Genomic DNA, 115,343 nt, shown 5'->3' with positions numbered 1-115,343 from the left:
TTTGCTCTACCGCTTTTTCCTCAGCCTCTGATCCTGTTAACCCCTTCTCTATCCATACATTCTTCGCTTCCTTTAAGTGATAACTCAATTCATCCGCAACATATTTCTTTGCTTCCTTCGATTTGATTTGAGCGATGACTTCATTTAAAAAGACGTATTTTTTGTTCACAACTGCATCACCTCTCAAATAATTCTTTCAATACCACTTGTTTTTTGTTTTGTTTTTTCTCTATCTTTCTCAACACTTTTCGGCCTATGTCCGTTAATTGATAATACTTCGCCTCATCTTCCGTCCAGCTTGATTGTATAGATCCGGACTGTTCTAATCGATGTAAAAAAGTGTATAAAAAACCTTCGTTGTCTTCAAATTTTCGGATACCTCTTCCCCGCAACAGCTTCGTTAATTCAAAGCCTGTTTTTTCATGAACAAGTAGCAGCATAACCGCTAGCAGAATATCTTCGTCATTTTCGGTTTGTTGATTAATTTTTTCACGGATGTTTCTTCGATGCTTCTCTGTAAAGTTCAATTGAGAAAACGCCCGTTGATCCATCGCCTTTTTTAAGTTCTTTAAACGGTCCTCCATCACTATTCCTCCAATCGTTCTTTCAGAAGTTCTTTGCACGTCTGAGCCTGGTTTTCACTGTGTTATCTCCCACTTCCGTTAATAACGCAATTTCTTTAATGGGCAGTTCCTCATAATAAAAGAGATATACCACTTCTCGATACTTAATTGGCAGCATCATGATCGCTGAAATCAATTGATCATCCTCTTGTTTTTGGATGACAGCCTGCTCAACCATTTCCTTTTTTGTCGTGTTGTTTAGCGGTTCAAACTCTGTTATGACCACGTTCTTGTTATACCAGCTTTTTAGAAAATCCTTACAATGATTGATAGCAATCCTCCACAACCATGTTCTTAACTTCGATTTGCCTCTATATGTATGAAGTCCTTTATAGCACTTAACAAATATATCCTGAGTTAGGTCTTCTGCTATGGTACGATTATTTACATATGAAAAAACAAGCTGGAGGACTTCCTGTCCATACCTATTCATAATTTCGTCTATAAGTACTTCTTTGTCTTCTGTATCTAATACTTCCAAAGTCATTTCTTCCACGTCCATCCCTCCTTCATAAACAATAGACGATGTACTCTTAGATAAGTTTTTAAAAACAGTTTTTTTTCGTAAAGGAACAACGATAGGCCCATCTCATTTAAATCGCACGGCTTTTCGTATTTTATTAGGAAAAATATGTTAATATTATTCTACTAAGTATAATCAATTAAAGGAAGCAGGTTCTTTAATCTGAGCTGGCTATTTTATAGGAGGGGATATAAATGAAAAAAACGATGATTAGTGTGCTATCTATCCTTGTTTTAAGTTTTTTACTTTGTAATGTCATTGCTGAGGCAAAAACACGAACAGGCGGGACGAGGGGGACGAGTCCTAGCTATACCAATCCGTCTACGACGACTCCGAAGACTTCGCCGTCAAAACCGAGCTCAAGCAGTACAACGAACACAACGACAAGACCGACATCTTATTCTTCACTTACGACAAAATATCCAAAATCTACACGTTATTTTTCTGGCGATGTTTTATCAAAAACGCTTGTTTTTGGAACGATTTTATTAATGTTAAACAATACAAACGATGTTGAACCTACATATGCTGATGAAGAAGGGAACGTTTATACGCTTGCTGATTTAGAAGGAATGGATGTACAAATACCAGAAGATGAACCAGTAGAAAATGATTTATATTCTGAAACGGTTAGTTTTGATGAAAATGAATCGGACATGGTAGTGCCTGAAGAAATAGAAACAGCATCTTCTTATGAAAATTTTGAAAACGAAACATACTCCGAAGAAGAAAATCACTCATTTAATTGGCTCTGGCTTATCCTCCCTGTAACTGTCGTAGTGATTGGACTATCTTTTTTACGGAGAACTAAAAAATCATAAGGGAATGAAGATGAATATTTATGTGTTGCACGCAAGTATGAATGGAACAACCGAAATATATTTGGACGTAGGATGAAAGGTGATTTTATTTGAAAAAAGTCTACATCAATATAGGCTTTTTTTCATACTATATTTTTGGGGTGAAAAAATGCCAAGAGTAAATTACCGAAGTTCAGACGTTGACTTAATGGCAAGGATGATGAGAGCAGAAGCTGAAGGTGAAGGACAACAGGGAATGTTATATGTTGGAAATGTAATTGTGAATCGTCTTGTAGCAAATTGTTTAGACTTTAAAGATATAAGATTAATTCGCCAGGTTATTTTTCAAGTACAAGGAGGAAATTATTCCTTTGAAGCTGTTCAAAAAGGGAATGTATTTTATCAAAGATCAAGAACTTCTGAAAGAAGATTAGCAAAACAGAATTTGGATTATTGGAGAGACCACCCAGCGAAATTTGCTCTTTGGTATTTTAATCCACATGCTCCATGCCCGCCAACATGGTACGGTCAACCTAAATCTGGTCAATTTAAAGAACATTGTTTTTATGAACCAAAACCTGGAACATGTGATAGTGTTTATAGTGGTTAAGCTTACTCTTTGAGTAAGCTTTTCACCTTTTCAGCACAATATCCGTTTTCGGTTGTTAAATAGGACAAGGATATTGTCCATCAGTCCAACTGGAATTTTTAAGAGTAACTTTTTTATTTTCATTTAGAGTAAATGTAGTAATATAGGTTTTATATGATTTTGAGTAAAGAAGGAGAATAAATTGACTGTAGAGAACAATAAGTACCAGGATCAATCATTGTTTAGTATCACATGGCCTCTTTTTATCGAAATATCGCTTCATATGAGTATGGGAATTGTTGCTACATTAATTTTAAGCGGATATTCAGACAACGCTGTTGCAGGAGTTGGAGTAGCCAATCAGATTCTTAATATTTTTATTTTAGTATTTAACATCACAGCCATCGGAGCGACCATCCTTATCGGTCAAAATTTAGGAGCAAACCGATTGGATCGGGCACGACGCCTTGCAAGATCTTCCTTTGGGGTGAATTTCTGGTTTGGAGTTGTGATGACCATCATTGTGGTTGCTTTTGGCGGTTTGTTTTTAAAATTTTACGGACTTAGCGGGGAAGTTTACGATTTTGCTTTCACCTTCCTTACCATCATAGGTCTATCACTTTTCCTTGAAGCCATCTCTTTAGCTTTAAGTGCTGTTTTGCGCAGCTACGGACATACAAAAGAAACCATGGTTGTTACGGTCATCATGAATGTGATTAGTATGATCGGTTCCTTTATTGCTATTAAAGGATGGTTCGGCCTTCCTGTAACAGGTGTTGCTGGGGTGGCCTATTCCATGTTTGTTGCCCGAATTTTTATCATTGTAGCACTGTTTTACTTTGTTTATAAACAACTAGCTTTAAAGTTTCATATAAAAGATATCTTTCAAATTAATAAAACCGATGTAAAGGAGCTTCTGTCCATCGGTATTCCATCTGCTGGAGAAAACCTTTCCTATCAATTTTCACAAGTGGTGATTACTAGCTTTGTCGCACTTACCGGGGATGCAGCATTAGCCGCACGGGTGTATATTTTGAATATATCGATGATTTGCTTCCTGTTTACAGTCGCAATTGCCCAAGGGACACAACTTTTGATTGCCCGCTATATTGGAGCTAAGCAATACGACAGAGCCCTGAAGAGGGGTCTTAAGACATTAAAAATTGCAGTCATTGTTTCAGCTGCAGTTTCTCTTGCTGTTGCTTTCATTGGTAAGCCCATCTTAACTATATTTACAACCGATACTAACATTATTGCTATAGCTCTTCCAGTATTGTGGGCGATTGTATTTATTGAACCTGGCCGTGCCATGAATATCGTTCTTATGGGTTCTTTAAAATCAGTAGGTGATGTACGGTTCCCAGTTGTCATCGGTGTGATCTGCATGTGGGGCATTGCCGTAGTATTTAGTTACTTTTTCGGAATTACACTTGGTTTAGGGCTACTAGGAATTTGGCTGGCCCAAGGAATCGATGAATGTATCCGAGGATTTTTCGCCTTGAACCGGTGGGTCTCCAAACCTTGGTTAAAGAAAAAAATTGCCGACCAGAAAGTATCGCCAAGCGTGTCTTAGATTACAAGGTTACTTCGCTAACCATGCTGCCAAAATGGCGGCTTTTTTTATACGAATGGGACAGGTAGTCGGGTAATCATCATCATATCTGTATATAAATTCTTCTCAATGATAATCGGCTTGCATCAAGGGATGGGATACTTTTGAAAAACACACCATATCTTAATTAATATCAAAAGGTTTCTTGAAAAGGAGTAATACGCATGCTGCGGATTAAATTTATGATTAAACAATTCCTAAATGAGCCCATCCTGGCGATCTATTTGCGAAGAGTCTATTCGACTCATCCTTACCATTCCCTCTAGTTACAAGTGGATGGTATATTTTCAATTGAATTGGATGGTTAACAATTGACCCAGGTGAGATATTATTATATAAACTAATAACAAATTAAAGCTTTAACGGAGATGATGGAAAATGACCTGGGCTGTAATTTCGATAATTCTTTTAAGTATTGTAAAAATATTAATGACCTGTCTTCCAACTGGTCCTGTGGAATGGCTTATTAGGAAATTTGAAATTCATTCAAAACTTAGTGAACCGAATGTATCCGTAACAATTGACGGAAAACTCTTAGAAGGTAAAGACAAAATTCAAGTTATTCATTCCTTTAACGAAGCAACATTTTTAAAGCAGCATTATATATTTCCAGGGACCGAGGAATTATATTTGCATCCAGAGAACAGTGAGACTCCATTAGTCATTGATACAAAAAGAGGCAAAAAAGATGTTAGGTTATTTGTTTTTAGCTATAACGATCGCATTGATGTAGTCAAACAGTACAAGAAGAAAGTAGTTGCGTATAGTCTTCTTTCAGATCACCTCCAAAAAAGTTCTTTGGCCGTACAGGGGATTTAGTTTAATAGATCAGAATAAAGACGGTTTCAACTATTCGTGAAAAGTTGTACTTAAACTATCGTAGTGCGATTGTTAACTAGAAAACACCTATACCTATCCCCAGCTTTTCTAAAAATTGAATAATAATTTTACTCTGAAATGAAAATGAACACGGGAGCCTTATGCCTGTGTTCATTTTTGTTTCTCTCTTAGGTCATCAAGGTCAAGAACCTCTTTTCTCTAACTCTCCTTCACCATTTAAAATATAGAGTAATAAAAAGAACCCTGATGAACGATATCAGGGTCTCTTGAAAAGTATTTAATCAAACGTTTGGTTAGTTTCTCAGCCCATGTATACCAAGGGTTGTCCGATTTAATTAACCGTTTAGTTGGTTTTTTCTCCACTCTTTATATGATCATGCCAATCTTTGACTTACAATCCTATATTTCTCTTAAAAACTATCGAGTGAATCTATTCACTAGCAACCTTGGTTTCTACATCCAAAGATCTAACTAAAGACCAACTCTTTTTCCAGCTCTTTTTCGCTTAGACCAAGCGTCTTTGCTGTTGATGTATGAATTTCGTGCAGAAGCTCGGGGTTTTCCATTAGCGACTTGCCATAAGAAGGAATCATTTCTTTGATTTTTGGTTCCAACTTATTCATATGTTGCGGGAAGCATTTTTTGATTACTTCGAGCATAACGTGCACGGCAGTAGAAGCACCAGGTGAAGCGCCTAGTAATGCTGCGATCGAGCCATCAGCAGCAGTAATCACTTCCGTACCAAATTGAAGCGTTCCTTTGCCGCCAGCTTCAGTATCCTTGATCACTTGCACACGTTGGCCCGCTACTACTAAATCCCAATCCTCGCTTTTGGCGTTCGGGATAAACTCACGTAACTCCTCCATGCGTTGTTCTTTCGATAACATAACTTGCTGAATCAAGTATTTTGTCAATGACATCTCTTTTACGCCTGCCGCCAACATAGTTAAGATATTATCTGAATTTACAGAAGTTACCAAATCAAACATTGAACCAGTTTTTAAGAACTTTGGTGAAAAGCCGGCAAATGGTCCAAATAGCAACGATTTTTTATTATCGATAAATCTTGTGTCAAGATGCGGAACAGACATTGGCGGAGCACCAACCTTAGCTTTGCCGTATATCTTTGCATGATTCTGCTCTACAACATTCGGATTATTGCACACCATAAATATTCCGCTTACCGGGAATCCTCCAATATGTTTTCCTTCAGGAATACCGGATTTTTGCAGTAAATGCAGACTTCCTCCCCCGCCTCCAATAAAGACGAATTTTGCCGTATGGCGTTCGACTGTACCGCTTTCGAGATTCTGCACTTTCAATTCCCACAAGCCGTCGCTCGTACGTTTAATATTATTAACACTATGTTTGTAGTTTATATTGACATTTTTACTCTCTAAGTGATCAAACAACATCCGTGTTAAGGCACCAAAGTTGACATCCGTTCCAGCGTCCATTTTAGTTGCCGCAATCGGTTCATTCACTTTACGGCCTTCCATGATAAGCGGAATCCATTCCGTCAGTTTATCATGGTCATCCGAAAATTCCATCCCTTGGAATAGGGGATTGTTTGACATAGCTTCAAAACGTTTCTTTAAAAACGTAACATTTTGTTCCCCTTGAACTAAACTCATATGAGTCAGTTGTCTGATAAAATCCTGTGGATTTTGCATCAGCTTGCTGTTTACAAGATAAGACCAAAACTGCATGGAAACCTGAAACTGTTCATTAATTTTTATTGCTTTACTAATATCTAAAGATCCATCCGGTTTTTCGACTGTGTAGTTAAGTTCACATAGTGCCGCATGCCCCGTACCCGCATTATTCCACTCGTTAGAACTTTCCTCTCCTGCGTTAGCGAGCTTCTCAAACACAGTAATGTCACATTCCGGTACTAATTCTTTTAAGAGTGTCCCTAAAGTCGCACTCATGATTCCGGCGCCAATTAAAATGACGTCTGTTTTAGTTTCTATGTTGTTCATTTTCATCAACCTTTTCCCCTAAAATTTGGCTAGACGTCACACTAACCTAAGCGCGACCTAGTCACACACCTTTTCTATCTTAATTATACCTATTTATAGTATAAAAATGTTGTTTATAGATTTATACACTTATATTATATGATAATTTCAAATTATTTTAAAGCAGGTAAAAAGTGAGAAATCCTTTTATAAACAAAATAGACCAAAGTTGCAATGGTCTACTCTTTGTATTAGTTATTAAATTTTTCCAGTAGCTGGATTGGGTGAAAGATGTTCGATTTCCTTTTATATCCAAAGTAACTAGTATTCTCTTAAATAGTTCTAATAGGGGGGAGGGAATCGTAGAATTGAGGTAAAGGATTAGGGAGGGGCTTGGTTGGAAGTCCTAGTTCACAAGAAACTGAATAGGTCCTTTACACGTCTGTTGAATTTAGTTCCTCACCCCTTATATTCCAAATTAATTCGTTACCTTTTCAAAAATTAGCTTATCCAGGTCTCGTTCGACTTTTTCATTTGCCAATTACCATCTTTGTAGTGGACAGTACCTTCTACACCAATTGCACCTAATCCTGCATCTTAAATAGTTAATTATTTATATCTTTATTTTGCAAAAGCAAGATTATCTGTTTGTTTTGCTCAACTTGAATTTCACTATTTTTTTTAATTTGGTAAACCCATCTAACAACAAATGCTAGGACAATTAGTGGCAAAAAGGTTATTAAAGGAATTAAGGTATTCATCATAAAAGAATCCTCCACTTTTTTACTTTTTTACTATTTTACTAATTTACTATCTATTAGATTCAACTACTCTTTTTTATTCATATGTATCAAGGAATCAAGAATTTAATCAAACGTTTAGTTAGTTTTTCCAGACCATATGTACCAAGGGTACATGGAATGAGCAGAACAATCCATACGTACCGTCTATATTCTACAAATGATAACTCATGATGATAAGTTCCCCTTTTCTCCCCATCCTTCGTTCACCTTCATCAATAAATCCACATTTTTTATATAAGCCTTGTGCGACAGTATTTTGAAGGTTAACTGCTAGGACAATTTCTTTCGTTTCCCTAAAGTGTTCCTTTACAAAGGAAGGTAATTGCAAAAGGACATTCTTGGCATACCCCTTACCTTGATGACGGAAATCTGTCGAAAACGCTCTTAGTAAAATGGATCGATCATTATTAGAAAATGGTTTTACTCCTTCATTTTTATGCAGATTGAAAAAGGTGACCAAATTTTCTTGATCCATCGCTAAAATTGAATAACGATCTGGATCTTCATTTGAAAGTTTGATACATTCTGTTGGTGTACCAGTAAATCGAAGTTGTTCCTCCGATAATTGATACTGTTCGATGAGATTTTTATATCTCTCATCATAAAAATATAGTTGCATAATAAGATCCCCCATCGACAGGAATGTTCGTTCATTTTTCTTAAAATTTGACTCACTTTACTATACTCATACTCTCTGTTTAGATGCCTCAGCTATCAATGCAAAAATATAAAAAAGATTAATTGGCTAAATTGCTGACGCTAATACCATCATCATTTAAGACCGCTTGAAATGTCTTTTGCTCTTTTAATAAAGGGATTTCTATCGTTTTACCATTTTTTAAAAATCTATCTTTAATTCTTTCAATTACATTTATTTTTTCCAAAAATATCACTCCATTAAACCGATTCGTTACATTATCTTAATGATAGATTATTAGGGTTATTTTTCCAACAAAACTTTCACAATAAAAAGAAAAATCCCCTTAAAGAATATTTCCATCAAAAGTGATATATTATGACTAGTAAATCAATCATCAAGGAGGATTACATTGAAAAAGCTCGTAAAAGTAGTCGCAGCAATAATTGAAAATGAAAAGAATGAGATTCTTTGTGCTCTTAGATCCCCAGAAATGTCTATTCCAAATATGTGGGAGTTTCCAGGAGGAAAAGTGGAAGCAAATGAGGATATCTACTCAGCCCTCGTAAGGGAAATTGATGAAGAATTGGGCTGTAAAATTGAGACAATAAATGAAGTATTTAACGATAATACCCATGAATATGAAACATTTATTATTAATTTAAAATCGATTAAATGTAGAGTTGTCGATGGAATGCCAACTCCAAGCGAACATTCCAAGCTAATTTGGCTAAAAAGAAAAAACCTTGATTCACTAAAGTGGGCACCAGCTGATATTCCGGCAGTTGAACAATTAATAAACGAAAAATAGTCTTCTCGAATGAGAAGACTACACTTTTTTCGTAAACTCTGTATATAGTGTTGCAGGGATTTCGTGCTCTAATTTAATCTTTACCGTGATAGGTTTTTCACCTTCATATTGGACCGAATCTCCTTTGCCAATATAAATGAAAGGCTCGTTCTTTCCATCTATTTCTCTGTACTTCCTCACAAATAAATGAAGATTAACACCACGTTGTTTATTAAAAATAATATTCTGCCCTCTTTCAGAATGTTGGGCAGTACTATTTTGTGATTGCCATTGAAAGTATCGCTCATTTATAAATTTATCTTTGTAGTTAATACTTTCCTTTACATCCTCTTCTTTATGCAAATCAATAAATAGGAAATATTCTTTTCCGTTAGCAAGCAACCCTGAACCCCTAAAGGAACTATGAATTTTTCGATAGTTAGAAAGTAATGCGGCATCCATCATTTGATATTGCTCGTATAGTTTAAAGTGTGGAACACCGTAGTATTCCGCCTTAAACTCTTTTTCATAACGGAAAATCCCGTAAGTAATGGTGTCTTCAATAAACTTTCGGTAATCCTTATTTCTTAATAGATCACTAAAAAGTTGAGTCTTCGCCAACTTTCCACTGCTATAATGAACCAATTTAGGCTTATTCTTAATTTGAACGCTATCATAGTAGTTTTGATTTAAGCACTCAAAAGCATGAAGTATGCTATCATCATCTACATCTGTTAATAACTTTAAGATTTGATTCTTTGCGATTTCTAGATTTATTTCCTCGTGCTCTAACAAATACCGGATGATAACAAATTCATAAATTCGCTTAAGTGGTAACTTGCTTGATAATTCTTTTAATGCTCCTTCGAATGCCTCGTTCTGTAAAAGCTCACATAAATAGTCATCCTTCTCTACCTTTTTCACGAATGATATATAAGTCTTTTCACGATCGATAAATTTCACAGGGTCCGGCGCACCATCATATTTCAGATAATCCAATAATAAATAAGGAATTCGACCTTGATTAAGCTTTTTAAATTCAAAGTACTCTTCCTTTAGGTATTTCATCGAGTTAAAGTTTTCATTGTCAATCTGTGCCAATATTCTTTCTTGTGATATCTTATCCATTTGGATATGAGTACAGCCGGGAATATTAGCAAACCCAGTCGCAATCGCTACCTTTAAACTTTCTTTATCGTAGTATCGACTTCCGTTAAGTGCGAGTGCAATGAGAAATGTTTTATTATGGTTTCCGATAAAATCAAGGACTGTTAAGAAGCTTTTATCCGCATGTTTTCGTAAACCTCTTCCTAGCTGTTGAATAAAAACAATTGGAGAATTAGTTGGCCTCAGCATTAGTACCGTGTTGATAGAAGGGATATCCACTCCTTCATTAAAAATATCAACGGTAAATATGAATTCTAACTCGTCATGATCACTTTCTAATCGATTAATAAATCGCTCCCGTGTTTCAGGTGAATCAGCACCGTATAGACAAACACTTTTATAGCCTCTTTTATTAAATTCACTAGCCATATACTGAGCATGTTCGATACTGGCACAGAAACCAAGCCCTTTTCTTTTCTCGCCGTCATGGCCATAGAAGTCCATTTTTCTAATAATAAAATCTACCCGTTCATTAACCTTTAACCGCTTGGTTATTTCAGCAATATCGTCAATATTAACTTCACTTAAGTCAATGCCTTCAATATCAGTAATCCCAAAGTAATGAAAAGGAATAACTAACTCGTCCTCTAAAGCCTCATGTAACCGCACTTCTAAAGCCACATTATTATCAAAAAGATCAAAAACCTTATAACCATCACTACGTTCAGGGGTTGCCGTCATCCCTAATGTGAACTTAGGCTCAAAGTAGTTTAAAACAGTTTGATAGGTCGGGCTTGTCGCATGATGAGCTTCATCAATAATTAGATAATCAAATTCATCCTTTTTGTATTCATGAAAACATTTAGAGATTGTTTGGATGGTGGCAAAAACATAATCCACATTCTTTTGCTTATGATTACCTGTCAGTAGTCCAAAAGAAAGACCCTCATTAGGTAAGAGCATTTCAAAAGTATCCTTGGCTTTTTTCAAAATTTCTTCCCTATGCACAATGAAAAGGAGTTTCTTTGGTTTCAAACTCTTCACATCAAACGCTGACATATAGGTTTTACCCGTACCGGTTGCGGCAATTACAAGCGCTTTATTCTCTCCAAAACTTCTCAATCTTTCTAAATTTTCAGTTGCTCTCTTTTGCATTCTATTTGGGACAATATATTGTTTGTTTTCATAAATCAACTGATGTTTTTTTTGTGTATTCTTAAAGCTATTTAAGAATTCCTCATATCTACTAATAAAATCCTGATCGGCATCTTCACTCATACTCCAGAGATAATCATATTCCTTTAAAACATCCTGTATAAATCGGGCATCCTCTTTCGTAATGATTTCTACATTCCACTCAATATTACTTTTCAGGGCACTTTGGGTGATATTCGAGGAACCAATAATCACTTTGTAGCTATCTTTGTACTCAAATATGTATGCTTTCGTATGGAAACCAATCTCTTTATCCGTAACAAAAACTTTTAACTCGACGTTATTAAACTCTCTGATTTTTTCTAGTGCTTTTGCATCTGTGAAATTGAGATACGTGGAAGTAATGATTTTCCCTTTGGTTCCCTTTTTCTCGGCTTCCTGTAAGGGATCAAGCAGAAGCTGCAGCCCGCTGAAGTTAATAAAAGCAACACTAAAAAAAAACCTTTCACACTCGCTCATCGATTTTACTAACTCTCTTAATAAATTCCCCTTTTCGGAATTCACAATCAACTTCTTTTCGACTGCTTCCATTGGTTTGCTCCTGACTATATATTAACTATCTATACCTATATTGTTATTTATTGGATATGTGAAAATTGTACTATATTTGGGGATAAATAAAAAGATCCACTATTCAAGATGAATTTGTGGATCCCTTTTCTCTCTAAATGGATCTTGCTCGCTTAAAAGTATAATTAGTAACTTATGGTACGGTTCACCGTGGTGTAACTAGTCACCATGGAAGTGCTGATTATTTTAATCTTCGGATCGTGGTTCATTTGGGACCGCCGCTTCAGAGCAAAACATGGTCAGCAAGTACCTAAAGGCTTCGACCGAACCAATGAGGTATCAATCGATCCAACCACAAATAAAAGATTAGTCGTTTATTTCAACCCGGAAACCGGAGAGCGCTTTGATAAAGAAGAATAATGCAATTTATATAATTAAATTTAAAAGGAGCCACCGGCATTTATTTTTACAAACCGGGGCTCCTTTTCCTTTTGTTTTCTTATTAATAAAAACAGGCCTCTATTTATGTTACGGTTCTGCTTACTTTAATAGAAGGTAAACTAGAGGCAGAAGAAAACCATAAGGTTATCTCTTAAACATCCTTCCTGTTTTCCTCCATCTGTACTTCTTTTATTAAAGACCTAATGAGAAATTGTAGGAGTTCGCTAAATAGAGAGCTTCCGACACCCTCACAAGTCGAGTCATTTGATTCGATCAATCACTCTTAACAATTTATGCCCCACCACTTAGTGATTTATTTCTCGTGCCTGTCACGCCGCGAAGTTTATTAGATTTTGTCGAAATGCAAACAGTGCAATTGCACTGTTCGTATTTCGACAAAGTTAACCTTAAACAAATACATCTAAAATTAAAACTAGAATAAAGGCGACAAAAGAAAGGAGCGTTTCCATGACTGTCCAGGTCTTGAATGTTTCTTTAACCGTTAATCCCATATATTCTTTTACCAACCAAAAGCCGGCATCATTTACATGTGAAAGCATTAATGAACCTGCACCAGTGGCAATAACTAATAATTCTAGGTTAACACCTGACATATGCTCCACTACTGGAGAAACAATTCCGGCTGCGGTTGTTAGCGCAACAGTTGCTGAACCGGTAGCGACTCGGATTAATCCCGCAACTAGGAAGGCTAGGACAATCGGTGATAAGGACATTTGCTCGGACATTGCTGCAATCGCTGTCCCTACACCGCTTTCAATTAGAATTTGCTTGAATGCTCCGCCTGCCCCAATTATGAGAATAATCGAAGCTAATGGCAATAAACATTCTTCCGTTAATTTTTTAATTAACGTCCTGTCCATACCCTGGCGGAAGCCCAAGAAGAAATAGGCTGCAAAACATGAAATTAGTAAAGCAATAACCGGACTGCCAATAAGCAATAGAAATTTTTCAATAGCACCTGGCAGTGAAAGATATGGGGCAATTACCGTTAACATAATTAATATAACAGGCAGCAAGATAATGAAAAACGAAATCGCTGTACTTGGTAACCCGCTTGACTTTGTCACCACGCGGATTAATTCCGGTTCTCCAACAGGAGTTACCCGTTTTTGAATCCATTTTGAAAATAAAGGTCCGGCAATGACGGCCGTTGGAAAAGCAATAATTAATGAATAAAGCATTACATGTCCTAAGTTTGCATTATAAATGCCAATTGCTGTCATCGCACCAGGATGCGGAGGAACTAATCCGTGCACAATCGACAATCCGGCAAGCACCGGGATACCAATTAATAGAATGTTTTGTTTAGTAGATTTGCGAATCGAGATAACTAAAGGCAGCAAGATTACTAGACCAACCTCAAAAAACACAGGAATCCCAATAATAAAACCAGAAAGAAGCATCGCCCATGGCAGATATTTAACACCGAATTTTTTGATAAAGAAATCGGCTACTTGCATGCCCGCACCTGAGTCAGACATCATTTTACCTAAGATGGTTCCCAACGCTAAAATTCCAATCAGATGTCCAAGGACAGCGCCCACTCCCGTTTCATAGGCTGTGACAATCTTGTCCATTGGTACGCCAGAAAAAACAGCTAGAAACAGGCCGGCGACAGTTAAACTGATAAATGCATGCCATTTCCACCACGATACTCCTAAAATAACGATCACTATGGCTGCTAACGTAATACCTATTAAATATAAACTCATATTTTCTCACTCTCCCCTAAGAAATCGCTTACATACTATTCAAAAAAATGGGTTACTGAATGGAATCATTATAATTAACAATATAATTTTGTTTACCTGTATTATAGTAACCCGCGCTATATTCCAATACATTTCCTTCATCATCACAGGAACGACGAATTCTTTTTAACACCACTGTGTCTTTTTCTACGTTTAATTTTTCACTAACATGACTAGGTGCAATCGAAACGGCAAACTCATCTCGGAATGATTCCAGTCTAATGTTTTGCTCTTCTAAAAAGCGGTACAAAGATCCGATATTGACATCCTCTAATTCTTCCTCACTTATGTCTAATAAGATGTAATGAGTGAAATGAATATAGGGCTCGTTGTCCAATAAGTAGAGTCGTTCAATTTGGACACAATGGCTTCCAAATAAAGAATAAAGTTCCGAGTCTGGAGACAATTCAGCCTTTTTAATATTTAACACCTTTTTGGTGATGTGGTGGCCTTCTTCTACTAATAGTTCCGTAAAGCGTTTCCCTTTTGAAAGCTTCGCAGACGATACATTCGCGATGACCTTTGTTCCTTTACCACTTTTCTTCTCCAGATATCCTTCTTGAACCAGTTCTTTAATGGCATTCCGTATAGTAATTTTGCTTACATTAAATTCTTCTTCTAATTGAGGCTCGGAGGGAATGTTCGTGTGAATTGCATAAACACCATGTAAAATACGATCCTTCAATATTTCTTTTATTTGTAAGTACATAGGTCCCTTTTTTCGATTCACATTCATTCCCTACTCGCTCCTTCATCTCTTTATATCATCAATGGTTCCGGCCATGGCGGACAAGATCTCAGCTTCCGTCGACATCGGGGTATCGCCAACAATGGTGCAGGCCAGCATTCCTGCTGCAGCCGCAAACCGGACTGTTTTCTCAGGTGAAAATCCAGCCAGCTCGCCATGCAAAATCCCGCTAGTAAAAGCATCTCCGGCTCCAATTCGATCATATACGGAAAAAGAAATCTTTTCTGAGAAGTGAAACTGCCCATCTTTATACAAATATCCCCGTATAGAATGGGTATTATCACTATTAATCCCTCGGTGTGTTCCCGCAATCGTTTGAAGATCGAAGTGTTTTGCTACCTTAGGAATGAGGTCTTTCAGCTGTTCCACCCGGGAGATTTCTGCTGTCTCCATTCCTAAAATATACATTGCATCTTTTTCATTCATCATGACGATATCAGCCAAAGCCAGCATGTCTTCATAATGAGGTTTCGCCTCACTGTACCCTCCCTCCCATAAGGAAGGGCGGTAATTACAATCGAAACAAACCAATCCACCTTTTTCTTTCACCTTTTTAGCCTGCTCTTTCATACTAGCACGGACACCATCGGTCATGGCAAGCGTAATACCGCAAAAGTGAATGATATCTGTTTGTTCGGCAATCAAATCCAGATCATAATCCGAAACATGGGCGGTATTAAAGCTGCTTTCCAGGCGATTGGTATAGGTAACCCGGCTAGCCCGCTGTCCAAAACCATTTTCTAAAAAATACAACCCAAGATATTTTCCGCCTCTACAAACAAATTTCCGATTGATACCCAATCGCTGTAAGAAAGAAAGGGCTGCATCACCTAAAGAATTCTCTGGTAATTTCGTCACAAGATAGCCATCATAGCCTAGCTTGGTCATCGCAGAAGCAACGTTAACTCCCGTGCCTGAAAAAGAGTATTGTAATGTGTTAGCCTGAGTCAGTAATTCATATCCCGGCACCTGCAAACGCATCATTACTTCACCGAATGCAACAATTTGTTTAGGCATATTTTTCAACCAATTTTTTTGTAATGGCGAGTAGTGTCCTCACATCATCCGGATTTGTTTTTCCAGTTTCCTTATTAATAATAGAAGAATAAACGTGAGGAATAATTTTAGGCACTTTTGCTTCCAATGCAATTTCTAAAATGGTCTCAAAATTATCTAAATCAATGCCTCCAGTTGGTTCTAAGGCAAACCCTTCTTCACCGCAAGCTTGTGCAACAGCACGGAACTCTTCCTCATGCTTTAAGCCTTTCATCGGGAAGTATTTCAAGGCATTTCCTCCCATATCCCGCACTAAGGCAATCGCCGCTTTGATTGGAACAATGGCTGTTTCACCAACTGCCGCACTTACAGGACCTGTAGAAATATTTACGTACCCTACTTTTCCGGTTGGTGATACAAGAGAATTGATCCAGCTCTCTTTCTCCCCTAAATTGGCACGTGTTGCCCCGACAGCAGGAAACACTTGATTGATATGACTACCCGGATAAAATTTAGCGATTTCCGCTACCACTGCTGCTTGTTTATTATCCCCAGCGCCAAGGCCAATAGATACGGCTTCATCAATCGCTGCCCCATATTCCTTCATCGCTGTCACAGCAGCCTCTACCGAAGGATAATCCTTGGAAAGGACTCCAACTAATACATGACCTACCGCCGCTTCAAAAACTTCGATGGCATTTTCAATACTATTAGCCAGCACATTCAATGCGACTCGGTTGTGATAAAAACGTTTTTCGATGTTTGTCATTGTTCGCTTCCTCCTAAAATGGCTCTTAATTGGGCTTCAATTACGTAAATGTCGTCACCCTGTAATGGTCGTGGATCAAGATCGAAAAAGCCCTGTCGAATTCCGTAATCACGGGTATAAATCGCAATTTCACCATTTCTTAACTGGTCATTTACTTCCTTCGCCGTTGTTTTCGTCACAGCCGGATCAATCTGAATCCGAGCTCTAAAAATGGCACGTCCCGCTTCATCCTGTACAATCGTTACTTTTACACCGTCAATGGATTCAAGTGATTTGAGAACAGCCAGACTGGCTTTTTCCTTTTCGCTATTGTCGATCTTGACAAAATACTCATCCAATGCCTGCAAAAGTCCAAAGGTTGTTTCTTTGCCGACCTTCATGCTTCTGCCAATGCAGTGCAGTTGAACCTTAAGCCAATCGATATAGTTTTGTTTTCCGGCAACGATACCAGACGTTGGACCTTCAATCGCCTTCGAGCCGCTATAAATCGCTAAATCGGACACTTGTACATATTTCTTCAAATCTTCCTCCGCAGCTGCATCGACAATCAATGGAACATGATTCGCTTGCGCCACTTCCCATGCTTCTTCAACCAAAATCATATTTTTTTGAACAGCGTGGTGGGATTTAACGAAAAGAATCGCCGCCGTATTTTCAGTAATGGCATCGGCAATGTGCTCCGCTTTGCCCTCATTGGCATAACCGACTTCCACTAATTTTCCGCCGCCGAGGAAAACCATCGTTTCCACCGGAGCCCCGTATTGAACGTTGTGGCCCTTCAGCATGATGATTTCATTTTTTTGAATCGTTTCTTGATGAAGTCTTTCGCTTCTTCGTCTGTTTCCTTCAGTCACGATTGCTGCTACCGAAAGAGCGATTCCACTCGATGCTGAGTTCACGACAACCGCTGCCTCTGATTGAAGCAGCCCAGCGATATGCTGTCCTGCTTTTTCGACTAAATCAGCGATTTCAACATAATTTTGCCCGCCTATTTTCATGGCCTCCATTACGGTGTCTGTGGGAGCTGAAACACCTAAAATACTCATCCGCCCGCTTGCATTGATAACCCTTTTCAAACCATATTTAGCATTCAATGTATTCTCCATTGATTACCACTCCTTTTACGACAATATTCTGCTCTGCTGTTCGTTCTTCTCCTTCAGAATCCATCAACTGGGTCACTTCATCCTCTATAGAAAATAATGTGAGGTTAGCTAAATCTCCGACTGAAATTCTTCCGAGTGCCGGCTTATTCAACCAGTCTGCCGCTTTAACTGTAACGGCATCAATGACCTCTTTTAAGGGATAGCCTAAATACAAAAATTTAGATAGTACACTGGCCATACTATAAACTGGGCCGTGCAAGCGATTTTTTCGATAGATATCCGTGCTGATCGTATCGAAGTGAATACCATACTCTTTCGCCTGCTCTGCCGTTTGGAAAGAGAAGCTAGCATTTCCATGGCCAACATCCAAATGTACTCCCCGTTTAATGGCATCCAGCAGCTTCGGAAGAGGTTTCCCAGCTTCATCAAATAAATTATTGGCTTTCCCATTTAAGTAATGGGTGATAATGTCTTTTTTCTCAAGTAAATCGAGGACATCATTAATATCCGGTGGCCCTGAACCAATATGGACCATCAGCGGCAACTCAGTGTCCTTAGAAAATTTCCGGGCCATTTTTAATGGTTCTACTCCATTTGGGCCTACGACGCTTTTACTAATCCTCGCTTTCAGTCCAACAATAAAATCTTTGTGGTCGGCTATGGCCTCTTTTAACGCATCTTCATCGAGCCACGAAAGGTCGGATAGCTCATCGATTCGCTTAAGGCCAATTCGTGAAATATTTAAAAAGGCAAAAACATTCGTTTTCGACTTTTTACAGCTGTAAACTAAGTCAGGCAAACGATCAGCGCCCGTACTGCCGGCATCTACAATCGTTGTTACCCCTGATTTATAGCCAATCTCATCCACATCATCACCATATGGATCAAATTCTGGAAAGGCATGGACATGCATATCAATCCATCCGCTGGAAACCATCACTTGATGTTTGAAGTTCGTTACATTACCGCCATTTCCAGTACCTGCCGGAACAATGTTTTGGATTTTCTTATTTTCTACGATGATGTCTACAGAATTTCCATTGACAAGTTTTACATTCTGCAATACAAAACAATCTTTCATTTCCCTCATCCTTTTCGGTAAACCTAATAAGTGGGTACTTGTATACGGTTACATCTACCTCTTTTGTTTTTCTTTACAGGATTAGGTTACCACGTATTTTTACTCCAGTCAATATAACGTTATAATGTTTAGAACTTATATTGTAACTTCTAAATAAATCTTTTCTAATTTATTTTTCCTTGAGAAAAGCAAATGCAAGCACAAAAATGCCCCAAAAGTTTCTTTTGGGACATTTTTTATTGGCAAATATTAAACATTATTTATCTCTTTTCCACAATTACGGAATGATAGCTGTTAAACAATTTCAATGATAAATTCTTGGTGAATTCTTGTGCCTCATGAATAAATGCTGTTATCGCAGGGCTTGTATACTCTGTTGAACGGACCTCAAGCCCTAAATTTTGGTACACTTGCGGGTTTAAATAGGAAGCTGTGATTTTGGACAAGGTGGAAGGGATGGCCAACTCAGGAAGAATCGTATTTCCAACTCCCTCTTGAACCATTGCGATGATAGTAGCGATATCGCTGACTTCAAATTGAATATTAGGTGAGAAACCATGTTCCTTAAAGATCGCCCGGATGACATGACCACATTCTTTTGGCATGATGAAAGGTTCACTGGCGATATCCTTTATATCGATCGATGATTGATGACTCAGTGGATGTGTTTCTGGTACAAAAACGACCATTTTATCCTGCAGTAAAGGAAAAAATTCGAACTCATGCTTTTCTTCCGGGACCACGGTTACTTCCACGACTGACAACTTAAGCCAATTTCTCACCTCTTCATAATTCCCCTCATAAAGCACTACTTCTATACCGGGAAACCGTTTTTTAAAAGAGCTGATCATTCCTGGCAGTAGTTTGGCTGACATGCCCGAAATGCTTCCAATTTTAACCGTCCCTGTTTCAAGTCCCGTGATTCCAGTAGCCTCATTGATGATCCTTGTTTTTATCATGATTAAATCTCTAACTAGGCTCGCGATCCGTTCGCCGATCTTCGTCAAACTGACTCCAGTCCTATGCCGGTTCAATAATTTTATATTTAGCGCTGATTCCAATGCGGCTACTGCTTGACTGACTGCCGATTGTGAGAGGCCGATTTGCTCACCAGCTTTTGTAAAGCTTTTTGTTTCCACTACCTTTAAGAAAACCTCTAATTGAAATAGAGTCATAAGATTCCTCATTTCCGTACATTAGATTTTACTTATATATAACATTCAAAGTATTAATTTTACTTATATCATAACTCATCATATACTACAATCAACGACGAACAGAAAGGGGAGATCGTTCATGAGCGTTTTACAAGCAGAGGGTCAGGAAATTCTTAAGGAAATCGAAACAAGCAAGTCGGTGCTAATCGATTGCTGGGCACCATGGTGCCCGCCTTGCAGGTTGATTGGAGCCGTTTTAGAGGAAATTGATCTAGAGTTTGATTTAAAAATTGTCAAAGTGAATGCGGATGATAATCCGGATTTTATCAGCGAGTTTCAGGTAATGGGAATCCCTACATTATTGCTTTTTCAAGATGGCCAGCTTGTTGGGAGGATCACTGGTTTTCAACCTAAAGTTCAGTTAATCGAATCCTTAAAAAAGTATGGATTGATAGAATAAGGATTGCTTTTGTTCCACGAGGCAGCTGATGTGCTGCCTTATGGTTTCCTACCTATCAAAGTTATTATTCTCATTATTGCATCGGATTGGCAAAATCATTAACCCAAATTTGAATTTGGTCATTTTCGTGAATTTCCCCAGGCCTTTCTACTGCACAGACGATCCCCCGCCGCTTATAACCTGCTCGCACAAAACGGAAAAGACAACTTCTCATGGTTTTCGTAATGCTTTTGGATTTCATCCCCAGGTAGCAAGGGCTTCTTCGTTAATTTGTTTTATGTTATGATGATTAGATTGTTTACCTATCCTATTACACATTTTCATTCATCTAAGAAAAGAGGTATTTATGCAAGGCACTATATTATCAAAGCAACATTGGTTTCTCATCTTAACACTTACGTTATTAACATTTGTTCTCGGGACAAGCGAGTTTGTTATTGTCGGGATCTTAACTGATATTTCCTCGAATCTTCATATAACAAATGCAAAAGCAGGTACCCTTGTTTCTGCATTTGCCATTACTTTTGCCATTACCACACCACTCGTTATGTCAGCAACAAGCCATTTTCCAAAGCGCAAATGGATGCTGTTTTTGATAGGAACGTTCATCATCCTGAATGCTTTGTGCGTGATATCGACTAGCTACTTCATGCTCCTTTCCCTTCGGATGATAACCGCAATTGTAACAGGGGTCTTAATCTCACTTGCGATGATTGTTGCAAGTGAAACGATACCAATCACAAAACGTGGAATTGCTATATCATGCGTTTTTGGTGGGTTTACTCTTGCAAACGTGATTGGAGTACCCATTGGAACGGTCATCGCTAGATGGTATGACTGGCATGCAACCTTCCTGTTAACAACTTTTCTGGGTGGAGTTGCATTTTTGGCATCTATCTTGAATTTGCCTAATAAGCTCAGTCAATACCGTAGTTCGATGCGTGATCAATTTTCTTTGTTGACCCACCCACGAATCTTAATGGCTTTTTTCATTCCATCTCTTGGATTTGGAGCAACTTATGCCGTTTTTACTTATCTGGTTCCCATCCTAAAAAAAATGGATGCACCAAGTAGTTCAATCAGTTTAATCTTGTTTGGCTACGGATTTATTTCGATTTTTAGCAACATACTCGCTGGAAAAATTGCCAGCCAAAATGCGATCGGACGCCTTCGGTTTGTTTTCCTTGTGCAAGCATTTGTTCTGATCTGTTTATATTGGACAACCAATCACTTTATCTTTGGATTGATTAACATTGGCATGATGTCATTAATGGCCATTCTTTTAACAACATCGACCCAGCTTTATTTGATAGACCTTGCTAGTATTTATCAACCAAAAGCAACAGGACTCGCAGCTTCATTGATGCCAGTCGCCAGTAATGTGGGTATCGCCTTTGGCTCCGCTTTAGGAGGCATTGTTTACCATCAAGGACCTTTGATGAATGTGACACTTGTCGGTGGGTTAATTGCTTTCTTTGCAAGTCTTCTAACTTTCCTAAGTCATCGATTAGACCGACAACAAATGAAACTAGTATAATAGTAGGAAGAGACCGGATTCAAGCAGAATCCGGTCTCTTGTCATTTCGACATACTTCGGATGGTGACAGTGTCACGCCCCGGTTTTTCTTGTTTCACATCGATGTTCCACGCAGTAAAAGTGATACCTGACCCCCAGCGTGTTAAAGCTTTAACGAATCGGGGGTCAGGCACACTAGCCTTTGTTGACAGTTTTTTAATATGTAATTCGAATCTTGAAAAAATAAATTACCAGACCTTGAATAGTTTATTAAGATCACTTTCAACGGACCCTAAAGCATTACTGGACGCATCTGGCACAAAAGGAACCGCTCTACCTTCCTTTAGTAGAGTTCGGTCAAATAATCTTCTTGGAGCGCTTTGTTTAATTCCTTTTCGGTCATATCGGGAATTTTCGTATGGTCTATTAGGATTTTTGCTGCATTTGGCAGTGAATCCTTTTCACTCCAAGTTTCTGGTTCCCAAAGGCCTGAACGTTTCATAGCTTTCGCACAATGAATAAAGCATTCTTCGACTTCAATGCAGATTCCAACCAAGGGTTTCTTTCCATGATGGGCCATTCGTTCAAGGAGAATGTCATCTTTCACCAAGTATGCTTTTCCATTCACTCTTAATGTTTCCCCCAGTCCAGGAATCAGAAAAAGAAGACCTGCCTTTGGATTGGATAAAATATTCCGCATTGTATCTATTCTTTTATTCCCTGGCCGTTCTGGAATAATGATATGCTTTTCATCAAGTACAAGAGCAAACCCAGGCGTGTCTCCACGAGGTGAAACATCGCAACAGCCAGAAGCATCAGATGTAGAGATCACTAGAAAAGGAGAGCGGGAAATAAAATCCTTACAATGATCGTCTACATAGGAAATCACCTTTTTTCTAACTAGTTCACTCGGTTCCCCTATAATAGAACGTAATTCATCCTCTGTTTCAATTTTATCTTTACATGTAGGCTTAGGTACCGACATTACTACACTCCCCTTCCTTATCCTAGCAATTATAACAAGGTTCCTCAGTGTTTATTTTTATCGATTTTCACGAATATAATTAGCCACTAGCAGTCCACTCTCTACTTGAATACGCACAAGCTTTTGAATCGGAATCGCCGTATAATCAAGCTCACATTCAAGGTTTTCACAATATTCTTTTAAGAACTGTTCACCTTTCTCACAGGTTTCCATGAGTTTGCTCATTGCGATCTCTTCTTTATTTTTTTGCTGCCTAAGCCGTTCGATTTCATATTCACAAGTACGAACTGTTAAACCTAAGTACAAGCCATTGTAGAACTTTGCAGCTTGTAAATTATCAAAAATCTCTGCCATGGAAGCATTTTTTTCAAATTCAGGATTACTTTCAGCCCAATTGATTTTGGCTTCACTGCCTTCTCTAATATACTGAATCACTTCTTCTACCAGTTTTACAAATGGGTTCTCTTCACAGATATAAGGGCGGACTTCTGTTAGCAGCTTATCTAGGCGGGCAAAATGAGCTTGTGATTGTTTTACCCCCTGTAAAATGGCTTCTTTCCGTGTGATTTCCCCCTCATTCAAATCCTCAATTCGAGAATCAAAAAAATAAGGCAGCTCAGTAAGAAGAGTTACACAGTCTGCTACGCTCGATGCATAGTCTGAACTTGAAGTTCCATTTTTTATATTTGGCTTCTCACCGCTAAATTTTTCTATGAAATCATAAGCTTCAGCAATTGTCATATTTTTAAAGATAGCTGGAGAAAATTTCGTTATGAAAGGTTCTTCGGGCTCTCCTAAATTTAAGGGGATACCTTGTTTAATAGCTGAATCCCTCAAACTTTCATACAGCTCTGGCAGATCATGTGTTATGTACCAATAAGCTCCCCCAAACCCTGCATTATGGAGGGAATACATAAACTCTGGTTTGATCTCTTGTACTAATGTCATTATAGCTTGGGTTTCAGGTAGCGGGTTGTGAAAATGAAGCTCTTTGTAATCAATCGGAAAAGTCCATTCCACCTGTTCATAGCCGATTGGCCGAAAATAATTTTTCGTGTAGGTATAAACATTAAACGGCCCTTTGAACCAGTTTTCATTTAGACGAACACCGTCAGGGTCGATACATTTAATCATGTACCATGTAAAGCCTAATCCTTCTCGTAAATCATCATTCTCAGCCAAAGCACGAGAAAAGTACTCGAGTGTCATGGCACCAATAGGTTCATTAGGGTGAGGACAGGCAAAGCATAAGGCATTCTTTGGACCCTCTCCAATTTTCATACATAAAATCGAATGTCCCTTTCGAGATTTTCCAGCCTCAAATACGGTAACGAGATCGGGAAACTCATTAGCAAGCTTCCTGCAGCTCTCATCCATTTCATCTACAGTCAGAAAAGTTTTATAATCAGGAACATTAGCAACAACAGATTGGAAATTCATGTAATAGTTTCCTATCATTTCATCTAAGTATTTCATGGCTTCATGAGTATCCCCATAGCTGAAGCTAGGGGTTTTACGCTGCTTTATGATAAAGAAGGGGCCACCCCATATATAGCTAATGGCCCCAATTCCTGTGCTAATTATAACCCCATCCCATTCAACAAATCCCTTAACGACTTTAGCTCTTCAACCGTCAATGTAACACCTTTTCCCATTTTCTCATGGTCCGGTGCCCATTCACGTAAATCATATTTGGGCTCTTTTCCATTCCAACTAATCAGATTTAGTTCTTTGCTCCAGCCTTTTGGGGACTGTGAAATTGCCCCAATAGTCTCTTTTATTTCAAATTTAATTTCAGCCATCATCCTTGGCCTCCAATCCATCATTATTTCTTTAGTCATTCTGTTCATCAATGCTCAAATATTTCATTTTTAAATTTTCTTTGCTCTGGACCCGAGCTCCCCCAATTAGGCAGTACACCACAATAGTTGCCTAATCCCTCCAGCGAAAAATTTATTTTTTAAAAGAGTGGTTTCAAAGTAAGGTATGTACTCTAATAGTTTTTAATAGTCTCCCTTCCGTTCCCCCATTGCTAATTATTGCATCGGATTTTTATAATCATTAACCAAAACCTGGACTTCATCATTTTCGTAAATGATTCCAGGCCTTTCTACTGCACATACGATCCCCCGCCGCTTATAACCTGCACGTACAAAACGGAGGGATAACTTCTCATGATCATCATAATGCCTTTGGATTTCATCACCAGGTAAGGTACAAGGCTGGTTTTCTCCCATACATATTAATCCTGCTCCACTTGGAAAAAGGATACGTGAACCCATGGTAAGTTTTGTTAATTCCGGAAATCCCTTTACCAATACATTAGCCCCTAACCACTCAGGCAGAACAGATTCAACACCTAATTCTTCTGCAACCCTGTCTAATTCTTCCACAGACACAATCGTTATTTGGCGGCGGTTTAGAATCTCTGTTCCTCTTGGATACATCGGCTGCCTTGAATCAGCCTTACTGGTAATTCCAAAGTGGCGATCCCCACGAATCCCCCCAAACTCAAGATTTGCTTCTGTTATTCTTCTAGTTACAAATGTCTTTGGATTATCTGCAATTAATACCGCATTTATGTTTGCCCAGACTTTTTTCAAAAGAAAACTCCTTTTCGTACAAACAATTCCTAAAAATAATACCTCACAACCTAGATTGGACTGGAAATGCTTGGTTTATTTATTTACAAACTACTCGAAAGGTGTGGTAAAATTTATTTTATCAATCAATTAATTCCAATACAAAGCAGGTGTTTACGCGTGTCCTCTGAAAAAGAAGTGAAGCTTTATTTTGTTCGGCATGGTGAGACCCATTTTAATGTAGAGAAGCGATTACAGGGATTTTGTGATTCACCACTTACAGATAAAGGAATTGAACAGGCTAAATCTGTAGGAATCGGTTTATCTGATATAGAATTTAAAGCAGTATACGCAAGTGAAAGCCAGAGAGTAGTAGATACGGCTAGGTATGCCATTGGACATCGAAACATCCCCATCATTACTGATCCACGTCTAAAGGAAATGAACTTTGGTGTTTTGGAATCCCTATTACAAACGGAAATTCTAGCTCAATATGGGAATATCCAAGAGACATTATTTAGTCTTAACGATTTAAATATGTCAGCACCTGAAGGGGAATCCTATTTACAGCTATTTTCACGAACAAGCTCTGCTATCGATGAAATCATTCATAAGCATAAAAATGAGGGTGGAAATGTCCTAGTATTTTCACATGGGGTAACGATCGGCAACTACTTAATGCAATTAGCAAAAATGAGCGGTTATACTCACCATGATAATTGCAGTGTCTCTGTAATCAAATATTTGAACGGTGAATTTTATGTAGACAGGATTGCTGACACTTCTTTTCGAGATAAATACTAACTAAAATAAAGGGCAGCCCACTCCTCAAGCTGCCCCTTGTATCTGTATCCATTATGTCTTATTTCTAGTTATAGTAAACTAAGTGATAATCAGATAATAGTCTTATTGGTTCAATAGATTAATAAACTCTTTCATGAACCCCGGAAGATCTGGCCATGCATGCCCCGAAACGAGATTGCCTTGAACATGAAGAGGATTTGTAATATAGGTTGCCCCTGCTGCTTCTACATCCGGCTTACAGGCGATATAGGCGGTCAATTCTCGACCTTCCAAATATTGACGAACAGTTGTTAATACCTGACCTGCATGGCAAATGGCCCCCACAGGTTTATTTGCTTCAAAAAAATGAGCGACAATTCTTGGGACATTTTCATTTAAGCGAATGTATTCCGGAGCCCGCCCTCCTGGAATAATGAGCCCATCGAATTCGCCCGGATTTACATCTTCAAAAGCTAACTGTGCTTCAATTAAGTATCCTTTGCTTTCCGTATAAGTATCCCAGCCGATAAAGTCATGGACAACTGTTTGCAGCTTCTTCTTTGATGGTGCTGCTATTTGTACATTAAGACCTTCTTCAAGACAACGAAAATACGGATAATAAATTTCCAATGCCTCTACAGCATCTCCAGCTAGGATTAATACTTTTTTTGACACGTAAAAAACTCCCCCTTTTAAAAAATTTGGCTATTGCCTTTATTTATATATTCATGATGGTTCTAATAATTCCCTTATATTCGAAAAAGCTTCATATCCAGCAAACACAATACCGCCGTTACTAATAGCAAGATATTACCGTTTTCGTTTAGAAAACTCTTTCTAATTTAAAATAAACAAGCCTGATCCTGAGATTCCGTGCCTGTCACGAATCGGATTTTCTTGTTTCACAACGATGTTCCACACGACCCTTTATTTTGAATAAAGCAAAAAAAAGTCGAACAGTACAAGTCACTGTATGTCTTAACCATGTGACTTCATTGGAACATATTCTTTGTATTCGATAATCCATCCGTCGTCTTTTTTTGCATAGATTTAATGCATTTCTGCTGCATCAAAAATCCACCTTTATCAAGTAGTTAAAAAGTTCCAATCAAAGTAAATATTCTACAATATCTTCCATTATTCCTTTAACTACGATTTTTATAGATTATGAACCTATACAAAAACACATACGGCTACACTCACTCTCTATTAATATTATCAATTGTCCCTCTAAAACGTTTCATATTTAACCATTATTATAGTAGAAGGATAAAACGGAATTTTTCACCTATTTCTATATTAAAAAAAGACCAGATTCAAGTACAATCCGGTCTAAGGTCATTTCATCATACTTCTGGGATCGCAACGCACAGGCACCATTCTTTGGCGATTGCCACTCTGCACCAGAATCGTCCCTAAAATAACCGTTAAAGCACCTATACCTGATTCCCAAGGAAGATATTCCCGATAAAACAAAACACCTAGTACCATCGCAATGAGAGGAGAAATAAAAAGCCAGGTAGACGGAAAAACAGGATTGGTCCTCGAGACTAGCCAGTAAAAAAGAGTATGACCTATCATTGAGCCAAAAACTATTAAATAAAGAAACGAGCCTATGGATGCTGTACTAGTCAAGCTAGTAAACTGTATATCCTCTGTAAAAAGAGACAAAAGAATGAGTAAGATTCCCCCATGCATCATTTGGGCTGCATTTAATGCAATGGGTGAAGCTGATTCAAATTTTTCCATCACATGTTTTGAATAAATGGCCCCTGAAGCATAAAATACCTCGCCAATGACAATCAAGAGACACCCCATTAACCAGTACCGTTCCCCCTGAAGAGTAAAGCTTGGCAAAATGAGAAGAGCAACTCCCACAACACCTACAAGGCATCCAATAAAAGAAATTTGATTCACTTTCTTCTTCAATATGGTCGTTTGGATCAATAAAATTATCATCGGACCGGTAGCCGATAGCACAGCGGCTGCACCAGACGTCACATATTGTTCTGCCCAATATAAAGTTGCAAACGTCCCAAAGGTTAAACCGATCCCTGTAATCAGCATTTCCTTACGAAATAACAAACCTATCGTGGTTTTTCTTCGCAAGACCATGAACCCAAAAAGAATAAAACCTGCAATAAAAAACCGAAGTCCAGCAGAGAAAAAGGGTGGAATACCTGCATCTATCCCTATTTTTATTGCTAAAAAGGTCGTACCAAAAATCAAACACATGAACAAATAACCAATCATCACCATTAACAATTCCTCCTTTTTTATCCATTATAGGAGGTTGGGGATAGAACAGATTATCATCAATAGAACAGTTCAATAAGGAATCGTGGTACAATCAAGGAGAAATGGGGGAAGGACATGACCAATGGTGATTATCTATTTAAACAAGTTTATGATTATGTTTTACACCGGATTGAATGCAATGAGTGGCAGGAAGAGGATAAGCTTCCCTCTGTAAGAAAATTAGCTGAGGAAATGAATGTTCATCGATTAACGGTTTTAAAAGCCTATCAGTTGCTTAAACAACAAAATAAAGTTTATGTCAAAGATAAATCGGGATATTATGTTCAATTAAGTGGAAGAGCGAAATTTGAAAATCTAGAGAATCCTCTTATTTCAGCATACGCACAAAAAAATCACTTATCCGAGATTCATCAAGTTCCGGTTTCCTATAATTTTTCACAGGCGTTAATTGACCCCAGCCTCTTGCCTAATCTCTTTTTATCCGATTACGTAAAAAAAGTGTTTGATCTCTATCCCAAAGTGCTGGCAACCTACTCAACCGTTCAAGGAGACGAGGAGCTGCGGGAAGCACTGTGCGAATATTTTATTGACCAGTATAAAACGATTACGACAGCGGATAACCTGTTAATCACGACTGGTTCTCAGCAAGCGATTTACCTCATTGCTCAAGCTTTTGTTAAATCAAGAGACACCATTTTAATGGAACAGCCAAGCTATAGTGCCGCAATTGATACTTTTAGAGCACAAGGAGCAAATATTGTAACCGTGGACATCCAACCTGACGGATACGATTTAGAGCATGTTGAATTTATGATAAAAAAATACAAGCCACGACTCTTTTATATGAATCCAACCTTCCATAATCCAACTGGATACACGGTCCCAGCCGCACAAAGAAAGCAATTAGTCCAATTAGCTGAGCAATATCGCTGTCTCTTAATCGAAGATAACGCCTATCACGACATCTATTTTGACCAAGAGCCGCCTCCTCCCTTTTACACTTATGACACATCTGGAATCGTGATTTATGTAAGGAGCTTTTGCAAATATATCTCACCCGGACTACGAATTGCGGTAGTAAATGCACAATCATCCATTATGAAACCACTCCTAGGGGTGAAATCACTAGCTGATAACGGATCTCCACTCCTGAATCAAAAGATTTTCCTTCATTACTTTTCATCACCCAGACTGCAACAACATATTGAAAAACTACGAATTGCCTTACAAATAAGAAAGGAAATCATGGAGGAAGAACTAGCGGGAACAGATTGGCACTGGACCAGCCCAGATGGTGGCTTGAACTTATGGGTACGGCTTCCCAACCACCAATCTACAGATGAATTATTAGTTAAATGCCTTCAACACTCAATCTCCATTGTTCCTGGTCGTGTTTGTGATCCATTAAATCGGCCATCCTCATGGGTGCGCTTAAGCTATTCCTATGCTAATGAAGAACAAATCCGTAAAGGAATAAGGAAATTTATCAATTTAGTAGATGGAAACCCTGGGGACCGCTCTGGTGATCTACACTACCCTAATTAAGAAGCCACGAGAACAGTCCCCGTGGAATTCCCGTACATCAGGGTGATCACGTCTTAAATATTTATTTTGAAAATCGTCCTACTAACGCCCAATACAGGATTAAGCTGAAAACAGTAATGAGTGAAAGAACCAATAAAATATTACTATATAAGGAAGCGTCCGGACTATTTAGATATTCTAAGATATTTCCTTTCATTGATGAGTTATCCATCATTGCTGCTGTATAGGCTATTCCAATGGAAGCAGCTACATTAAGAATCAAATTATAAAATCCGACCGCTGTTCCCGAGTTTTCTTTCGCAATAGTGCTAACGCATGAATCAATCATCGGGGCATACATGGATTCCTTGCCTGTCACGCCCCGAAGTTTGTCGAGTATGATAGAGTCTTAGAGTTTAAGAAGATTCAATTATGGTTCCAGACAACAATACATTTCCCCTTTTTTGTTGAGTTTATCTCCAAACCGATGTTTTAACGATTTTTTAGTTTCGCTCCGTACAAGACACTATTCACATTTTGTTAATTCCTATCTTTTACACGTTTAATTACAAGAATGAAGATTATTAGACTTAACCCCAAAGAAATTCATTGTCTAATGACATAGCACCCGCCTTATTTATTTCACTGTTACAACTATAAATAATACCTCACGACCTTCGTCGAACTTGCCCCGCTTGGTGTATCTTGAATAATCTCAAACCGATAAACACCTAGAGAAACCATCGCACAGGTGGCATTCGATTCTCTAACTTAGGCTTTTATGGTTATCACCCTACTTTAGGTCAATTGTAAGCCCGAATTATAAAATAAAACGCACCTTGCCGGTGCGCATTTCAAATAGCCGTATACCCTGATTTTTTTTAATCAAATATACGGCTTTCTTCATTTATTTACTACATTCTAACTGGATCATTTTTGACCAGGGCATGTATTGATCTAAAATTTCAGGGTTTTGATGGATGCCGAGATTCGGAAGGTCCGTCAAAAGTTTCTTTATGTATTCGTAGAAATCGACGCCTTTACTTTTGGCTGTTTCTGCAATGCTAAAACAAATGGCGTTGGCTTTTGCACCGGCTTCACTAACACTAAAGAGCCAATTTTTCCTTCCTATAACGTTGGGACGGATGGCATTTTCGGCTGGGTTATTATCGATTTCAATGCGCCCATCATTCAAGAATGCTCTGAGTCCATTTGCCCTGTTCAATGTGTATTCAGCTGCCTTCGCGAGGGCGTTTTTTCCGTAGAATGGTGATTTTTCAACCCATTCAAGGAATTTGTCTACAATTGGCCTCGAGTATTTTTGGCGTTTTTTTCTACGCTTACTCGGAGACAGATGTTTAAATTTTCTTTCGAGTCGATATAAATCGTCACAAAAATTCACACCAATTCGGCCATTTTTGCTGTCCGCCTTCAGCCAATAACGACGAACATGCGCCCAACAATTTGCGAAGGTAACGCCTGCCAACTTACCATATGCAGAATAACCATCACAAATGATCGTTCCAGAGTAGCCTTCTATGAAACTTTCAAGAACAGATCGAGCCCGTGATAATGAGCTTTGAAAGAGAGTCATTGTTGGTCCTTGGCTTGGCACACTTCGATACACCCAATTATAGGCATTGGTTTGGCCTGGTTTCCCGTCGGACCGGTTGATGATTTGTCCATAAGTTTCATCGACATGTAAAATCGATTTAGCCATCATCAACTTCTTCATATAGTCATATACAGGCAATAGCCAATCATGAGATGCACGTATGACCCAATTTGATAGGTTCTTATCATTGGTATTCAGACCAAAACGGTCCCATTCCTTTACCTGACGGTAAAGAGGCAAGTACTGTGAAAATTTATCATACATAACTTTGGCAAGTACGCTAGGACTTGCGATGCTACGTTGAATAGGAGGTTGTGGTGCTTTACCACGTTTAATTTGTGCTTGATGAAGTGCATCGCTTTTACAATTTTTACATTCATAAGCATGTTCAATGTGTTGAACTTTCTTCATTCTAGCAGGAATAAATTCTGCTTCTTCTCGAACGATTGTACTGCCAATTTCAATCATTTGCCCTTGGCAACAGTCACAGATCTTATTTTCCGGATGATGGTGAACAGATTCTACTTCAATACCTTCATGCAATGAATCATTTCGTCTCTTCTTTTGAATAGTTCGAACAACAGTATAAGAAATGGTCTGTTGGCTTTGTTCTTCTGTGTGCTCAGATTCGTTAAAAGACGGGTCATCATCAAATAATGACGCTTGCCCTTCTGGGCTATTATATCTTGATTTTTCTGTTTTAGAGCCATATAAGAGTTTTGTTAAGTGCCGAAGTTGTTGGGTTAACGCCTCGTTCTGTTTCAACGATTGATCCAATTTTTTTGATAGTTCTTGGTTTTGTTGATTCGAATGAACCAATTGTTCTTCAAGTAATTGAATTAATCTCTCAAATTGATTTTCACTCGCAGAAGAAACGTTTGCCACACCATTCACCACTCTTCGTTCAGATTCACTCCTCTTATTATAACGAGTTCGAACAGTGGAATAAAGAAAAAATGAAGGGCTTTAACGAATTTAGAAGACACCTTTTGATGATGGCTGAATTGCCTTTGGCTGCTGGATCGATAATCCTTCAAGGAGCCAGCGAAGTTCCTGTTGCGAGAGATTACGTACTTCATTTTCATCTTTGGGCCATTGGAGTTTGCCGTTATCCAATCGTTTATAAAGCATGGCGAATCCATCACCGTCGAAATATAAACATTTATAACGATCTTTACTCCACCCTGAAAATAAGAAAATGGAATCGCCATATGGATCAAGTTCGAAAGAATCTTGAATCAGTGTTGCTAGTCCATCAATGCCTTTTCGCATATCAGTTTTTCCACAAATGATGTAAATATTTTTCACACTTGTATAGTCGTATTTCACAGATGTTTCAGCTCCCTCATAACCGTTTGGATGATGTGCTCATCCACGCCGTTGGAGAAAGAGATTTCTACGTTTGCCATTTTAACCGTGCAAACATTATTGGCAGAGGTTGATGATGAAGTGGATGTATATGAAACTTTGTTTTCGGGATGTAATGTAACGGGGACAATTGTTAGTTTTTGTTGCGGCAATTGAAAAGCACCTCCCTTTAATTGATACATTCATAGTACCAGGAGGTGCTGTGGGTTTATATGCGTTGTTTGATTGGGGGCTTACGGTCAATTGAAGCAATTCCCTTTTCTTTGGCTTGTTTTAATCTCTCAATGATATAGTCTCGAATTCTATCCGTTAATCCCCGATTTTTAATAGATTTGGGCATAATTAATCCTCCAATATTGCATTTTCTAATTCTGGTGTTAGAAAATGTAAAGGCAAAATCCTTTATCTTTACCAGTTCACTGTTTCTTTCATCAACAGTATCCATCAAAAAGCCAACCTGCCAAAAATACATATCGATTAGCTTCATTGGTTTATAGTAATTCCCATCTTCAATGAATAATTGGTGGCATTTTTCGAATTCATCGCGATAGAGATTGTAAAAGTCGACCAATTCAAAAAGATTCAATACACTGTCACGCCCCGGATTTTCTTGTTTCACAACGATGTTCCACGTGCATATTTAATTGTTCAAACCTATAAAAGGAGAACAGTATCGTCACTGTTCACCTTTTTAATGTTATTTCAAGGTTCGAGGCTCTTAACTCTTTTCGGGTAATTTGCTTGTTTCGTGTTATTCAGCAGGATGGACTGTTAAAGGTAATAATTTTTCGAAAGGCATCTTCTAAAAAGCCCTCTGTAAAGATTTAACCTAAAAAAATCGGTTTCCTAAATAAGGAACCGATCTTTTTTAAGTGAATATTAAGTAAGATTGCTCAATTGAAAAATAACCCTTAATCATTTTTAAATTAATCTCTATCAGTGTCATAAGAATCGTTCGTTTTGTCGGCTGGACCCCGTAAAGGAAATCCAAGAAGCTACCGGCATTTCGGCAGCAACATTGTATCGATCTTTAAAAGAAGATCAAACGCATTAAAAGGTTTTCTCTCAATTTATACTTCATGAAAAGTAAGAACAACTGTTTTGCTAAAGCACTATGCCGGAACACCTGCATGGGCATCAATAATACCTATCGCTACAGCAACCCCTGGTAAAAGATGTAAACGATCGGTCACTTCTTTCGTTAATGCTTCTGCTTTATCGCCAATCGAAAGAACATGACCACACATTTTCGTTTCTAAAATATTCTTAGTCGTTCATCCAATGCTTTAAAAAATTGAGGTTCCGGGTACCTTTATAGCCACATATATTGCTGCTGCGAATCAGATTGTTAGTCAGCTTATTTGTAAATCCAATTCAGGCTTCCATAAAGATATCTGTTGCATCGAAAACATCTGGTGCTTCTCTCAATATTTGTAATACTTTTGGGAACATCCATCCAGATGAAATTTTCCCACCATTTCGGCTAAAAGGCTTTTCTTTCTTCTGCAAGACGTGTAATCTCATCTGCTAGTTTTGTGCTGCATGATGTTTCCACAATTTCACCAAACTATGAGATTTATCTTTCCAAAGGCAAAATCGTACATGATGTAAAATCAATTCCAATTCCTATGACATCTTCCGGGTTGATTTCAGCCTTTTGAATAGCCTCAGGAACAGCTTCATAAAGCACTTCTAAGTAATCACCAGGATGTTGTAAGACTCAGTCCGATTTAAGGCGTCTACCATTAGTCAGAGCTTGATCCAGAACTACGTTTTTATAAGGAATGACATCATTCGCTATTTCACTACCTGTCGCAACATCAACGAGTAAGAACCTTCCTGATTCTGTACCAAAATCGACTCCGGTAATTTCATCCCTTTCTAGATACGATTAGTCAATATGACGAAATCTTTACTTTACTCTAATAAACCAACCATTCTGAGACCGTGCAAAATGCCATCTTGATCAACAGGCTTCGTTATGTATTTAGCAGCCTTTTTAGCCAATTCATGTCCATTTCCCATCGCAACACTAGTTTCTATAGCTGTAAGCATTTCAATGTCGTTTAGCCCATCGCCGAAAGCAATAACATTCTCTTTTTCAATCCCTAACTTTTCTTTTATTTTCTCAATCCCTTTTGCCTTGGAACCCCCAGATGGCACAACATCCACGGATACCGAATGCCACCGTACAAAATCAAATGCTTTAAATTCGTTTTGATAGACGAGCTCTTCCCTCTTTTGACAGAATAGGAGGCACTGATAAATCTCTCTATTTTTAAAATATTCGGGGTCATGTGTAGGGAATTTTTCAATCTTTAATGAATTAATACTGTTCACTATATACTTATGGTGGGGAACATTCGCTTTCATATCTTCATGGTCCATAAAGACAATCGGATGATTATTTAAATCCGCAGTATCAATTAATGAGTGTAAATCTTGTTTATTTATTGGATTTGTATAGATCGCTTCACCATTTGAAACAACATATTGACCGTTAATACTAACAAAGGTTTGAATGTCTAATTCTTTACGCAGTTCTTCAAACATAAATGGAGCACGACCAGTCGCTATCGCTACTTCATGGCCTTTCTCTTTTAACGCTTGGATTGCTTGTTTTGTAGATTTAGGCAGTCGCTTATCATAATCAAAGAGTGTTCCGTCTATATCAAAAAAGATTAATTTTTGTGTCATTCTACCACCTCAATTTAGTCTAGTAATCCGTTTGGTTACGTATCCTTAATAACAATCCATTTTAGAGGATGATAATAACTAGAAAGAGTTAGAGCTACTGAAGCCATAACTCTAGTTCATGAATTTTATTTAATCGTATTTCCGCCATCAACGACAATATTTTCACCTGTCATTAAGTTTGTTGCATCGCTGGCTAAGAATAAGGCAATCGCAGCAACCTCTTCTGGGTATCCAAAACGTCCAAGCGGAATTTCTTTTTTTGCTTTCTCGCCCTTTTCTCCAGCCCATGCTTTTTTACCTAGTTCAGTTAAAATAACAGTAGGTGAGATCGCGTTTACTTTAATGTCATACTGAGCCCATTCATAAGCAAGTACTTTCGTTACCCCAAGAATCCCAGCTTTACTTGCAGCATAAGCGACATGATTATCTAATGCAATAAGTGCCGCCTGCGATGCTAAGTTGATAATATTTCCACCATGTCCTTGCTCGATCATTACCTTTCCGACTTTTTGACACATTTTAAATGATCCAGTCAGGTTAAGATCAATTGTTTTGTCCCAGTATGCATCAGAAATATTCTCTGCATCGTCAAGTAAAGCTATGCCAGCACAGTTTACAAGAATATCAATCTTGCCGAAATGTTTTTTCACGATCTGGATAGCAAGATCCATACTTTCATTATTTGTTACATCACATTTAACACCTATCGCGTTTTCGGCATTTAATTCCTTAGCTATATCTTCCACATGATCTACAAGGTCGAGAATAGATACTTTTGCTCCTTTTTCTAAGTATAATTCGGCTACAGCTTTCCCAATTCCACTTGCCCCACCTGTTACAATAGCTACCTTATCAGTAATGTTAAAGTTCTTATCAAATCCCTTAAAACTCATAAAATTCCCTTCCTTTCTTTTACAAGCTAAAATTACATAAAACTTCTAAACTATCCTTCAAAGCAAAATTTATACTTGCAATATTTGTTCGAAACATATGTTGCTCCAGCTTGAGCAGCTAAAAGCGCTTGATTCACAGTAAAGATAAGGGTTATGTTTTCGTACAACAGCACGAATGGCAGAATTCCAACCTGGTGATCCTACTACACTTAACAATCTATCTTTATCGTCATTTAACTTTTTACTTTACTACCTTTGAAATCATTAGAAATGCAAAACCTCAAAGAAGGTTTTTAAATTTAGCAATGACGTTCTCTACTGTAAAACCGTATTCTTCTATAAGTTTCTCTCCAGGTGCTGAAGCCCCATATTGATCAATAGCTAGAATAGCTCCGTTATCTCCAACATACTTACTCCAACCAAGTGACACACCCATTTCAATACCAAGACGTGCATTCACATGTTTTGGAATAACACTTTCTTTATAAGATTGTGGTTGCTTTTCAAAGCGATCCCAACTCGGCATACTAATAACTGAAACGTAAATACCTTCTTCTTCCAATGCCTTTTGTGCTTCAACTGCTAATGACACTTCCGATCCAGAAGCTAATAGAAGGCCTCTGACCTCTCCTTTTGCTTCAGAAATAACATATGCTCCTTTTTTCACACCATTATAGGCCTTTTCAGAATCAACAAGAGTTAGTAAATCTTGTCGTGTTAAAACAAGAGCAGTCGGTTCCTCTTTACTTTCTAAAGCAAGTTTCCAAGCAGCTGCTGTCTCATTTCCATCTGCTGGTCTAATTATAGATAAGCCCGGCATCGAACGTAATGATGCTAGTTGTTCTACTGGTTCATGGGTTGGCCCATCTTCACCGACTGCAATACTATCATGTGTAAACACATAAGTAACAGGCAATTTCATTAAAGCTGATAGACGAATAGCTGGACGTAAGTAGTCTGAGAAGACAAAGAATGTTGCACCAAAAACTTTTACCCCACCATGTAACGCCATTCCATTGACTGCTGCTCCCATCCCAAATTCACGAACACCAAACCAAATGTTACGGCCGCTATAATTCGCACTACTGAAATCTCCCTCTCCTTTTAACAAGGTTTTATTTGAAGATGCAAGGTCTGCTGATCCGCCTAAAAGTTGGGGAGTATGTTTAGCAAGTGCATTCAAAACTTCTCCACTTGAAGCACGAGTAGCTAGCTTATCTTCTCCAATCTTGTAAGAAGGTACATCCACATCCCATCCTTCTGAAAGCTCTCCATTGATGGCTGTCTTTAATTCCTGCGCAAGACTTGGATATGCTTTTTCATATAATGAAAATAATTCATCCCACGATTTCTCTTTTTCATCAGAAGCTTCCTTAAGCTTAGAAAAATATAATTTCACTTCTTCTGGCACATAAAACTCTTCACTATAATTCCATTTGTAATGTTCTTTTACTAGTTGGATTTCATCTTTTCCAAGTGGAGAACCGTGTGAGGCTGATTTCCCACCTTTGTTAGGAGAACCGTATCCAATAACTGTCTTAACTTCAATCAATGTCGGCTGTTCTGTGTTTGCTTTTGCCTCTGTTAGTGCTTTTGTGATTGCCCCTAAATCATTACCATCCTCTACACGGATCACTTGCCAGTTATATGCATTAAATCGGTCTTCAACATTTTCACTAAATGACATATTAAGATCACCATCAAGTGAAATATCATTTGAATCATACATAACAATTAATTTTCCAAGTTTAAGATGCCCCGCTAATGAAGCTGCTTCTGCAGATACACCTTCCATTAAGTCACCATCTCCGCAAATGCTATACGTGAAGTGATCAATCACATTAAAACCTTCACGGTTATATGTTGAAGCTAAATGTCTTTCAGCCATAGCCATTCCTACTGCCATTGCAATACCTTGCCCTAATGGACCTGTTGTCGCATCGACACCTGGTGTATGACCAAATTCAGGATGCCCTGGCGTTTTACTGCCCCATTGACGGAAATTTTTCAAGTCATCTAAAGAAAGGTTATATCCAGTTAAATGTAGCAGACTATACAATAACATCGAGCCATGACCTGCAGATAAAATAAATCGATCACGATTAAACCAATTGGGATTACTTGGATTATAATTCATAAACTTTGTCCAAAGTGTATAAGCCATCGGCGCAGCCCCCATTGGCATACCAGGATGACCTGAACCTACATTTTCAATGCCATCAATGGATAGTATTCTAATGGTTTGAATAGATAACTGATCAATATTCACTTTTTCTGTGATCATAATAATTCCTCCTAATAAAAAATCTTTAAAAACTTGCTTCTTTAATGTAAAAATTTAACATCATCAGCACCACTTAATGCAATAAGTACCTTGTATGTACCTCGGTTAGGATATGTAAATAACATTATCTATGAACATCTTATTTCTTAGTCAGTAAGTACTTTGAAAAACCTTAAACTTTTCATAAGACATTCAATAATAGAAGGTTAACATCTATAACCTTCTATTATTGAGTGGCTTATAAACTTAAAGTGAATGATACTTGCTAGTTATAGTGGTTTAATTCATCTATTTCCGTTATCTATTATTAATTATGATGAGTTTCAATAAATTGGTAGTTTTTGTACTCTCCACCTATAGCAATAAATGAGTGGGTCCGCATGATGCCATTTTCTATTTTGCTTACTCCATTTAATAACGTACCATCTGTAATACCTGAAGCTACAAAGAAGCAATTCTCGGTTTTAACGATATCATCGATTGTTAAGATTTTCGTCGGGTTAGTAATCCCCATTTCTAGACAACGAGTAAACTCTTCCTCATTTTGTGGAACAAGTTGTGCTTGAAAATCTCCGCCTAAACATTTTAAGGCTGTTGCTGCCAACACTCCCTCAGGAGCACCGCCAGTTCCTACTAAAATATCAACATCGATATTTTCAATTGCAGTCGCTATTGCACCAGTAATATCTACATCTGAAAATAACTTGACACTTGCTCCAAGTTCAAATACCTCATCGATTAGTCCCTTATGTCGTTCACGATCTTGGATCATCACTTTTAAATTACTAACATCCTTACCTAACGCTCTTGCCACGGATATCATATTTTCTGTAAAAGAAAGATTTAAATTGATTGCCCCTTTTGCTTTCGGTCCTACTGCAATCTTTTTCATATACATATCAGGTGCATGTAATAAGCTTCCTCTACTAGCAACAGCAATAACAGCTAATGAATTATCCTGCCCTTTTGCCATTAAAGTTGTCCCTTCGATAGGGTCAACAGCTATATCAACTTGAAGTCCATAACCAGTCCCAAGTTTCTCCCCTATATAAAGCATCGGAGCTTCATCCATCTCACCTTCACCAATGACAATGACTCCATCCATGTCAATTGTATTCAGTCGATTACGCATCGCTTCAGTCCCAATACCATCAGCCTCTAGTTTATTTCCTTTCCCAATCCAAGAGTATGATGCAATAGCTGCTTGTTGAGTAACCGAAAGGAAGTCCGTAGCTAAAACATTTACTTTCTCTTTACGATCCATATTCGTTTTAGGGAACATATCATATCCTCCTATAATGTTAAATAATTAATACTATGTTATATAACGCATAAATATAAATTAAATTTTATAAAAATACATTTTATTCATTGATGAATATCTAACCTATACACTCAAATGTATAAATATTTGAAAAACAAAGATCAAACGCCTCTCTAATCAAAACAATACTTTTATTCCATGTATAAATATACTTTTAAGAAAAATGAAGATTCACCTATATTTTAAACCCTTGAATTGTATGAATAGGTGAATCTTCCTTCACATCATCTTATACGGTTTGAGCCGAATTAACTGTCGTTAAGAATGTTTCAAGAATTAAATAAGATGATGTAGCACCCGGATCTTGGTTACCTATTGATCTCTCACCTAAACGACTAGATCTTCCTCGTTTAGATAATAAGTCTTTTGTAGATTCCATTCCTTGATGTGCAGCAGCTACTGATTCTGTAAACGCGCTTTGAAAATCTTGTTCTTTATCAAAATTAGCCTTTAAGCTCTCTAAAGCAGGATAAAGTGTATCAATCATTGTTTTATCACCAACCTCTGCTCCGCCGCGTTCTTTTACACCTTCAATAAAGGCTACCCAGAAATCTTTTAAGTCTTCACCAGTTAATTCTGTTTTATTTTGAATCATCTTTGCTCCTCTTAAAAATCCAGTGGCATATAATGGGCCAACAGAAGATCCGACAGCACTTAAGAATGTGCGTCCTGCCAAAATGCAGATTTTCCCACAATCTTCTTCACTAAGAAGCTCATTATTTAATTTTTCATCAATTGCTTGCCAGCCAATTGACATTGTCACACCGTGATCTCCATCGCCAAGCTTGCGATCTAACTCAGATAAATACTCTTTATTCTCTTCTATTACATTAACGACGTTTTTTAAAAATGTTTTTAAGTCACTAGCTGTAAATTTCATGCCCTAATCCCCCTATTTATTATTTTTGTACGTACATTGGACAATCAGCAGGATGATCTACTAATTCCTTTAATTCATCATCTAGTTTTGTAATAGTGACCGAACATCCACCCATTTCTAAAGAAGTACTATAACTTCCAACATATGAGCGATGGATGTTGATTCCTTTTTCACTTAGGATCTGTTCAACTCTTCTAAACATGATGTAAAGTTCCATTTGTGTTGTTGAACCTAAACCGTTTACAAGAACAGCTACATCTTCACCTTTGTCTAACGGCATATCATCTAAAATTTCTTGCACTAAACGATCAGCTACTTGGTCAGCTGGTTGGAGCTCACCCTTCTCAATTCCTGGTTCACCATGATGGCCTAAGCCGATTTCCATTTCATTTTCTTCAAGCTCAAAGCTAGGCTTTCCAGTCTGTGGTAAAGAGCAAGGAGTTAATCCAACACCCATTGAACGTGTATAATCATTTGTTTTTTTCGCAACTTTTACAACGTCCTCTAAACTATAACCTTTCTCTGTAGCAGCTCCAGCCGCTTTTGTAACAAAAAATTCCCCTGCAATACCTCTTCTTTTTTCCTTCTCTGCTTTCGGAGCTGATGCCACATCATCTGTTACTAATACTGCCCCAACATTGATCCCGTATTCTAAGTCAGCTAACTCAGCAGCCATCCCAAAATTCATAACATCTCCAGCATAGTTACCGTAAACGTATACAACACCAGCGCCTTTATCAATTTCTTTCGTTACTTCTAAGATTGGATCTGGAGGAGGAGATGCAAAGATATTTCCAACAGCAACTCCATCAGCCATACCGTCACCAACATACCCCATAAAAGCAGGCTCATGACCAGAACCGCCTCCGATTAAAACACCAACTTTTCCTTCACGAGTTTTTTTTGAAGTTACAATTGATCGTTTATTTTCTGGTAATAGTTTGACGTGATTAGGAAAAGCCTTTACATAACCTTCTATCATTTCATCTACAACATAGTTAGGATTATTGATTAATTTTTTCATATTAAACTACCTGCTCCTTTCAAAAACTCTTGTTCTTTATCAATAATTTGCTGAACTTTTCTCCCGGAGTTACCTCCCGAGAATGATGAGTCTAAGTAAGCCTTTACAATTTGCTTAGCAATTTCAAGTCCAATTACTTGTGCTCCCATTGTTAGTACTTGTGCATTGTTACTCTTTTGAGCACGTTCTGCTGAATACGTATCATGACATAATGCTGCTCGAATACCAGGAACTTTACCAGCCGCAATCGCAACGCCAATCCCAGTACCACAAACTAAAATCCCTCTATCGATTCTATTTTCGTTTATATCATTAGCAACCTCAAAAGCTACTTTAGGATAATCTACTTCTATACAAGAATCTTCACAACCATAATCATACACGTCATGACCTAATTCTTCTATGTACTTCTTTAAACCGTCTTTTAAATCAAATGCATTATGATCAGAACCTAACCCAATTTTCATTATATATCTCCCTCTCCTAATTGTCTTTCCCTTTTCATATCTTTTTGTTTATGAGTCTATTTTTTCACTTTAAGTTGCATTTGTCAATTATTTATTTTCTTTTATTATCGTTTATTTTCAATTTGTCCTATTTTTTTGTGTGTTTCAACACCTAATAATAAGAACGTCCTAATTTGGACGTTCTAATCTGGTCATCTTTTATTTTTTATCAGATTGTTAAAACGAAAGTTTTCGAACCTACTGTGCAGGTTTAAGATCTTGAAGGTCTTCAGACTGATCTTTTCCTTCAGCTTTAGGAAGAGTTACGAATTTCATCAGGAATGCACTAAACAAATATAATCCAGTAAAGATCCAAATAACTCCTACTGTATTAACGCTTCCTATGAAAGCGCCAACAATTGCTGGCCCAACAAATGTACTTAATCCAGCACCAAGATTTAAAATAGACATTGCTGCTCCTTTGTTTTCTGGAGCTAACGAAGGGATTAACGCAGATAATGGAACGAATGCTGCTAAGCAAGCCCCAAAACCGGCAGCAACAGCTGTTATAACCCAATAATTTGTTCCTACTGTTAGCGGAACATAATAAAATGCTGCTGTGAAGACCGCACATCCTACACCACCAAACCACATAACTGTATTACGCCATCCTAGTTTATCTCCTACAATTCCAAAAATTAAATTAAAAATAATATTACTAGTCCAAAGAGAACCATAGATTTGGAGCCATTCTGTTCTTGTGAATCCAATATCCAAAAAGAAAGCCGGCATAAAAACAACAAAACCATAAGCTGCTGATGTATTTATCGTTCTAACAATACCACCTAATCCGATTTTTGGTCGCTCAAATGCGATCGTGATCCCTTTTGTCAAATATTTTACTGCTTCATTTTTCGATTGAAATTTATTTTTGTGCTTTTCACCTTTATTAAGTAATATAGCGATAACCCCACCTACAATAACAAAGACCAATGCACTCCATAATGTTAACCTCTCGCCTAAAATCGGAAGTGCAAAACTAGAGTAATAGGCACCTAACACATTTAATCCACCACTATATGCAAACCAAAACCAACCTACTGCCGTTCCAAGCTTGTCGCTCGGTGCATAATACGTTAGCCAAACTAGGAAAGAATAAGCAAATAATGGGTATCCCAATCCTCTTAAAGAATATGTAGGAAGCATGATCGCAATATTCATTGTTGGTAATCCTACCGTTAAAAACACTAAAGAACCGATGATAAACATAGCTAAACCAATAATCATTGCATTTCGAGGTCCTAAGATTTCAGAAAGTACCCCTGAAAGCCAAGCTGAAAAAGCTGCAGCTAGACCGTAAGCACTAAATAAGAGTGCTGCCTGCTGAACTGTCAAACCATTATCTGTTAGATAGGTAGACAACCAAGCTAACTCAAGTCCATCCCCCATCATAAAGACGATAAGACCTAAATATCCTAAACCCATTTTAGAATCCATACCCAATTTTCCTAATAACCCTTTATTCATCCCTAGGTTGTTCATATTCATTTACCCCCTTGTCTTTTAAAGGAAATCACTCAAATTTAGTAATAGGTCCCATAAAATTGGGACCTATTACTAAATTTACTAAACTAAAATTCTTATAAATTAGGATTAAGAACAACTTTCAGTGATTCCGCACCATTTTTAACTAGTTGGAAGCCTTTTTCAAACTCTTCTAATGGTAATTGATGCGTTACTACTCCTTCAGTCGGAAGATCACCATTAGCAATCCCCTCAATAACATGCGGATAGCAATATGGTCCTAAGTGAGAACCTAATACATCAAGTTCTTTACGATCACTAATAATACTCCAGTCCACTGTTACAGGTTCTTTAAATACGCTAAATTCTACAAAAGTACCAAGCTTGCGAATCATCGTTAATCCTTGTTCAACTGACTTTTGAGCACCAGTTGCTTCTATATAAATGTCGCATCCATATCCGTCAGTTAATTCTTTTACGATTGAAATGGCATCTTCTTTCATTGGATTGATAACCATATCTGCACCAAACTTTTTTGCTAGTTCTAGACGATCATCAAATAAATCTAAAACAATTAATTTTCCCGCCCCTGACTTTTTAATCGCACCGATCATCCCAAGACCTAGCGTTCCTGATCCTGCAAGCACGACAACATCTCCAAGTTGAATGTTAGCACGTTGAACTGCATGGAAAGAACATGCATATGGTTCTATTAAAATAGCTTTTTCAATTGGTAGATCTTCAGGAACTTTGTAATTGATCGCTTCTTTAGTAAATTTCATGTACTCAGCCATTGCACCGTTTACATTGTTTTGGAAACCGTAAAGGTCATGCTTTTCACACATCCAATATTGACCGCGGTTACAAAAACGGCAATCCCAGCAAGGAACGATTTGCTCGGAAATCACACGGTCTCCAACCGCATATCCTTCTACACCTTCACCTAAAGCAACAACATGACCGATAAACTCATGTCCTGGAATCATCGGAGCTTTTATGTACGCAGGTTGCTTTTCATCTCCCCAGAAACTAGGAGCTCCATCAAACGCTTTCAAATCTCCTGCACAAATACCACACGCCTCAACTTTTACTAACATTTCGCCCGGGCCAATCCCAGGTACTGCTACTTCTTCAAAACGATAATCCCCTGGTGCATAAGCTACTACTGCTTTCATAGTTTTAGGAATGCTAACTTTTTTTTGATCTTGAGTTGTAATCGTAGTACACATAAAATATCTCTCCCTAATAAACTTTATTTTTTAAAAGCTTTCATTTGTTACTAAATCAAGTGATAACATGGTTTCTTCGCTTATGGTAGACTATAATCATGTCGTAACATACTAGATACCGCTTTCATTATACCTATAATAAAAAATCCCCTCCTTTGGAAGTTTTAGAACACCACAAATTTTCATTTTCTTCTATAAACTCTTGATTGTTTTCATTATATTATTAATTTTATCGATAAGTCAATTATATTTTTTCGTTTATTTTTATTTCAACTTTCGTTTTCTTTCTTATTACTTTATAATTTACTTTAGGATGAAACAATGTTGTAATATTACTATGTGAAATAACAATTCAATTCTTTCTTTTTGTTAATTTTGACTATCGATTACTTTCGAAACGTTAATTTAAATAGAGAAAAATATCATAAAATATGCATACGTGGGTGATGAGATGAAGAAAGTGTTTGCACCAGAGAGAAGAAAACTAATCATGGAAAAGTTACATGAACAACAACGTGTAACAGTAAAGGAGCTTTCAGAGGAAATTAATGTATCAGAAGCTACTTTAAGAACAGATCTTTCGAAAATGGAAGAAGATGGACTCCTTAAAAGAACTCATGGAGGGGCAATCTTAATAGATATTATTGAAAGCGAAAATAATTTTTATAATAGAGAACGAAAAAATAAGGATGAAAAATCTGCAATCGCTAGAAAAGCTGTAGAATTAATTTCTAATGGGCAATGTATTATGTTAGATGCAAGCTCAACCGCTCTTGAACTTGCGCGTAACCTAAAAGACATGCAAATTCGATTAACTGTCGTAACAAGTGGAATTAATACTGCTCTTGAATTAAATGACCACCCTGATATAACGGTTATTTTATTAGGGGGGATTGTTAAAAGAGGTTCATATTCCCTAGAAGGTAGTTTAGGAATAAATATTTTGAATCAAATTAATATTGATATGATGTTTACATCCGCTAATGGATTTTCTCACGAATTAGGTTTATCAGATTTCAGTGTTTATGAAGTACAATTGAAAAAGGCTATGGTCAATGCTTCTAACAAAGTAGTTGCTTTACTTGACCACACCAAAATTGATAAAAATTCAATTGCTTCGTTTGCCTCAATAGATCAAATCAGTACGATTATAACCGATTGTTCTCTATCAGATAGTTATATTAGAAAATTAGAAGAACACAACATAGAAGTAATAATTGTTTCAGCTGAAGAAAAGGATCATTAATAACAGAAAATCCCTGAATAATTGACACTAAGGAAGAAAAAGTGCTGGATTTATTTATTTATTTACTCAAACTTCGCAGAGTGAAATCCCCAAAAAGCCTTAATATAGATTCAGTGTCACGCCCCAGATTTTCTTGTTTCACCTCGATGTTCCACGTGCATATTTACTTGCATAAACCTATAAAAGGAGAACAGTATCGTCACTGTTCTCCTTTTTAAGGTTATTTCAAGGTTCGAGGTTCTTAACACTGTTCGGGTAATTTGCTTGTTTCGTGTTATTCAGCAGGATGGTCTGTTAAAGGTAATAATTTTTCAAAAGGCTTCTTCTAAAAAGCCCACTTTAAAGTTCTCTAATAAGCTCAAGGACTCCTCCTCCGCGATATTAATGCTTTTTCTAATGTATTTGGTTGAAAAGATGTTACGCGTATTCCTATCAATAAAAGAGATTCGGCGTTGGTGTTTCAAAACTACGCCCTGTTCCCTCATATGACCATATTTGATAATGTCGCCTTTGGATTAAAAATGCGGAAACTTTCAAAGGATGAACCATGTTCGCCTTTTTTTCATTTTCATCCTAGAATAGTTGTAATCTTCCTGTACATTCGCCCCTGCTTAACTCGATGACTGTCATAGCCCAGAAAGTTTTATCGTTTTTGTCGAAGGATATGACAGACAACGATAAACCAAAAACACCCTCTCCTACCAGAAAGGGTGTTTTGTTTAGATTCAATACACTGTCACGCCCCGGATTTTCTTATTTCACAACGATGTTCCACGTGCATATTTAATTGTTCAAACCTATAAAAGGAGAACAGTATCGTCTAATATGGTACCTATAGATAGGACACTTGAAAAAGAGTGTTTTATCTGTAGGTATTTTTTTATATACTTGAATCTTAAAGATATGGGGATTAGGGGACGACTATGAGCAAAACAACATTTTCAGATAAAGAAATAAAAATACTGCAAAAAAATCCAAATGTGCAGCGTGTCAGCAGTTTAGCTATTACATATTCGGATGATTTTTTTAAAAATAAATTTATGAATGAATATCTGGTAGGTAAACTCCCACGGCAGATCTTTGAGGAGAATGGCTTGACATAGACATTATTGGTATGAAGAGGATAGAGACTTCTGCATATAGGTGGAAAAGAGCATATGAAAAAGATGGGTTAATTGGGCTTTCAGACACACGGAAGACAGCTTCCGGCAGGCCCTTAGAGCGAAAACTTTCTCAAGCTGAAATTATTGAGAGGCAGGATGCAAGAATTAAGCTGCTGGAAGGTCAGGTAGAGTTGTTAAAAAAGCTAGAAATGACAGAAAGGAGGCTGCTAAACGCCGGTCAAAACCTAGAAACGAGTAAAGTATTTCAGTTAATTTATGAAACCATAGAACAAAATCAGTTTAAACAAATGACAAAGTATTTTTGTAAGCGTTTGGGGGTATCTCGTTCTGGATATTACAGCTTCCTCAAAGCAACCGACAGCCGATTTGAAAGAGAACAAAGGGATTTAGAAACGAAAGAGATAATACTGAAAGCGTTTAACCGACGTGGATATAAGAAAGGCTCACGTTCCATCAAAATGATATTGAAAAATGAATTCGACATTAATCTTAGCAGAAAAAAGATACAAAGAATTATGAACAAGTATAAGATCGTTTGCCCACATAGGAAGTCAAACCCTTATAAAAAAATAGCTAAGGCAACAAAAGAACATCAGGTCGTTTCAAACAAATTAAATAGAGAATTTAAGCAAGGAGTCCCAGGGAAGGTATTATTAACGGATATTACATATTTGCCATATAACGGAAAGCATATGGCTTATTTGTCAGCCATAAAAGATGCCTCCACCAATGAGCTTTTGGCTTACCATGTTTCAGATCGAATTACTTTAGATATCGCCACAAAAACCATCGATAAATTAATGAAAAATAAGAAAACTAGTTTAGATTCGAAAGCATTTATTCATTCGGACCAAGGTAGTCATTATACAAGCCAACGATATCAAAAATTGTTGAAAAAACACGGTTTAGGCCAGTCTATGTCTAGGCGAGGAAATTGTTGGGATAATGCCCCAATGGAGTCCTTTTTTGGTCATTTAAAAGATGAGGTAGACTATCAATCCTGTAAAACATTAGAAGAACTAAAGGTGAAAATAAATCATTATATGGTTTACTATAACAATTACCGTTATCAATGGAATTTAGAAAAGATGACCCCTATTCAATATAGGAATCATCTTTTAGCTTCTTAACTCTTTTTTTTATATGTCCTTGACATGGGTGCCAGTTTAGTCACTGTTCACCTTTTTAATGTTATTTCAAGGTTCGAGGCTCTTAATACTGTTCGTGAAAACCCATGGGGGCGGTTCTTGTGGTCAGCTATAACCTCATTAAAAACCATAAGAACCTTACTTTCACAAAGTGACTTCTTGCTTGTTCCAACGAACGCTGGATTTCCCCCTGGATAATCGGCATTGAATCCATCAAAGAAGAAGTCAGCGAACTTCAACATTCCTGAAATATTGATTTCAAGCTGTGCTGTATCTTGGACATCCAATAATTCTTTTTGGAAATTACTCTTAAGGACGCCTTTTAGTCATAAACCAATGTAAGTACCAGGAACTGTTCGCCTTAAAAAAGGATCCTAAATAGTTACTTTTAAGAAACAGCTTCAAAAGGAAGGATTGTTAGAAGGCTTCATTTAAAAAGGAACCACGGCATATCATGCCACGATTCCTTTCTTTACTGAATATAAATGTCACTGCTTTAAGAATGACTTCTATCTTATTCTTGTAATCAGACTCTTTAAACTTACTGCATGAGTAAAAATGACTAAATTTTTAATATATCCTCTTCGTTTGGTAAGGAAGATATCGCTCCTACCCTTGTACATACAAGTGCCCCTACTTTATTTGCAAATAGAATGATCTCTTTCAGTTTACTAAAATCATTAAGAATTGTATTAATGGACTCCAAGTTTGCAAACTGATATAAAGCAGCACCGACAAATGCATCACCAGCACCGGTAGAGTCAATTGAATTTATTTCTATACTGTTTATTACACCCACATCATTTCTATTTGAAAGAAGAGTTCCTTCACTTCCAAGAGTCACAGCTACAATTTTCGCTCCCAAATGATGGAGCTTCTCTATACCTTCATACTTATCCATTTTTCCTGTGATAAGTTCAAGCTCCTCTTCACTGACTTTTACAAAATCAGCCATGGATATACCTTTTCTAGCTAAACTAATAAATTCTTCTATTCTATTTTTCCATAAATCCTTACGGAAATTAGGGTCAAATGATAGGAATATTCCACTATTTTTCGCAAACTCCATTGCATTAAAATAGGTTGTTTTAAATGGGTTATCAAGTAACGCTGTTGCGGATCCAAAGTGTATTATTTTTGCTCTACTTAGTCTATCTAAATTTAAGTTTTCGTCTGTTAGATGTTGATCTGCTCCTCTATTGAATACAAAATCCCTTTCACCGTCTGCTTGGAGAGAAACAAATGCTAAGGTTGTTGGTGCTAAATCATCGGTAACAACCATCGATGTATCTACACCCGCCTCGTTTAAAGTTTCTATCAAGAATGATCCAAATGGGTCATTTCCTACTTTCCCAATAAGACTCGCCACCCCACCTAGCTTTGAAATGGCAGCTGCTACATTTGCCGGGGCACCTCCAGCCTTCTTTAGGAAATGATCACCTTCTTTTAAATTAACATCAATATCTGTACAGAAAAAATCGATTAACAGCTCTCCAACGCACATAACTGAGCGGGATGTTTTATTCATTTATTTTCCACTCTCCATTCTTATCGCTTCTATTAATTTAGAATACAAAGTATCTAGATCTATATCATAAACAGTTCCCTATTTTGTATATAGAGAGATTTAAATAGCTCATATTGCTCATTATATACATATCCATTCTTTTCATTTGGCTCTACTAGCCTATCACTCTTTTTTACCATTTCACTTACTGCTTCTTCCATTGAATTGAAGACTTTTGTACCTACAGCTGCCATAATTGCTGCTCCTTTACAGGCATGTTCCTTCGTCAAGGTAGTACATATACTTTTTTGAAAAACGTCTGCTACAATTTGCATCCATAAATCACTTTGGATAAATCCACCTGAAGCGATAACCTGCTCAACAGGTATTTGTAGTTCATTAAAAATCTCTAATGAATCACGCAATGAAAAAGCGACACCTTCCATCACCGCTCTCAACATGTGGTAACGATTGTGCTTTAATTGAAGTCCAAAAAACATCCCTTTAGCATTAGCATCCATATGGGGTGTTCTGTCTCCATTTAAATATGGTAGGAAGAGTAACTTTTCACTACCTGATGGAATCTTACTAGTTTCTTTATTTAACTTAGTAAAGTCTGCGATATATAAAATATTTTCCATTAACCATTTTAATGATAGTCCTGCACTTAAATTAGCACCTAATATGTACCAGTTTTTCACATGACAGAATGTATTTGTACGATATAGTCTGTCATGAACTGGTTGATTTACAGGTGAAAATAACTGTCCTCCTGTTCCAATCGTACAGGAAATTGTCCCCGAAGAAAGGATGCCATTCCCAACAGCCTGCATCGGCTGATCCCCTCCACCATATACGACAGGGGTTGCTAATTTCAATCCAGTTTCATTGGCTGCAATTCGTGTTACGTAACCAGCGATCTCGTATGGCTCACGGCATAGTGGAAAAAGGTTCCTATTTATCCCTAACTTTTTAATTAGATCTTCAGCCCATTCTCTTCTTTCTATATTAAATATTAATGTTCCACAAGCATCTGTTGAATCTGTACCAATCTCACCAGTTATTCTGTAACGAATATAATCTTTAGGTAAAACCACTTTATCTATTTTTTCATAATTAAAAGGTTCATGGTCTTTTATCCACATTAAAGAAGGCAGTAAAAAACCAGGAGAAAGTGCATTCAGTGTTTGCCTTCCTACTTCTTCCTTTTGTATTTTATTATGTATGGAGTGGATTTGCTGCTGACTTCTTTGATCACACCAAATGATCGCTGGTCTTATTACTTGTTTGTCTTTATCAAGTATTACTAAACCATGCATTTGCCCAGAAAAACTAATTCCAGTAATTTCAACCTCATATCCCCCCACTTTTTGTAAACAATGCTGTATGGTCTTCTTTGTAGCTCTCCACCATTCTTCAGGATCTTGTTCCGCCCAATTTCTTGCAGGAGTATTTATGCTATATACCTCACTATCTGAAAAACACTCTGTTCCAGTATAGTCAATCAGGCATGTCTTCACACTAGATGTTCCAAGATCTATTCCAAGCAAGTACTTCATCAAATACCCCCTTTTTGATCGCAAAATTGCATGAAGAATGAAGGCTGTCGATCATTCGACAGCATTTAAAATGTCTTACTTCCAATGAAAAAATCCACTTATTGGAAGTAAGACATTTTATCTTTTTTTACCTTTATTACTCTTGTTCTCTACATTGTTAAATACATCTGTTGAATTCCATTAAGCTGCACTATTTCCACGTAAGCGATCTAATAATACCGCGGCAACAATTACTCCACCTTTGACTACAAGCTGCCAATAATAGTTAACGTCCATTAGAGTTAAGCCATTACTAATAACGCCCATAATTAATACCCCAATAATCGTTGCTTGTATCTTTCCTTTACCACCTGTTAGACTAGTTCCACCCAAAATAACCGCGGCAATTGCATCTAACTCATACATTTGTCCTGCAGTTGGTTGACCAGAATACAACCTGCCAGCTAAAACGACCCCACCTAAACCTGCTAATAATCCACTGATGGAATAAACATTAATTAATGACTTCTCAACCTTAATCCCTGTTAATCGTGCTGCTTCTTCATTTCCACCAATGGCATAAATATGGCGGCCAAACATAGTATACTTTAAAACATAAAACATAACCATATAAACAAAAACCATGATATAGATAGGAGCTGGTATTCCAAAAATAGCTCCGCCTCCAATGAATTTGAACGTTTCATTTTGCAAAACAATCGGATAACCACCACTAATGACATAAGCAAGACCTCGAACATAGGTGAAACTACCTAATGTAACAATAAATGCTGGTAATTTGGTTTTAGCAGTGAAAAATCCATTTATTAGTCCTACTGCATACCCTACAGCCACACCTGATATCATAGCAATGACGGGGTTAACTCCTGCTGAAGAGACCATAACTGAAATAACGCCGGATAAAGCAACTGTTGACCCGACCGACAAATCAATTCCACCAGTTAATATCACAATTGTCATTCCAGCAGCTAGCACAGCAATGATGGAAACCTGCTTTAATACATTTAACATATTGGCCGTTTCTAAGAAATTAGGCGCGGTAAAAGAAAGGACAACACATAATAAGATTAAAATCATGATCATACCCAATCGATTCCATAATCCGTGAAGGACCTTCCCAACATGAAGGCTTTCTCTTTGTGATATTGTTTGAGTATTTCCCCTCATTTTCTTACTCCCCCCTAGTAGCTAAGTACATAATTTTTTCCTGTGTGGCTTCTTCTCTCGAAAGTTCTCCTGTTAATCTTCCTTCGCACATGACGAGGATTCGATCACTTACGCCTAAGACTTCCGGAAGCTCAGATGAAATCATTAAAACTGCCAAGCCATTTTCGGCAAGCTTTGAAACAATTTTATGTATTTCAGTCTTTGCCCCAATATCCACACCTCTCGTGGGTTCATCAAGCAGTAATACTTTAGGTGCGATGGACAGCCATCTTGCGATCACAACTTTTTGTTGATTACCACCACTTAAGTTCGATACCTGCTGTTCCGGTGAGGCAATTTTTATGTTTAGTTCTTTTATATAACGATTAGCGGTAGCATTCACTTCTTTCCAACTAACAATTCCTGCCTTCGTATGCTTTTTCAACTCTGCCATTAAAATATTCTCTTTTACGGACATAGATAAAAATAAACCTTGCTCTTTCCTGCTTTCAGGTACATGAGCAATCCCATTAGCCATTGCGTCTATGGGGGATTGTATTTTAACAGACTTTCCGTCTACAAATATTTCGCCACTTTTCAACTCAGATACACCAAATAGAGCCCTAACTAACTCTGTTCTCCCCGCACCTACAAGCCCTGCTAAACCAATAATTTCACCTGGATAAATTTTAAACGAAACGTTTTTAACAATGGTGTTATCTGAAACATTTCTCAGTTCTAGAACAGGGGAACTGCTTTTTGAAAGTTTTTTAGGATCAGAAGACTTCTCTCGATTAAACAAATCTTTTAAATCACGACCTACCATAAGCTTCACAAGGTGATCGGGGTTGGTCTCTTCAATGGGGCCACTTGCAATCCACTCACCGTCACGTAAGACAGTAAATCTATCAGCAATCGTAAAAATTTCTTCCATTCTATGAGAAATATAAACGATGGCAACACCCTGTTTTTTTAAATCCTCAATAATATCAAATAGTTTCATAATCTCTTTATCTGTTAAAGAGGCTGTTGGTTCATCCATGATAAGAACCTCTGCCTTAAAGGATAATGCTCGGGCGATCTCCACCATTTGTTGTTGAGCAACGCTTAGGGTTGAAACCAATTGGCGTGGGTCAAGATTAGAGCCCATTGAATCTAACACCTTTTGTGCACTTTTATGCACCTCGCCCCACTTAACCATCCCTAACCGATTTCTCGGAAAGGTTGAACCCATTAAGATATTTTCACTAATCGACAAATTGGGAGAAAGGCTTAATTCCTGATGAATAACATTTATTCCTTTGTTCCTTGCATCAACAGGATCCTTCCACAAAGTCGGCTGACCTTTAAAATAGATCTTTCCACCATTATTATCAGGTGTATAGATCCCTGCTAATATTTTCATAAAAGTTGACTTTCCGGCTCCATTCTCACCCATTAATGCATGTACTTCACCTGGATAAAGTTCAATTTTCACATTGTTTAATACGGTTACACTTGAGAATGTTTTACTAATCCCTTCCATATTCAACACTGGATTTTTATGACCATGTTGAACCTTCACTACCCGTTCTGTAACTGCCATATTATTATCTCACCCCTTTTTTTAATTTGAAAAAGGCTGAATAAGGTTCTTTCCTTATCAGCCCTTTTTATGGAGGAGGCTTACCACCCTTGGTAAGAATCTAATTTATCTTGAGTAACAAGTTTAACCGGAACTTTAATAAGGTCTTCTACGTCTTCGCCATTTTTCACTTTCATTCCAATTTCAACAGCCTTTTTCACCATTTCGCTTGGTGATTGTGCTGAAGTTGCCTTAATAGTACTTCCCTTTTTGGCCATCGCTTCTGTCACTTCAGGAGCACCATCTACGCCTACAATGAAAAATTCATCTTTACGATCTGCTTGCTCTTGAGCAATTTCAACACCGATTGCTTCAGGGTCATTGATGGCAAATACGGCGTCAATAGAGCCTGATGGATTAGCTTGTAAAATACTTTCCATAACGGTTAATGCCTTTTCACGATTTCCTTCGCCGTTTTGCTTCGCTACTATTTTAATTTTAGAATCTTTAATAGCATCCTCAAACCCTTTAATACGGTCTGTTACGGCTGAAACAGGAGGTCCATCAATGATAGCAATGTTTCCTTTTCCACCTAATTGTTCAATGACATATTCTCCAGCTAGTTTACCAGCTTGATAGTTATCCGATGTAACAGTAGCATCAACACCGCCTTCAGCATTCGTATCTACAGCGATTACAGGAATACCAGCGTCTTTTGCCTGTTGAACAGCTGCTGCAATTCCTTTAGTATCAACAGCATTTAATAAAATTACATCTACGTTTTTTGTAATGAAGTTTTCAATTTGAGAAGTTTGCTTTGCGAGATCATATTCAGCACTTTCAACAAAAACCTCTGCACCTAATTCTTTCCCTGCTTCTTCAACCCCTTTTGACATGGCAACAAAGAAAGGATTGGCCAAAGTACCCACAGTTAATCCAATTGTTAACTTTTTGTCACCTTTTTGCTCTTTGTTATCTTTCGTAGATTCACTTGATGATTCACTAGCACTAGTACACGCAGTCATCACAACCATTACAAACATTAAAACTAGTATTAATAGCATTTTTACATTTATTCTCATTATGATCCCCCTAATTTTTATAGACTTAAAAGATTACTTAAAGGAAGTTAGATATTGTTATCGCTTTCAGTTTTAATGACATCACCTCCTTAAAAACATTTTTAGGTTGTACAAATAGATCTATAAATCCTTTCTACTAGATTATTAGGTATAAACCCCTCTGTTACCGTTTTCATCTCTTTGAAAAAAAATCATTTCAATGATTATTTTTGGAGCTTTATTTGAACGTTATTGACCATTTGTGCTCGTTTTTGACCGTTTTAAGTTAATTCAGATTATATTATGGCTGTTTTTAATTGTCAACAATTACATATTTAGACAAAAATATATTAATATAGCTAAATATGAACTATTCAAATAGAAGTTCTCACAGATCGTAGCATATATTTCAATGATGTTTGACAATCTTTTCTATAAAGAAAGGAACCTAATTTTTATGCTTATTTATTATATTGGTAAAATGCAACAAAAATATAAAATAGATTCAGCGCCTGTCACGCTCCAGAAAGTTTTATCGTTTTTGTCGAAGGATATGACAGACAACGATAAACCAAAAACACCCTCTCCTATTAGAAAGGGTGTTTTGATTTATTTCTTTTGGGTTCGCAACGCACAGGCACCGTTCTCATAAAAAAACCTGTATAGATTAAATCTACACAGGTTTTTGAAGCATATCTTTTAATCATATCACTTGGATTTCTTGTCCACTACTCTCTTTTTTATATGAAAATTTCATTTTGAAAAGACTTACAACAAAATAGACAATCGCTAGAATTAAAACGAGGGTCCAGATTTGAGAGACAAATCGTGTATTCCAGACACCTAAGAAATACAGCAAAGCTGGAATGGTCAGCGTTACCCATGACTGTACGAAAGCAACAATCCCGATGTACGTATCTATTTTCTTTTTAAGCGCATTTGATAAAAAGAACAGAAACCATAATAGTGCCCACATACCCCATGTTAATGCATTGACAACATCGTGAAAGTGAATAATCGATGTTAACGTATAGACGACTGCAATAATAGCGACCCATAAACTAAACCAACCGAGACCGCTGCCATCAAGCCCTTTCAATACGGTTACCCCAACATATAAATAGGTTAAGCCAAATAGAAAAATAGATGCAACATTATAAAGTTCCCAATTATTTTGACCAGATACAAACATTAAGTAAGATGGGATGATTATTTGAATAATTCCAATGAATATATTAAAAATACCTACACTTTTTGCTTCTGCCTTCCCCAATAGCATAAGACTGTTTAAAAATAATACTGCACCTGAGAGAAATAAACCAACAAAACTCATATTAATAGTTGTGAAAAACTATTTTCACAACCTTCCCCTCCTTTTAGAAAGCAATCCCCTCTCAACTAAGAAAAGAAATTGCTTTTTCAACATCATTTATTGCTCTTTTCGTAAACTTTGTTTATGCCACGATACCTTTATTAATACGGTTTAGAAATTGATTCGAAAAACCACGATCTTTACGAAAACAACCTTATTTATAAAACGATACTTACGATCACGGATGATAATACACTAACTAATGTTGCTCCAAATAAAAGTTTTAGACCAAATCGTGCGACAGTGTTTCCCTTTTTTTCATTTAAGCTTTTTACGGCTCCTGCAACAATTCCTATCGAGGAGAAGTTTGCAAAGGAGACAAGGAAGACAGAAATAATTCCTAATGTACGCGGGCTAAAGCTCTCCTGTATTTTTGCTAAATCCATCATCGCTACAAATTCATTTGTGACAAGCTTCGTTGCCATAATTCCCCCAGCTTGGACAGCTTCTGAAAATGGAACTCCCATGATAAAGGCAAATGGTGAAAAAATATATCCTAAAATTTCCTGGAATGAAATTCCGAAAACCATATCAAAAACATTATTGATACCAGCCATTAAAGCAACAAATCCAATCAACATAGCACCGACAATGACGGCTACTTTAAATCCATCCATAATATATTCGCCTAACATTTCAAAGAAGCTTTGCTTTTCCTCATCTTGAATGATGAGGATATCTTCGTCTTCTGGCACAGTATATGGATTAATAATTGATGAAATAATAAATCCGCCAAATAGGTTTATTACAAGTGCTGTCACAACATATCTTGGTTCAATCATTGTCATATACGCACCGACAATGGACATCGAAACGGTTGACATTGCGGAAGCACATAATGTATATAAGCGATGGGCAGGCAGCAGGCCGAGCTGCTTTTTAACCGTAATAAATACCTCTGATTGACCAACGATAGCGGAAGCTACGGCATTGTATGACTCTAATTTACCCATACCATTTACTTTACTTAACAATAACCCTATTGCTTTCATAATGATAGGGAGTATTTTAAAATGCTGGAATATACCAATTAATACTGAAATGAACACGATTGGAAGTAATACATTAAGGAAGAACGACATTTCACCTTTATTCTCAAGCCCGCCAAACACAAAGGAAATACCGCTGGCTGCGTATTCTAATAATTTACTAAAAACGTCAGCAAATCCTTTAACTAAGACTAAACCGAATTTTGTATTTAATAATAATGCCGCTAATATTACTTGAATGATGACCATTAGGATAATCGGTTTGATTTTAATATTTTTCTTATTATTACTCGCAACAAAAGCAAGTCCAAAAACAACAAGTAATCCAATGATGGCTATGATGTATTTCATGATTTCCTCCACAATGATGTATTTTATTCTTAGATGTAAATGATTCCGAGCTTGATTACAGGCCTATCCCAAACAGATTACTTCTTTAATCCTTTGAAGAAAAAGATACCTGGTTATTCTTTGTTAATACAGCTGCACCGACTTGAAAGTTTGAATATAGTGTATAGGCTTGTTTCCGAGCCACGATCGCTTGATCAATTAATTTATAATTTATTATTCTCCATTCATGATTTTTCTATAAGAAAATAAAAAGCATGAGACTGACCAACAAGAAAGCCTCGTCAGGGATTAATGGATTTCTGTATAAATAAGTGTTGGTTGAGCTACTTTTTCTTCAACTAGTTTGTAGGCTGCGTAAATTTTCTCGATGACTTCTTGAACATTCTCACGATTACTGTGGATCGTCACAAGTGCGTCACCCTGTTGGACAAAATCGCCTACTTTTTTGTGGAGAACAACGCCTACTGCCAAATCAATGACTGATTCTTTAGTGATGCGTCCAGCTCCTAACATCATTGCGGCAATCCCAATCATCTCAGCAGTGATTTCAGCAACACATCCTGTTTTTAGGGCTGGTACTTCGATCGTATATTTAGCTGTAGGAAGTTTTGTAGGATCATCAACAACAGAAGCGTCTCCACCTTGTGCAGCAAGGAATGTTTTAAAGAATTGTAATGCTTTTCCGTTTCGCATCGACTCTTCCAACATTTCACGCGCTTGTTGCAAATCGGCTGCTTTTTCTGCTAGGACGACCATATGGCTGCCAAGTGTTAAACATAATTCATGTAAATCCTCTGGACCTTGTCCACGAAGGGTATCAATTGCTTCTTTCACTTCTAAAGCATTTCCTACGGCAAACCCGAGCGGTTGGCTCATATCAGAAATGATCGCTTTTGTCTTCCGTCCCACACCATTTCCAATGTCCACCATTGTCTGTGCCAATTCTTTCGCATCGTCGAGATTCTTCATGAAAGCCCCACTGCCTGTTTTCACATCAAGAACAATCGCATCTGCTCCTGCGGCAATTTTTTTACTCATAATTGAGCTTGCAATAAGCGGAATCGAATCGACTGTAGCGGTTACATCCCTTAAGGCATAAAGCTTTTTATCTGCAGGTGTTAAATTGGCACTTTGGCCGATTACAGCAATTTTATTTTTGTTCACTAAATGAATAAACTCGTCATTTGTAATTTCAACATGAAAACCTTTTACTGATTCTAATTTATCAATCGTGCCGCCGGTGTGCCCAAGACCTCTGCCGGACATTTTGGCAATAGGTACCCCAACAGAGGCGACTAATGGTGCTAACACAAGTGTAGTTGTATCACCAACACCACCAGTACTATGCTTATCTACTTTAATTCCTTCAATTCCGGATAAATCGATTTGATCCCCAGAGTTAACCATCGCTTCCGTCAAATAGACGCGTTCTTTTATGGACATTCCTTGGAAAAATACCGCCATTGAAAATGCAGACATTTGATAGTCAGGAATACTTCCGTTGGTAAATCCATTTATTAAAAACTGAATTTCTCCGTTTGTTAATTCAAGACCATTACGTTTTTTCTCAATAATATCAACCATTCTCATATCGTTTTCCCCCTAAATTTAGGTTAAAGTCTGTTTTTAATATTTTATAGAAAGTTTAAGATCATTAAAGTTACAAACTGTTCAGCTGCTAAATACTCGTAGAAATCTGACTAATAACTTCTTGAAAGCTAGGTTAGAGTTTCCCAAAGCGAACGCTTTCATCTATACATTTATTATTTCAAAATAACTATAGCATAGATTGTGAACAAATGTTAAGTGATATTTGAACAAAATTTTAATTTTTTTATCACATTCGCCATCTTCGTCCTAAATCACATTCATATCAGCAAACATGCACTTTATTTGAGAATTTACTGAACTTTTGTAAAATGACATTAGAAAAATTGTAAAGATTGGTAATTTACAATGACCCTTGCCATTTCATCTACTAATTCAACTGGGTTTGCAAAACAATTGGAGTTAAAAGTGGGAAATGGATGATCTACCGATATATCCGATCGTGGAAAGATGGAGATAGATAAGAAATGAGGTGACATGGGTGTTTTACCTGTAGATAGGAAGAAAGATCACTTCTCTTTTTTTAAAAAGCTTTGTTAATTAACTTTGTTGCCATTTTTACATTTACTTAAAAGGGAGCTTCCGCGGTGCATGAAAGAACGTTCCATTGACCGTTTGAGGAAAAACAGAGTAGTCCCTCGGGAATTGAAACATCGTTAGAGTGACCGTTCGATGAAAAAAAGCTCTCACTCGGGCACTGTAACACCGGAGGTTGAATCAGTGGTGTGCCTAAACGGACCATGGGGACGGTTGTTGCGGTCGGCACTAACCTAATTAAAAACCATGAGAACCGTCACCATGGAGTCTGATCAGACCCATTTATGGACAGTTCCACATAGCACACTCATCATTATTTCTGTAGTCGATATGGAATTTGGTATGATTTCGGGCCGCAATCGGTATGTATAAATGGCGAACAGTGACTGTCACTGTTTGCCAGGTAACTCGATGTCTTTGGAGATGGTGTTCGGTTGAAGATCCCCCTTTATACTTTTAATAACCTTCAACTGTAAAATCTAAGAGAGACGAGCTTTATGAACCTCTCTTTATGACCGGTGACCCTCTTTTTTCATGTGGACGGGCTTTATAAACCTCTCTTATCGACCGGTAACTATCCATTTTTCGGTGGACAGGCTTTATGAACTAAAGCTTACCCTAAGAGGAACATCCGCTACCACAACTAGAACAACTTGAGCAACTTGAACCTCCATCATGACCGCCTCCATGACCTCCGTCCCCATGACTAGAACCATCCGAAGCAGTCCCGCAAAAGATGGCAGTTGAGCAGCCGCTAGTGTAATTGGCCGCGTTGGCATACGTATACGCACTCGCATACTTCCAATAATCATCAAAATAAAAGTAAGAGAAAAACACCATTACAAGAGACAGGTTGGTCATTTCACCGTACCTTCTCTGCTTAGCAAACTGACCTTTTTCGTCCACTTGATACATAACTTCCGCATCACTTACCTGCTGCTTCATTTTTCTAACGAGATACTCAACTGTATTCCTATTATCTTCATTAACTTTAAAATATCTATTAATCAGCCATTCATTACTTTCTTCCTTGAATTCTTGTAAGACCCTCTTATCAATTGGATATTTAAAAAAACTTCCCCAAGATTTCCAACTAAATTCAGTGATCGTAAACAACTGTGAAAACACCCAATCAAAAAAAGCTCGTTCCTGTGGTGCAGGAGTTGGACTAGTATTAGGCGTATGATGCAGCATTTTCCCAACAAATCGCTCCGAAAAAGTTTGATATTTTTGCGTAAAAAGCAGCATCGTATGCCAAATCTCATCCACTTCTTCACTGAACATAGGCGTTTCCTTTAACATAGCTGCAAGCAATAAATAACGCTTTAATTCAAAAAGCCGCCATTCAAATTCATCTTCCGTCCGTTTCGGATTATCTTGAAGAAAACGCTGCTTCACTTGTTCAACATAGTCTGAATTCAAGGCGGAATCTAATTTTTCAAGCAATGGTGTTACAGGAACAGGGGTAAGCACTCCCAAATGCTCAGGTATATTTTCTTTCGCTAATTTAGGTCGGTTCCTTGCCGCTAGTACCACTACTCCTGTAACCACTCCTGCTAGCAATAAAGCCGCAGTTACAATTCCTGCAACCAAATGAATCACCGTCCCTACTTTATAATAGTTTAATACGTGTTAAATTTGCGAACAAGAACTGTCACTGTTCGCCATTGTGGAGTCCTAAAAATAACCCAAAATTAAACCTATTGAGGCTTAATCTTGGGTTTTGATTTTATTCGGCCCATACGTACCAAGGATTCCAGCGATCCAATCAAACGTTTGATTAGTTTTTTTAGACCTTATGTACCAATGACAAACAATGCAGTCACTATTTACCAATCAAAATCTACCACTTAATCTTACTAGTCCCTCCAATAGAGAGCGACTTAACCTAGAGGATCTTCTCCAAATCGTTCCCATAGATTTGGAAACATCTCTTCTAGATCATCTTCGTCTTCCCAATCAAATTCAATTTCAGTAGGATCGACCCATCCCTTTTGAGACAGCAACTCTAGCATCTCATCATACAAATCTTCATCCCATACTTCTGGGTCGCCACCCTTTTTCAGTGTGTAGGCATTAAAACCTACTTTTAGAAAATCCTCGTATTCCGGAACACCTTCATCTCCCAAATTTTCATCAGTTATATAATTCGCCAAAAATTCGGGGTCCTTCAGTGTTTTCTCGTATACCTCTTGTCCTTGTGAAATCAGCCATCCTCTAAAATAATCAAAAGAATCATCCGAGCAGCCACCCATGATTAGATAGGCAGCCCCCCATAGGTGAGATTGATAGCTTTCCTTCATGTAACTTTCGAAAATAAACTCAAAATCCACGATCTCATCTATCAACTTCTTACTAAGTTCTTCTGTTAACCATTCAACCTGGTCTTCTTTGAAAGACTTGGACTGCTCTATTAAATTCCAGTATTCCGTTTTATACACTCTATGCCCCCTCCAGTTACTCAATAACCGTTTTTTCTTTTACCAAAAATACTTATTAATTCCTATTTTATCAAGTATCACAATTTATTTACAATCAAAAAAACTGCGATACCGTTGAGGAATATCGCTGTTCTAAGAGTTCTACTCCTTTTTAATAATTTGCTATTATACTAAGTATGCCCCTAAGGCCACCATCGCTTTCTTTAATGCTTGTTCATAGGCCTTATCCTTACCAACTACAGTACGAAAATCTGCGACGTCCCGAACTGTCGAACGTCCTTCAATTTCATACCCATTATTAAAAATAAGTAGACATATCGTTGATTTATCACTCATACGATGGAATTTTTTCTCTACGAGCATTTCTTCTAATTTAATCCGTTTTTCATCCTTAATCGAATGGGTTCGAGAATACGAGATGACAATATGGTCATACATATGGTGATTCTTACAAGTTACGATAAGAATTTTTTCCCCTTTATGTTCCACTTGATTGATCTCTCCGCATTTTGGACAAATACTATCTATGAACATACTTACCATTTACCGCACTTCCTTTAAATTATTTGGTTAATAGGATGAAAACATCTTAGAACAAAGGTTGTGTTACTTTATATATTTCATTTCCGAAAAAAAAATACCTTCTAATATTGAAGGTACTTAATTTTTCTTACATTGGATTTAGCCTTACAAAAGCAGAACTACTTTCCAATATTGGTTTAAAAACCATATCTAACTAAATACAACAAAACACTCCAATTAGGGTTTAACGGAAGGTTATTTGGCATAAACATTTTAGTATATCACGAGGTTATTAATCTTTTTTTGAAAAATGTTGATAAACTATTAGCTGGTTTAGTTAAAGAAGGGGTCCTGATGGCAAAACGCGAATTTCGTATGAAATCCGCATTTGTTGGTGAGGATAGCTAACTATATGTCAAGGTTGACCTTTGTTGATCTAGTCGTTCTGCTTGCCGTGATCTCTCTGAGCTCCCCTATAGCTTCCAATTAAATTTTGATAACCAGGAAGTTGACTAGAGAGTAAAGCGCCAAAACCTTCAACATCGTTTCGCCAATCGCGTTGTAATTCGCACGCAACGCTAAACCAGTTCATAAGCTGTACTCCACCATGGGCCATACGCATTAATGACGCGTTCGCTACTTGTTTGCTAAACGTTCCGGAAGCATCAGTGACAACAAATACTTCGTAACCAGCATTTACAGCAGATAGTGCCGGGAACGCAACACAAACATCAGTAACAACTCCTGCTATAATTAGTTGTTTTTTACCTGTTTCTTCAATGGCTTTAACAAAATCTTCATTGTCCCATGCGTTAATTTGTCCAGGCCGAGCTATCTTTGGCGCATCAGGAAAGAGTTCAACCAATTCTTGCATTAGTGGTCCGTTAGGTCCGTTTTCAAAGCTTGTTGTTAGAATCACTGGTAAATCAAAAAACTTAGCGGTGTTAGCAAGAGCCAAAACATTGTTCTTGAATTCATCAACACCATAGTCACGGACTAGGCCGGAAATAAGGCCGGTTTGATGATCCACTAGAAGAACGGCAGCATCCTCTTTGGAAAGACGAGAATAGAGATCAGACATTTTATAATCCTCCTTATATTAACGAATATTAGAAAGTACCATATATCGGTAAATCCACCTTAAACTCCCCCGTCTGTTATAATTAGTTTAATAGTAAATTGATTGTTGTCATGGTTATCTATAAACCTATTAAGTGTCAACAGCATTTTTTAATAATACAAGATCATCATAAAAAATTACTTGATGATGTTTTGATTTCTTTGGTTAATTTAAAACAGAAGTCTGATCAATCCAATGAATAAATTGTTGTAAATAACGCTCAAGATATCGTTTTGTTTTTTCGTCAGTAAGCACTTTCTGATCGGAGTCAATCTTTTCATGTACTTGCGAAATCAGCACTTTTTGAAATGGAAGAACCTGGGCTTGTATTGCTTCTAATATTTGTCTGATTTGCATTTGAGCAAAGGCAGTCCCTAATCCCCCAGGAGTTGCTCCGATTAAGCCAACCGGTTTTCTACTAAGAACGGAGGACTTCGGAGTTCTTGACGCCCAGTCTAATGCATTTTTTAGCACGCCCGGAATTCCAGAATTGTACTCTGGACTTACGATAATGATACCGTCAACGTCCTGAATAGCGGACTTAAATGATGTTACTGTTTCTGGATCACCGCCAATTTCTAAATCTTCGTTAAACAAAGGAAGATCGTTGATTTCGATCCAGCGAAATTGAGCGGCATCACTCATATCTATCAATGATTGAGCAACGATTCGGTTATAAGAATTTTTTCGTAAACTTCCACAAATAAGGCCAATGGTTTTGGGCATAGAGATTCCCTCCTTGTTTGAAATCAACTTTAATAATACCATATCTTATCATTTATAGGAGGTATTACCAGCGATGGTAGAAAAAAAGGTGACTTGGTTAGAACTTTTTTATGACTTGCTATTTGTGGCAGCAGTTGCAACTACTACTCATGTTTTACTTCATGTTGAAAAAGGTTATATTTATCCAGAATATTTATTAAAATTTGCTCTAATGTTTATCCCGATATGGTGGTCTTGGACTGGACAAACAATGTTTATTAATCGCTTTGGACAAGATTTTTTGCATCAACGTATCTTTATAATTCTTCAAATGTTATTTGTCCTTGTTATGACATCCAGCTTATCGGAAGATTTTGATCAATACTATTTCCCTTTTCTTATTGGCTATATTGGAGTAAGGGCACTAACGGCAATTCAATATCTTGTTGTTCAGAATTTAGAAGAAGGGGATAGAAAAACAGCTGCTCGGTTTTTAGGAACATGTTTTGGGATTGGAGTCCTCATCTCATTTCTCTCTATCTTTTTTGATTCATGGATTCGATACGCTGTGTTATATGCAGGAATTATTGTCGATGTTATTGTGCCTGTTTTCGGACGCAAGTATTTGGTAAAAGCCCTGACCAATACGGCTCATTTATTAGAACGTTTTGCTTTATTGACATTAATCCTTTTTGGAGAATCGGTCGTCAGCACCCTATTTGTACTACAGCCCCAAAAGGGTGATTGGAATTCGATCTCATTTTCGATTATTTCATTTATCCTTATTATTTCGATGTGGTGGCAATATTTTGATAATGTAGAAAAGAAGGTAGATAAGTCGATTCATGGGGCAGGACAAACTATTATTTACGGACATCTGTTTATTCTAATGTCTTTGAGCATGATTGCAGCATCTATCAAACTGATGTTTTTATATGAGGTCCATTATTCATTTATCTTATATTTTGTATTTAGTTCTGTATTGCTCTATTTCATTTCAACTACCATAGTTTTTCATCAATACAGGTATGAACAACACCGTCTAAAAATTTATCATTTAGGTTTGTTTTTAGGGATTTTAGCTGCCTTTTTTATTATTAATTTAATCATGGTAGTTCCAAACATTGTCATAATGGGAGAATTAACTCTATTTTTTATCATCTATGCTAAATTTACAACCACTTAATAAAATACGGAAAATTTAATAATGGGGGTCCTGAAGCATACCTATCAAGCTAATTCGAATACATGTCCCCCATGTAAGGAAAATACGCTATCCTTTTAGTTCCTATTTAAAACATAGAAGTCCCTCTCCCTTTACTATTCCCTAAACAATATCGATCCAAAATTTTTAATCAATAGGTAATTCTTTTCGGTAATTTGCTTGTGGTAGTTTTTCAATCCAACCATTGTTTATGGCAACTCCTCCTAATTTATTTAGTTGTTTTTATCCTCCTTTAATGGCTGCCTAAAAATGACTTATTAAATCAATCCTTTTTTATTCCTCCATAAATTCTTATCAACTATCCAAATCATTTTTTCTAGTAGATATTTTGTCCATTTGACGTAGTTCAATAATAATTTCTTAAAAAACTAACCTAATTTCTTTTTAAATGGGCAAAATTAAAATATCATATGTACGCGGATTTTGTAGGAGGAACATAATGATACCAAAGCTAACGTTATATTTTCCTTGGATACTTTCAGTAATGCTCCTAATATCAGCTTTGATATTTGCTATTTGGAAAAACCTAAAGATATATTATCCTACAATCATTTTTGCTATTAGTGTAGACTTCTTTATCTCTATAATTACTTATGAACACTCTTTATGGTACTTCCATAAAGCTTTTTTAGTTCCAAATCATACCATAGCTGATTTATTTATAGCTTTTACAAACTTACCTCTAATAATATTAGTTTACCTCTCACGGTATCCATACAAAGCACCATTTTATAAACAACTAGTCTATATTTCTTTTTGGTCCATTTTATTTACGTTCATTGAGACGATATTTTTATTTTTAAAACTCTTGTCTTATCACAATGGATGGAATTTTTGGTGGTCAATGGTTGTTTGGTTTTTTATATTCTTTGGTATTACACTTCATAATAAAAAACCATTATTTGCATGGCTTCTCTGTTTTTCGTGCACGTTGTTCCTTATTTTTTATCTTCAAATACCAGTTTTAAAAATGAAATAATTATTAAAGGTGAGGATTTCCGTTAGTTGAAAAAGCCTATATTAATGAATTTGGCATAATCATTCTATTAACGTGCTAAAAAGCAGTGTGATTTCATATGAAAAACACACCGATTTTATATTTGTTTTATAAATCATGACCTATCTCGAGCTCAAATTTGTTTTCCAGTAAGCTCTTTTCGGCGATATACACTTAAGACAATACCAATTAAGATACATTTAGCAGCGTTGGCATTAATCCATAGCTGATAAATGGCAAAGATATCGAAATTAATGGGAAAATACCTAGTGTCATTCGTAAAGGCGCATGGTTACTTGGAATTTTTTCTATAGCAGTTTTTTCTTAGAAATTAAATATCCAAAACCAATAACAAAAACTGTAATAGCCGTCGGAACCAATAAATGTAGACCGCGAGTGAGAATAGGTTCAAATTTTGGTTCTCCGACGATCATTTCACCTGCAGTCCAAGATAAGATTCCCGCACCTAAATAAGTGATAATAGGGTAATTTTCCATTATTTTTAATATTAACTGGCTTCCAAAACCAACGATAGGAATACTAACAATAACTCCGATAATAATGCCAACTATATTTCCTTCAACTGCACCAGCGATAGCTAGGACATTATCAAGCGACATTACTGCATCCGCAATCATGATTGTTTTCACAGCGGAAAATAAGCTTGATCCTCCTTCTTTAAGATTTTCCTCATCATCGCCAATTAGTAGTTTAATGGCAATATACACTAGAAGAAGCCCACCTATAAAAGTTACGAAAGGTACATCTAGTAGGTAAATAATTGCTACTGCAAATATTAAACGTAAAATAATGGCTCCAAATGTTCCCCAAAAGATCGCTTTCTTTTGTTGTTTCTTTGGAACATTACGTGATGCCATTGCGATAACGACTGCGTTATCTCCACTTAAGACAATATTGATTAAAATTATTTTCAAGAGTACCGCAAATGATAAACCAAAAATCTCCAAAATATTCACCTCTAGAAAAAGTTAACTTTGTCATTATATTAATTTGATATAAAAAAAAGACCTTTTCTTATACGTATAAATGGATGAAAGACATGCATTGCGACGGAAGCGGTGAAGCTTATAAGGTTCGAAAGACTTTTGATGACGGATGTTTTCATTCTAGAATTAGGGTGTGATTCGCAGATTCAGTGCCTGTCACGCCTTGAAAAAAAAAGCATTCAACTGGGCACTGTAACACCGTTAGAGTGACCGTTCCTTTTATAAAAGCATTCACTCTGGCACTGTAACACCGGAGGTTGAATCAGTGGTGTACCTTTATGGGGCATAACTCTTTTTTGGCAGGTTTCTCATTCTGATAATCGATTGCTACCTCATTCCAAACGGCAAATTTAAAACTAGTCGGGCTGCTATCCCTTTCGGAAAAGATCGTATATAAAGGGAAGAACATTTGGCTGTCAATTTTGTCGATAGCCCTTAAAATTGAAACCGTTTTAATTAGTTGGGGAAAATTCTAGTTATGGAATGATCGATAATAATATCTTGATTTTTCATAAAATTAAAAATAGTATATAACTACATCGTAGATTATTCTCTAATCAAGTTTTATTAAAACAAAACCTAAAAAAGTGAGAGGATGGTTTGTATGTTAAAGGTAACAAGGGATTTTACTTATGTTTTATACCTTATCCCTAAGATTCTCCAAATATTTTTGAATATTTCCCTCATTTTTTTAGCGATTATTCTTTCGATTTTACTAGTTAAGGAATTAATCATTTTCAGTCATATTTTGATAGAAAGTGGCAGCGACGACTATAAACTTTTTTTGGATAATATACTAATCTTCTTTTTATATTTTGAGTTTATTACGATGATTGTTAAATACTTTAAAGAAGAATACCATTTCCCTATTAGATATTTTATATATATAGGCATCACGGCGATGGTACGAATAATTATTGTTGACCACGAACAGCCTGTAAATACATTGCTTTATTCACTGGTCATCTTAATCCTGATTATTGGGTATTTCATTATAAATTTAACTCCTCGTGAAAGACCTGATAGTAAATGGTTCTTTAAAAAAAATCAAGGTTGAGGCCTCCACAGTGACGGATCTCATGGTTTTTAATGCGTTAGTGCTGACCACAGGAACCGTCCCCATGGTCCATTCCAGCTATTAGCATCACTCTTCACCTGCCGTAAGGTCAAGTACATATCCACTCGGAATAGCTCTTCCGGCAGGAAACGATTCGGCTGATGGCCTATGCTTGGGTACGGATTTTTGGTTCTCATGATAGGAATCAATTTCTTTTACGGTTAGTAAAGATTCATTTTTCCAGTTTTTCAGAATCCCAACCACATAGCTCAGCTTTCGCTTGTTATTGGCACACGCAATATTCATCGCTTTTAAAATCACATCTTTCGGCTGTAAAAAGCTAGAATCATCTAACCAAGTTAACAGCTGTTCCTTCCCATTCATGTTCGAAAAACCAAATCCATTGACGTCCCAAAACTCAATAATTTCTTTTACATCTACTACTTTTTGATTATTTTCTGTGTCTGGATTTTTCTCTATTTTTGGATTAAAAGCTTCTTGTTGTTGTTTTTTATTTTCTTTTTTATTATTATTTTCTTTTTCTTTTTGTCCCCGTATCGTGTATCTATGCATGAACGTATCGTCTAACTCTTCACATTCAGTATCGATATATGTATCATTTTCATTTTCTTCACTAACATCATTGCAGTTAAACATCTCTTCTTTTCCACAAAAGGATTCAAATAAGCTGCGAATTTCCTGTTTTTGAATGCCGTCCAAAACATATTGAATCAGCGATAGATCCTCGACATCCTTTAACTCGGAATATATACAATCCATCACCGGTTTCCCGCCCTTATGCAGGTTATACTTCCCCCAGTATTTAATCGCCAATTCTCTCGTTTCAGGATTATAACGAATCAGCTTGTGATGCTCTATGAATCGTTCCATTAACGAATGAACACTCTCAATCGAATAGCCCAAATCAAAAGCCATTTGCTTTTTGGTAATTTTATAGATGCCAATTTGAGTTGTATGTGGATTGGTAAGAAGATAGAGGTAAAAAACATCAAAAAAACGCCTTCAAAAATGACTGTTGAAGGCGTTTTTTGCAATTTAAGGTATTTTCAGCTTATTTTTGTGTGAAGGCGTTTATCTTTCTTAGATTATATAAAAAGAACTGGGACCATGGTGACGGTTCTTGTGGTTGGTACTAACCTCATTATAAAACCATATTAACCTCCCCTCTGGATTCAGGAATTTTTTGATGGAAAGCGAATAGTAACGGTAGTTCCTTCACCTTTAGTACTTTGGAAGTTAATGGTTCCTTTATATTTTGCTGCAATATTATAGCAAACCATCATACCTAATCCGGTCCCTTTACTTTTTAAAGAATAAAAAGGAGTACCAAGGGACTTAACTTCTGCTACTGACATCCCCTGTCCATAATCAACTACCTTAATCTCGACGAAATCTTTCTCCCTACTAGCTGATACAAAAACAGAATCACCAAATTTTGAAGCCTCAATGGCATTTTTTATAATATTTATTAATAATTGTTTAAATTCTATGTTGTTAGCAGCGATATAGCAATCTTCAACCCTAATTAATTCAATCTTATTATCATGTAAAAGCCCATACGAATGAAGTAGATCGGTTACACTCTTAAGAACAATCTTCAAATTGACTGTTTCTACTTCTGTTTCCTTATTTGGCTTCGCTATAGATAAAAATTGAGTAATTACCTGTTCAGCAATATTTAATTCATCAATCATCAAAGTAAAATTTCCTTTTATATCATCACTAAATCCAGCGTCTTTTTGGTATAACTGTAAAAAACCTTTTACAACGGTCAAAGGATTTCTAATTTCATGTGCAACAGCAGCTGCTAGCTGTCCAGTTGTCTTCAAACGCTCTGAATGCTGAATTTGTTCATAGTATAATTGCTGTTTCTTTATTCTTCCTTGCGATAAATAAAAAATAAAATAGATAATCACTTGACTCCCGATAAAGTTGATTACATTTCCTATTAAATCCTGCTTGATATAGGGATATCCTTGATCAATAAGCATAATATAACTAAATGTAAACATGATGAACACACTGTTTAATAGTAAAGAAAAATAAAAGAGCTTTGAATCAAAAAACAGAATCGCTATTGCTGGAATAAAACATAGAAAAATAAAGGTGGACCAAGTATCGGGATATAAAAAGAACAGCGCATAAAAGTAAACGGACGCTACTGTTATGACAATTAGTCTAAAAACATGAGTGATATACTTAGGATAGAGCAATAAACAGGCAGATAGGATGACAATAAGTCCAACATGGAGAAAATAACCATAATCAAACTTACCAAAACGTGGATTACCCATTAACAAACCCATTATCATAATGGCTATTACGATTAATACCGTAAAATAATATATTTTTTTATTTATATGAGTATAAAATTCCTTCATACCTACTCCTTTTATTTGATTTCAATACTACTTTAAAAAACAATAATATGGTGCTAATGTACCTATTTTTATATTATCATATTATTATTTATAAATAAAAAAGACCATGGTAGAGACCATGGGGACGGTTGGACGGTTCTTGCGGTCGGCACTAACCTCATTAAAACCATGAGAACCGTCACCGTGGCGTTCTTCTTCAATAGTTATTCCATATTAGAATTCGAAATATCGGCCTCAATCCTGCTCATGAACTCTTCTGCTGCGCTGTATCCTTGCTGCCTTAAATACCAATTATTAGCTGCAGCTTCAATTAACCCCGCCACATCACGTCCGGGCTGGAGTTGAATTTCGATAGATGGAATCTTAACACCCATATATTCTATAAATTGAAGTTCCTGGTCCAGTTCATTATTCAAGTCATCTTTTTGCCATTTCGTTAAATTAATATCAAGCACAATTCGTGATTCATCTTGGAAAGCTTTGCGACCGTATAAGCGAACCACATTCAACAACCCAATACTACGAAGCGCCAAAAATTCCTTGGTTTTTTCATCATGTGTACCGAGAATGGTTTGCGGGCCAAGCTTTTTCAGTACAACAATATCATCAGCAACCAGACGGTGCCCTCGACGAATTAACGTATGAGCTGTTTCGCTTTTCCCTACCCCTGAATTACCGCGAAGTAAGATCCCAATGCCAGATACATTCATACAAACTCCATGAACCGTCATTTCTGGTGCTAATTCCTTCACCAAATAGGTATCCAATTTGGTTATAAACTCTGAAGTTGTCTCAGGCTTGTTTGTTAGTAACAAGGGGATACCCTGTTCAACACAATGGTGAGTTAAATAGGTAAGTCCTTCGTCACCAGCCGTAACAATAAAACATGGCGGGTGATAGTGAACGATATTTCCGATTCGTATTTTACGTTCCTCTTTACTTAACTTATGTAAATAGGTAATTTCCTTTTTTCCTAGAATTTGAACTCGTTCCATCGGAAAAAAATCAAAATGGCCAACAAATTCCAAGCCAGGGCGATGCACACGTGATTGCGTAATCATTTTCTGCAGTTGATTTTCCCCAGCTACTACTTTCAATGAAAACTTCCGAACTAAGTTTTCGACTGTTATTTTTTTCACCTTATACTCACCGTCCTAATAGCCTATCTATAGTTAAATTATACTTAAGAAAAGTGGAGCCGTCATCCATTTACGAAATGATTCCATTATGGGATGAAGCAGTAAGAATCTCTTATCCTGAATAGGTTAAGGAAAATGCTATGATTCATGTGAGAATACTATAACCATAACTCTAAGCTTATTAAGTAATGAGGTTTGATTGACCGATTTAAAGGTGTTGCAACAAAATATCTTGATAATTATTTAGTATGGTTTCAACTCCTCGAAATGAAGGGCTTTGACGCAACAACGTCGAATATTAAAGAGGTGTTTGTTAATACTAGTCTACGTGAACACCAATTAGCAAACCAACAAATCCGCCAGTCAAAATTTGTATCGTCAAAAGAAACAACTTGAAGAATGGCTTAGTTTTTAGTGAAATGTGGATTCCTGTTGTTCGGAAATAAAGAGAGAAAAGGAAGGTTGGAAATGTCCTATATCGTTGATTTTAAAAATGTGTCTACAGTTGGTTTAGAGTCTTCACCTGTAGTAGAAGCGCTTGCTGGTTTACGTGCTAATGAAGCCCGTTACTTTATGAACAAATACAAGCATGAATTTACGGTTGTACCAGCTAGCGAAAGTCAGGAGACCCTTGATTATGTGAACCGAATTTTGAAAGAAGATCGTGATATTGAGTTTGCTGCCAAACCTTTAGAAACGTCGCGTTTTCAAGTGGAAAATATCAAAATGGCCTACGTCTTTTATGAGGATGGTCTTGAGGTCAACGTCATGTATACGGTTGATGGCCCTAAGCCGAAGCGGGCCGTTGGTTTTAAGCTTTCTGAGGGGATGGAGGTACCAAAGGAGTTAGAAGGGAAGTTTAAGTTTGCTAGGCAGAAATCTAAACTAGCTGGAACAATTCGGGGCTCGTTTTTTGTAATTAAAGGAGAATATTAAAGTAAGCAAAAGCGCAAGTGGAGGAATCCAGCCATTGCTGTCTGTGTCATCTAAGCAGGAATCAGGCATATATGGATGCGTGGATGAAGAAACAATATTGACTAAGAAAACAAGTGCCTGACCCCCAATGCGTTAATGTGTTCATGCAGCGGGTGTCAGGCACCTTTTCTCTTATTCCAATGAAATTTTAACCACTTTATCGTAAAATGAAGTGACGGTATAGCCTTCTATTTCTATCCCAACTGGTACATACTGCTCTTGTTTATTCTCACGTGACAACTCGATATGATGCTCAGTAGAGAAGAATCGTGGATGATCAAGCTCATTTACACGATAAAAATTTTCATTTAGTTTGTATTTATCACCCTTTTTATCGATGTAATATCCATCGACATTCGCCCCGCTTGATCCGTAACCGTCTTTTTTCATAAAAACGATAATCGAGCATTTCGTAGGCCCTCTTCGGGTCCAGCTCTTCCGTCATGACAATTTTCGTCGGATTACCGACTTCCATTTGCTTTATCATTATTTGATTCCCTAAATACTCGAAAGACTGTGGCAATGATTTTGAACTATCAATCGCAAACTTCGCCTGCTTGATGACAGAAAATGCAGCACTACCTATGTGAATCTTGACATCTGTAGGTTTTTCGAATTGACTTCGCCCCATGGATAAATCCAGGGGATTCTTTTTTAAAATGGATTATCGGACAGCACCATGCTCATATTATTCCGAGAGGCTTGCCGGGAGAAGGTAATCTCCTCGTATTTGATAATGGCGGCTGGGGTGGTTATGGTCTTCCGAACCCTGCATCTCCTTATGGTTCGAAAAACGCTGTTCGTGATCACTCGAGAATCTTAGAAATAAATCCGGTCACGCTTGAAATTGAATGGCAATATACCCCGACTGAGGCTGGATTTCAAAGACCATGATGTTGACGCTAAACTAGCGAATTTTGCAATGGGTGTAGATACTATTAATGCAGTTTTAACAGAACAAGCCGATACTGGGATTGCAGCCGATTACGTTGCCATTAATTCTTTGGCAAAGGGGAACTTGGTGATAGTTGCTACCCTTACTAGAGGAAATGAAAAAACTTCAAAGGCCAATCAGCTTCTAGCTCAAGGCAGCATTAAGAAAGCAGCTGATTTAAAAGGGAAAAAATTAGGAGTTAATAAAGGAACCGTCAATGAATACGTTTGGGCGCAGTATCTTAAAGTCAATGGTATAAGTGAAAAAGATATCATCTATGTTCCTTACAGCACACCAGATGAGGCCATTGTAGGTGTGAAAAAAGGAGATATCGACGCTGTATGGGTGGGTGGTGCCCTTTTAGAAAAATTTAAAGGTATCGATGGCGTCCATCAAATTGATGATTTACTTGGGGCCGGAGTAACCATTGACAGCTATCTTCTTGCAAAAAAATCATTGGTTGAAGATAACCCTAAAGTGGTAGAAAATACTTTAAAAGCTCTTAATGAAGGGATACACTATGTCCAAAATAATAGAGAGGAAACCGCAAAGCTGGCATTTGAACAATTGAAACTGCCAGAGGATGGCGTTTTAAAAGATCTTGAAAGAAATAATTATGTCCTAGGCTTTACGAAGGAAGATGCGAACCATCTCGAGGAAATGAAAAAATGGATGGAGGAAAAAGGGATATTAAGTAATTCATTCAATCTAGATGAGAAATTAAGTTTAGATCCACTTAAAAAGGCATTACCTGAGTCTGTTACTTATTAATCCAAGGGAGGGAACTTTTATGAACTCAAGCCTTAAAGAACTCGAAAAATCCTCACTGATTTCGATTTCTAGCTTATCCCAATCATTTAATGGGAATTCTACTTTTGTTCTAGAAGATGTCGATTTAACAATTCAAGACGGTGAATTTTTTATCCTGCTTGGGCCCAGCGGTTGTGGGAAGTCCACTCTTCTTAGCATCATTGCCGGCTTTATCAAAAATACGGCGGGCGAAGTCTTAGTAGATAACGAAAAAGTAAATAAGCCTGGTAGAAATCGAGGCGTTGTCTTCCAACAAGCTGATTCTGCTCTATTTCCGTGGTTAACAGTTAAGGAAAACGTTGAATTCGGTTTAAAAATGCAAAATATCCCCAAAATAGTTCGTGAGGAAAAGTCCTCCTATTATATTGAACTTGTTGGTTTAAAGGGGCACGAAGGGAAATTTCCAAAGGAACTTTCAGGAGGAATGAAGCAGCGTGTGCAATTAGCACGGGTCTTAGCAAATGACCCTGACATTTTATTAATGGATGAACCCTTTGGCGCCTTGGATGCCATGACCCGCCGAACGATGCAGCAAGAATTGGTGAGAATATGGAAAGAAATGAATAAAACGATTATCTTTGTCACCCATGATATTCAAGAAGCACTTTTACTTGGTCAAAAAGTAGGTGTGATGTCTGTGGGTCCATCATCCAATATCTCTACTATCTATGAAGTTCCGTTAGCCTATCCAAGAGATTTTACAGACAAAGAATTCCATCTTATTTATCAAAAGATACAATCACATTTTGATTAAAAGGGGGAACAGGTATGTATGTACAAAAAAATGAATTAAAAAGAAATCAGGCTTCATTGCCAAAAATTAAATTACATTTTCCCCTTGTGAAATTGGTTATTAAAAGTGGGGTCATCGGCTGGATATTAGTTCTTTCGATATGGAGCATTGCCGCGGCTTTTTCTGACCCCCAGTTTTTGCCCAGCCCATTAGTTGTATGGCAAGGAGCGATTGACCTTAGCAAGGATGGCTCCTTATTTAAATACATGGGGGCCAGCTTTGTGAGAGTGATTATTGGTTGGACGCTGGGGAATTTGGTTGCCATCCCGATTGGTTTATTGATAGGTCGCTTTTCAACTTTGAGAGTGGTGCTGGATCCGATTATTAATTTTATTCGTTTCATTCCTCCCCTTGCGTTTATTACGTTATTCATGCTTTGGTTCGGAATAGGCGAGCAGTCCAAAATCTTTTTAATTATGTATGCAACCTTCTTTATCGTCATTATCAATACCATTACTGGTGTCCTTTTTGTCGAAGAAGATAAAATACGTTCTGCTAGAAGCATGGGAGCGTCAGAAGTACAAATTATGTTCCATGTCATCATCCCAGCTTCCCTTCCTTTTATATTTACGGGAGCTAAACTGGCTATGGGGTCCTCCTTTATGGCAATTGTCGGGGCTGAAATGGTTGCAGCGAATGAAGGGATTGGCTACATGATTTGGAATTCAAGATTGTACTTTAAAACAGATTGGATTTTTGTTGGTCTCGTCACACTTGGATTAATGGGATTTTTAATGGATCGTATCCTGACTCAATTTGGGAAAATCGTGTTAAAACGATATAACGTGGTTAAAAAATAATAATCTTTCACTATTAAAAAGGGAAACTACTTTATTTGGTAGTTTCCTTTTATTTAAATAGAATTTAAACCCATCCATTTTAACTTGAATAACATTCTTCATTTTTAGCATCATTTGATAATGAGAAAGAGCGGAACAAAAATAGCAACAAGAGCCTATGGAGTTTGTTTTTAATTTAACGCTTTATAAAATAAAGTTTGCAAAAATATATAAAATGACAATACTAATTAAAATCGTAATATTTGATATAGTAGCGATTAAACGGGTGCTGCTGGTGCTGTATTTAAATTCAACGGCAAATGTTAAGGCGGATGCTGCAACAGGTAGTAACAAACCGATCAAGATTGTAAATCGATACATCTGATTGTACGGAAGGATAAAGTATAAACCAAATCCAAAAAGTAGACCTAAACCATATCGGAAGGTTAAATATTTCAGCATAGGTTTAATCAATTGTTTGTCAAATTTAAAATTCAAATAGAGACCTAATAATAATAATAATAATAATAATGATAACGGCATATTGGCACCAGAGATTGAACTTGCAACATGAATGATCGTATCAGGTAAATGGAGGTGGCTAAAATTCAAAAGACTAGCCAAAAGATACGTCATTAACGGAATAGACTTGGCAAGTTTTTTTAGAATTTCTAATGGTTTAAGCCAGAGTCCTTCTGCTGAAAAATAACTTCCTAAAATATAGGAAATTCCAAAAACGACAAATGATGTTCCAACATCAAACATACTAAAATAGGTTAATCCATTCATACCCCATATTGCATAAACTAAAGGAAATGCAAATAAGCCAACATTAAATCCGGAAGAAAGCATCAGAAAAGAGCCTTTCAGTTCTCTTTCCTCATTTTTAAAAACGAAGAAACCTAGACTTGCTGCTATGATTCCTTGACTTCGCCCCATGGATAAATCCAGGTGATTCTTTTTTAAACCTTCATCAAAGTCTCCTTTCGGCCGGGGCTTCCGGGTCTTACTACTTCTCCAGTTCATTACGACATGTAGTAAAAACCACATACCGCAGCCCAATCATAGGCACTACGCCACTGCCCTTTTAGCCTCATTGTGCGAGACAATGGGGGCTAAAAGGACTCGGCGATACTTTGTATCTTCTATTTTAGGTAGTTCCCGATTTTTCGTTAGCTGATTATTGACAGACTTGTCCAAAATATTCATGGCACCTACTACATCCCGATGTCCTTCCGCGCCACAATGACAGTCGAAGTTTCGAATATTACGCTCTATCCACACAACGTTGGCCAATGGGGTATTGATGTGAAGGTTGTGTTTGTTCAAAATCGTAATAAGAAAAGTCAATGGCTTGCGATTCTCAGCACGGATTGTACGCTTTCTGAACAAGAAATTGATCGAATCTACGGAATGCGTTGGGATATTGAGGTCTTCTTTAAGACAACCAAATCCCTATTACGCCTACAAAAAGAGTTCCAAGGCATATCATATGATTTACTTATTAGTCATACAACTATTGTGTTTTCTAGATACATTGTTTTGTCCTGGCAGAACCGCTGCAACTCGGACCAACGTACACTAGGTGGTCTTTTTTATGAACTTTGCGATGAAGTGAATGAACTTGATTGGGCTGTAGCTTTACAACAATTAATCGAGCTTCTTGAAGACACCCTAAAAAAGACAAACAAGAAAATACAAAAACTAATTAAAAGTCAACTTCAGCAGTGGATCATCAGCCTTCCTAACTATATCAAGGCATATTTGTCAATTTCACTCTGCGAAGTTTGAGTAAGTAATATACAGCGCCTTATTTCTTTTATTTAAAATTCTAATAATCAGTCATACATATATTGAACAAAAAATAAATTGGGTTAGCTCATAGCTTTTCTATCTTCACACGTTGGACAAGCTAGAAAAGATGCTCCAAAATCTTTAAAACGATAAAAGACTAGTATGCTAACACAACAAGAGTATTAGCATACTAGTCTTTTTACTAAACTTTATTTTTGTAACCCATTAATAATCGTATCTGTATTCCACTTCATCATTTCCGAGTAAGTATCCCCATCTTCACCCGGTTTCCCCAGTGAATCAGTGAAGATTGTTCTAGCAATCGGTACACCTGTTTCTTTTGATACTGTTTCCATACTACGTTTGTCTACACTTGTTTCTACAAACAATGCAGTAACTTTATTGGATTGAATTAAATGAATAACAGTCCTAATTTGCTCTGGCGTTCCTTGGTTTTCTGAGTTGATTTCCTATATATATCCTGTTTTAATTTCATATGCTTTGCCAAAATATTTAAATGCGCCTTCACTCGATATTAAAAAGCGTTTCTCTTCAGGAATTTGATGGATTCTATTGATGGTATCCTTATGAAGTTTCTGAAGTTCCTCTGTGTATCTCTTTGCGTTTTCAGTATAAAATTCTTTATTTTTAGGATCAACTCCAATTAAACAGCAACGGAATCCGATACAGGCCTCGTTGCTGTTTTCCATATTTTATGCATGTATTGTCTGCTTTGCTTCATACCTTTCACGTCAAGAACAGACGATGTATACAATCATCTAATTCCTAACTAAATTGAACTCATCAATAATTTCTGCTATTTCTTCATCACTAATATTGATGACTTCTCCAACATTTTTCGAATAAATTAATGCTTTCGCACTATATTCCGCTACTTCCAGCATATCAAATGCACTTAATATATTGTTATTTATGAAAACTGCATAACCATTCTCAACTAGTAAAACAGGATTATCTTTCGCTAGTTTAGCAGCAATCATTTCGTAATACTCCTCACCAATACCGAATGGAACCTTATGAATATCGCGAAGTACGATATAAGCTTCTGGAATAATGTGAGTATTATATTCAAGATCTGTGACCGCAAATGCCATTAAATAACGCGGATTTGCTATAATGATGGATGTCATAACCGGATGCTTCTCATAAATTCTTTTATGTAAGACATACAGCTCACATGGCAGCTTACCCGTTTCTCGACAGTCATCTTTTATCAATACTAGGTCATCTGCGCCAATGTATTTTCGATCCAGTTGATGGGGTGTAATCAAAATAGAACCATCGCTTAAACGTGTTGAGAAACTACCTGCTGTACTTATGAAAAGCTGACGATCATATAGACGTTGTATTAAATTACATATTCCTGTTCTTGCTGCATCTTCTTCTTCTGTACGCTGCATGAAAGTATACTCTTTTAATTCCTTTTGTTGATAAACATCAATCTTTTGCAAATCTTGCTTCGACAATTCACGCGGTTGCCCTAATGCTCTTGCATTGATTTCAAGATAGGATACATCCTCTAATGTTTCGAAAAGAGCAAACGCGTCAAAAATATTACTTTTCCCAACAACAATGCCGTGGTTTTCAAGTATAACTGCGTCACCGCTTTTTGCAAATTCTTTTGCAATATTCTCTTTTAATCTTTGACTACCAGGAACAGCATAAGCAGCTATTTCAACCTTCCCAGATACACTTGTATACGCACTTGAAATTAATTTGTAATTAGGTCTTCTTCGAGCCATACTGAAGGCTACTAATGCTGGCGGATGTGCATGAACAATTGCTTTAATATCTGAACGCACCTCATAAATACCTTGATGAAACGGCAGTTCAACGGACGGTTTATGAATCCCTTCAATCGTACCGTCTTTTCTTACACATATAATATCGTTTCTCGTTAAAGTACCTTTGTCTATGCCTGACGGAGTGATCCATAGATCACCATTGTCATCTAAAATCGAGAGGTTCCCCCCTGAAATGGTTGTCATATTATGCTTATAAATACGATCCATTATCATAACAATTTGATCAGCCGGGTGAAGGAATTCATACTTCATATAGCCCTATTCTCCTTCCTTATTTAAACTTCTCATCTGTTTCAAAGCATACATGATTTGGGATCTTTCACGTCCAAAATAATCGTAAAGTTCTAAATACAGTCTATAAAGCTGATCATACAGTTCCACATGTTCCGGAATAGGAACAAAGGTTTCTTCCTTCACTCTCGACATATGTGTGGATGCTTCCAATATCGTATCGTAGCCTCCGTTTTGTTTTCCTGCTGCAACCGTGGCATACATGGCTGCACCTAGAGCGATCGTTTGGTCCGAATCAGCAATTTTAATTTCTCGATTTGTCACATCCGCATAGATTTGCATCAGCAATTTATTTCGCTGCGGAAGACCTCCAGAAGCAAAAATTTCATTGACCTCCACACCTGCTTCGGTAAAGTTTTCAATAATTTTTCTTGTTCCAAATGCTGTAGATTCCAATAAAGCCCTATATATTTCCTCTGGTTTAGTCGCTAATGAAAGCCCTACAATTAAGCCGGACAAATTGGAGTCGACTAAGACAGAACGACATCCATTCCACCAATCCAACGCAACGAGCCCAGATTGTCCCGGCTTATAAGCAGCCGCTTTTTCTTCTAACAACTGATGCACACTTATGCCTGCATCCTTCGCTTGTTGTTTTACATAGCTTGGCACTGCCTGTTCGATATACCAGGCAAAGGAGTCTCCCACTGCCACCTGTCCGGTCTCATAGCTGAAGTATCCAGGGATAATACCGTCTTCTACCAATCCGCATACACCTTCAATGGCTTCCTCTTTATCAGAAATAAGCATATGACAAGTAGAAGTTCCCATTGTCATGACTAGCTGCCCTGGCCGAACGGCACCAACAGCTGGTACACCCGCATGGGCATCAATGATTCCGACCGCTACCGCAATTCCTGGCAAAAGCTCTAAACGTTGGGCCATTTCTGCTGTTAATTCCCCTGCTTTTCCCCCAATCGGCAGAACCGAGCCTCTCATTTTTGTTTCTAAAATATTCTCCAATCGATCCTCCAACGCCGTGAAAAATGAGGCATCTGGATAGCCTTCTCCTTTATTCCAAAATGCTTTATAGCCACATGTATTGCTGCTGCGAACAAGTTGATTGGTTAAGCGGTATGTCAGCCAATCGCAAGCCTCCATGAAAAGATCGGTCTCCTCGAAAATTTCTGGAGCTTCTCTCAAAATTTGCATAATTTTTGGAAACATCCATTCTGAAGAAATCTTGCCGCCATACCGATTTAAAAATGTCTCATTTCTTTCTTCCGCCATACGTGTAATATCATCAGCTTCCTCTTGCGCTGCATGATGCTTCCACAATTTCACCCAACTATGAGGATTATTCTCCCATTTCCTATCAAAGCATAGCGGGTTGCCATTTTTATCTAAAGGTAAAATTGTAGAAGATGTGAAATCAATGCCGATTCCAATAACGTCTTTTGGGTTTATTCCAGCCATCTGGACCACTGCTGGAACCGATTGGTACAGCACTTCTAAGTAATCCCCTGGATGCTGTAAGGCCCAGTCCATTTCCAGACGCCTTCCGTTAGGCAAAGCTTCGTCTAGGACCCCATTTTTGTAAGGGGTGACGTTGGTAGCGATTTCTTCACCTGTCGCTACATCCACGAGTAGTACCCTTCCGGATTCTGTTCCATAATCTACTCCAATTACATATTTTTCTTTCATACAACCGCCTCCTTTTTCTTATCCTCCAACATCATCCTTCAGTAAAAAAGGAAATATCCCTCCTAGTTTGTATACAAATTAGGAGGGAGTATTGAACCGATTTTGATTTTACTTTTTAGAAATCATAGTTCTCGGCATTTTCTGCAGTAAAGTCGGTTGGAGGGCCCATAATAACCGTTTTTCCATTATCACGAACTTCAATCTTGCCAACATGTTCAACTGTTTGTCCATTTTGCAGCTTTTTACCTTCAACTAATTCTTTGGCAAGAGCCACTGTTAAATAGCCTAATTTATCTGGCTCCCATAAAATCGCTACATCTAATGAACCATCTTTTAAGTACGGTTTGGAATCTTTCGGTAATGCAGTACCAACAACGGCAATTTTATCTTGCAGTCCTTTTTCTTGGATCGCTTGAGCAGCACCTAATGGGGCTGGTGTGGAGAAGGCCATAATCCCTTTTAGGTTTGGATTTGATTTAATTAAATCCAGTGTCTTTTGATAAGCAACCTGTTGTTTTTCATCTGTTGCAATTTTGTCTGTTACTAGCTTGATTCCTGGATAATGCTCCTTAAGCTCTTTCTTCGCCGCGTCAATCCATGTATTTAAGTTTGCTGCAGAAAGTCCGCCGGTAAGAATTGCGATATCACCTTTCTCGGTACCCATTTTTTCCACTAATGTTTTGGCAATATGGCGGCCATACGCTTCATCATCGATTTGGTGAACAGATGCTTCTACAAGTGATTGATCTGCCGGTGTATCCCAGTCCATAACGATAATGCCCTGTTCTTTTGCTTTCTTTAGTACAGGCGTTAAGGAAGCTGCATCGTTTGGCGCAACAGCAAGAGCATCCACGCCTTTGCTGATTAAATCTTCAATTACCTTTACTTGCTGCGCTGCATCCGCTTCAGTTGGACCAGTATAAATCGTCTCTACCCCTAAATTTTTTCCTGCTTGTAACGCTCCTTTTTCGGAAGCATTGAAATATGGAATACCAATCAATTTTGGTACAATAGCAATTGTTACTTTATCATCTCCGCTTGCTTCTTGTTTCTGGCCTGAATTACTTTTAGCAGTTCCGCTTCCAGAGGCACTTTCTTGCGATACACAACCAGTAAGAAGACCTCCTACTAACAGCATAGATGCGGCAGTTCCTAAAAATTTTTTCATAAATATCCCCCTCATTTTTACTTAATAGTTATATAGCTATCTGATAGAAAACCAGAGCAAACCCAAATTCTTTGTTAAGCAGCTGAAGATTCTTGAAGTTTCTTTTGTTTTTTTTCATCTACTTTCACTTTCACGAAGTTTAAAACTAAAACAAATATGAGGATAACTCCCATCATGACACTAACGATAGAGCGCGGTACACCTAGTAAATTCAATCCATTTGATAGCATTTGAAAGATAATTACAGCATACACAGTTCCCATTACCTTTCCGTATCCCCCCTGGATTTCAGTACCGCCAAGTACAGCTGCTGCTACACTTTGAAGGAGGTAAGAAGATCCAAGGTCTACTTTTGCCGAGTTATATCGAGATGTCATAATAATCGCTGCTATAGTAGCAAGCAATGCTGAGTACAAATACACCTTCATTAAAATCCTGCTATTATTAACACCTGAAAACAATGAAGCAATAGGGTTGCTTCCAACCATGTAAACACTTCTACCCCAATTTGTTTTTGTTAATAAAACACCCGTCAGGATTGCAAAGATGATAAAGATCATAATTGAAAGTGGAACAAGCCCTAAATAATAGCCATTACCTATTAAGCTGTATGCTTCACTTAAACCAGAAATGGAATTACCTTTTGTGATGCTGAGAATCAACCCTTCAAAAAGAATCATTGTTCCTAATGTCACAAGAATGGGTGAAACACCAATTTTTGAAATGATAAAACCATTTATGGCTCCGCAAGTTAATCCGACCACAATCCCGACTGCAATAGCTGTTACTATCGGATAGCCATGGCTTTGCATCAAGGCGATTGATACGCCGGATAATGCAGCCGTGTATGTCATAGAAAGATCAATTCCGCCCGTTATAATAACAACCATCATCGCCAAAGCAATTAACCCGAATTCTGGAAGTTGAAACATCATGTTATTTAAGTTGTTGGATGAGAAAAACCCCGGCACAGATATACCCATAAGAATAAATAGGCCTAAAGCAATAAGTCCTAAAATATTCTCCTTCGATAACGATAACGCTTTCATTTTATTCACCTCTTTCTAAGCCTCTACTTCAATCTTGGCAAGCTTATCTTTTGCCCGCTTATATTGCATATGATCATAGGATACAGCTAATAAAATAATCAATCCGGTGAATACCTTTTGCCAAAATGTATCTATTTTTGCTAAAATAAGACCATTTTGTACAACTCCTAATAACAGTACTCCTAAAAATGTTCCAAATATCGTTCCACGACCTCCCATGATGTTTGCCCCGCCCAGCACAACAGCCGCAATAACCATTAGTTCTAAGCCAAGCATGCCATTAGGGTCCACAGCTTTCGTATAAGCGGTTTGGGCAATGGCAGCAATTCCCGCTAAAAAGCCCATGTATGAAAATACAAAAATCTGAACTTTATCAAAATTTATCCCTACTCTGATTGCGGAATCTTTATTCCCCCCGATCGCTAATACTTCACGTCCGATCAGAGTATATTTGAGAATGTACCAAGTTAAAATAGCGATTGCGATAAATAATAGAATAATAATTGAAATGCCAAATACCTCAAAGGTTGCAAAGCTAATAAATACTTTTGGGAAACTTGTACTATTTAAATACTGTCCGTTTGTAATATATAAAACAAGACCATTAATAATACTCATCATACCCAAAGTCACAACAATGGCTGGTATTTGAATTTTTGAAACAAGAAAACCATTAATAGCGCCTAACAAGACCCCAAGCAAAGGTGCAATTAGAAATAATAATAGAATGGAGATTGGACTATCAGGCATAATTAATAATAGTTTTCCGCTAATGATACAAACAGCACTAGTAACCGCTGCAACTGAGACATCAATGCCGCCTGTTATGATAACTAATGTCATTCCTACGGCCAAAATTCCGATGACCGCATTTCCTTTTAAAATATCAAGAATATTATCTGCTGTTAAAAACACCGGGCTTACAAAAGTTAAAGTTACAGAGAGTAATAGAACAATCGCTGCAATGCTCATTTCCTTTGATTTTAAGATAGCGTTCATGCCTGCACCTCCTTGCTGACTATCAGTGGTTCATGTTGCTTTTTTACGGAATACTTTGGACCAAGCAGTGCATAATTCATGATATTTTCTTGTGTAGCTTCCTCAATACCTAATTCTCCTGCTATTCTCCCATGCCTCATCACTAAAATGCGATCGCTGACCGCCAGCACCTCTGGCAACTCCGATGAAATCACAATGATTCCCATTCCTTCTGATGCAAGTTTCCGAAGAAGCTTATGAATCTCTGTTTTAGCTCCGATATCAATCCCATTTGTTGGCTCATCAATAATTAAAATATTTGGTTTTGTCGAGAGCCACTTTCCGATTACAACCTTTTGTTGATTTCCTCCCGACAGTTGTCCTGCAGCCATATGCGGAAGAGCTGGTCTAACATCGAGAGTTTCCACATAATAGTTTGCTAATTCAAGTTCCTTTTTCCGTCTAATTAAGCCCATTCTATTTCGAAGCTGCTTTAAAACAGGCAAAGAAATGTTATTAATAATCGATTGACGCAATATAAGTCCTTGTGTTTTTCTGCTCTCAGGTATATACGCAATTCCTTTTTTCACAGCATCTTCTGAAGATTTGATCTGAACGCTAGTCCCATTCAATTTAAGTTCACCTTCAAAAGGCCTGTTAATGCCAAATATCGCCTGAGCAAGCTCTGTCCTGCCGGAACCGACAAGTCCAGTAATCCCCAATACTTCCCCTGTTTTTAGTTCAAAGGAGATATCCTTAAAGTTCCCTTCCTTAGATAAACCTTTCACCTCTAAAATCGTATTCCCAGCCTTGCCAGCTCCTTGATTTTTCTCATATTGGACTTTTCTGCCGACCATTAATGTGATTAGCCTTTCTTCATTAAGCTCCTCTTTATCATAGGTCCCAACATATTTACCATCACGTAATACAGTGAACCGATCAGAAACCGTGAATAATTCTTTGAGTTTATGGCTGACAAATATAATTGCTATTCCTCTCTGTTTTAGATTGGCAATGACTTTATATAATTTCTCTACTTCGCCGGCAGACAAAGATGAGGTTGGCTCATCCATGACAATGAGCTTTGAATCGAACGCCAATGCTCTTGCAATTTCAATTAGCTGCTGCTGGGCAATACTTAATTTCTCAACAGGAAGGTGCACATCAACGTCAAAATCAAGCTCCTTTAACGCCTTTTTAGCAACCGCTTCCATTTCACTCCAGCTAATTTTCTTCCATGGCCTTTTCGTGCTATCTCTGCCGATATATATATTCTCAGCTACTGAAAGGTTTGGGAATAAGCTTAAATCTTGATAAATAATTGAAATTCCCTTTAACGTTGCATCAATCGGTTTACGAATATCAGCTTCCTTTCCTTCAAAGAAAAACTTTGCATCAGCATCGGGCTGATGAATCCCTGCAAGTATTTTAATTAAAGTTGATTTTCCTGCTCCGTTTTCACCAATTAAAGCATGCACTTCCCCTGGCTTCACTTCAAGCTTTACATCCTCAAGTGCCTTAACACCAGGAAATGTTTTACTAATCTGGGTCATCTGCAGCAAATAACCTGACATATTGCTCACCCTTTCAATTCTTGAAATTTAAGCATGTGATGATTTTCTTTCTCCAATCTGGTAATATATTACATCCCATTCCTCACAAAACTTGTCTACTTCTTCTATTGTAGGAAGTCCAGCCTGCGCCCCTAATCTTGTTACTTTCAGCGCCCCTACAATGGAAGCGAATCTAGCAGCTGACACGAGATTTTCACCATCAGCGATTGCACAAGCCAATGCGCCAGCATATGAATCTCCAGCTCCTACTGTATCCAAAGCTTTAACTGTGATCGGCTCTATAAATTCAATTTTCCCCTCTTGATAAACTAAAGAGCCTTTTTCAGCCATTTTAATAATGCTGTTTTTCACACCTATTAGCTCGAAATACTTAGCCGCCTTAAAAGCATCATCAACCGAAACAACATCAATACCCGTTAGTTGTTTTGTTTCTTGCCGATTCGGAACGATTAAATCGGCATAGCCCAATGCTCTTTCCGTAACACCCTCGGCCGGGGCTGGATCAAGGATGACATACATCCCTTTCTTTTTAGCTTCAATCATTGCCTCAATTACAGCTTCTTCCGGTATTTCCATTTGTACAAGCAGCACTTTACTATCACTAATCTGAGAAAAGGCATGACGAATATCCTCTTTTGTTAAGGCATCATTTGCCCCTCTCAACACAAGCATCGTATTTTCTGCCGTAGGATCGATTGTAATAATCGCGCAACCCGTGGAATAATCTTTTACCCGCTTTACAAAAGCTGTATTTACACCATTGGTTTGAAAGGAATCATAGAGTATATCTCCGTGTGAATCTTGACCGATAGAACCAACCATATATACTGATTTTCCTAAACGGGCACAAGCCGTTGCCTGGTTCGCTCCTTTTCCCCCCGCTAAAAGCTCCATCCGTTCCCCAAAAATCGTTTCCCCATGCTGAGGATAGTGGTTAGTTAGAGCTACTATATCCATATTGATACTGCCTACAACCGTTACATCAGCCATTTTCTACCCCTCCATTCTTTATACATTTTTTTCAAGCTGATGTTCTTCAATAAATCCGCGAAGCTTTACTACCGCATCTTCTAACGTGATATCGGGTCTAAACAAACAGGATGTTCCACACACTAACATGCTTGCCCCATTATGAAGCACATCGGGTATAGTTTGATAGCCAATATTCCCATCCACTTGAATTTCGATATCATAGCCCTCTTCCTGTATCAAATCACTTAGTTTCTTTATCTTTTTATTCATTAACGGCACAAATTTTTGTCCTGCAAATCCTGGGTTAACAGTCATAACCGTCACATAGTCTACAACATCCAACACAAATTCGATATCAGCAAATGGTGTTGCAGGATTTAAAGCTACGCCTGCTTTAATCCCTTTATCCTTCAATTTTTGTAAGGATCTTTGTAAATGATCTGTCGCTTCTGTATGAATGGAAATCATATCTGCTCCTGATTCAATAAACAGATCTACATAATCTTCAGGCTTTTCAACCATTAAATGAACATCAAATGGTTTTGTAGTAAATTCTCTTAATCTTCGTATCATATCAGGTCCCATTGTAAAATTTGGAACAAACTTCCCATCCATAATATCAAGATGGAAAAAGTCTACTCCCGCCTGGTCTAGCCGAACTACTGATTCCTGAAGGTTTCCCATATCAGCACACATTAGTGATGGCCCAATTAACGCCATACATACACCCCTTTTACATGTTTATATCTTCTTAAGGAGAGCCAGTTGATCATGATAGCGATTTCATTAATGAGTAAAGATTCTCTATGTCACATTTTGATAGAAGTAAAGCTGGTTCTTAGCTGTTGCGCCTTGCCTTGTTAGTTACAACTATACAGGGTCTCATATACAGTTTGTAGGAGACAAATATCGGATAGGGGGGGGAATATTCAGAATGTTAAGCAAATATTATGAAAAGGTTTTCAAAAAGAGGTTGGATGGAGAGTAAAGCTTTTGCGGGTAAACATTGGATGTAGGGCAAAGCCCAGAGTTGAATTGAATCTACTTCTGTGCAAAAAAACAAACGAGATCATATATGATCTCGTTATATCAACTAATAGAATATGTTTTAAAGTAATGTTCTCTATATTGAGATGGGGATTGTCCCATCCACTGCTTGAACAAACGGCTAAAATATTTTGTATCTTGATAGCCGATTTGACAAGAAATATCATAAATTTTTAAATCTGTCGTTCCCAACAATTCCTTCGCTTTTTCAAGCCGGCTTCTTGTCACATAGTCTAACACTGTTTCGCCAGTTTGATTTTTAAAGTATTCGCAAAAATAATTTGGATTCATATAAACATAATTGGCGATTTTCTTAATTGTAATGCTCTCGCCAAGGTTATTCTGTATCCATTCCTTTGCCTGCTGAACCGGACTGGACTGATCATATGTTAACGCTCGCATGTTCTTCATTACATTCAATACCCAATGCTTTACACTGTCCTTCAGTTGTGTAAAATTAGCTGCATGCTTTGTAAGCTGCATAGCTTCTGTCAATACATAGGGATCTTCTCCGAACCCATCATGCTCCATCCATCTATTAACGATGCGAATAGACAAATACTGCACCGCCTCTTCAATTAAAACTGGTGACGATAAAGCCGCTATTTCAGAAAAGAACTCTTGTAGCGACTTTACGATTTCTTCCTCCGCCCCTCTTTCTAAAGCATGAATGGTCTGCTCTACATGCTTATAGACAGACGATGTTATTCCTTTCGGATTTTCGTCCGAAATGGTTTTAATCAGGTCTAGCTGAAAAACTTTATTTCCACCTTGAATCATTCGAAACTGTATTAATGATAACAATTGATCCCTATAGCTTAGCAACAGTGATAGCTCTTCAAATTCACCCCCAAGCGCAATGGAAACGGTAAATGGTGTATGGCGTTGAATAGCGTTTCTTAATTGTCCAACAAAATGTTCGGTTATAGATTCAAAAGAAGTCTCCCTCTCTTGTTCTTCGTTTAGAAGAAGTAGCCAAAAATTCAACTTGCCGCTTCGCCACCACCAATTCTGTACACCAGGCACATGAAAATCATTAATTATTAATTCTGACATAATATTTTCAACAGCAAAATTCCAAGTTTCCCATTCCTCAGTGTTAAATCCTTTTGTTTTAGATAAAATTTGATCAACACTAATATAGACGAGTTGATAGTTTCCTTTCGGGAATAGACGTGTCCAATCGAGCAAAGACAAATCAGTATCGGCATTCCATGTTACTTCACTTAATAATTGAACCTGTTTTGTATATGTTAACTGTAATGCTGTCTCCTGTACCTTCTCCCATTCACGCAGCTCATTTCTCTTATTCATAATTTTCTCTTTTACTTCCTGCATTTGCACTCGAAATTGCTCTCTTTCAACTGGCTTTAAGATGTAATTGACTGCCCCCTCACGTAAGGCAGTCTGCAAATATTTGAAATCATCAAAACCACTAATAATAAGAGCAAAGAAAGAATGGGATTTCTTCAGCTCCTTTACCAAAGTTAATCCGTCCATTTCGGGCATTTGAACATCTGTAATGACAAGGTCAACCACTTCATCACAGGTAGTCATTGCTTCGTATGCTTCCTGTCCATCTGAAAATGTGCCGATGACCTCCCACTCCTCTCCGCAAGAACGGACTAACCTCTCAATCCCCCTGCGAATTCGTGCTTCATCATCAACAATAATGGTTTTAATCGTTGTCATTGTCTAGTATGTGCTCCTTTCCGTTTGCATACTGCGCTACTTGGTTTTCACCTATCATTGGGATTCGAATAACCACCTCTGTTCCTTCTTCTATTACACTATGAATTCTCAGTCCATAATCATTTCCGAACATCATGGCTACCCTTGCATGAACATTGATAATACCAAACCCGGAATCACGTTTTACCATTGGATCTGATTGCAGTAATAGATTTAATTTTTCTAGTGTCTCTTTATGGATACCAGGACCGTTATCTCGAATCACAAGCAATATATCTTCCTGTCCCGCTTCATTACGCTCTTTTATAACATCAATGTGGATTTCAATACCCTTGCGTTTTTCTAACCCATATCTAATGGCATTCTCGACAATTGGCTGTAAAACAAATTTCGGTGTATAATAGTAATCATCATCGACAATTTCTGGAATATGGAAAGAAAGTCTCTCTTCAAACCTAAAGCTTTGGATAGCCAAATAATCACGAATATGCTGGACCTCTTTTGAAATTGGGACTAATCGGTCTTTATTGCTAAGAGAAAAACGAAGCATTCTTCCAAGCAAGGTTACCATATCAACTACCATTTCCGATTCGCCTTCTTCTACCGCCATTCCAATCGTTTCTAATGTATTGTACATAAAGTGAGGATTGATCTGTGATTGCAGCGCATAGAGCTCTGCATTTTTTTGCCTGAGCTCAATATGATAATTTTTTTGAATGAGCTCCCGTATCTTTGTAATCATAGAATGAAAGCTGCGAGCGAGCATCCCTACTTCATCCTTTGAATGAATCGGAATATCTACCTGAAAATTCCCCTTCTCTACCTCTTTCATCAATCGACCTAATGTATTGATTGGTCTTGTAACAGTCCAGGCAAGAATAATGGAAATAACTGTTGTAATAACGGCGAAGATAATGAATATAAGCATAGTCACATTTCGCACAATGTCAGCTCGTTCAGTTAAATATTTCAATGGAATGCTATGGACAAGCACCCAGTCCAAATTTTTTGTTTCACTCACGCTGATCAATGTCGGTTTCCCATTCACATTAGTACGGAAGCTGCCATTTAACAACGGGTATTCGTTGATTTCCTTAAACATCGTACCGATTTTAGAAGAATCGGTATGGTATATAACTTGTCCATGTTTATTCATCATCCACATTGTCGCGTTCGCTTCATGGTCCAAATCTTTAAGTATCTTCTCAATAAACGTTACCTTAACAGCTAAAAATAAGGTTCCAAGATTTTTTCGATTATCAAAATCTATAATTTGTTTCACTAATAAAAGATAAGGAGGGTTCCCTTGAAACGTTAAGTTGATTTGGTTAGGAAGCAAAATCTGCATATTTCCCCCTAAATCAAAATCTTCCCCGTATGGGAGTGAAGCATTTTTAAAATCCAACCCTTTATATGTAGTGCGTGAACTAGCAAATAAACGGTTTTTAGACAACACAAAGGCTCCTAAAATCTCTGAATGATTGCTATTTAGATATGTTCCTGATAAAAAATTTTTTACAATGAACTGATCCTGAAGTAATGCGGACTGACTTTTATATGTATCACCTCTTAATACAGCCATCACATCATTCGAACTATAAACTAACTCCGGCAAGTTCTCCAAATCGTTAATTTCATTTTCAATATTTTCATTAGCCTGCATTAAAAGTCTTGGGACATATTCTCCGACTTGTTCTTCAATCGATTTTGTATTTTGATAATAAGCGATATAACCTAATAGAGCCATGGGAATCACAGTTAATAGAATGTAAGTAATGATTAATTTGGTCGTCAATCGAAAGTCTTTAAATTTTATAGCTTCCTGTAACTTAGAAATCATATTGATCGATATTTTCCTTCGTAAAATCAATTGGCTGTCCCATAATCACCGTATCTCCATTAACTCTTACATTTCCAATATTTGAAATTCTTTGCCCATCAAATGGCCTATTGTTTTCTAATAGATTGTTAGCTAAGCTTACTGTTAAATACCCCAGTTTTTGCGGACTCCAAAGGGTTACAACTTGTGCTGTTTCCTCCTCTAAATATGGTCTCATTAAGTTGGGAGTCGATGATCCGACTACAATAACCTTTCCTGTTTTCCTGGTATCTTTAACAGCTTGAGCCGCGGCTGGAGGATTGACAGTTGAAATAGCGATAATCCCTCTTAATTCCGGGTCATTTTTTAATAACTTTGTCGCAACCATATAAGCTTTGGAGGAATCCTCATCTGTTGCAACAATATCAATAAGTTCCATTTTCGGATAATATTCCTTCTGTTGAATTTTAACCCATTTTATCCATTCATTTAAATTGGCTGCCGTAGAAGAGCCGGTCATAATGGCATACCTTCCTTCTTCATGTATTCTCGATGCTAATGTATCCATAATATGACGTCCCAATATTTCAGAATCAACCATATTAATAAAAAGCTCCCTAAATTCACGATCCGTATCCGAGTCCCAAGTAATCACTTTTATCCCTTGGTTCTGTGCCTTCTGTAAAACAGGACCTAGCTTATGAGGATCATTAGCGGCAACCGCAATTACATTAACATGCTTTTGAATTAGACCTTCTATTATTTTTTCCTGCTGCTCCCAATCCGCAATTGGCGGTCCTATATAAAGAACATTTACTCCTAAATCTTTTCCTGCTTCCATTGCCCCTTCTTTGACGGCATTAAAATATGGAATTCCTCTAACCTTAGGAACGATCGCAATCGTGTAAGAAGCATTTTTATCGCTTTTATTATCTTGTTCCTGCTGCTTTGACCCCCCATTGTAGATAACCTCATATGACGCTGAATGAATTGAACCAAAAGAGCAACCGCTTACAAAAAACAGCAACAAAATTCCAATTGGCAGCCTGTACAGCACGTTGTTCCCTCCCACATAAATATTATGATACAAATAAATACTATTGGATGGCATAAGCATACATTCTATATTACTATCATAAAGCCCGATGCTTAAGATATCAACTGCCCTAATAGGGTTATTAAATAACTAATATTTCCAAAAAACACCGAACACAGTGTTGGGATATTGAGGTCTTCTTTAAGACGACCAAATCCCTATTACGCCTTTTGCCTTGAACGGGTGTGGCAAAAGAATAGAGTTCTTTTAAAGACAATCTACAACCATTAACTAGATATGCTGATTGGTTGCCTTAACCATTCCAATTACATCCAAGCCAATTTCAACAATGGATTGGATGAGAGGTTGTTGTGTGAACCATGTGTCCATTAACACATAATCAGCTGGTACGCCAGCTGTAAGTGCTCTTTCAATCATGTCCGGAATAATCGAAGAAGCTGCTTCTAACGCTTCTAACCGACGTTTATAGCCGGAGCTGCGTTTGTCGATATCATCAGATATTCCGTTTATTTGTGAGTTCTTCGAACTTAACAATGTGAAATCTAGCGGTATGAAAGTAAAACCGTCAGACCAACCCAAAGTGAGCATCTTGAACCCTTTATAAAAGCGTTTTGTTAGGGAGGAATGATCCATACAGCGAGCTAAAAGCTCCACTTTTTTACTTCTGTTTCGGTCAAACATGGAATCATCAATAATCAATGCCTTTGGACGATCTGGATCCGTAAGGATACTGATTTTTTGAATGGTACTCGCACTAAAGAAGGTTAAGAAGCGACGCCATGCAATTTTTGAATGGTTCATGAATCGATAGACTGAATCTTTAGCTGGAAACTGATCTCTCTTCTTTGATTGAAGAAGACTGAACCAACTTTTGCGTTGGAAAATCAAACAAAATACAAGTTGAAACAAATAGAAAGCTGAAAATCCAAATTTTTTCTTACATCCAGCATTTCGGAGATGTTTAGAAATCTCTAATTCGCGGAAAACAGAATTTAATTCTTTTGGTAGTTGATTGTTTTGATCATTATGCTCTATCATATAGGAGACACCTCTTCTGTGTGGTAGTGATTTCTCGACAATCTCACTATACCAAAGAATGAGGTGTTTTTTGTATTTTTAGAGCTTTTGTCAAGGACCAAAACTAATGTATGAGTTAACAAACTGGCTCAAGACTTCAGCCTCATTTTTCAGGTGCGAAGTTTGAGTAATTGATAGTAAAAAGAAAAAAATATGGCTTATATCCCCATTTCTGAAGAAAGGGGTTTTACGCCACTATTTGATAAATTCATCCAGTCATTTCATCAAGATGAGTCTTTGTTTAATAATGAATAGAAGAGTGTTGGCTGAGTCAACACTCTAATTAATAATAACTTGTTTAAAAAGCCTCCTAAATTGATCCCGATCTTCTGCTGTAAAAGGCTTGGGTCCCTTTGTTCGTTTTCCGCTTTTTCGAGCCATTGCACTTAAATAGCGTGTTTGTAATAATTGATCAATGTTTTCATTTGTATAGGTAAACCCTTTATGGTGAAGGACTATACATCCTTTTGCTAAACCTAGCGATGCAAGTCCATAATCTTGCGTAACAATAATATCCCCTGCTCCGGCTAACTTCATAATCCGATAATCGGCAGCATCTGCTCCTGAATCAACATAAATGATTTCCACTCCTGAAGGTTGTTCCGCATTAGAGTAATGAGAAAAGCTCGTCACAAGAATAATAGGAATTTCTGCATTTCTTCCTTCCGAAATAATAATATCTTTTACCGGACAAGCATCAGCATCCACATAAATTTTCATCTTTATCTCCCCTGTAAAAAAGTTCGAATTAATAGTGATACTATTGCTAAATTGAGCTTTTGTCAAACTATGTAAGCACAGGGAAGGTTCTGTTGCAAAGTGCCTGACCCCCAGTATGTTAACGTATTACCGCTACGCGGGCAGGCACCAAATGTCATAATATAATTCAAAAACCTTCGTCCTATATAGAACGAAGGTTTTTGAATTATTTACTTAACACCTTTTAATACACATCACGTTGATAACACCCTTGCTTCTGCATATCTTTTAGATACGCTTCTGCTGCATCGCGACTCATCGCACCTTCTTTTTCAATAATGCTGATAAGCGTTTCATGGACGTCTTTCGCCATGTATTCCTTATCTCCACAAACGTAGAAATAAGCACCTTTTTGAAGCCATTCGTACAGTTCTTTACTATGTTCAAGCATTTTATGTTGAACATAGACTTTTTGTGCTGTGTCGCGGGAGAAGGCAGAATCTAGTTTTGTCAGTACCCCATCTTGTTGATATTTTGCCAATTCATCTTGATAAAGGAAATCAGAAGCAGCATGCTGGTCTCCAAAAAATAGCCATGATCGCCCTTTTCCTTTATTCACTGTACGTTCCTGTATAAAAGAACGGAATGGCGCAATACCTGTCCCAGGTCCAACCATTATAATATCAGTATCCTGAGACTCTGGCAGATGAAAATGTTTATTTGCTTGAACAAAGATTGGGAGGGTATCTCCTTCATATACACGTTCAGCACATAAAACAGAACAAACCCCATTACGCTCGCGTCCATGAGAAGTGTAGCGCACAGCACCGATGGTTAAATGAACTTCCTCTGGATTCGCTGCAATACTGCTAGCAATCGAATAGAGGCGCGGCGTCATTTTTCTTAAGAAGGAGACGATTTCCTGAGCACTAGCTTTCCATGGACCGAATTCACGTAACATATCAAGCAAATCACGTCCATAGCAATATTCTTTCAATTGGGCTGTATTTTCAACCAAGAGAAGCTTTTGTAACGCTTCGTTTTCTGTAAATGCAGCTGCCTGCTGTAAAACCTTTTTTGAAAGTAAGGTTATTTCAAAATAGTTGTTAAGCGCTTCCTTCAATGGCAATGTCTCACCTTGCTTATTGATCGTTACAAGCGCTTCTTCGTCCCAGTGCATCTCCTCAAGAAGCGAAGCCACAAGCTCTGGATCATTTGAAGGGATAATGCCAAGGGCATCACCTGGCACATAAGATAGGCCTGATCCTTCTAGTGATAACTCAATATGCCTTGTTTCTTTACTAGAGCCTGCCCCATTGATATTAATATTTTTAAGAATTTTTGCTCGAAACGGATTTGTTCGTGAAAATGTTGTTTGAACCAGTTTGTCTTTTTGGGCATTTTGAGTGTTATCCAAAGTAATTTGCATGGTTCTTAACCTCCAAAAGTAATATAGACAATTATACATTAATTTTGGAAATCAGATGTGTATTTTTTCACAATTTTCTTACCAATTCCGAGTGAATTTACCAATAAACATTTTATAAAAACCTTTGTAGAGAAAAGCACTACGTCAAACCTCGACTTATTTTTGATCGGCATTAACCTTATGAAATCGTTAACCATTACAGATTAAGATGATAAAAAAATTACAAAAAAATCTAAAAATTCCACAAGTTAAAAAATCCGAGTATTCCGTATAATTGAGTTGTCTTAAAATGTTAACGCTTACACTTAGGGATGAGGAGGTAGAAGGTAAGTTCGATCGGTCATTTAAAAGGAGGTAGAAAATGTCTAAATCAGCTAAAAGTTTTAGAAAACTTATTTGGTCTTCACTTGTATCAAGTATTGCTGCCGTTTCCATTGTCGGCGGGGCATTCGCCGCGTCACCGAGTCCGTCTACCAATGCTGTTCCGTCAGATAACTCGTCACTGTTACCCTGGATGGATACGTCACTTGCTCCTGAGGCACGTTCGGAACTCCTACTCGACGCAATGAAACTGGACCAGAAGATCCAACAGCTTGCCGGGGCTCGCGGAGTAATTCCTGAGCTTCCGCAATGTGGTAGCCCTAGTCGGCACATCCCCGGCATTCCTGAGCTAGAGATCCCGACGTTCCGGATCACGAATGGTCCCGTCGGTCTTGGCGGCGGTGACTGCAGCCCGCAGGATAAGGCCACTGCTCTGCCAGTTGCGCTTGGGCTTGCGGCAAGTTTTGATCCTAGCCTCGCATATGACTTTGGTAACTTGATGGGTGGCGAGGCGCGCACGCTAGGCCTGCACGAGCTCGAAGCACCAGGTATCAATCTCGCACGTTTGGGCGAGAACGGTCGTAATTTCGAGTACATGGGTGAGGACCCTTACCTCGCGGGTGTTCTAGCTTCGAAAGAAATTCAGGGGATTCAAGACAACGACATCATCGCGATGTCGAAGCATTACGTGCTTAATGATCAGGAACAGAACAGAGGAACTGTTAATGTAAACATCGCCGAGAATGTACTACACGAACTCTACCTGTTGCCGTTTGAGATGTCAGTCAAAGATGGCAACGTTGGCTCAATCATGTGCTCGTACAACCGGGTGGCTGGTACCTACTCATGCGAAAATGAGTATTTGCTGAACACGGTCCTACGTGATCAGTGGGGCTTCAAGGGCTACGTCCAGTCTGACTTTGGCGCTACACATTCAACTGCACCTGCGTTAAACGCCGGCTTGGATTTAGAAATGCAAAACGCCAGGTTCTTCACAAACGTAGACATCAAGGCTGCACTTGACAACAAGAGCCTAACAATGGAAACAATCGATCAAGCACTTAATCGTCGATACGTACAAATGTTCAAATATGGCATATTCGACCGTCCCATCGTTCGAGGTATCATCGACGCTGAGACCAACGGTTCTAAATCCCGCGAAATTGCCGAGCAGACAGCCGTCTTGCTAAAGAACGAGGGTAACCTGTTGCCACTAAACTCTTCCGTACATTCAATCGCCTTAATTGGCAAGACGACATACGTCGACGCAGCCGTCGCCGGTGGTGGAGGAAGCTCACGGGTAAGTCCGCTTTACACGGTTTCACCGCTTCAGGGTTTGCAGAACACTTTAACAAAACTAGGTTCAGATGCAACCATTACCAAAGTGACTGTTGCTAATGACAATAGTAACCTCGACGCGGCTGTTGCTGCAGCGAAGGATGCCGACGTTGTCATCCTTATGGCTGGTGTCGTAACCTCAGAGGGTCGAGATCGCCCAAGTCTGTCTCTACCCGACAACCAGGATGAATTGATATCAGCCGTAACCGCAGCAAACAAGAAAACCGCACTCGTGCTCAAAGATGGCGATCCCGTTCTCATGCCTTGGGTTAACGAAGTTCCAGCAATACTTGAAGCATGGAATCCAGGCCAGGAGGACGGCAACGTTGTTGCCAATTTGTTATTCGGTCTCGTAAACCCATCCGGTAAGCTTCCGGTAACCTATCCAGTAGCAAAAGCGGACACGCCAACTAGCACCGCCGACCGCTACCCTGGAGTTAATCAGGGAGTGTTAGATAGTACTGGCAAGGAGATTCCTCAAGTGTACTATTCAGAGGGTCTAGAAATGGGTTACCGCTGGTACGACGCCAAAGGTATCAAACCTCTTTTTGCATTTGGTCATGGTTTGTCATACACCAACTTCGAGATTTCTAAGCTCGTTGTCACACCGAAGACTTCTGATGGTACCAAGCCTATTAAGGTATCGTTCTTCGTGAAGAACGCCGGAGACGTTGCCGGCGCTGAAGTGCCTCAGGTATACTTAGGTCTGCCTGAAAATGCGAACCAGCCACCTAAACGCTTAGTTGGTTTTGAGAAAATCTGGCTAGAACCAGGTGAGAAGAAGCATGTCACAATTACCATCGACCCGTTAGCGTCTAACCACCCATTGTCCATTTGGGATGCCGATGCTGACGCGTGGAAAACTCTTGAGGGTACGTACGAGGTGAAAGTCGGTAACTCTTCTGACAAGGCCACGCTGACTGATTCCATTACGGTACGTACGCCAGCGGGACATAACAAGTGAGGCTTCCATTACAATAGAGTAAAATGAAAAAGCTGTTACTCTATCTTTCGATAACTGTGATGAAATCCACAAATCATTTGATTTTTCATGAAGTGCTATGGCGATTCATTTTGGCGAAAACTATTTTTAAATAAAAGAGGGAGTTACCAAGTTATTTGGAAACTCCCTCTTTTATAATGTTGTTATTAATAGCCATTTTTTATTATATCGTTTCTAGTATGGACTCTTTAAGAATAAAAAAGAAGGATTCATAATCAAATGGGGGATATTACAAACCTCCACAAGATTGGCTCGTCCCTTTTGCTTGTTGTTTGGTTTGTTCCGCTCCTGTTTCTGTTGTAACAGACTCATATCCATAACCTGTAGAACTAATTTCCAAGCTGTCTTCTTGATTCTTGTTTGTAAGATTTTTATCATTATTGTTTGTTTCCATTGTCGCCCTCCTTCCATATGTATAAATTATCTGCAATAATTCGTTTTTTATTTAAATATTTCAACATACCTTTTGATAGCTAGATATTTAATTACTAACCCTCCATTGAAAAATAAACTCTAGTTTATCACTAGAGTTTAACGTGATCGAGCCATAACACCATGCACCAAAATATGGATCATGATTTCAATGTCTTAATCGTTTTTTCACATCATCAAATGACGGCATTCCTTGTTGTGCACCAAGCTTCTCTACAGAGAGTGAAGCTGCAGCATTGGCAAATTGAATGGCCTCTTTTAATTCGTACCCTTCACTGATTGCAAAGCCCAAAGCGCCATTAAAAGTATCACCGGCACCGGTTGTATCCACTACAGTTGTCTGATAGCCATTGACATGAACAATTTCTGAACCATTGTAGTAGGCTGCACCAGCTTCCCCTAGTGTAACGATTAATTTATTGGGATATTTCTTTAAAATTTCATGCGAATATCCCCCAAATAGTTCCACACATTCTGTTTCGTTAGGTGTAATAAAGGATGCCATATCTATCATTTCCTTCGTGCAATTAGATGCTGGCGCTGGATTTAAGAGAACAGGAACATTTTGTTGCTGACAAAGCTCAAGTACTTTCTCCACTGTTTCTGGTAGAATTTCTAACTGAACGATGACAATTGCACTTTTTGCTAAAAATTCTTTCACCTTTTCGATATCCGAAGGAAATAAACTAAAATTAGCACCTGGAACGACAATAATACGATTATCATTTTCAGATAATATGATATTTGCTACACCTGTGGATTGATCTTTTACTATATTAATATGTTCAATGCTAATACCCTCTCTAGTTAAATTCTCTTGGAGTTCTTTCCCAAATATATCCTTACCGATATTCCCAACAAAATTCACACAGCTGCCTAACCTAGCAGCTGCGACGGCTTGATTCGATCCTTTACCACCTGGAAAGGTTGAAAAGGACTTCCCTAAAAGTGTTTCTCCCTGTGTTGGATTTTTTTCACTTTCAACTACCAAGTCCATATTGATACTACCAACCACGGTAATCATTTCATCGCCACCAGTTTGATTATTTTAGTACTGTATTCATGACAATTCCTAAGAACTTTTCATAATCAGCTTCATATGCAATTTCAACCTCAGGTAAAGTATTCCATGTATGGTGATGTCTTGTATCTAATACTGTCATACCAAGTGTAAGTTCACCTTTTGTTTCAATGCCTACTTTTCCTCTCATGGTTTTAATGATGGATTCATCAATAAGAGCTCCAATCGCCATTGAATCAATTAAGACGCAATATGATTCAAAACCTCTCTTGTTAACAAACCCAATCATATTCAAGAGAAAATCTGTTTCTTGCGTTTTCGCTTCCTCTAATAACTGTAAATGCCGTTCGGTAAAATTAACGTCAAAGTGGGTGGCCACATCTAATCCAATCGCGGTTAATGACACGCCTGATTTAAATACGATATCAGCAGCTTCAGGATCTACATATACATTCCATTCACTTTGGGGATTGTCTCCCGTTGCATTCGCTGTTGAATATTTGTTCAGGCCGTACGCTCCTGCAATGGCGTAGATCCCTTTTATCATCGGGATGATTTCAGGACTTTTTAAGAAGGCCATAGCTATATTATCTTAGTCCCGTCCTAATAACTTCAAGTGTTTGTGAGCCAATATCGCATATAAATGAATTTCTAAAAATCTCAAAGGAAGAAAAATTAGTCTATTTTAAACGATTATTTTTATATAATAATAAACCTATTGGATTAAATCGCTCTTGGCTTGCTTACTCAATGGTTCCTGGAATTGTAGACAGCCCTTTAATTGGTAACCATCTCAGTAAGACACTCTTACAAAACTATAATCTATCACCCGTGTATTTAGAGAATTCATTACAATCCATTATTCCAAACGCAGCCGACATGAAGCTATTGAATGTTCAATATACCGTTCCTGCAACTTTGCTAAAGAGTGTTTCTTTCTTAATGGATCGTACTCCTCTCGAATATTCTGAAACTATCTGGTTAGGAGACAGTGTGAAATTTACCTTCAATACCAACACTATTTCAAATTAATTTGTCAAATCCATATGCGGAGTAAAGAAAAAACACTGCATTAGAATGAATCTTCTAATGCAGTGTTTTATTGTTTTCTATTGCTACTTTTCAAATACACTACGTTTTTATGGCAACACTCGCAATAGTGAAGAGTAAAAAGGCTGAGAACAAATTATATTAATGTACCATTTTTCATAATCAATTGGTTATCAATGTAGAAATCGGTTTTTTTGACGACACCATCAATATGTACCCCAGCAGAGATGGTTCCACCAAATGTGTTATTACTTCCAAACGCAACATGAATGGTTCCGAACACTTTTTCATCTTCTAAAACAACACCTGTAATTCTTGCTTTATCGTTTGTCCCGATACCAAATTCCCCTAGCAGCCTGCCGTCGCCATCTCCTAATATTTCTAATAGCTTTTCAGCCCCATTACCTTCTGCTTGGACAATCCTTCCTTCTTCAATTGTTAACAGCACTGGAGTTTCTAGTCTGCCTATACCTGCGAATGATCCATCAACAAGGATTTGACCATTTGCTGTTCCTTCGACTGGGGCAATATAGGCTTCCCCTGAAGGAAGGTTTCCAGATTCACCTGGGTTTAAATACATTCCCGTGCTCGGGATCCCATCTCGTTCTGCGATCGAGAAAGAGAGTGTGTACCCATCTTTTTCAATTCGAACTAATTCCCCGTTTGTAAGAAGTTCTGTTACACTTTCTGTTAATGCCTTAACCTTTGAGTAATCAGCTGAAATGGCACCTTCTAAAAACATATCTTCTGTAATCCCTGGCATAGTCGCAATTCTTGTTCCTGATGCGGCTGCATTCTTTCTTGCCTGGGTATGTGTTAATGAATGTTCAGTGATGCATACAACGACATCGGATTGAACCATTGCAGCTGCAATTGATGCTGGCGGCTCTTCTCCGGACTTTTTCCTTTCCTTCATAACGACAAGCATCGCTTCGGCACCTAGTAATTTACCTGCTTCGTATAAAGATTCTCCAAGCTCTTTCTTCACATCATCAGTAACAACAAGAAATAATTCATTTTCCTGTAATCCTAAACATTCCTGTAATACATTTTTACTAATCTCAACTAACTGTTCTTTCATTTTTCATCATCCTTAATTTAGATCATTTCCGATACTAATTTTGCCATAATAGCATTCGAAAGTATAACTGGAAGCCCGGTAGTATTTGCCACTAATTCTCTCGCTTCCTCGGTATACCCCATGCAATCTAGCAAAATGATATCCACACTGTTCTTAAGTACATTTGCTGCCGCTTCATAGCTGGCCATATCATTTTTGTAAGGGGACGCTACAGCAAATAATGGATCCATTCCAAAGGGTGAATATTTCGGCTTTAGATTTTCTTTTTGTTCAACTAACGGCACAATCACGCCAAAGCGGCGGTTTGCAACTAAGGCTTTTACCGTTGGAGGAATCATGTGATCAGGTTCGATTAAAAAGGATGTCTTTGTCGTTAGACCTGGGAAAACTCCCGTACAAAGGAGTAAAATCTGTTGGATTCCAATCTCCTCTAAATAATCTATTTTTTCTTGTAAAATCGGTTTAATTTTTTCACGAGACATGATAACTGATTCATTTGTCACCAGACGAGAGGTCAACACATAATCATCCGCTTCTGGATATAAATTTTGGTCAATATACTCTTTAGTCATCCCATCTAAGACACCGACCTGAACAAGTTCCGCTCGGCCATCCAAATATTTCTCAATGATTGGCGCAACATCTGTCCTTGGAGCTTGGCCAATTGTAATCATTCCTAGTTTCTCCATCACTTCACCTCAAATTTTCAAAATGAATAAAGGAGGGCAACAGCCCTCCTTCTCTACCTATTGTTGAGAAGCTTTTTGCCCCATCGTCTGTAACCTTTTCATAGAACCGTAGAGCTCTTCAATTTTTGTAAATTCGTCCTCACTATAAAGCTGACATGTCCCATTAGTTGTTTCTTTGGCTACTTCAACAGCGAAGCGAACGGCATCAGCAATATCTGTTTCATGGCTCGCACCTGTCCCACATCCTGGAACAACTGATTGTGCTGTAATGGCAACTCCAACAACAGGTGCTTCTGTTGCTACTGCCGGCTGTAGAATGGAATTAATATGATATAAGTCATTTCCATATGGTGTAATATCTTGGGTCGTTATTGGGAATGTAACAGCCAATTGACCTGTAGTCATTTCCATAATCCGCAATAAATCATCACTGACACGAAGGATATAACCTTCCTTTACAGTTGGTGAAATGGCAATTCCTTTATGGTTGATGACTCGATTGCCCTTTGTCGTATCAATCGAAATAACAGCTTCCATTTCAGGTACCACTTCATACTTATTCATTGTCAAAATATCCACTGGTGAATCCATAAAGTCAACAGGTTCATGTGGCCGTGTTGGAGCATCTGGACAAATATGCGTCGTTACAATTACATCGCCTAAAAGGGTATCACCTTTTATTTGCATTTCCGCCAATTTTAGAGCTGAAGCGACTGCCGCAATGGCACCATCAGCATCAGAAACCAATCCAATTCGGCTTGGACGAGCGCCAATTCCTCCTAGACGGCCAATGATTCCAAAGGTAGCAGCGTCCCCGCCCTGGCTTTTACCATTTGACCCCGGAATAACAATTTTAACAAAGTCTGTACTGCCCTTTTCACCAGTAACTGTTTGTACGGTAACCGTTATGTTTGAAAATTGGCTGAATAGTTCCTTTACATTTTCCCCTGTCACATAAGCACTATCTAAGGTTTCTAGCACAGTTAGTGTTTGCTTAAGTACCATTTTCCTTTTCCTCCCAATCTATTAAAAGCAATATTGTAGAATCGACTTCTTAATGACTTCTTCTACTGGTTTCATTAATTTTTCATTTCTCATCGTGCTGCTCAAGATTAAATTTTCTTTAGGAACCGAAATAACCGTAATGTATTTCCCTTTTTCCATTGCAGCTGTAACAATTGGTTCGGCGGTTTTTGCATCAAGAGTCATGATTAAATCTGGGAATGTCGCGAACCGTTCACCATTTTTTTCAATCGTCATATATTCATTCCAGAATGTTAATTCATAAGCATCATTTATGATTACTGTTCCAACATCAAAGCCGCCAGATGTTTCGAGCGTAAAATCTGTTACAATCCCTTCTGTTACGACTTTACCTCCTAATTTTCTCACCACTGCATCAATGGCTGATTCCCCGATATTACTTAACAAGGCTTCCCCAACCTCTATTGCCTGTTGAATGGCGCCTGCTGCCCCATTTGCCTTCGCATAGGCAACCGTTACAGGGTTCCTCGCAACAGCTAATAATCCCCCGGCCTCAACAGACGCTTTGCGAATCATTGTAGAAGCTTTATCAAGCGAACTGGAAATCGTTAACTCCATATAGTTAGCCCCTTTCCCGCCAACCGCCGCTTGGTGGGAAAGGTAATTGGCCTGCTCAGATAAATTCATTGATCCCATTGAACCTGTTGGATGCGCCCTGCCATTACAAGGAATATCTATAATTGGAATCCCCGTTACAGCTGATTGAAACCAGCCATTCACCGTAGTTCCTGCTCCATTTTCATTCGTGATAATCCCCTGAATGGGCTTTCCGATCTTTTGCGAAAGGAGATCTAAAGCCCTAGTATAATGAATAGGTTTTACAAATTTATCTTTTGCTGCCGGTGCACCTACCAATGACACCGTAACAAGTAAATCTTCATCTTGAAGTTCATCAACTGTATAAAGTTCTGGCTGGGCAACATCGAGTGCAAGATTGCCAATTTGAAGGCCGTCATCAATCCAGCCGCCTCCACCGCCGCCAAGAACAGCACCACCATATACGGCGTATTCCACCATTTTTTTATCTAAACTAATTTTTGCCAATCTATCTCGCCTCACTTACCTATTTTAAATACAGAGTTGAAGAAGCTGAATAATGCATCACCAGCAATAAATCCGGCAGCTAATATACTCATTGAAGTTTCCGCTTCTTTTCCCTTTGCTTTAAGCCAAATCATTCGGATCAAGATACCTGATAAAACGGCCCAACATGCATAAGGTGTTAAAATTAATAAACCTGTCGCAAATAATACCCCTAACTGACGGTTAGGACCACCGATGAATTGAATAATTGCTCCTGGAATGGCCCACATTAATAGTTTCATGGCAACATCGCCTGATGCACCCGCTTTAATTGTTGAAACATAAACCGTATCAATCGGTGGGACAAGATGTTGTGCAAAATATCCTTTATAGGTAACGATTACTGTTAATAGAGCAACGCCAAATGCAATCATTGCAGTAACATATTGTTGTTTTCTTCCAGCAATTTCAAACTCCTTATCTTGCCCATTTCCACGGAGTATATGACCTGTTTTTAAGTCATACCCCATATCAGCAAATGCAGGACCGGTTGCTGCACTAAAGCCAGCAAGTAAAGCAAGCGCTACAGGTGGAAAACCAACCATCATCCCAATAAGAAGAGTAATAAATGCCACAGCAAACGCTGGGAACCATCCAGAGTGCATCGCGGCAATCCCGACAATCAACTCATGAACGAAAGCAGCAAAGGCTGCAAAAAACAAGAATCCAATAAACATACCAGGAGACATGTCAGTCAAAAGTCCTCCCGTAATAGCAATGATTAGCGCAATCACTAAATAAAGAACAAAACCAATTCCTAACGCTTTTTTTGCCTCATTAATTGGGCGTGTTAATAACGAATCATCATCTACCGCCTCTAAAGTGGCAGCCACTTCGGATTTACTAGATTTCGCTGATTTTTTTTGCTTCCCAAAAATCAACATAGAAACCTGAATTAACGCCACGATTCCTGCACCAATCATGATTCCATGGGCAATATAAAGCTGGTTAACGTCGAATCCGAACCATGGGACAGAGTACTGACGAATCATTAATCCAATTCCGAACATAGTAAGTGCCCAAATATTACCGATAAAGGCGACACCAAATGCCGACATTGGAATATGAAGGAATGAACCTACTATACCGATGGTTGTCCCAATTCCAAGGAGTCCTGCACGCTTTCCACCCTTATCACCGGCCAGGATGGATTGAGCAGTTGCTACACCAGGCGCCCACGTTCCAGATGCTGGAAACAACTTTGAATCAAATAGCTTGTAAAGAATCCGTGCATCTACAAACATCGCTAATGCGGCACCAAGTAACATCGGAAGAATTAATTCCGTTTTTCCCATAAGATAAGGTATCCCAATTGGAATTAATAAACTATTTGCAGCACCAAATGTTGCGGATGAAATGGCTGTTTGCACTAGGTTTTGGCGATGAACCGATTTGTATTTTTTGAAAATATTGAGTGGAATTCTAGCAATCAACATGGCAATAAGAGCACCAATAATAGCTGTATTAGGTGTTACCCCAAGAGTGGTAACGATTTGCATACCGATAATGGCACCGAAAACACTTGTAACAACGGTCAGGATCAGAGCAAATGGTTCAAAAATTCGCGGATGTTTTTTTACGTCTTGTTCATTTTTCACAAAAATACCCCCTGTCTATATATTTTGTAGTTTTTCTGAAACTTCCTTGTACGCAATAATCTTTAGAAAAGTGCAAAACTCTCATTATGATTACAGTTTTTTTACCATTCCATTTCCCTCTGTGATTTGTTTCTCCCGTGTGCCAATTCTCTTTTTAAGAATAAAACCTATATGCACAGTGCTTAGGAGAATTCCTGTAAAAACGAGTCCAGCACCAAATATTTTTTTTACAGTAAGGGGATTTTGGTAAATCAAAAAATCTAATAACATTGTCATAATTGGTTGTAGGTTTAGCACAATAGATGACCTTGAAGCACCCAGATTATTCATAGCCTTATTCCACATCATTGTCGTTATACCTTGGCCAATCAACACTGACATGACAGCGAATACCCAAATTGAAATGGAATGATTCCAATCAATATCATTTCCTATTAAGATGAATGGATCAAAAATAATTGCACTAATGAAAAAGCTATAGGACGTAATAATGAATGGTGATAGACGCTTTGAGAGCAAACGGACAAAAATAAGGTTGAAGGAAAATGTTGTGGTGGCACCAAGTAATAATAAATCCCCCATACCGAAGACAAATTGTCCTTTGACAGATAATACAAAATATAATCCAATAATTGCAATGACACTTCCAAAAATCATTTGCCGAGTAATCTTCTCTTTAAGGATTACACCCGCAAGAGCTGCAGTAATCAATGGAGACATGCTGAAAATTAACGAAGCATTGGTCGCTGTTGAATATTTTAAGCCTGTAAATAAGAATATTTGATTGGCAACCAGACCAATTAAACCAGCACAACAGAAAAGCATGAATTCCTTCCGTCGCAGTCGAACAAAGGATTTAGTGATTAACCCCATCAAACAAAAGAAAATCGATATAACAGTCAAGCTAAAAGCGGATAGGAAAAAAGGAGAAAATTCTTTTAGCAGGAATTGCCTTGCAAGATAGTTCCCTGCCCAAATAAGAACACAAGTTAAAAGAATGAGATAGGATTTGGCCAAAAAATAACCTTCTTTCAAAGCAAAAACCTTATTTTAAGCATTTCGCATGGTTAAATGTGGCCGAAGCCATGATTGTCATGCATTTGAAGCCTGTTGCTTGTAAAGGGTGGATGCAATCAATCCTTCTGCTTCCACTGCATCAATGATAGGAACATCTAATTCTTGCCGCAAAAGGTCTGCTAGCCCAATAGTTGAAAAACCGGTGCAGGCAAACACAATCACTTTAGCACCTTGATCGATTAGTTTATTTACTGCTTCGACACCCCGCTCCTTGCCAGTCGGAGTTAGTAAGTCAGTAGTATTTGTTACCCCTTCTGGCTGTTGATAGCCTACAATTAAATTTCCTAATAAGTTATTTATTACAGATGGTGCGGTTTCCGTAATCCCAAGTATCCCCACTGGCTGACCAATCGCTAAAGCTGTATGTGCGGCTGCACTTCCTGCTCCAATGACCGGGATAGCTACTTCCTTCCTAAGCTCCTCGATTGCCGGATCAGCAGCACAGCTAATTGTTATAACCTTGCATCCCTCTTGCTCCAACCTTTTACCTAACTCTACAATTTTAGGGATTGCTATTTTTTCTGTTTCATCATTAAAGATTCCAAGTGGCTGATTAGGGATACATTTATTGACTGTTGAGATTCCGTAACATTCGGAAATTACTTTTCCATGCTGTTCAAGAATTTCTTCTTCCTCCGTAGTAAAAACCCTTATGACACCAATCATTTATTGATCTCCTTTCTAAAATACCCTTTTTCATTATTCAGAAAAAATTGAAAGTAATGAATGTTAAAAGTTTAATGTACATTTAACAAGATGAACACGTCCCCTGAAACCAAAAATAAAAAGGGTATGTTGTGCTCCCAGCACAACATACCCTTTTTATTCATTATTTTTGAATATGTGGTAAGAAATACAAAAGAAATAAACCATTCTTTCTTGGCTATTTTCCATGTGGATGTCAAATAACTCCCGAATTTTATCCATTCGGTATTTAACTGAATTTCTGTGTAAAAACAAATGTTTTGCTGTTTCTAATAAACTGCCGCGTGTATAAATATAATAATATAATGTTTTTACAAAGTCTGTTCCATTCTCCTGATCATATTGATTAAGCTTTCCTATCTTTTTTTCTACAAATTTGTCTATTTCCACTGATTCGGAAACTGCCATTAATAAATCAAACATTTCTATTTCTTGAAAGGTAAAAATCTTTTTTTGATTATCTAACCTCATACCAAAAATGACTGCTTTTTTAGCTTCTATATAACTTTGCTGTACTTCCCATAATGGAACTTTGTCCCCAAATCCAATTCGAATCCCACTCCAATCATGAATAAAGGGTATCAATTTTTCTCTCCAATTAAAGGTGTCTATCTTCGGGGTCTCAGCTGGTATTTCTTGGCTTGGTGATCCAAGCAATAAAACTAATCTTTCACCTATCCAATGGATAAGTGATTTAATATGATGCTTTTGAGATTCTTCGGCTATTAAATGATTTAATTTATCGATCTGTCGGGACATCTCCTCATCATCACCTTCTATAATGGCGACTTCCCAAACTGCCTCTGGTTTTAATCCTAATTGACTCCCTTTATTCAAAATCTCCTGTTTCGATAGTGGCAATCCGGATAACAGCTCATCAACAAAATTGCCGCGCAGTTTTTTTTCCGTATCCACTGCTGTCTTTCTCCTCATTAATTCTAACGAAAACACGAGCCGTGCCTGTTCAATACAAACCTGGTCTAACTCATCTAAATTCTCCTTGTCAACAATCAGCTTTCCTACCATCTCCTTGTCCACCCTTATCTCCCAATAGCGCGGATTTGGTGAAGAATGATAATGGGCATTGGACGGTGAGGCGACGATTGTTTCCCCCGTCTTATCTATAAGCCAAATGGGTGATTTTAATAATAGAGAAACATTATCGGCCACAGCTTGAATACCGCTATTCTCAAGAACTAAAGTGGTCAATTTCTTATATATTTCTTCGGATTTTCTGAGTAAGGAGGATTGCTTATTGATTATTTGTTCCATAATTGAATGGGTAATATCAATGTATGGTATTCCTTTAGGCAGCTGTATTATGGGTAAATCAAAGGTATTACTCATTTGAATCATTGCTTTAGGCATTTCATGTAGAAATCTTTCTGGTTTAATCGCTAATGCCGCAGCATTGGCCTCTGCCAATTGTTTCACTAATTTTGGAAGTAAGGCCGGCTCGTGACGAATGGAATAAGCTGTCGTAAGGAGTAACTCTCCTTCCCTCAACCAGCCAGTAACGTCCGGCACTTCCATTATATCTATGTATCGGACTACTCGATCTAGTCCCTTTTCTCCACTAATTACCTTGGCATCTTTTAACACTGGAAGGTCAAGTAACTCACGTAATGTAATCCCAGCTGGATTCATCTTATTCACCTATTCCATTATTTAATTTACATAGTCATTAAAAAATATTCTATATGACCTTCTTATGACTGTACATTATAATTTCTAAAGTAGACAAAATTTCAGTTATCCCAGAATTTTTAATAGATTTTGTCGAAAAAGGCAAACAGTACCATTCACAGTGTGCCAAAAAAATAGCCCTTTATTCCAAGGGCTCACTTGCATTCATATCCAGATTTTTTCATGAGGTAAAACCTTCCAATTTTATTTGAATTCTTTCATTATTGATAGAGGCATTATTTTTTAACTTTAATAGTTTACCAATGAATGAGTTTGCTAATCAGAATATACGACAATTTTTTTTCATTTTTCTTATTGCTATTTATTTTAGATGCTGATAATATAAAAAGTGCGTAATTTGGAAAGCGAATATTCAATATGTCTGGATCTTTCCAAGCAGATAACTTTTGACCACTTCCTCAAAGAAGTTAAGGCCATACGGACAGCCGGGTCAAATGCCGAATGGCAACTTTAGTTGCCTTATTGATTGAGTTAAAAGCTCAAATTTTATAAGTTGGTTACTTTACAACCAGTGCATATGCACACAACTTGTGAAACGGTCAATAAGAGTGGTAAAAGTGATTATTTGCTATATAGACTCTGATCCTATTATGATATATTTTGAATATTATAGAGCTTCCTTACAAATGTCCTCGGACCTTTTTGGTAAAAGTATACATATGATTTTCATTACGGTATACTTATGCTTTTTTAATATTGATGATTATATCGAAAGCAAGTGTTGTGCGCGATTATGCGCTTTGCACTTGCTTTTTTTGTTGCGTTTCGACAGTTTTTTAGGGGTTATGACAATAATTATTATCGTTCAGACCATAGATATATTGTTATAGAACTCCTCTTTGCACGGTCAAAAGTCTATTAAGTTAGGAGATAAGAAAATGGGAAAAGCGCTTATTATTGGTTGTGGTGGAGTGGCATCAGTAGCCATCCATAAATGTGTTCAAAACAGTGAGGTATTCGAAGAGATTTGTATCGCAAGTCGGACAAAATCAAAATGTGATGACTTAAAAGCCAAACTAGATGGCGGCAAAACGAAAATTACAACTGCACAGGTTGATGCAAACAATGTTGATGAGTTGATTGCTTTAATTGAAGAAGTAAAACCAGATATCGTGATGAACTTAGCATTACCGTATCAGGATTTAACGATCATGGATGCTTGTCTGGCAACAAAAACAAACTATATGGATACAGCAAATTATGAGCCAGAAGATACGGCGAAATTTGAATACAAATGGCAATGGGACTATCGCGAACGTTTTGAAAAGGCTGGTATTACGGCTCTTTTAGGAAGCGGCTTTGACCCTGGTGTAACAGGGGTATTCTCTGCCCATGCGCTTAAACATCACTTTGATGAAATTGAATACATCGACATCCTTGACTGTAATGGCGGGGATCATGGCTATCCTTTCGCGACTAATTTCAATCCTGAAATCAATATCCGTGAGGTTTCTGCAAACGGAAGATATTGGGAAAACGGTGAGTGGATCGAAACCGAGCCAATGGAAATCAAACGCGTTTATAACTTCCCTGAAGTTGGCGAGAAAGATATGTACTTGCTTTACCATGAAGAACTTGAATCTCTTGCTGTAAACATCCCAGGCATTAAGCGGATCCGCTTCTTCATGACATTTGGCCAAAGCTACATTACTCACCTAAAATGTCTTGAGAATGTAGGCATGACTTCCATTGAGCCAATTGAATACGAAGGAAAACAAATCATTCCACTTCAATTCTTAAAGGCTATGTTACCAGATCCAGCTTCACTTGGACCTCGTACAGTTGGCAAAACAAATATCGGCTGTATCTTTAGAGGTAAAAAGGATGGAAAAGAGAAATCTTATTACGTTTACAATGTTTGTGATCACCAAGAATGCTATAAAGAAGTCGGTTCTCAAGCAATTTCTTATACAACAGGTGTTCCTGCGATGATCGGTGCGATGATGTTAATGACTGGAAAATGGAATAAACCAGGCGTATTCAATATCGAAGAATTTGATCCAGATCCATTTATGGATGCATTGAACACGTGGGGACTTCCATGGCAAGAAGACTTATATCCAGAGCTAGTAGATTCTGAGCCTCTTAAGGTAAAAGAGCCGGAGCTTGTTCGTTAAGATGCGGTTTGAGGAATTACCAACACCCTGTTATGTAGTCGATGAAGGTCTTGTCGAGAAAAATCTAAAAATCCTGAACGGAGTCATGGAACGGACAGGAGCTAAGATTGTTTTGGCGCAAAAAGCATTTTCTATGACAGCCATGTATCCCCTCATTGGAAAGTATTTAAGTGGTACAACAGCCAGCGGCTTGTACGAGGCTCGTCTAGGTTACGAAGAAATGGGCAAAGAGAATCATGTCTTTGCCCCTGCCTATCGTGAAGATGAAATCGATGAAATTGTATCCATTTCCGACCATATTATCTTTAATTCCTTCTCACAGCTGGAAAAATTTAAAGATAAAGCCCTTCAAGCTGGTTGTAAAGTAGGATTGCGCATCAATCCTGAATGCTCTACACAAATTGGACACGCCATCTATGACCCATGTTCACCGGGTTCTAGGTTTGGTGTAACAAAAAAGCATTTTCGTCCTGATTTGCTTGATGGCGTTTCAGGGCTGCATTTTCACACACTTTGTCAGCAAAACTCGGACGACTTAGAAACCACTCTTCATGCAGTGGAAGAAAAGTTTGGTGAATGGCTCCCGCAAATGGAATGGATCAACTTTGGCGGCGGTCATCATATTACTAGAGAAGATTATGATATTCCGAGACTAGAAGCGTGTATTAAGAGAATGCAAGATAACTACGGTTTAGAAGTCTATCTTGAGCCGGGAGAAGCGATTGCTCTCAATGCAGGTTACTTGATAACGTCTGTTCTTGATCTCCATCAAAACGGATTGGAGATTGCGATTCTTGACACTTCTGCCACCTGCCATATGCCTGATGTATTGGAAATGCCTTATCGTCCCCCGCTTTTTGAATCTGGGGAAGCTGGCGAGAAGCCATTTACTTATCGACTTGGCGGGCAAACCTGCCTGACAGGCGATGTTATCGGAGATTATTCTTTTGATCAGCCATTAAAGAGCGGTGACCGCTTAGTTTTCGGTGATATGGCGATCTATACGATGGTCAAAAATACCACTTTTAACGGCATGCCATTACCGGCCATCGCTATTCATGATAAAGATGGAGATTGTCGTGTCGTGCGTGAATTTGGCTATCAAGATTTTAAGATGCGACTAGCTTAAAAGACTATTATCTATGAAGAGTAGCACGAGTACGAAGTTGTAGCTGCTACTCCTTCCTGAATATCTATTGAAAAACCAGATTCTGAAAGATGAGTCTGGTTTTTATCAAAAAGTCTGAATTATTTTTAAACATTTAATATTTAGATATTAAAAGGATAATAGGTTATAATCGAAAGAAACTCGTAAAAAGAAGATGATATTTTGTTATGTAAGAGCCTGGAGTTCAAAAATGTATTAGGAC

105 protein-coding genes and 9 pseudogenes (2 of these 114 only partly in view) are annotated in these 115,343 nt (G+C 37.7%); 28 read left to right on the top strand and 86 right to left on the bottom strand.

The features are described 5' to 3' along the window. The 3 genes and pseudogenes from CCK98_RS04510 to CCK98_RS04500 all read right to left on the bottom strand — a co-directional run. On the bottom strand, positions 1 to 169 hold the 5' portion of the coding sequence (locus CCK98_RS04510; RefSeq protein ID WP_088085478.1) for an FtsW/RodA/SpoVE family cell cycle protein. 1,094 nt of this gene lie to the left of the window's left edge; the window shows 169 of its 1,263 coding nt (coding positions 1–169); it begins with the start codon at positions 167 to 169; its stop codon lies off the left edge, out of view. Between the two features lie 7 nt (positions 170 to 176). Continuing rightward, entirely contained in the window at positions 177 to 584 is a 408-nt protein-coding gene (locus CCK98_RS04505) for a PadR family transcriptional regulator (protein WP_088085477.1), read from the bottom strand. A 2-nt stretch (positions 585 to 586) separates the two neighbouring features. Further along, positions 587 to 1,119 (bottom strand): annotated as a pseudogene (locus CCK98_RS04500) (sigma-70 family RNA polymerase sigma factor). A gap of 221 nt (positions 1,120 to 1,340) precedes the next feature. On the opposite strand from CCK98_RS04500, the gene CCK98_RS04495 reads away from it, so the two are divergent. The 4 genes from CCK98_RS04495 (at position 1,341) to CCK98_RS04480 (ending at position 4,966) form a co-directional block, all read left to right on the top strand. Then, on the top strand, positions 1,341 to 1,967 hold the full coding sequence (locus tag CCK98_RS04495) for a hypothetical protein (RefSeq protein ID WP_088085475.1): 627 nt from the start codon (positions 1,341 to 1,343) through the stop codon (positions 1,965 to 1,967). A gap of 148 nt (positions 1,968 to 2,115) precedes the next feature. Beyond that, entirely contained in the window at positions 2,116 to 2,556 is a 441-nt protein-coding gene (locus CCK98_RS04490; protein ID WP_088085474.1) for a cell wall hydrolase, read from the top strand. A gap of 181 nt (positions 2,557 to 2,737) precedes the next feature. Continuing rightward, positions 2,738 to 4,108 (top strand): MATE family efflux transporter, encoded by a 1,371-nt coding sequence (locus tag CCK98_RS04485; protein WP_088085473.1) that lies wholly within the window; start codon positions 2,738 to 2,740, stop codon positions 4,106 to 4,108. 417 nt (positions 4,109 to 4,525) lie between these two features. Next, positions 4,526 to 4,966, top strand: coding sequence for a YfmQ family protein (locus CCK98_RS04480; RefSeq protein WP_088085472.1), 441 nt, complete (start codon positions 4,526 to 4,528; stop codon positions 4,964 to 4,966). A gap of 488 nt (positions 4,967 to 5,454) precedes the next feature. Here CCK98_RS04480 and mqo read toward each other — a convergent pair whose 3' ends face one another. From mqo to CCK98_RS35120, 4 genes are all read right to left on the bottom strand, one after another. Next, complete coding sequence (mqo, locus tag CCK98_RS04475) at positions 5,455 to 6,969, bottom strand: malate dehydrogenase (quinone) (protein ID WP_088090300.1); 1,515 nt, start codon at positions 6,967 to 6,969, stop codon at positions 5,455 to 5,457. 584 nt (positions 6,970 to 7,553) lie between these two features. After that, the gene (locus CCK98_RS35125; RefSeq protein ID WP_179195711.1) at positions 7,554 to 7,712 is read right to left on the bottom strand and encodes a hypothetical protein; all 159 of its coding nucleotides are present in this window, start codon (positions 7,710 to 7,712) and stop codon (positions 7,554 to 7,556) included. Positions 7,713 to 7,902: 190 nt separating this feature from the next. Further along, positions 7,903 to 8,370 carry an N-acetyltransferase gene (locus CCK98_RS04470; protein ID WP_088085471.1) on the bottom strand — a complete coding sequence of 156 codons (468 nt, stop codon included), beginning with the start codon at positions 8,368 to 8,370 and terminating at the stop codon, positions 7,903 to 7,905. Between the two features lie 118 nt (positions 8,371 to 8,488). Further along, positions 8,489 to 8,635 carry a hypothetical protein gene (locus CCK98_RS35120; protein ID WP_179195710.1) on the bottom strand — a complete coding sequence of 49 codons (147 nt, stop codon included), beginning with the start codon at positions 8,633 to 8,635 and terminating at the stop codon, positions 8,489 to 8,491. 165 nt (positions 8,636 to 8,800) lie between these two features. Between CCK98_RS35120 and CCK98_RS04465 the strand changes: the two genes are divergently transcribed. Further along, positions 8,801 to 9,199, top strand: a complete 399-nt coding sequence (locus CCK98_RS04465) for a (deoxy)nucleoside triphosphate pyrophosphohydrolase (protein ID WP_088085470.1) — start codon at positions 8,801 to 8,803, stop codon at positions 9,197 to 9,199. An 18-nt stretch (positions 9,200 to 9,217) separates the two neighbouring features. Here CCK98_RS04465 and CCK98_RS04460 read toward each other — a convergent pair whose 3' ends face one another. Then, entirely contained in the window at positions 9,218 to 12,031 is a 2,814-nt protein-coding gene (locus CCK98_RS04460; RefSeq protein ID WP_088085469.1) for a DEAD/DEAH box helicase, read from the bottom strand. A 207-nt stretch (positions 12,032 to 12,238) separates the two neighbouring features. Here CCK98_RS04460 and CCK98_RS04455 point away from each other — a divergent pair, with 207 nt between their 5' ends. After that, positions 12,239 to 12,430, top strand: a complete 192-nt coding sequence (locus CCK98_RS04455) for a hypothetical protein (protein WP_088085468.1) — start codon at positions 12,239 to 12,241, stop codon at positions 12,428 to 12,430. 428 nt (positions 12,431 to 12,858) lie between these two features. Here the strand turns inward: CCK98_RS04455 and CCK98_RS04450 are convergent, their stop codons facing one another. The 7 genes from CCK98_RS04450 to CCK98_RS04420 form a co-directional block, all read right to left on the bottom strand. Continuing rightward, on the bottom strand, positions 12,859 to 14,184 hold the full coding sequence (locus CCK98_RS04450; protein ID WP_088085467.1) for a GntP family permease: 1,326 nt from the start codon (positions 14,182 to 14,184) through the stop codon (positions 12,859 to 12,861). Between the two features lie 52 nt (positions 14,185 to 14,236). Next, positions 14,237 to 14,959, bottom strand: a complete 723-nt coding sequence (locus tag CCK98_RS04445; RefSeq protein ID WP_088085466.1) for a GntR family transcriptional regulator — start codon at positions 14,957 to 14,959, stop codon at positions 14,237 to 14,239. 15 nt (positions 14,960 to 14,974) lie between these two features. Continuing rightward, positions 14,975 to 15,988 (bottom strand): sugar kinase, encoded by a 1,014-nt coding sequence (locus CCK98_RS04440; protein WP_088085465.1) that lies wholly within the window; start codon positions 15,986 to 15,988, stop codon positions 14,975 to 14,977. Next, positions 15,981 to 16,736, bottom strand: a complete 756-nt coding sequence (locus CCK98_RS04435; protein WP_088085464.1) for a KDGP aldolase family protein — start codon at positions 16,734 to 16,736, stop codon at positions 15,981 to 15,983. The genes CCK98_RS04440 and CCK98_RS04435 overlap by 8 nt, the downstream gene beginning before the upstream one ends. Continuing rightward, positions 16,733 to 17,842: a DgaE family pyridoxal phosphate-dependent ammonia lyase gene (locus CCK98_RS04430; RefSeq protein WP_088085463.1), complete on the bottom strand. Its 1,110-nt coding sequence runs from the start codon at positions 17,840 to 17,842 to the stop codon at positions 16,733 to 16,735. The genes CCK98_RS04435 and CCK98_RS04430 overlap by 4 nt, the downstream gene beginning before the upstream one ends. Then, the gene (locus CCK98_RS04425) at positions 17,820 to 18,923 is read right to left on the bottom strand and encodes an amidohydrolase/deacetylase family metallohydrolase (RefSeq protein ID WP_088085462.1); all 1,104 of its coding nucleotides are present in this window, start codon (positions 18,921 to 18,923) and stop codon (positions 17,820 to 17,822) included. The genes CCK98_RS04430 and CCK98_RS04425 overlap by 23 nt, the downstream gene beginning before the upstream one ends. 260 nt (positions 18,924 to 19,183) lie before the next feature. Continuing rightward, positions 19,184 to 20,098: a LysR family transcriptional regulator gene (locus CCK98_RS04420; protein ID WP_179195709.1), complete on the bottom strand. Its 915-nt coding sequence runs from the start codon at positions 20,096 to 20,098 to the stop codon at positions 19,184 to 19,186. A gap of 121 nt (positions 20,099 to 20,219) precedes the next feature. On the opposite strand from CCK98_RS04420, the gene CCK98_RS04415 reads away from it, so the two are divergent. Then, positions 20,220 to 20,540, top strand: coding sequence for a co-chaperone YbbN (locus CCK98_RS04415; RefSeq protein ID WP_088085460.1), 321 nt, complete (start codon positions 20,220 to 20,222; stop codon positions 20,538 to 20,540). Between the two features lie 346 nt (positions 20,541 to 20,886). Next, positions 20,887 to 22,077, top strand: a complete 1,191-nt coding sequence (locus tag CCK98_RS04410; protein WP_088085459.1) for an MFS transporter — start codon at positions 20,887 to 20,889, stop codon at positions 22,075 to 22,077. 322 nt (positions 22,078 to 22,399) lie between these two features. On the opposite strand, the gene CCK98_RS04405 is transcribed toward CCK98_RS04410, so the two are convergent. The 4 genes from CCK98_RS04405 to CCK98_RS04390 all read right to left on the bottom strand — a co-directional run bounded on the left by CCK98_RS04405 (position 22,400) and on the right by CCK98_RS04390 (position 25,644). Next, on the bottom strand, positions 22,400 to 23,041 hold the full coding sequence (locus CCK98_RS04405) for a pyridoxamine 5'-phosphate oxidase family protein (protein ID WP_088085458.1): 642 nt from the start codon (positions 23,039 to 23,041) through the stop codon (positions 22,400 to 22,402). Between the two features lie 57 nt (positions 23,042 to 23,098). Next, positions 23,099 to 24,517, bottom strand: a complete 1,419-nt coding sequence (locus tag CCK98_RS04400) for a M14 family zinc carboxypeptidase (RefSeq protein ID WP_256942257.1) — start codon at positions 24,515 to 24,517, stop codon at positions 23,099 to 23,101. A 104-nt stretch (positions 24,518 to 24,621) separates the two neighbouring features. After that, positions 24,622 to 24,843 carry a YdbC family protein gene (locus CCK98_RS04395; RefSeq protein WP_088090299.1) on the bottom strand — a complete coding sequence of 74 codons (222 nt, stop codon included), beginning with the start codon at positions 24,841 to 24,843 and terminating at the stop codon, positions 24,622 to 24,624. A gap of 234 nt (positions 24,844 to 25,077) precedes the next feature. Next, the gene (locus CCK98_RS04390) at positions 25,078 to 25,644 is read right to left on the bottom strand and encodes an MOSC domain-containing protein (protein ID WP_088085456.1); all 567 of its coding nucleotides are present in this window, start codon (positions 25,642 to 25,644) and stop codon (positions 25,078 to 25,080) included. Between the two features lie 159 nt (positions 25,645 to 25,803). Between CCK98_RS04390 and CCK98_RS04385 the strand changes: the two genes are divergently transcribed. Further along, positions 25,804 to 26,427: a histidine phosphatase family protein gene (locus CCK98_RS04385; protein WP_179195708.1), complete on the top strand. Its 624-nt coding sequence runs from the start codon at positions 25,804 to 25,806 to the stop codon at positions 26,425 to 26,427. A gap of 102 nt (positions 26,428 to 26,529) precedes the next feature. Here CCK98_RS04385 and CCK98_RS04380 read toward each other — a convergent pair whose 3' ends face one another. Next, a complete protein-coding gene (locus CCK98_RS04380; RefSeq protein ID WP_088085454.1) occupies positions 26,530 to 27,081 on the bottom strand; it encodes a DJ-1/PfpI family protein in 552 nt (183 codons plus the stop codon). 663 nt (positions 27,082 to 27,744) lie between these two features. After that, on the bottom strand, positions 27,745 to 28,665 hold the full coding sequence (locus CCK98_RS04375; RefSeq protein ID WP_088085453.1) for a DMT family transporter: 921 nt from the start codon (positions 28,663 to 28,665) through the stop codon (positions 27,745 to 27,747). A gap of 114 nt (positions 28,666 to 28,779) precedes the next feature. On the opposite strand from CCK98_RS04375, the gene CCK98_RS04370 reads away from it, so the two are divergent. Next, positions 28,780 to 30,210 carry a PLP-dependent aminotransferase family protein gene (locus tag CCK98_RS04370; RefSeq protein ID WP_088085452.1) on the top strand — a complete coding sequence of 477 codons (1,431 nt, stop codon included), beginning with the start codon at positions 28,780 to 28,782 and terminating at the stop codon, positions 30,208 to 30,210. Between the two features lie 61 nt (positions 30,211 to 30,271). On the opposite strand, the pseudogene CCK98_RS04365 reads toward CCK98_RS04370, so the two are convergent. The 17 genes and pseudogenes from CCK98_RS04365 to CCK98_RS04300 form a co-directional block, all read right to left on the bottom strand. Further along, positions 30,272 to 30,550: pseudogene (locus CCK98_RS04365) on the bottom strand (MFS transporter); the annotation flags it as partial. 546 nt (positions 30,551 to 31,096) lie between these two features. Continuing rightward, complete coding sequence (locus CCK98_RS04360; protein ID WP_088090298.1) at positions 31,097 to 32,689, bottom strand: IS66 family transposase; 1,593 nt, start codon at positions 32,687 to 32,689, stop codon at positions 31,097 to 31,099. 90 nt (positions 32,690 to 32,779) lie between these two features. After that, positions 32,780 to 33,133, bottom strand: a complete 354-nt coding sequence (gene tnpB / locus CCK98_RS04355; protein ID WP_218780145.1) for an IS66 family insertion sequence element accessory protein TnpB — start codon at positions 33,131 to 33,133, stop codon at positions 32,780 to 32,782. Beyond that, positions 33,130 to 33,324: a hypothetical protein gene (locus CCK98_RS04350; RefSeq protein WP_088085450.1), complete on the bottom strand. Its 195-nt coding sequence runs from the start codon at positions 33,322 to 33,324 to the stop codon at positions 33,130 to 33,132. Before CCK98_RS04350 ends, tnpB begins: the two co-directional genes overlap by 4 nt. Positions 33,325 to 33,380: 56 nt before the next feature. After that, complete coding sequence (locus tag CCK98_RS04345) at positions 33,381 to 33,791, bottom strand: hypothetical protein (protein ID WP_088085449.1); 411 nt, start codon at positions 33,789 to 33,791, stop codon at positions 33,381 to 33,383. A gap of 493 nt (positions 33,792 to 34,284) precedes the next feature. Beyond that, the gene (locus CCK98_RS36055; RefSeq protein ID WP_256942256.1) at positions 34,285 to 34,419 is read right to left on the bottom strand and encodes a hypothetical protein; all 135 of its coding nucleotides are present in this window, start codon (positions 34,417 to 34,419) and stop codon (positions 34,285 to 34,287) included. Between the two features lie 127 nt (positions 34,420 to 34,546). Next, a complete protein-coding gene (locus CCK98_RS36050) occupies positions 34,547 to 34,681 on the bottom strand; it encodes a hypothetical protein (protein ID WP_256942255.1) in 135 nt (44 codons plus the stop codon). A 408-nt stretch (positions 34,682 to 35,089) separates the two neighbouring features. Next, a complete protein-coding gene (locus CCK98_RS04340) occupies positions 35,090 to 35,869 on the bottom strand; it encodes a Cof-type HAD-IIB family hydrolase (protein ID WP_088085448.1) in 780 nt (259 codons plus the stop codon). Positions 35,870 to 35,994: 125 nt separating this feature from the next. Then, positions 35,995 to 36,762: an SDR family oxidoreductase gene (locus CCK98_RS04335; protein ID WP_088085447.1), complete on the bottom strand. Its 768-nt coding sequence runs from the start codon at positions 36,760 to 36,762 to the stop codon at positions 35,995 to 35,997. An 89-nt stretch (positions 36,763 to 36,851) separates the two neighbouring features. Further along, positions 36,852 to 36,920, bottom strand: a pseudogene (locus tag CCK98_RS34690) (fructose-6-phosphate aldolase); the annotation flags it as partial. 122 nt (positions 36,921 to 37,042) lie between these two features. Further along, positions 37,043 to 39,046, bottom strand: coding sequence for a transketolase (gene tkt, locus CCK98_RS04330; RefSeq protein ID WP_088085446.1), 2,004 nt, complete (start codon positions 39,044 to 39,046; stop codon positions 37,043 to 37,045). A 307-nt stretch (positions 39,047 to 39,353) separates the two neighbouring features. Next, positions 39,354 to 40,328, bottom strand: coding sequence for a class II fructose-bisphosphatase (glpX, locus tag CCK98_RS04325; protein ID WP_088085445.1), 975 nt, complete (start codon positions 40,326 to 40,328; stop codon positions 39,354 to 39,356). 271 nt (positions 40,329 to 40,599) lie between these two features. Then, a complete protein-coding gene (gene dhaL, locus CCK98_RS04320; protein WP_088085444.1) occupies positions 40,600 to 41,250 on the bottom strand; it encodes a dihydroxyacetone kinase subunit DhaL in 651 nt (216 codons plus the stop codon). A 19-nt stretch (positions 41,251 to 41,269) separates the two neighbouring features. Beyond that, positions 41,270 to 42,274 carry a dihydroxyacetone kinase subunit DhaK gene (locus tag CCK98_RS04315; protein WP_088085443.1) on the bottom strand — a complete coding sequence of 335 codons (1,005 nt, stop codon included), beginning with the start codon at positions 42,272 to 42,274 and terminating at the stop codon, positions 41,270 to 41,272. Further along, positions 42,271 to 42,741 (bottom strand): ribose 5-phosphate isomerase B, encoded by a 471-nt coding sequence (gene rpiB / locus CCK98_RS04310; protein WP_088085442.1) that lies wholly within the window; start codon positions 42,739 to 42,741, stop codon positions 42,271 to 42,273. The genes CCK98_RS04315 and rpiB overlap by 4 nt, the downstream gene beginning before the upstream one ends. A 237-nt stretch (positions 42,742 to 42,978) precedes the next feature. Continuing rightward, on the bottom strand, positions 42,979 to 44,262 hold the full coding sequence (locus CCK98_RS04305) for an MFS transporter (protein WP_179195707.1): 1,284 nt from the start codon (positions 44,260 to 44,262) through the stop codon (positions 42,979 to 42,981). 98 nt (positions 44,263 to 44,360) lie between these two features. Next, positions 44,361 to 45,473 carry an alcohol dehydrogenase catalytic domain-containing protein gene (locus tag CCK98_RS04300; RefSeq protein ID WP_088085441.1) on the bottom strand — a complete coding sequence of 371 codons (1,113 nt, stop codon included), beginning with the start codon at positions 45,471 to 45,473 and terminating at the stop codon, positions 44,361 to 44,363. A gap of 451 nt (positions 45,474 to 45,924) precedes the next feature. Here CCK98_RS04300 and CCK98_RS04295 point away from each other — a divergent pair, with 451 nt between their 5' ends. The 3 genes and pseudogenes from CCK98_RS04295 to CCK98_RS04290 all read left to right on the top strand — a co-directional run bounded on the left by CCK98_RS04295 (position 45,925) and on the right by CCK98_RS04290 (position 48,973). Further along, complete coding sequence (locus tag CCK98_RS04295; RefSeq protein ID WP_088085440.1) at positions 45,925 to 46,719, top strand: DeoR/GlpR family DNA-binding transcription regulator; 795 nt, start codon at positions 45,925 to 45,927, stop codon at positions 46,717 to 46,719. A gap of 410 nt (positions 46,720 to 47,129) precedes the next feature. Continuing rightward, a pseudogene (locus tag CCK98_RS36765) lies at positions 47,130 to 47,264 on the top strand (spermidine/putrescine ABC transporter ATP-binding protein); the annotation flags it as partial. 378 nt (positions 47,265 to 47,642) lie between these two features. Then, a protein-coding gene (locus CCK98_RS04290; protein WP_088085439.1) for an IS3 family transposase occupies positions 47,643 to 48,973 on the top strand; the annotation gives its coding sequence in 2 pieces (ribosomal slippage) (positions 47,643 to 47,814 and positions 47,814 to 48,973; 1,332 coding nt in all). A 47-nt stretch (positions 48,974 to 49,020) separates the two neighbouring features. Here the strand turns inward: CCK98_RS04290 and CCK98_RS04285 are convergent. From CCK98_RS04285 to CCK98_RS04215, 14 genes are all read right to left on the bottom strand, one after another. Further along, entirely contained in the window at positions 49,021 to 49,278 is a 258-nt protein-coding gene (locus CCK98_RS04285) for a hypothetical protein (RefSeq protein ID WP_088085438.1), read from the bottom strand. Between the two features lie 275 nt (positions 49,279 to 49,553). After that, on the bottom strand, positions 49,554 to 50,519 hold the full coding sequence (locus CCK98_RS04280; RefSeq protein WP_088085437.1) for a carbohydrate kinase: 966 nt from the start codon (positions 50,517 to 50,519) through the stop codon (positions 49,554 to 49,556). Positions 50,520 to 50,578: 59 nt separating this feature from the next. After that, positions 50,579 to 52,057, bottom strand: a complete 1,479-nt coding sequence (gene xylB, locus CCK98_RS04275) for a xylulokinase (protein ID WP_088085436.1) — start codon at positions 52,055 to 52,057, stop codon at positions 50,579 to 50,581. A gap of 180 nt (positions 52,058 to 52,237) precedes the next feature. Next, positions 52,238 to 53,140, bottom strand: a complete 903-nt coding sequence (locus CCK98_RS04270) for an ABC transporter permease (protein ID WP_373408521.1) — start codon at positions 53,138 to 53,140, stop codon at positions 52,238 to 52,240. A gap of 88 nt (positions 53,141 to 53,228) precedes the next feature. Next, complete coding sequence (locus CCK98_RS04265) at positions 53,229 to 54,788, bottom strand: sugar ABC transporter ATP-binding protein (RefSeq protein ID WP_088085434.1); 1,560 nt, start codon at positions 54,786 to 54,788, stop codon at positions 53,229 to 53,231. Between the two features lie 80 nt (positions 54,789 to 54,868). Then, a complete protein-coding gene (locus tag CCK98_RS04260) occupies positions 54,869 to 55,849 on the bottom strand; it encodes an ABC transporter substrate-binding protein (protein ID WP_088085433.1) in 981 nt (326 codons plus the stop codon). Between the two features lie 682 nt (positions 55,850 to 56,531). Next, entirely contained in the window at positions 56,532 to 57,161 is a 630-nt protein-coding gene (locus CCK98_RS04250; protein ID WP_088085431.1) for an AmiS/UreI family transporter, read from the bottom strand. A gap of 197 nt (positions 57,162 to 57,358) precedes the next feature. Then, positions 57,359 to 58,540, bottom strand: coding sequence for a NupC/NupG family nucleoside CNT transporter (locus CCK98_RS04245; protein ID WP_088085430.1), 1,182 nt, complete (start codon positions 58,538 to 58,540; stop codon positions 57,359 to 57,361). Positions 58,541 to 58,828: 288 nt separating this feature from the next. Next, positions 58,829 to 60,130 (bottom strand): pyrimidine-nucleoside phosphorylase, encoded by a 1,302-nt coding sequence (locus CCK98_RS04240; RefSeq protein WP_088085429.1) that lies wholly within the window; start codon positions 60,128 to 60,130, stop codon positions 58,829 to 58,831. A gap of 1,173 nt (positions 60,131 to 61,303) precedes the next feature. Continuing rightward, entirely contained in the window at positions 61,304 to 62,287 is a 984-nt protein-coding gene (locus tag CCK98_RS04235; RefSeq protein WP_088085428.1) for a hypothetical protein, read from the bottom strand. Positions 62,288 to 62,568: 281 nt separating this feature from the next. Beyond that, complete coding sequence (locus CCK98_RS04230) at positions 62,569 to 63,126, bottom strand: DUF4240 domain-containing protein (RefSeq protein WP_088085427.1); 558 nt, start codon at positions 63,124 to 63,126, stop codon at positions 62,569 to 62,571. Between the two features lie 165 nt (positions 63,127 to 63,291). Continuing rightward, a complete protein-coding gene (locus tag CCK98_RS04225) occupies positions 63,292 to 63,669 on the bottom strand; it encodes a Gp49 family protein (protein ID WP_088085426.1) in 378 nt (125 codons plus the stop codon). 415 nt (positions 63,670 to 64,084) lie between these two features. Then, entirely contained in the window at positions 64,085 to 64,729 is a 645-nt protein-coding gene (gene ycaC, locus CCK98_RS04220; RefSeq protein ID WP_088085425.1) for an isochorismate family cysteine hydrolase YcaC, read from the bottom strand. Between the two features lie 204 nt (positions 64,730 to 64,933). Further along, complete coding sequence (locus tag CCK98_RS04215; RefSeq protein WP_088085424.1) at positions 64,934 to 65,494, bottom strand: NADPH-dependent FMN reductase; 561 nt, start codon at positions 65,492 to 65,494, stop codon at positions 64,934 to 64,936. Positions 65,495 to 65,567: 73 nt separating this feature from the next. Here CCK98_RS04215 and CCK98_RS04210 point away from each other — a divergent pair, with 73 nt between their 5' ends. Together CCK98_RS04210 and CCK98_RS36960 are read left to right on the top strand one after the other, a co-directional pair. Continuing rightward, positions 65,568 to 66,659 carry a low temperature requirement protein A gene (locus CCK98_RS04210; protein WP_088085423.1) on the top strand — a complete coding sequence of 364 codons (1,092 nt, stop codon included), beginning with the start codon at positions 65,568 to 65,570 and terminating at the stop codon, positions 66,657 to 66,659. Between the two features lie 427 nt (positions 66,660 to 67,086). Further along, positions 67,087 to 67,677, top strand: a complete 591-nt coding sequence (locus CCK98_RS36960) for a CBO0543 family protein (RefSeq protein ID WP_373408479.1) — start codon at positions 67,087 to 67,089, stop codon at positions 67,675 to 67,677. Between the two features lie 151 nt (positions 67,678 to 67,828). On the opposite strand, the pseudogene CCK98_RS36955 reads toward CCK98_RS36960, so the two are convergent. Together CCK98_RS36955 and CCK98_RS04200 are read right to left on the bottom strand one after the other, a co-directional pair. Then, positions 67,829 to 67,971: pseudogene (locus tag CCK98_RS36955) on the bottom strand (FtsW/RodA/SpoVE family cell cycle protein); the annotation flags it as partial. Between the two features lie 32 nt (positions 67,972 to 68,003). Beyond that, the gene (locus tag CCK98_RS04200; protein WP_306298916.1) at positions 68,004 to 68,672 is read right to left on the bottom strand and encodes a TerC family protein; all 669 of its coding nucleotides are present in this window, start codon (positions 68,670 to 68,672) and stop codon (positions 68,004 to 68,006) included. 634 nt (positions 68,673 to 69,306) lie between these two features. On the opposite strand from CCK98_RS04200, the gene psiE reads away from it, so the two are divergent. Continuing rightward, positions 69,307 to 69,759, top strand: coding sequence for a phosphate-starvation-inducible protein PsiE (gene psiE, locus CCK98_RS04195; RefSeq protein ID WP_088085420.1), 453 nt, complete (start codon positions 69,307 to 69,309; stop codon positions 69,757 to 69,759). A gap of 87 nt (positions 69,760 to 69,846) precedes the next feature. On the opposite strand, the gene CCK98_RS04190 is transcribed toward psiE, so the two are convergent. The 3 genes from CCK98_RS04190 to hprK all read right to left on the bottom strand — a co-directional run bounded on the left by CCK98_RS04190 (position 69,847) and on the right by hprK (position 73,300). Continuing rightward, complete coding sequence (locus CCK98_RS04190; RefSeq protein ID WP_256942254.1) at positions 69,847 to 70,650, bottom strand: DnaD domain protein; 804 nt, start codon at positions 70,648 to 70,650, stop codon at positions 69,847 to 69,849. A gap of 302 nt (positions 70,651 to 70,952) precedes the next feature. Beyond that, on the bottom strand, positions 70,953 to 72,161 hold the full coding sequence (locus CCK98_RS04185; RefSeq protein WP_088085418.1) for a HAMP domain-containing sensor histidine kinase: 1,209 nt from the start codon (positions 72,159 to 72,161) through the stop codon (positions 70,953 to 70,955). Positions 72,162 to 72,364: 203 nt separating this feature from the next. After that, complete coding sequence (hprK, locus tag CCK98_RS04180) at positions 72,365 to 73,300, bottom strand: HPr(Ser) kinase/phosphatase (RefSeq protein WP_088085417.1); 936 nt, start codon at positions 73,298 to 73,300, stop codon at positions 72,365 to 72,367. Positions 73,301 to 73,498: 198 nt separating this feature from the next. Between hprK and CCK98_RS04175 the strand changes: the two are divergent. Next, positions 73,499 to 73,696, top strand: a pseudogene (locus CCK98_RS04175) (IS1595 family transposase); the annotation flags it as partial. A gap of 72 nt (positions 73,697 to 73,768) precedes the next feature. Then, on the top strand, positions 73,769 to 74,236 hold the full coding sequence (locus tag CCK98_RS04170; RefSeq protein WP_088085415.1) for a phage tail protein: 468 nt from the start codon (positions 73,769 to 73,771) through the stop codon (positions 74,234 to 74,236). Between the two features lie 171 nt (positions 74,237 to 74,407). On the opposite strand, the gene CCK98_RS04165 is transcribed toward CCK98_RS04170, so the two are convergent. Next, a complete protein-coding gene (locus CCK98_RS04165) occupies positions 74,408 to 74,665 on the bottom strand; it encodes a hypothetical protein (RefSeq protein ID WP_088085414.1) in 258 nt (85 codons plus the stop codon). A 264-nt stretch (positions 74,666 to 74,929) separates the two neighbouring features. On the opposite strand from CCK98_RS04165, the pseudogene CCK98_RS04160 reads away from it, so the two are divergent. From CCK98_RS04160 to CCK98_RS04145, 4 genes and pseudogenes are all read left to right on the top strand, one after another. Continuing rightward, positions 74,930 to 75,166 (top strand): annotated as a pseudogene (locus CCK98_RS04160) (thioredoxin); the annotation flags it as partial. A gap of 31 nt (positions 75,167 to 75,197) precedes the next feature. Next, the gene (locus tag CCK98_RS04155; protein WP_088085413.1) at positions 75,198 to 75,980 is read left to right on the top strand and encodes an ABC transporter substrate-binding protein; all 783 of its coding nucleotides are present in this window, start codon (positions 75,198 to 75,200) and stop codon (positions 75,978 to 75,980) included. 19 nt (positions 75,981 to 75,999) lie between these two features. Further along, positions 76,000 to 76,773 carry an ABC transporter ATP-binding protein gene (locus CCK98_RS04150; protein WP_088085412.1) on the top strand — a complete coding sequence of 258 codons (774 nt, stop codon included), beginning with the start codon at positions 76,000 to 76,002 and terminating at the stop codon, positions 76,771 to 76,773. Positions 76,774 to 76,787: 14 nt separating this feature from the next. Continuing rightward, complete coding sequence (locus CCK98_RS04145; protein WP_088085411.1) at positions 76,788 to 77,612, top strand: ABC transporter permease; 825 nt, start codon at positions 76,788 to 76,790, stop codon at positions 77,610 to 77,612. A gap of 183 nt (positions 77,613 to 77,795) precedes the next feature. Here the strand turns inward: CCK98_RS04145 and CCK98_RS04140 are convergent, their stop codons facing one another. Then, positions 77,796 to 78,641, bottom strand: a complete 846-nt coding sequence (locus tag CCK98_RS04140) for an AEC family transporter (protein WP_256942253.1) — start codon at positions 78,639 to 78,641, stop codon at positions 77,796 to 77,798. A 21-nt stretch (positions 78,642 to 78,662) separates the two neighbouring features. Further along, positions 78,663 to 78,875, bottom strand: coding sequence for a zinc ribbon domain-containing protein (locus CCK98_RS36950; RefSeq protein WP_179195706.1), 213 nt, complete (start codon positions 78,873 to 78,875; stop codon positions 78,663 to 78,665). On the opposite strand from CCK98_RS36950, the pseudogene CCK98_RS04135 reads away from it, so the two are divergent. After that, positions 78,841 to 79,382: pseudogene (locus tag CCK98_RS04135) on the top strand (IS4 family transposase); the annotation flags it as partial. The gene CCK98_RS36950 and the pseudogene CCK98_RS04135 overlap by 35 nt on opposite strands. Before the next feature lie 212 nt (positions 79,383 to 79,594). On the opposite strand, the pseudogene CCK98_RS04130 reads toward CCK98_RS04135, so the two are convergent. The 15 genes and pseudogenes from CCK98_RS04130 to CCK98_RS04060 form a co-directional block, all read right to left on the bottom strand. Then, positions 79,595 to 80,053, bottom strand: a pseudogene (locus tag CCK98_RS04130) (metal ABC transporter solute-binding protein, Zn/Mn family); the annotation flags it as partial. 111 nt (positions 80,054 to 80,164) lie between these two features. After that, positions 80,165 to 81,463 carry a class II aldolase/adducin family protein gene (locus tag CCK98_RS04125; protein ID WP_088085410.1) on the bottom strand — a complete coding sequence of 433 codons (1,299 nt, stop codon included), beginning with the start codon at positions 81,461 to 81,463 and terminating at the stop codon, positions 80,165 to 80,167. Positions 81,464 to 81,469: 6 nt separating this feature from the next. Next, positions 81,470 to 83,146 (bottom strand): ribulokinase, encoded by a 1,677-nt coding sequence (locus CCK98_RS04120; protein WP_088085409.1) that lies wholly within the window; start codon positions 83,144 to 83,146, stop codon positions 81,470 to 81,472. Between the two features lie 115 nt (positions 83,147 to 83,261). Continuing rightward, positions 83,262 to 84,314 carry an autoinducer 2 ABC transporter substrate-binding protein gene (locus tag CCK98_RS04115; protein ID WP_179195705.1) on the bottom strand — a complete coding sequence of 351 codons (1,053 nt, stop codon included), beginning with the start codon at positions 84,312 to 84,314 and terminating at the stop codon, positions 83,262 to 83,264. Between the two features lie 74 nt (positions 84,315 to 84,388). Next, a complete protein-coding gene (locus CCK98_RS04110; protein ID WP_088085407.1) occupies positions 84,389 to 85,363 on the bottom strand; it encodes an ABC transporter permease in 975 nt (324 codons plus the stop codon). 15 nt (positions 85,364 to 85,378) lie between these two features. Next, positions 85,379 to 86,362, bottom strand: coding sequence for an ABC transporter permease (locus CCK98_RS04105; protein ID WP_088085406.1), 984 nt, complete (start codon positions 86,360 to 86,362; stop codon positions 85,379 to 85,381). Next, on the bottom strand, positions 86,359 to 87,915 hold the full coding sequence (locus CCK98_RS04100; protein ID WP_088085405.1) for a sugar ABC transporter ATP-binding protein: 1,557 nt from the start codon (positions 87,913 to 87,915) through the stop codon (positions 86,359 to 86,361). The genes CCK98_RS04105 and CCK98_RS04100 overlap by 4 nt, the downstream gene beginning before the upstream one ends. Before the next feature lie 27 nt (positions 87,916 to 87,942). Beyond that, positions 87,943 to 88,905, bottom strand: a complete 963-nt coding sequence (rbsK, locus tag CCK98_RS04095; RefSeq protein ID WP_088085404.1) for a ribokinase — start codon at positions 88,903 to 88,905, stop codon at positions 87,943 to 87,945. Between the two features lie 18 nt (positions 88,906 to 88,923). Next, a complete protein-coding gene (gene rpe / locus CCK98_RS04090) occupies positions 88,924 to 89,607 on the bottom strand; it encodes a ribulose-phosphate 3-epimerase (RefSeq protein ID WP_088085403.1) in 684 nt (227 codons plus the stop codon). Between the two features lie 369 nt (positions 89,608 to 89,976). Further along, on the bottom strand, positions 89,977 to 91,626 hold the full coding sequence (locus CCK98_RS04085; RefSeq protein WP_088085402.1) for a response regulator: 1,650 nt from the start codon (positions 91,624 to 91,626) through the stop codon (positions 89,977 to 89,979). After that, positions 91,613 to 93,466 carry a sensor histidine kinase gene (locus CCK98_RS04080; protein ID WP_088085401.1) on the bottom strand — a complete coding sequence of 618 codons (1,854 nt, stop codon included), beginning with the start codon at positions 93,464 to 93,466 and terminating at the stop codon, positions 91,613 to 91,615. Before CCK98_RS04080 ends, CCK98_RS04085 begins: the two co-directional genes overlap by 14 nt. Continuing rightward, positions 93,456 to 94,502, bottom strand: coding sequence for an autoinducer 2 ABC transporter substrate-binding protein (locus CCK98_RS04075; protein ID WP_256942252.1), 1,047 nt, complete (start codon positions 94,500 to 94,502; stop codon positions 93,456 to 93,458). Before CCK98_RS04075 ends, CCK98_RS04080 begins: the two co-directional genes overlap by 11 nt. 270 nt (positions 94,503 to 94,772) lie before the next feature. Next, on the bottom strand, positions 94,773 to 95,540 hold the full coding sequence (locus CCK98_RS04070) for a transposase (RefSeq protein WP_306298915.1): 768 nt from the start codon (positions 95,538 to 95,540) through the stop codon (positions 94,773 to 94,775). A gap of 318 nt (positions 95,541 to 95,858) precedes the next feature. Beyond that, positions 95,859 to 96,299: a YaiI/YqxD family protein gene (locus tag CCK98_RS04065; protein ID WP_088085399.1), complete on the bottom strand. Its 441-nt coding sequence runs from the start codon at positions 96,297 to 96,299 to the stop codon at positions 95,859 to 95,861. Between the two features lie 223 nt (positions 96,300 to 96,522). Beyond that, on the bottom strand, positions 96,523 to 97,707 hold the full coding sequence (locus tag CCK98_RS04060) for a sulfite reductase subunit alpha (RefSeq protein ID WP_088085398.1): 1,185 nt from the start codon (positions 97,705 to 97,707) through the stop codon (positions 96,523 to 96,525). 361 nt (positions 97,708 to 98,068) lie between these two features. Between CCK98_RS04060 and CCK98_RS04055 the strand changes: the two genes are divergently transcribed. Continuing rightward, on the top strand, positions 98,069 to 100,330 hold the full coding sequence (locus tag CCK98_RS04055) for a beta-glucosidase (protein WP_218780144.1): 2,262 nt from the start codon (positions 98,069 to 98,071) through the stop codon (positions 100,328 to 100,330). A 268-nt stretch (positions 100,331 to 100,598) separates the two neighbouring features. On the opposite strand, the gene CCK98_RS35115 is transcribed toward CCK98_RS04055, so the two are convergent. The 3 genes from CCK98_RS35115 to CCK98_RS04045 form a co-directional block, all read right to left on the bottom strand. Next, positions 100,599 to 100,763 (bottom strand): hypothetical protein, encoded by a 165-nt coding sequence (locus CCK98_RS35115; RefSeq protein WP_179195704.1) that lies wholly within the window; start codon positions 100,761 to 100,763, stop codon positions 100,599 to 100,601. Positions 100,764 to 100,949: 186 nt separating this feature from the next. Then, positions 100,950 to 101,825 (bottom strand): ribokinase, encoded by an 876-nt coding sequence (gene rbsK / locus CCK98_RS04050; protein ID WP_088085397.1) that lies wholly within the window; start codon positions 101,823 to 101,825, stop codon positions 100,950 to 100,952. Positions 101,826 to 101,844: 19 nt separating this feature from the next. Next, the gene (locus tag CCK98_RS04045; RefSeq protein ID WP_088085396.1) at positions 101,845 to 102,402 is read right to left on the bottom strand and encodes a nucleoside hydrolase; all 558 of its coding nucleotides are present in this window, start codon (positions 102,400 to 102,402) and stop codon (positions 101,845 to 101,847) included. 26 nt (positions 102,403 to 102,428) lie between these two features. Between CCK98_RS04045 and CCK98_RS36945 the strand changes: the two genes are divergently transcribed. Further along, positions 102,429 to 102,854, top strand: coding sequence for a UTRA domain-containing protein (locus CCK98_RS36945; protein ID WP_088085395.1), 426 nt, complete (start codon positions 102,429 to 102,431; stop codon positions 102,852 to 102,854). A 154-nt stretch (positions 102,855 to 103,008) separates the two neighbouring features. Here the strand turns inward: CCK98_RS36945 and CCK98_RS04035 are convergent, their stop codons facing one another. The 8 genes from CCK98_RS04035 to CCK98_RS04000 all read right to left on the bottom strand — a co-directional run bounded on the left by CCK98_RS04035 (position 103,009) and on the right by CCK98_RS04000 (position 111,796). Next, positions 103,009 to 103,953: an aminopeptidase gene (locus tag CCK98_RS04035; RefSeq protein WP_088085394.1), complete on the bottom strand. Its 945-nt coding sequence runs from the start codon at positions 103,951 to 103,953 to the stop codon at positions 103,009 to 103,011. Between the two features lie 17 nt (positions 103,954 to 103,970). Continuing rightward, a complete protein-coding gene (locus CCK98_RS04030; RefSeq protein WP_088085393.1) occupies positions 103,971 to 104,642 on the bottom strand; it encodes an AroM family protein in 672 nt (223 codons plus the stop codon). A gap of 57 nt (positions 104,643 to 104,699) precedes the next feature. Beyond that, complete coding sequence (locus tag CCK98_RS04025) at positions 104,700 to 105,647, bottom strand: DUF1177 domain-containing protein (RefSeq protein ID WP_088085392.1); 948 nt, start codon at positions 105,645 to 105,647, stop codon at positions 104,700 to 104,702. Positions 105,648 to 105,668: 21 nt separating this feature from the next. Next, positions 105,669 to 106,730, bottom strand: a complete 1,062-nt coding sequence (locus tag CCK98_RS04020; protein WP_088085391.1) for a DUF917 family protein — start codon at positions 106,728 to 106,730, stop codon at positions 105,669 to 105,671. An 11-nt stretch (positions 106,731 to 106,741) separates the two neighbouring features. Next, positions 106,742 to 108,367 carry an OPT/YSL family transporter gene (locus tag CCK98_RS04015; RefSeq protein WP_142292122.1) on the bottom strand — a complete coding sequence of 542 codons (1,626 nt, stop codon included), beginning with the start codon at positions 108,365 to 108,367 and terminating at the stop codon, positions 106,742 to 106,744. A 90-nt stretch (positions 108,368 to 108,457) separates the two neighbouring features. Continuing rightward, complete coding sequence (locus tag CCK98_RS04010) at positions 108,458 to 109,384, bottom strand: DMT family transporter (RefSeq protein ID WP_179195703.1); 927 nt, start codon at positions 109,382 to 109,384, stop codon at positions 108,458 to 108,460. Positions 109,385 to 109,459: 75 nt separating this feature from the next. Then, positions 109,460 to 110,110: an aspartate/glutamate racemase family protein gene (locus CCK98_RS04005; protein ID WP_088085389.1), complete on the bottom strand. Its 651-nt coding sequence runs from the start codon at positions 110,108 to 110,110 to the stop codon at positions 109,460 to 109,462. 156 nt (positions 110,111 to 110,266) lie between these two features. Beyond that, positions 110,267 to 111,796, bottom strand: coding sequence for a PucR family transcriptional regulator (locus CCK98_RS04000; protein WP_088085388.1), 1,530 nt, complete (start codon positions 111,794 to 111,796; stop codon positions 110,267 to 110,269). A 938-nt stretch (positions 111,797 to 112,734) separates the two neighbouring features. On the opposite strand from CCK98_RS04000, the gene CCK98_RS03995 reads away from it, so the two are divergent. From CCK98_RS03995 to CCK98_RS03985, 3 genes are all read left to right on the top strand, one after another. Beyond that, a complete protein-coding gene (locus CCK98_RS03995) occupies positions 112,735 to 113,973 on the top strand; it encodes a saccharopine dehydrogenase family protein (RefSeq protein ID WP_088085387.1) in 1,239 nt (412 codons plus the stop codon). Position 113,974: 1 nt separating this feature from the next. Further along, a complete protein-coding gene (gene nspC / locus CCK98_RS03990) occupies positions 113,975 to 115,102 on the top strand; it encodes a carboxynorspermidine decarboxylase (protein ID WP_088085386.1) in 1,128 nt (375 codons plus the stop codon). 201 nt (positions 115,103 to 115,303) lie between these two features. Further along, positions 115,304 to 115,343: the beginning of a DUF2535 family protein gene (locus CCK98_RS03985; RefSeq protein WP_088085385.1), read on the top strand. The gene runs 212 nt beyond the window's last position; 40 of the gene's 252 nt are visible here — the first part of the coding sequence; its start codon is at positions 115,304 to 115,306; its stop codon lies off the right edge, out of view.

Source organism: Bacillus sp. OV166 (assembly GCF_900177675.1).
GTDB lineage: Bacteria > Bacillota > Bacilli > Bacillales > Cytobacillaceae > Neobacillus.
This window is presented reverse-complemented; position numbering and strand designations above follow the sequence as displayed.

Bases quoted from the DNA above. Each gene is read 5' to 3' on its own strand.
- CCK98_RS04505 (WP_088085477.1), bottom strand. From the start codon at position 584: ATGGAGGACCGTTTAAAGAACTTAAAAAAGGCGATGGATCAACGGGCG.
- CCK98_RS04495 (WP_088085475.1), top strand. From the start codon at position 1,341: ATGAAAAAAACGATGATTAGTGTGCTATCTATCCTTGTTTTAAGTTTT.
- CCK98_RS04490 (WP_088085474.1), top strand. From the start codon at position 2,116: ATGCCAAGAGTAAATTACCGAAGTTCAGACGTTGACTTAATGGCAAGG.
- CCK98_RS04480 (WP_088085472.1), top strand. From the start codon at position 4,526: ATGACCTGGGCTGTAATTTCGATAATTCTTTTAAGTATTGTAAAAATA.
- mqo (WP_088090300.1), bottom strand. From the start codon at position 6,969: ATGAACAACATAGAAACTAAAACAGACGTCATTTTAATTGGCGCCGGA.
- CCK98_RS35125 (WP_179195711.1), bottom strand. From the start codon at position 7,712: ATGATGAATACCTTAATTCCTTTAATAACCTTTTTGCCACTAATTGTC.
- CCK98_RS04470 (WP_088085471.1), bottom strand. From the start codon at position 8,370: ATGCAACTATATTTTTATGATGAGAGATATAAAAATCTCATCGAACAG.
- CCK98_RS04460 (WP_088085469.1), bottom strand. From the start codon at position 12,031: ATGGAAGCAGTCGAAAAGAAGTTGATTGTGAATTCCGAAAAGGGGAAT.
- CCK98_RS04455 (WP_088085468.1), top strand. From the start codon at position 12,239: ATGGAAGTGCTGATTATTTTAATCTTCGGATCGTGGTTCATTTGGGAC.
- CCK98_RS04450 (WP_088085467.1), bottom strand. From the start codon at position 14,184: ATGAGTTTATATTTAATAGGTATTACGTTAGCAGCCATAGTGATCGTT.
- CCK98_RS04445 (WP_088085466.1), bottom strand. From the start codon at position 14,959: ATGAATGTGAATCGAAAAAAGGGACCTATGTACTTACAAATAAAAGAA.
- CCK98_RS04440 (WP_088085465.1), bottom strand. From the start codon at position 15,988: ATGCCTAAACAAATTGTTGCATTCGGTGAAGTAATGATGCGTTTGCAG.
- CCK98_RS04435 (WP_088085464.1), bottom strand. From the start codon at position 16,736: ATGACAAACATCGAAAAACGTTTTTATCACAACCGAGTCGCATTGAAT.
- CCK98_RS04430 (WP_088085463.1), bottom strand. From the start codon at position 17,842: ATGGAGAATACATTGAATGCTAAATATGGTTTGAAAAGGGTTATCAAT.
- CCK98_RS04425 (WP_088085462.1), bottom strand. From the start codon at position 18,923: ATGAAAGATTGTTTTGTATTGCAGAATGTAAAACTTGTCAATGGAAAT.
- CCK98_RS04420 (WP_179195709.1), bottom strand. From the start codon at position 20,098: ATGACTCTATTTCAATTAGAGGTTTTCTTAAAGGTAGTGGAAACAAAA.
- CCK98_RS04415 (WP_088085460.1), top strand. From the start codon at position 20,220: ATGAGCGTTTTACAAGCAGAGGGTCAGGAAATTCTTAAGGAAATCGAA.
- CCK98_RS04410 (WP_088085459.1), top strand. From the start codon at position 20,887: ATGCAAGGCACTATATTATCAAAGCAACATTGGTTTCTCATCTTAACA.
- CCK98_RS04405 (WP_088085458.1), bottom strand. From the start codon at position 23,041: ATGTCGGTACCTAAGCCTACATGTAAAGATAAAATTGAAACAGAGGAT.
- CCK98_RS04400 (WP_256942257.1), bottom strand. From the start codon at position 24,517: ATGAAATACTTAGATGAAATGATAGGAAACTATTACATGAATTTCCAA.
- CCK98_RS04395 (WP_088090299.1), bottom strand. From the start codon at position 24,843: ATGGCTGAAATTAAATTTGAAATAAAAGAGACTATTGGGGCAATTTCA.
- CCK98_RS04375 (WP_088085453.1), bottom strand. From the start codon at position 28,665: ATGGTGATGATTGGTTATTTGTTCATGTGTTTGATTTTTGGTACGACC.
- CCK98_RS04370 (WP_088085452.1), top strand. From the start codon at position 28,780: ATGACCAATGGTGATTATCTATTTAAACAAGTTTATGATTATGTTTTA.
- CCK98_RS36055 (WP_256942256.1), bottom strand. From the start codon at position 34,419: ATGTGTGGTCATGTTCTTTCGATTGGCGATAAAGCAGAAGCATTAACG.
- CCK98_RS04340 (WP_088085448.1), bottom strand. From the start codon at position 35,869: ATGACACAAAAATTAATCTTTTTTGATATAGACGGAACACTCTTTGAT.
- CCK98_RS04335 (WP_088085447.1), bottom strand. From the start codon at position 36,762: ATGAGTTTTAAGGGATTTGATAAGAACTTTAACATTACTGATAAGGTA.
- tkt (WP_088085446.1), bottom strand. From the start codon at position 39,046: ATGATCACAGAAAAAGTGAATATTGATCAGTTATCTATTCAAACCATT.
- glpX (WP_088085445.1), bottom strand. From the start codon at position 40,328: ATGTTCCCTAAAACGAATATGGATCGTAAAGAGAAAGTAAATGTTTTA.
- dhaL (WP_088085444.1), bottom strand. From the start codon at position 41,250: ATGAAATTTACAGCTAGTGACTTAAAAACATTTTTAAAAAACGTCGTT.
- CCK98_RS04315 (WP_088085443.1), bottom strand. From the start codon at position 42,274: ATGAAAAAATTAATCAATAATCCTAACTATGTTGTAGATGAAATGATA.
- rpiB (WP_088085442.1), bottom strand. From the start codon at position 42,741: ATGAAAATTGGGTTAGGTTCTGATCATAATGCATTTGATTTAAAAGAC.
- CCK98_RS04305 (WP_179195707.1), bottom strand. From the start codon at position 44,262: ATGAACAACCTAGGGATGAATAAAGGGTTATTAGGAAAATTGGGTATG.
- CCK98_RS04300 (WP_088085441.1), bottom strand. From the start codon at position 45,473: ATGTGTACTACGATTACAACTCAAGATCAAAAAAAAGTTAGCATTCCT.
- CCK98_RS04295 (WP_088085440.1), top strand. From the start codon at position 45,925: ATGAAGAAAGTGTTTGCACCAGAGAGAAGAAAACTAATCATGGAAAAG.
- CCK98_RS04280 (WP_088085437.1), bottom strand. From the start codon at position 50,519: ATGAATAAAACATCCCGCTCAGTTATGTGCGTTGGAGAGCTGTTAATC.
- xylB (WP_088085436.1), bottom strand. From the start codon at position 52,057: ATGAAGTACTTGCTTGGAATAGATCTTGGAACATCTAGTGTGAAGACA.
- CCK98_RS04270 (WP_373408521.1), bottom strand. From the start codon at position 53,140: ATGATCATGATTTTAATCTTATTATGTGTTGTCCTTTCTTTTACCGCG.
- CCK98_RS04265 (WP_088085434.1), bottom strand. From the start codon at position 54,788: ATGGCAGTTACAGAACGGGTAGTGAAGGTTCAACATGGTCATAAAAAT.
- CCK98_RS04260 (WP_088085433.1), bottom strand. From the start codon at position 55,849: ATGAGAATAAATGTAAAAATGCTATTAATACTAGTTTTAATGTTTGTA.
- CCK98_RS04250 (WP_088085431.1), bottom strand. From the start codon at position 57,161: ATGAGTTTTGTTGGTTTATTTCTCTCAGGTGCAGTATTATTTTTAAAC.
- CCK98_RS04245 (WP_088085430.1), bottom strand. From the start codon at position 58,540: ATGAAATACATCATAGCCATCATTGGATTACTTGTTGTTTTTGGACTT.
- CCK98_RS04240 (WP_088085429.1), bottom strand. From the start codon at position 60,130: ATGAGAATGGTTGATATTATTGAGAAAAAACGTAATGGTCTTGAATTA.
- CCK98_RS04225 (WP_088085426.1), bottom strand. From the start codon at position 63,669: ATGGTAAGTATGTTCATAGATAGTATTTGTCCAAAATGCGGAGAGATC.
- ycaC (WP_088085425.1), bottom strand. From the start codon at position 64,729: ATGTCTGATCTCTATTCTCGTCTTTCCAAAGAGGATGCTGCCGTTCTT.
- CCK98_RS04215 (WP_088085424.1), bottom strand. From the start codon at position 65,494: ATGCCCAAAACCATTGGCCTTATTTGTGGAAGTTTACGAAAAAATTCT.
- CCK98_RS04210 (WP_088085423.1), top strand. From the start codon at position 65,568: ATGGTAGAAAAAAAGGTGACTTGGTTAGAACTTTTTTATGACTTGCTA.
- CCK98_RS36960 (WP_373408479.1), top strand. From the start codon at position 67,087: ATGGGCAAAATTAAAATATCATATGTACGCGGATTTTGTAGGAGGAAC.
- psiE (WP_088085420.1), top strand. From the start codon at position 69,307: ATGTTAAAGGTAACAAGGGATTTTACTTATGTTTTATACCTTATCCCT.
- CCK98_RS04190 (WP_256942254.1), bottom strand. From the start codon at position 70,650: ATGGAACGATTCATAGAGCATCACAAGCTGATTCGTTATAATCCTGAA.
- CCK98_RS04185 (WP_088085418.1), bottom strand. From the start codon at position 72,161: ATGAAGGAATTTTATACTCATATAAATAAAAAAATATATTATTTTACG.
- CCK98_RS04170 (WP_088085415.1), top strand. From the start codon at position 73,769: ATGTCCTATATCGTTGATTTTAAAAATGTGTCTACAGTTGGTTTAGAG.
- CCK98_RS04165 (WP_088085414.1), bottom strand. From the start codon at position 74,665: ATGAAAAAAGACGGTTACGGATCAAGCGGGGCGAATGTCGATGGATAT.
- CCK98_RS04155 (WP_088085413.1), top strand. From the start codon at position 75,198: ATGGGTGTAGATACTATTAATGCAGTTTTAACAGAACAAGCCGATACT.
- CCK98_RS04150 (WP_088085412.1), top strand. From the start codon at position 76,000: ATGAACTCAAGCCTTAAAGAACTCGAAAAATCCTCACTGATTTCGATT.
- CCK98_RS04145 (WP_088085411.1), top strand. From the start codon at position 76,788: ATGTATGTACAAAAAAATGAATTAAAAAGAAATCAGGCTTCATTGCCA.
- CCK98_RS04140 (WP_256942253.1), bottom strand. From the start codon at position 78,641: ATGTGGTTTTTACTACATGTCGTAATGAACTGGAGAAGTAGTAAGACC.
- CCK98_RS04125 (WP_088085410.1), bottom strand. From the start codon at position 81,463: ATGAAGTATGAATTCCTTCACCCGGCTGATCAAATTGTTATGATAATG.
- CCK98_RS04120 (WP_088085409.1), bottom strand. From the start codon at position 83,146: ATGAAAGAAAAATATGTAATTGGAGTAGATTATGGAACAGAATCCGGA.
- CCK98_RS04115 (WP_179195705.1), bottom strand. From the start codon at position 84,314: ATGAAAAAATTTTTAGGAACTGCCGCATCTATGCTGTTAGTAGGAGGT.
- CCK98_RS04110 (WP_088085407.1), bottom strand. From the start codon at position 85,363: ATGAAAGCGTTATCGTTATCGAAGGAGAATATTTTAGGACTTATTGCT.
- CCK98_RS04105 (WP_088085406.1), bottom strand. From the start codon at position 86,362: ATGAACGCTATCTTAAAATCAAAGGAAATGAGCATTGCAGCGATTGTT.
- CCK98_RS04100 (WP_088085405.1), bottom strand. From the start codon at position 87,915: ATGTCAGGTTATTTGCTGCAGATGACCCAGATTAGTAAAACATTTCCT.
- rbsK (WP_088085404.1), bottom strand. From the start codon at position 88,905: ATGGCTGATGTAACGGTTGTAGGCAGTATCAATATGGATATAGTAGCT.
- rpe (WP_088085403.1), bottom strand. From the start codon at position 89,607: ATGGCGTTAATTGGGCCATCACTAATGTGTGCTGATATGGGAAACCTT.
- CCK98_RS04085 (WP_088085402.1), bottom strand. From the start codon at position 91,626: ATGACAACGATTAAAACCATTATTGTTGATGATGAAGCACGAATTCGC.
- CCK98_RS04080 (WP_088085401.1), bottom strand. From the start codon at position 93,466: ATGATTTCTAAGTTACAGGAAGCTATAAAATTTAAAGACTTTCGATTG.
- CCK98_RS04070 (WP_306298915.1), bottom strand. From the start codon at position 95,540: ATGATAGAGCATAATGATCAAAACAATCAACTACCAAAAGAATTAAAT.
- CCK98_RS04065 (WP_088085399.1), bottom strand. From the start codon at position 96,299: ATGAAAATTTATGTGGATGCTGATGCTTGTCCGGTAAAAGATATTATT.
- CCK98_RS04060 (WP_088085398.1), bottom strand. From the start codon at position 97,707: ATGCAAATTACTTTGGATAACACTCAAAATGCCCAAAAAGACAAACTG.
- CCK98_RS04055 (WP_218780144.1), top strand. From the start codon at position 98,069: ATGTCTAAATCAGCTAAAAGTTTTAGAAAACTTATTTGGTCTTCACTT.
- CCK98_RS35115 (WP_179195704.1), bottom strand. From the start codon at position 100,763: ATGGAAACAAACAATAATGATAAAAATCTTACAAACAAGAATCAAGAA.
- rbsK (WP_088085397.1), bottom strand. From the start codon at position 101,825: ATGATTACCGTGGTTGGTAGTATCAATATGGACTTGGTAGTTGAAAGT.
- CCK98_RS04045 (WP_088085396.1), bottom strand. From the start codon at position 102,402: ATGGCCTTCTTAAAAAGTCCTGAAATCATCCCGATGATAAAAGGGATC.
- CCK98_RS04035 (WP_088085394.1), bottom strand. From the start codon at position 103,953: ATGAAAGAACAGTTAGTTGAGATTAGTAAAAATGTATTACAGGAATGT.
- CCK98_RS04030 (WP_088085393.1), bottom strand. From the start codon at position 104,642: ATGGAGAAACTAGGAATGATTACAATTGGCCAAGCTCCAAGGACAGAT.
- CCK98_RS04025 (WP_088085392.1), bottom strand. From the start codon at position 105,647: ATGGTACTTAAGCAAACACTAACTGTGCTAGAAACCTTAGATAGTGCT.
- CCK98_RS04005 (WP_088085389.1), bottom strand. From the start codon at position 110,110: ATGATTGGTGTCATAAGGGTTTTTACTACGGAGGAAGAAGAAATTCTT.
- CCK98_RS04000 (WP_088085388.1), bottom strand. From the start codon at position 111,796: ATGAATCCAGCTGGGATTACATTACGTGAGTTACTTGACCTTCCAGTG.
- CCK98_RS03995 (WP_088085387.1), top strand. From the start codon at position 112,735: ATGGGAAAAGCGCTTATTATTGGTTGTGGTGGAGTGGCATCAGTAGCC.
- nspC (WP_088085386.1), top strand. From the start codon at position 113,975: ATGCGGTTTGAGGAATTACCAACACCCTGTTATGTAGTCGATGAAGGT.